The 113873-nt window shown below is 60.1% G+C and carries 109 protein-coding genes and 2 tRNA genes (1 of these 111 only partly in view); 63 read left to right on the top strand and 48 right to left on the bottom strand.

What is annotated here, in order from left to right:
* Positions 1-18: 18 nt before the first annotated feature.
* The 8 genes from dusB (at position 19) to hflX (ending at position 10238) form a co-directional block, all read left to right on the top strand.
* On the top strand, positions 19-1047 hold the full coding sequence (dusB, locus tag HGP12_RS02755) for a tRNA dihydrouridine synthase DusB (RefSeq protein WP_168839007.1): 1029 nt from the start codon (positions 19-21) through the stop codon (positions 1045-1047).
* Positions 1044-2201 carry a two-component system sensor histidine kinase NtrB gene (locus HGP12_RS02750; RefSeq protein ID WP_168839006.1) on the top strand — a complete coding sequence of 386 codons (1158 nt, stop codon included), beginning with the start codon at positions 1044-1046 and terminating at the stop codon, positions 2199-2201. The genes dusB and HGP12_RS02750 overlap by 4 nt, the downstream gene beginning before the upstream one ends.
* Positions 2198-3649, top strand: coding sequence for a nitrogen regulation protein NR(I) (ntrC, locus tag HGP12_RS02745; protein ID WP_168839005.1), 1452 nt, complete (start codon positions 2198-2200; stop codon positions 3647-3649). Before HGP12_RS02750 ends, ntrC begins: the two co-directional genes overlap by 4 nt.
* A 286-nt stretch (positions 3650-3935) precedes the next feature.
* Positions 3936-6209 (top strand): PAS domain-containing sensor histidine kinase, encoded by a 2274-nt coding sequence (locus HGP12_RS02740; RefSeq protein ID WP_168839004.1) that lies wholly within the window; start codon positions 3936-3938, stop codon positions 6207-6209.
* A complete protein-coding gene (locus HGP12_RS02735; protein ID WP_168839003.1) occupies positions 6199-7563 on the top strand; it encodes a sigma-54 dependent transcriptional regulator in 1365 nt (454 codons plus the stop codon). Before HGP12_RS02740 ends, HGP12_RS02735 begins: the two co-directional genes overlap by 11 nt.
* A gap of 48 nt (positions 7564-7611) precedes the next feature.
* The gene (locus HGP12_RS02730) at positions 7612-8475 is read left to right on the top strand and encodes a D-amino-acid transaminase (RefSeq protein WP_168839002.1); all 864 of its coding nucleotides are present in this window, start codon (positions 7612-7614) and stop codon (positions 8473-8475) included.
* 107 nt (positions 8476-8582) lie between these two features.
* Complete coding sequence (gene hfq, locus HGP12_RS02725) at positions 8583-8825, top strand: RNA chaperone Hfq (RefSeq protein WP_003539403.1); 243 nt, start codon at positions 8583-8585, stop codon at positions 8823-8825.
* A 78-nt stretch (positions 8826-8903) separates the two neighbouring features.
* Positions 8904-10238 carry a GTPase HflX gene (gene hflX / locus HGP12_RS02720; RefSeq protein WP_168839001.1) on the top strand — a complete coding sequence of 445 codons (1335 nt, stop codon included), beginning with the start codon at positions 8904-8906 and terminating at the stop codon, positions 10236-10238.
* Positions 10239-10463: 225 nt separating this feature from the next.
* Here hflX and mazG read toward each other — a convergent pair whose 3' ends face one another.
* Both mazG and HGP12_RS02710 read right to left on the bottom strand, forming a co-directional pair.
* Positions 10464-11312, bottom strand: coding sequence for a nucleoside triphosphate pyrophosphohydrolase (gene mazG / locus HGP12_RS02715; protein ID WP_168839000.1), 849 nt, complete (start codon positions 11310-11312; stop codon positions 10464-10466).
* A 22-nt stretch (positions 11313-11334) separates the two neighbouring features.
* A complete protein-coding gene (locus HGP12_RS02710) occupies positions 11335-11922 on the bottom strand; it encodes a nucleoside deaminase (protein WP_168838999.1) in 588 nt (195 codons plus the stop codon).
* Between the two features lie 292 nt (positions 11923-12214).
* On the opposite strand from HGP12_RS02710, the gene cysG reads away from it, so the two are divergent.
* From cysG to HGP12_RS02685, 5 genes are all read left to right on the top strand, one after another.
* A complete protein-coding gene (cysG, locus tag HGP12_RS02705; protein WP_168838998.1) occupies positions 12215-13651 on the top strand; it encodes a siroheme synthase CysG in 1437 nt (478 codons plus the stop codon).
* Between the two features lie 3 nt (positions 13652-13654).
* On the top strand, positions 13655-13969 hold the full coding sequence (locus HGP12_RS02700) for a DUF2849 domain-containing protein (protein WP_168838997.1): 315 nt from the start codon (positions 13655-13657) through the stop codon (positions 13967-13969).
* A gap of 17 nt (positions 13970-13986) precedes the next feature.
* On the top strand, positions 13987-15666 hold the full coding sequence (locus tag HGP12_RS02695) for a nitrite/sulfite reductase (protein ID WP_168838996.1): 1680 nt from the start codon (positions 13987-13989) through the stop codon (positions 15664-15666).
* A gap of 11 nt (positions 15667-15677) precedes the next feature.
* On the top strand, positions 15678-16190 hold the full coding sequence (locus HGP12_RS02690; RefSeq protein ID WP_168838995.1) for a DUF934 domain-containing protein: 513 nt from the start codon (positions 15678-15680) through the stop codon (positions 16188-16190).
* 231 nt (positions 16191-16421) lie between these two features.
* Complete coding sequence (locus HGP12_RS02685) at positions 16422-17234, top strand: ferredoxin--NADP reductase (RefSeq protein WP_168838994.1); 813 nt, start codon at positions 16422-16424, stop codon at positions 17232-17234.
* A gap of 54 nt (positions 17235-17288) precedes the next feature.
* Here the strand turns inward: HGP12_RS02685 and HGP12_RS02680 are convergent, their stop codons facing one another.
* The 3 genes from HGP12_RS02680 to HGP12_RS02670 all read right to left on the bottom strand — a co-directional run bounded on the left by HGP12_RS02680 (position 17289) and on the right by HGP12_RS02670 (position 18748).
* The gene (locus tag HGP12_RS02680) at positions 17289-17903 is read right to left on the bottom strand and encodes a GntR family transcriptional regulator (protein WP_168838993.1); all 615 of its coding nucleotides are present in this window, start codon (positions 17901-17903) and stop codon (positions 17289-17291) included.
* 177 nt (positions 17904-18080) lie between these two features.
* Entirely contained in the window at positions 18081-18287 is a 207-nt protein-coding gene (locus tag HGP12_RS02675) for a hypothetical protein (RefSeq protein ID WP_168838992.1), read from the bottom strand.
* 203 nt (positions 18288-18490) lie between these two features.
* Positions 18491-18748, bottom strand: coding sequence for a GlsB/YeaQ/YmgE family stress response membrane protein (locus HGP12_RS02670; RefSeq protein ID WP_168838991.1), 258 nt, complete (start codon positions 18746-18748; stop codon positions 18491-18493).
* A gap of 376 nt (positions 18749-19124) precedes the next feature.
* Between HGP12_RS02670 and HGP12_RS02665 the strand changes: the two genes are divergently transcribed.
* The 3 genes from HGP12_RS02665 (at position 19125) to HGP12_RS02655 (ending at position 20674) form a co-directional block, all read left to right on the top strand.
* Positions 19125-19200, top strand: a tRNA-Lys gene (locus HGP12_RS02665).
* Between the two features lie 364 nt (positions 19201-19564).
* Positions 19565-20041 carry a hypothetical protein gene (locus tag HGP12_RS02660; protein WP_246703231.1) on the top strand — a complete coding sequence of 159 codons (477 nt, stop codon included), beginning with the start codon at positions 19565-19567 and terminating at the stop codon, positions 20039-20041.
* A gap of 429 nt (positions 20042-20470) precedes the next feature.
* Complete coding sequence (locus HGP12_RS02655; RefSeq protein WP_168838990.1) at positions 20471-20674, top strand: hypothetical protein; 204 nt, start codon at positions 20471-20473, stop codon at positions 20672-20674.
* A 121-nt stretch (positions 20675-20795) separates the two neighbouring features.
* Here the strand turns inward: HGP12_RS02655 and HGP12_RS02650 are convergent, their stop codons facing one another.
* On the bottom strand, positions 20796-21011 hold the full coding sequence (locus HGP12_RS02650) for a hypothetical protein (RefSeq protein ID WP_168838989.1): 216 nt from the start codon (positions 21009-21011) through the stop codon (positions 20796-20798).
* A 328-nt stretch (positions 21012-21339) separates the two neighbouring features.
* The gene (locus HGP12_RS02645) at positions 21340-21618 is read right to left on the bottom strand and encodes a PsiF family protein (protein WP_168838988.1); all 279 of its coding nucleotides are present in this window, start codon (positions 21616-21618) and stop codon (positions 21340-21342) included.
* Positions 21619-21888: 270 nt separating this feature from the next.
* Between HGP12_RS02645 and HGP12_RS02640 the strand changes: the two genes are divergently transcribed.
* Together HGP12_RS02640 and HGP12_RS02635 are read left to right on the top strand one after the other, a co-directional pair.
* The gene (locus tag HGP12_RS02640; RefSeq protein WP_168838987.1) at positions 21889-22641 is read left to right on the top strand and encodes a cytochrome c biogenesis CcdA family protein; all 753 of its coding nucleotides are present in this window, start codon (positions 21889-21891) and stop codon (positions 22639-22641) included.
* Positions 22642-22706: 65 nt separating this feature from the next.
* Positions 22707-23669 (top strand): AEC family transporter, encoded by a 963-nt coding sequence (locus HGP12_RS02635; RefSeq protein WP_168838986.1) that lies wholly within the window; start codon positions 22707-22709, stop codon positions 23667-23669.
* Here the strand turns inward: HGP12_RS02635 and HGP12_RS02630 are convergent.
* Positions 23646-24848, bottom strand: coding sequence for a UbiH/UbiF family hydroxylase (locus HGP12_RS02630; RefSeq protein WP_168878671.1), 1203 nt, complete (start codon positions 24846-24848; stop codon positions 23646-23648). The two genes, HGP12_RS02635 and HGP12_RS02630, sit on opposite strands and share 24 nt — an antisense overlap.
* Before the next feature lie 211 nt (positions 24849-25059).
* Between HGP12_RS02630 and pcsA the strand changes: the two genes are divergently transcribed.
* The 15 genes from pcsA (at position 25060) to HGP12_RS02555 (ending at position 43033) form a co-directional block, all read left to right on the top strand.
* Positions 25060-25785: a phosphatidylcholine synthase gene (gene pcsA / locus HGP12_RS02625; RefSeq protein ID WP_168838984.1), complete on the top strand. Its 726-nt coding sequence runs from the start codon at positions 25060-25062 to the stop codon at positions 25783-25785.
* A 12-nt stretch (positions 25786-25797) separates the two neighbouring features.
* Complete coding sequence (locus tag HGP12_RS02620; RefSeq protein ID WP_168838983.1) at positions 25798-26781, top strand: quinone oxidoreductase family protein; 984 nt, start codon at positions 25798-25800, stop codon at positions 26779-26781.
* A gap of 41 nt (positions 26782-26822) precedes the next feature.
* The gene (locus tag HGP12_RS02615; RefSeq protein ID WP_168838982.1) at positions 26823-28397 is read left to right on the top strand and encodes an ABC transporter ATP-binding protein; all 1575 of its coding nucleotides are present in this window, start codon (positions 26823-26825) and stop codon (positions 28395-28397) included.
* Positions 28387-29472 (top strand): ABC transporter permease, encoded by a 1086-nt coding sequence (locus HGP12_RS02610; RefSeq protein WP_168838981.1) that lies wholly within the window; start codon positions 28387-28389, stop codon positions 29470-29472. Before HGP12_RS02615 ends, HGP12_RS02610 begins: the two co-directional genes overlap by 11 nt.
* Positions 29469-30389: an ABC transporter permease gene (locus HGP12_RS02605; protein ID WP_168838980.1), complete on the top strand. Its 921-nt coding sequence runs from the start codon at positions 29469-29471 to the stop codon at positions 30387-30389. Before HGP12_RS02610 ends, HGP12_RS02605 begins: the two co-directional genes overlap by 4 nt.
* A 48-nt stretch (positions 30390-30437) precedes the next feature.
* Positions 30438-31514, top strand: a complete 1077-nt coding sequence (locus tag HGP12_RS02600) for a BMP family ABC transporter substrate-binding protein (RefSeq protein WP_168838979.1) — start codon at positions 30438-30440, stop codon at positions 31512-31514.
* A 142-nt stretch (positions 31515-31656) separates the two neighbouring features.
* A complete protein-coding gene (ytfQ, locus tag HGP12_RS02595; protein ID WP_168838978.1) occupies positions 31657-32619 on the top strand; it encodes a galactofuranose ABC transporter, galactofuranose-binding protein YtfQ in 963 nt (320 codons plus the stop codon).
* A gap of 128 nt (positions 32620-32747) precedes the next feature.
* Positions 32748-34271, top strand: coding sequence for a galactofuranose ABC transporter, ATP-binding protein YtfR (gene ytfR / locus HGP12_RS02590; protein WP_168838977.1), 1524 nt, complete (start codon positions 32748-32750; stop codon positions 34269-34271).
* On the top strand, positions 34268-35296 hold the full coding sequence (locus HGP12_RS02585; protein WP_168838976.1) for an ABC transporter permease: 1029 nt from the start codon (positions 34268-34270) through the stop codon (positions 35294-35296). Before ytfR ends, HGP12_RS02585 begins: the two co-directional genes overlap by 4 nt.
* Positions 35293-36261 carry a galactofuranose ABC transporter, permease protein YjfF gene (gene yjfF, locus HGP12_RS02580; RefSeq protein WP_168838975.1) on the top strand — a complete coding sequence of 323 codons (969 nt, stop codon included), beginning with the start codon at positions 35293-35295 and terminating at the stop codon, positions 36259-36261. The genes HGP12_RS02585 and yjfF overlap by 4 nt, the downstream gene beginning before the upstream one ends.
* A gap of 17 nt (positions 36262-36278) precedes the next feature.
* Positions 36279-37025: a FadR/GntR family transcriptional regulator gene (locus HGP12_RS02575; protein ID WP_168838974.1), complete on the top strand. Its 747-nt coding sequence runs from the start codon at positions 36279-36281 to the stop codon at positions 37023-37025.
* A 102-nt stretch (positions 37026-37127) separates the two neighbouring features.
* Entirely contained in the window at positions 37128-38489 is a 1362-nt protein-coding gene (gene glmU / locus HGP12_RS02570) for a bifunctional UDP-N-acetylglucosamine diphosphorylase/glucosamine-1-phosphate N-acetyltransferase GlmU (protein ID WP_168838973.1), read from the top strand.
* A gap of 115 nt (positions 38490-38604) precedes the next feature.
* On the top strand, positions 38605-40431 hold the full coding sequence (gene glmS / locus HGP12_RS02565) for a glutamine--fructose-6-phosphate transaminase (isomerizing) (protein WP_168838972.1): 1827 nt from the start codon (positions 38605-38607) through the stop codon (positions 40429-40431).
* A gap of 178 nt (positions 40432-40609) precedes the next feature.
* Positions 40610-41311 carry a DUF502 domain-containing protein gene (locus tag HGP12_RS02560; protein WP_168838971.1) on the top strand — a complete coding sequence of 234 codons (702 nt, stop codon included), beginning with the start codon at positions 40610-40612 and terminating at the stop codon, positions 41309-41311.
* Between the two features lie 237 nt (positions 41312-41548).
* Positions 41549-43033 carry an esterase-like activity of phytase family protein gene (locus HGP12_RS02555; RefSeq protein ID WP_409526809.1) on the top strand — a complete coding sequence of 495 codons (1485 nt, stop codon included), beginning with the start codon at positions 41549-41551 and terminating at the stop codon, positions 43031-43033.
* A gap of 42 nt (positions 43034-43075) precedes the next feature.
* Here the strand turns inward: HGP12_RS02555 and recG are convergent, their stop codons facing one another.
* Positions 43076-45181: an ATP-dependent DNA helicase RecG gene (gene recG / locus HGP12_RS02550; protein ID WP_168838969.1), complete on the bottom strand. Its 2106-nt coding sequence runs from the start codon at positions 45179-45181 to the stop codon at positions 43076-43078.
* Between the two features lie 173 nt (positions 45182-45354).
* On the opposite strand from recG, the gene HGP12_RS02545 reads away from it, so the two are divergent.
* Complete coding sequence (locus HGP12_RS02545) at positions 45355-45669, top strand: succinate dehydrogenase assembly factor 2 (RefSeq protein WP_168838968.1); 315 nt, start codon at positions 45355-45357, stop codon at positions 45667-45669.
* Positions 45666-49166, top strand: coding sequence for a transcription-repair coupling factor (gene mfd / locus HGP12_RS02540; protein ID WP_168838967.1), 3501 nt, complete (start codon positions 45666-45668; stop codon positions 49164-49166). Before HGP12_RS02545 ends, mfd begins: the two co-directional genes overlap by 4 nt.
* 77 nt (positions 49167-49243) lie before the next feature.
* Here the strand turns inward: mfd and HGP12_RS02535 are convergent, their stop codons facing one another.
* Entirely contained in the window at positions 49244-49666 is a 423-nt protein-coding gene (locus tag HGP12_RS02535; RefSeq protein WP_168839179.1) for a RidA family protein, read from the bottom strand.
* Positions 49667-49830: 164 nt separating this feature from the next.
* Between HGP12_RS02535 and HGP12_RS02530 the strand changes: the two genes are divergently transcribed.
* The gene (locus tag HGP12_RS02530; RefSeq protein ID WP_168838966.1) at positions 49831-50418 is read left to right on the top strand and encodes a TetR/AcrR family transcriptional regulator; all 588 of its coding nucleotides are present in this window, start codon (positions 49831-49833) and stop codon (positions 50416-50418) included.
* Positions 50419-50499: 81 nt separating this feature from the next.
* Here the strand turns inward: HGP12_RS02530 and HGP12_RS02525 are convergent, their stop codons facing one another.
* Positions 50500-51171, bottom strand: coding sequence for a DsbA family oxidoreductase (locus tag HGP12_RS02525; RefSeq protein ID WP_168838965.1), 672 nt, complete (start codon positions 51169-51171; stop codon positions 50500-50502).
* A gap of 91 nt (positions 51172-51262) precedes the next feature.
* Positions 51263-53074, bottom strand: coding sequence for an extracellular solute-binding protein (locus tag HGP12_RS02520; RefSeq protein ID WP_168838964.1), 1812 nt, complete (start codon positions 53072-53074; stop codon positions 51263-51265).
* Between the two features lie 264 nt (positions 53075-53338).
* Between HGP12_RS02520 and HGP12_RS02515 the strand changes: the two genes are divergently transcribed.
* A complete protein-coding gene (locus tag HGP12_RS02515) occupies positions 53339-53998 on the top strand; it encodes an invasion associated locus B family protein (RefSeq protein WP_168838963.1) in 660 nt (219 codons plus the stop codon).
* Between the two features lie 138 nt (positions 53999-54136).
* Here the strand turns inward: HGP12_RS02515 and hspQ are convergent, their stop codons facing one another.
* From hspQ to HGP12_RS02500, 3 genes are all read right to left on the bottom strand, one after another.
* Complete coding sequence (gene hspQ / locus HGP12_RS02510; protein WP_168838962.1) at positions 54137-54466, bottom strand: heat shock protein HspQ; 330 nt, start codon at positions 54464-54466, stop codon at positions 54137-54139.
* A gap of 214 nt (positions 54467-54680) precedes the next feature.
* On the bottom strand, positions 54681-56090 hold the full coding sequence (gene glnA / locus HGP12_RS02505) for a type I glutamate--ammonia ligase (RefSeq protein WP_168838961.1): 1410 nt from the start codon (positions 56088-56090) through the stop codon (positions 54681-54683).
* A 61-nt stretch (positions 56091-56151) separates the two neighbouring features.
* Positions 56152-56490 carry a P-II family nitrogen regulator gene (locus tag HGP12_RS02500; protein ID WP_015339877.1) on the bottom strand — a complete coding sequence of 113 codons (339 nt, stop codon included), beginning with the start codon at positions 56488-56490 and terminating at the stop codon, positions 56152-56154.
* A gap of 348 nt (positions 56491-56838) precedes the next feature.
* Here HGP12_RS02500 and HGP12_RS02495 point away from each other — a divergent pair, with 348 nt between their 5' ends.
* Positions 56839-58314 (top strand): NAD(P)H-hydrate dehydratase, encoded by a 1476-nt coding sequence (locus HGP12_RS02495; RefSeq protein WP_168838960.1) that lies wholly within the window; start codon positions 56839-56841, stop codon positions 58312-58314.
* Between the two features lie 3 nt (positions 58315-58317).
* On the opposite strand, the gene HGP12_RS02490 is transcribed toward HGP12_RS02495, so the two are convergent.
* Positions 58318-59124, bottom strand: a complete 807-nt coding sequence (locus HGP12_RS02490) for a DUF72 domain-containing protein (RefSeq protein ID WP_168838959.1) — start codon at positions 59122-59124, stop codon at positions 58318-58320.
* A 32-nt stretch (positions 59125-59156) separates the two neighbouring features.
* A complete protein-coding gene (gene uvrA / locus HGP12_RS02485) occupies positions 59157-62078 on the bottom strand; it encodes an excinuclease ABC subunit UvrA (RefSeq protein WP_168838958.1) in 2922 nt (973 codons plus the stop codon).
* A 270-nt stretch (positions 62079-62348) separates the two neighbouring features.
* On the opposite strand from uvrA, the gene HGP12_RS02480 reads away from it, so the two are divergent.
* The gene (locus HGP12_RS02480; protein WP_168838957.1) at positions 62349-62906 is read left to right on the top strand and encodes a single-stranded DNA-binding protein; all 558 of its coding nucleotides are present in this window, start codon (positions 62349-62351) and stop codon (positions 62904-62906) included.
* Between the two features lie 72 nt (positions 62907-62978).
* Here the strand turns inward: HGP12_RS02480 and HGP12_RS02475 are convergent, their stop codons facing one another.
* Positions 62979-63611, bottom strand: a complete 633-nt coding sequence (locus HGP12_RS02475; protein ID WP_168838956.1) for a MarC family protein — start codon at positions 63609-63611, stop codon at positions 62979-62981.
* Positions 63612-63835: 224 nt separating this feature from the next.
* Here HGP12_RS02475 and gyrA point away from each other — a divergent pair, with 224 nt between their 5' ends.
* Positions 63836-66631, top strand: coding sequence for a DNA gyrase subunit A (gyrA, locus tag HGP12_RS02470; RefSeq protein ID WP_168838955.1), 2796 nt, complete (start codon positions 63836-63838; stop codon positions 66629-66631).
* Between the two features lie 142 nt (positions 66632-66773).
* On the opposite strand, the gene HGP12_RS02465 is transcribed toward gyrA, so the two are convergent.
* From HGP12_RS02465 to HGP12_RS02455, 4 genes are all read right to left on the bottom strand, one after another.
* Positions 66774-67664, bottom strand: a complete 891-nt coding sequence (locus tag HGP12_RS02465; RefSeq protein WP_168838954.1) for an NAD(P)-dependent oxidoreductase — start codon at positions 67662-67664, stop codon at positions 66774-66776.
* 202 nt (positions 67665-67866) lie between these two features.
* Entirely contained in the window at positions 67867-68001 is a 135-nt protein-coding gene (locus HGP12_RS34420; RefSeq protein WP_281023965.1) for a hypothetical protein, read from the bottom strand.
* Between the two features lie 40 nt (positions 68002-68041).
* Entirely contained in the window at positions 68042-68200 is a 159-nt protein-coding gene (locus tag HGP12_RS02460; protein WP_168838953.1) for a hypothetical protein, read from the bottom strand.
* A 91-nt stretch (positions 68201-68291) separates the two neighbouring features.
* Complete coding sequence (locus HGP12_RS02455; protein WP_246703230.1) at positions 68292-68516, bottom strand: hypothetical protein; 225 nt, start codon at positions 68514-68516, stop codon at positions 68292-68294.
* Positions 68517-68717: 201 nt separating this feature from the next.
* Here HGP12_RS02455 and coaD point away from each other — a divergent pair, with 201 nt between their 5' ends.
* The 7 genes from coaD (at position 68718) to HGP12_RS02420 (ending at position 74593) form a co-directional block, all read left to right on the top strand.
* Positions 68718-69230, top strand: coding sequence for a pantetheine-phosphate adenylyltransferase (gene coaD / locus HGP12_RS02450; RefSeq protein WP_168838952.1), 513 nt, complete (start codon positions 68718-68720; stop codon positions 69228-69230).
* 28 nt (positions 69231-69258) lie between these two features.
* Positions 69259-69831, top strand: a complete 573-nt coding sequence (locus tag HGP12_RS02445) for a peptidylprolyl isomerase (protein ID WP_168838951.1) — start codon at positions 69259-69261, stop codon at positions 69829-69831.
* A gap of 133 nt (positions 69832-69964) precedes the next feature.
* Complete coding sequence (locus tag HGP12_RS02440) at positions 69965-70474, top strand: peptidylprolyl isomerase (RefSeq protein WP_168838950.1); 510 nt, start codon at positions 69965-69967, stop codon at positions 70472-70474.
* Between the two features lie 88 nt (positions 70475-70562).
* On the top strand, positions 70563-71648 hold the full coding sequence (gene queA / locus HGP12_RS02435; protein WP_168838949.1) for a tRNA preQ1(34) S-adenosylmethionine ribosyltransferase-isomerase QueA: 1086 nt from the start codon (positions 70563-70565) through the stop codon (positions 71646-71648).
* A 6-nt stretch (positions 71649-71654) separates the two neighbouring features.
* Entirely contained in the window at positions 71655-72785 is a 1131-nt protein-coding gene (gene tgt / locus HGP12_RS02430) for a tRNA guanosine(34) transglycosylase Tgt (protein ID WP_168838948.1), read from the top strand.
* Positions 72786-73022: 237 nt separating this feature from the next.
* Positions 73023-73406 (top strand): VOC family protein, encoded by a 384-nt coding sequence (locus tag HGP12_RS02425; protein ID WP_168838947.1) that lies wholly within the window; start codon positions 73023-73025, stop codon positions 73404-73406.
* Positions 73407-73702: 296 nt separating this feature from the next.
* Positions 73703-74593, top strand: a complete 891-nt coding sequence (locus HGP12_RS02420; RefSeq protein WP_168838946.1) for a cell wall hydrolase — start codon at positions 73703-73705, stop codon at positions 74591-74593.
* Positions 74594-74670: 77 nt separating this feature from the next.
* Here HGP12_RS02420 and HGP12_RS02415 read toward each other — a convergent pair whose 3' ends face one another.
* The 6 genes from HGP12_RS02415 to HGP12_RS02390 form a co-directional block, all read right to left on the bottom strand.
* Positions 74671-75093 (bottom strand): DUF4864 domain-containing protein, encoded by a 423-nt coding sequence (locus HGP12_RS02415; protein ID WP_168838945.1) that lies wholly within the window; start codon positions 75091-75093, stop codon positions 74671-74673.
* 57 nt (positions 75094-75150) lie between these two features.
* Positions 75151-76416 carry a beta-ketoacyl-ACP synthase II gene (fabF, locus tag HGP12_RS02410; RefSeq protein ID WP_168838944.1) on the bottom strand — a complete coding sequence of 422 codons (1266 nt, stop codon included), beginning with the start codon at positions 76414-76416 and terminating at the stop codon, positions 75151-75153.
* 17 nt (positions 76417-76433) lie between these two features.
* Entirely contained in the window at positions 76434-76940 is a 507-nt protein-coding gene (locus HGP12_RS02405) for a helix-turn-helix domain-containing protein (RefSeq protein ID WP_168839178.1), read from the bottom strand.
* Positions 76941-77160: 220 nt separating this feature from the next.
* A complete protein-coding gene (locus HGP12_RS02400) occupies positions 77161-77751 on the bottom strand; it encodes an NADPH-dependent FMN reductase (protein ID WP_168838943.1) in 591 nt (196 codons plus the stop codon).
* Positions 77752-77787: 36 nt separating this feature from the next.
* Complete coding sequence (locus HGP12_RS02395; protein ID WP_168838942.1) at positions 77788-79689, bottom strand: ABC transporter ATP-binding protein; 1902 nt, start codon at positions 79687-79689, stop codon at positions 77788-77790.
* A gap of 2 nt (positions 79690-79691) precedes the next feature.
* A complete protein-coding gene (locus tag HGP12_RS02390) occupies positions 79692-81584 on the bottom strand; it encodes an ABC transporter ATP-binding protein (protein WP_168838941.1) in 1893 nt (630 codons plus the stop codon).
* A gap of 228 nt (positions 81585-81812) precedes the next feature.
* Here HGP12_RS02390 and HGP12_RS02385 point away from each other — a divergent pair, with 228 nt between their 5' ends.
* Positions 81813-82469 (top strand): dihydrofolate reductase family protein, encoded by a 657-nt coding sequence (locus tag HGP12_RS02385; protein WP_168878670.1) that lies wholly within the window; start codon positions 81813-81815, stop codon positions 82467-82469.
* A 42-nt stretch (positions 82470-82511) separates the two neighbouring features.
* Here HGP12_RS02385 and HGP12_RS02380 read toward each other — a convergent pair whose 3' ends face one another.
* Entirely contained in the window at positions 82512-83402 is an 891-nt protein-coding gene (locus tag HGP12_RS02380; protein WP_205926295.1) for a LysR family transcriptional regulator, read from the bottom strand.
* Between the two features lie 102 nt (positions 83403-83504).
* On the opposite strand from HGP12_RS02380, the gene HGP12_RS02375 reads away from it, so the two are divergent.
* From HGP12_RS02375 to HGP12_RS02360, 4 genes are all read left to right on the top strand, one after another.
* Positions 83505-83729, top strand: a complete 225-nt coding sequence (locus HGP12_RS02375) for a DUF1127 domain-containing protein (protein WP_168838939.1) — start codon at positions 83505-83507, stop codon at positions 83727-83729.
* 44 nt (positions 83730-83773) lie between these two features.
* On the top strand, positions 83774-83914 hold the full coding sequence (locus HGP12_RS02370; protein WP_168838938.1) for a hypothetical protein: 141 nt from the start codon (positions 83774-83776) through the stop codon (positions 83912-83914).
* 218 nt (positions 83915-84132) lie between these two features.
* On the top strand, positions 84133-84987 hold the full coding sequence (locus HGP12_RS02365) for a D-alanyl-D-alanine carboxypeptidase family protein (RefSeq protein WP_168838937.1): 855 nt from the start codon (positions 84133-84135) through the stop codon (positions 84985-84987).
* 397 nt (positions 84988-85384) lie between these two features.
* Positions 85385-86206 carry a class I SAM-dependent methyltransferase gene (locus HGP12_RS02360; RefSeq protein WP_168838936.1) on the top strand — a complete coding sequence of 274 codons (822 nt, stop codon included), beginning with the start codon at positions 85385-85387 and terminating at the stop codon, positions 86204-86206.
* Positions 86207-86390: 184 nt separating this feature from the next.
* Here the strand turns inward: HGP12_RS02360 and HGP12_RS02355 are convergent, their stop codons facing one another.
* The 5 genes from HGP12_RS02355 to metG all read right to left on the bottom strand — a co-directional run bounded on the left by HGP12_RS02355 (position 86391) and on the right by metG (position 90608).
* Positions 86391-86870: an SRPBCC domain-containing protein gene (locus tag HGP12_RS02355; protein ID WP_168839176.1), complete on the bottom strand. Its 480-nt coding sequence runs from the start codon at positions 86868-86870 to the stop codon at positions 86391-86393.
* 73 nt (positions 86871-86943) lie between these two features.
* Positions 86944-87435: a YbaK/EbsC family protein gene (locus HGP12_RS02350; RefSeq protein WP_168838935.1), complete on the bottom strand. Its 492-nt coding sequence runs from the start codon at positions 87433-87435 to the stop codon at positions 86944-86946.
* Entirely contained in the window at positions 87432-88259 is an 828-nt protein-coding gene (locus HGP12_RS02345; RefSeq protein WP_168838934.1) for an MBL fold metallo-hydrolase, read from the bottom strand. The genes HGP12_RS02350 and HGP12_RS02345 overlap by 4 nt, the downstream gene beginning before the upstream one ends.
* A 4-nt stretch (positions 88260-88263) precedes the next feature.
* Complete coding sequence (locus HGP12_RS02340; RefSeq protein ID WP_168838933.1) at positions 88264-89046, bottom strand: TatD family hydrolase; 783 nt, start codon at positions 89044-89046, stop codon at positions 88264-88266.
* A gap of 8 nt (positions 89047-89054) precedes the next feature.
* Positions 89055-90608, bottom strand: coding sequence for a methionine--tRNA ligase (gene metG / locus HGP12_RS02335; protein ID WP_168838932.1), 1554 nt, complete (start codon positions 90606-90608; stop codon positions 89055-89057).
* A 308-nt stretch (positions 90609-90916) separates the two neighbouring features.
* Here metG and HGP12_RS02330 point away from each other — a divergent pair, with 308 nt between their 5' ends.
* A complete protein-coding gene (locus HGP12_RS02330) occupies positions 90917-91660 on the top strand; it encodes a sulfite exporter TauE/SafE family protein (RefSeq protein WP_409526815.1) in 744 nt (247 codons plus the stop codon).
* 52 nt (positions 91661-91712) lie between these two features.
* On the opposite strand, the gene HGP12_RS02325 is transcribed toward HGP12_RS02330, so the two are convergent.
* The 8 genes from HGP12_RS02325 to HGP12_RS02290 form a co-directional block, all read right to left on the bottom strand.
* Complete coding sequence (locus tag HGP12_RS02325) at positions 91713-92744, bottom strand: DNA polymerase III subunit delta' (RefSeq protein WP_168838930.1); 1032 nt, start codon at positions 92742-92744, stop codon at positions 91713-91715.
* Positions 92741-93418 carry a dTMP kinase gene (gene tmk / locus HGP12_RS02320; RefSeq protein WP_168838929.1) on the bottom strand — a complete coding sequence of 226 codons (678 nt, stop codon included), beginning with the start codon at positions 93416-93418 and terminating at the stop codon, positions 92741-92743. Before tmk ends, HGP12_RS02325 begins: the two co-directional genes overlap by 4 nt.
* A gap of 153 nt (positions 93419-93571) precedes the next feature.
* Positions 93572-94780: a D-alanyl-D-alanine carboxypeptidase family protein gene (locus HGP12_RS02315; RefSeq protein WP_168838928.1), complete on the bottom strand. Its 1209-nt coding sequence runs from the start codon at positions 94778-94780 to the stop codon at positions 93572-93574.
* Positions 94781-94850: 70 nt separating this feature from the next.
* Positions 94851-96020, bottom strand: coding sequence for a septal ring lytic transglycosylase RlpA family protein (locus HGP12_RS02310; protein ID WP_168838927.1), 1170 nt, complete (start codon positions 96018-96020; stop codon positions 94851-94853).
* Between the two features lie 333 nt (positions 96021-96353).
* Positions 96354-96857: a GNAT family N-acetyltransferase gene (locus tag HGP12_RS02305; protein WP_168838926.1), complete on the bottom strand. Its 504-nt coding sequence runs from the start codon at positions 96855-96857 to the stop codon at positions 96354-96356.
* A 79-nt stretch (positions 96858-96936) separates the two neighbouring features.
* Positions 96937-97809, bottom strand: coding sequence for a sigma-70 family RNA polymerase sigma factor (locus tag HGP12_RS02300; RefSeq protein ID WP_168838925.1), 873 nt, complete (start codon positions 97807-97809; stop codon positions 96937-96939).
* Positions 97802-98425 (bottom strand): flavodoxin family protein, encoded by a 624-nt coding sequence (locus tag HGP12_RS02295; RefSeq protein WP_205926293.1) that lies wholly within the window; start codon positions 98423-98425, stop codon positions 97802-97804. Before HGP12_RS02295 ends, HGP12_RS02300 begins: the two co-directional genes overlap by 8 nt.
* A gap of 192 nt (positions 98426-98617) precedes the next feature.
* The gene (locus tag HGP12_RS02290; RefSeq protein ID WP_168838924.1) at positions 98618-98983 is read right to left on the bottom strand and encodes a helix-turn-helix domain-containing protein; all 366 of its coding nucleotides are present in this window, start codon (positions 98981-98983) and stop codon (positions 98618-98620) included.
* Positions 98984-99081: 98 nt separating this feature from the next.
* Between HGP12_RS02290 and HGP12_RS02285 the strand changes: the two genes are divergently transcribed.
* Entirely contained in the window at positions 99082-99828 is a 747-nt protein-coding gene (locus HGP12_RS02285; protein ID WP_168839174.1) for an SDR family NAD(P)-dependent oxidoreductase, read from the top strand.
* Positions 99829-99928: 100 nt separating this feature from the next.
* Here the strand turns inward: HGP12_RS02285 and HGP12_RS02280 are convergent.
* Positions 99929-100018: transfer RNA gene (locus tag HGP12_RS02280), tRNA-Ser, on the bottom strand.
* A 416-nt stretch (positions 100019-100434) separates the two neighbouring features.
* Here HGP12_RS02280 and HGP12_RS02275 point away from each other — a divergent pair.
* Both HGP12_RS02275 and HGP12_RS02270 read left to right on the top strand, forming a co-directional pair.
* Entirely contained in the window at positions 100435-101031 is a 597-nt protein-coding gene (locus tag HGP12_RS02275) for a DNA-3-methyladenine glycosylase (protein WP_168838923.1), read from the top strand.
* Positions 101032-101103: 72 nt separating this feature from the next.
* The gene (locus HGP12_RS02270) at positions 101104-101508 is read left to right on the top strand and encodes a VOC family protein (RefSeq protein WP_168838922.1); all 405 of its coding nucleotides are present in this window, start codon (positions 101104-101106) and stop codon (positions 101506-101508) included.
* Between the two features lie 231 nt (positions 101509-101739).
* Here the strand turns inward: HGP12_RS02270 and HGP12_RS02265 are convergent, their stop codons facing one another.
* From HGP12_RS02265 to HGP12_RS02250, 4 genes are all read right to left on the bottom strand, one after another.
* Positions 101740-103284, bottom strand: a complete 1545-nt coding sequence (locus HGP12_RS02265; protein ID WP_168838921.1) for a DHA2 family efflux MFS transporter permease subunit — start codon at positions 103282-103284, stop codon at positions 101740-101742.
* Positions 103277-104503 carry an HlyD family secretion protein gene (locus HGP12_RS02260; protein ID WP_168838920.1) on the bottom strand — a complete coding sequence of 409 codons (1227 nt, stop codon included), beginning with the start codon at positions 104501-104503 and terminating at the stop codon, positions 103277-103279. Before HGP12_RS02260 ends, HGP12_RS02265 begins: the two co-directional genes overlap by 8 nt.
* Positions 104496-104960 carry a MarR family winged helix-turn-helix transcriptional regulator gene (locus HGP12_RS02255; RefSeq protein ID WP_168838919.1) on the bottom strand — a complete coding sequence of 155 codons (465 nt, stop codon included), beginning with the start codon at positions 104958-104960 and terminating at the stop codon, positions 104496-104498. Before HGP12_RS02255 ends, HGP12_RS02260 begins: the two co-directional genes overlap by 8 nt.
* Before the next feature lie 314 nt (positions 104961-105274).
* A complete protein-coding gene (locus HGP12_RS02250; RefSeq protein WP_168838918.1) occupies positions 105275-105556 on the bottom strand; it encodes a hypothetical protein in 282 nt (93 codons plus the stop codon).
* A gap of 180 nt (positions 105557-105736) precedes the next feature.
* Between HGP12_RS02250 and HGP12_RS02245 the strand changes: the two genes are divergently transcribed.
* The 5 genes from HGP12_RS02245 to glp are packed head-to-tail and all read left to right on the top strand — an operon-like array spanning position 105737 to position 111225.
* Complete coding sequence (locus HGP12_RS02245) at positions 105737-107629, top strand: peptidylprolyl isomerase (protein ID WP_168838917.1); 1893 nt, start codon at positions 105737-105739, stop codon at positions 107627-107629.
* 25 nt (positions 107630-107654) lie between these two features.
* Positions 107655-108677, top strand: a complete 1023-nt coding sequence (gene trpD / locus HGP12_RS02240) for an anthranilate phosphoribosyltransferase (RefSeq protein ID WP_168838916.1) — start codon at positions 107655-107657, stop codon at positions 108675-108677.
* A gap of 6 nt (positions 108678-108683) precedes the next feature.
* Positions 108684-109499, top strand: a complete 816-nt coding sequence (gene trpC / locus HGP12_RS02235) for an indole-3-glycerol phosphate synthase TrpC (protein WP_168838915.1) — start codon at positions 108684-108686, stop codon at positions 109497-109499.
* A gap of 1 nt (position 109500) precedes the next feature.
* Positions 109501-109995, top strand: a complete 495-nt coding sequence (gene moaC / locus HGP12_RS02230) for a cyclic pyranopterin monophosphate synthase MoaC (RefSeq protein ID WP_168838914.1) — start codon at positions 109501-109503, stop codon at positions 109993-109995.
* Between the two features lie 3 nt (positions 109996-109998).
* Entirely contained in the window at positions 109999-111225 is a 1227-nt protein-coding gene (glp, locus tag HGP12_RS02225) for a gephyrin-like molybdotransferase Glp (protein WP_168838913.1), read from the top strand.
* A gap of 69 nt (positions 111226-111294) precedes the next feature.
* Here the strand turns inward: glp and gnd are convergent, their stop codons facing one another.
* Positions 111295-112320 carry a phosphogluconate dehydrogenase (NAD(+)-dependent, decarboxylating) gene (gnd, locus tag HGP12_RS02220; protein ID WP_168838912.1) on the bottom strand — a complete coding sequence of 342 codons (1026 nt, stop codon included), beginning with the start codon at positions 112318-112320 and terminating at the stop codon, positions 111295-111297.
* Positions 112321-112624: 304 nt separating this feature from the next.
* Between gnd and tehA the strand changes: the two genes are divergently transcribed.
* Together tehA and HGP12_RS02210 are read left to right on the top strand one after the other, a co-directional pair.
* Entirely contained in the window at positions 112625-113626 is a 1002-nt protein-coding gene (gene tehA / locus HGP12_RS02215; RefSeq protein ID WP_168838911.1) for a dicarboxylate transporter/tellurite-resistance protein TehA, read from the top strand.
* A 31-nt stretch (positions 113627-113657) separates the two neighbouring features.
* Positions 113658-113873, top strand: partial view of a VOC family protein gene (locus HGP12_RS02210; protein WP_168838910.1) — the 5' portion only. It continues 156 nt past the right edge of the window; 216 of the gene's 372 nt are visible here — the first part of the coding sequence; its start codon is at positions 113658-113660; its stop codon lies off the right edge, out of view.

Here is a 113873-nt window from a genome sequence, read left to right as displayed (position 1 = left end):
TAAAAATAGTGCAGATGTATGGTGTGCCCGAAAGATAATCATTTGCTTTCTTCCCAACTTGCAGCTCCGTTTTCCATCGGTTCCGTATCCATCCGAAATCGCGTGATTCTAGCGCCGATGTCTGGTGTGACCGATCTGCCCTTCCGGCAGCTTGCATTGCGTTACGGCGCCGGCCTGGTCGTTACCGAAATGGTCGCCAGCCGCGAACTTGTGCAGGATACGGCCGAATCCTGGGCGCGTTTGAAGAGCGCGGGATTGAAGCCGCATATGGTGCAGCTCGCCGGCCGTGAGGCGCATTGGATGGCCGAGGCGGCGAAGATTGCTGCCGACAATGGTACCGATATCATCGATATCAATATGGGGTGCCCGGCCAAGAAGGTGATCGGCGGCTATTCCGGCTCGGCGCTGATGCGCGATCCTGACCATGCGCTGACCCTGATCGAAGCAACCGTTCGTGCGGTGGACATCCCCGTGACGCTGAAGATGCGGCTCGGCTGGGATGAGAATTCCATCAACGCGCCGGATATCGCGCGCCGTGCCGAAGAGGCCGGTATCCAGCTCGTCACCATTCATGGTCGCACGCGCATGCAGTTCTATGAGGGCAGGGCGGATTGGGGTGCGATCCGCGCCGTGCGCGATGCAGTCTCCATTCCGCTTGTCGCCAATGGCGATGTCGAGACGGCCGAAGACGCGCGGGAAATCCTGCGGCGCTCCGGGGCCGACGCCGTCATGATCGGCCGTGGCTGCCAGGGTCGTCCGTGGCATGCCGGCGTTCTGGCCGGTCATCGCGAGCCGGGCCGGGAGGAGATCGTCGAGATCGCGCTCGAACATTATCGCATGATGCTGGAGTTTTATGGTGAAGCGGTCGGCATTCGCCATGCCCGCAAGCATCTGGCCTGGTATCTCGATCGCTATGCGCCGGCGACGACAGATGCCGACAAGGCGAAAATCATGACGTCGAAATCGAGCGGTGAGGTGGCTGCGTCGTTCTATGCCGCGCTGCAGGCAGGCGCTGATCTCGCCCAATGCGTCCAGGAGGCTGCATGACTTCGAAATCCAGCTCCGGCGCCGGGGACGTCTCGGCCAATTCGGTCGCCATGGCCGTTCTCAACGCGATCCAGAACCCCGTGGTCATGGTCGATGAGGTCGGGCTGATTGCCTTTGCCAATTGGGAGGCGGAAGCCTTCTTCGGCGCCAGCGCCTCGCATCTGTCACGTTACAAGATTTCGACCTTCATCCCCTTCGGCAGCCCGCTGCTGGCGCTGATCGATCAGGTGCGCGAGCGCCGCGCTCCGGTCAACGAATATCGCGTCGATCTGAGTTCGCCACGCCTGGGGCAAGACAAGCTGGTGGATATCTATGTTGCGCCGGTTTCCAGCGAGCCCGGCTCCGTGGTCGTCGTATTCCAGGAACGCTCCATGGCCGACAAGATCGACCGGCAGCTGACGCACCGCGCCGCCGCCCGCTCGGTCACCGGGCTTGCCTCCATGCTGGCGCATGAGATCAAGAACCCGCTCTCGGGCATTCGCGGCGCCGCTCAGTTGCTCGAGCAGTCGGTCGAGGACGACGATCGCGCGCTGACGCGCCTCATCTGCGACGAGACCGACCGCATCGTCTCGCTGGTCGACCGCATGGAGGTTTTCTCCGACGAGCGGCCGGTCGCTCGGGTCCCCGTCAACATCCATTCCGTGCTCGATCATGTGAAGGCGGTTGCCAAGGCTGGCTTTGCCCGCAACATCAAGCTTTCCGAGAATTACGACCCGTCGCTGCCGGCGGTCTTCGCAAACCGGGACCAGCTCGTGCAGGTCTTCCTCAATCTGGTGAAGAATGCCGCCGAGGCGGTTGGCGATCGGCAGGACGGCGAGATTATGTTGACGACGGCCTATCGCCCCGGCATCCGGCTCTCGGTCGCCGGCACTCGCGAGAAAATTTCCTTGCCGCTGGAATTCTGCGTCATCGACAACGGTCCGGGCGTACCGTCCGATCTCGTGCCGCATCTCTTCGATCCGTTCATCACCACGAAGACGAACGGAACCGGCCTCGGCCTTGCGTTGGTCGCCAAAATTATCGGCGACCACGGCGGCATTGTCGAATGCGACAGCCAGAACCATCGCACCACTTTCCGCGTTTTGATGCCCGCCTCCAAGGGCATCACCTCTGAAGATGCCCCCCTTCCGAACTCTACAGGGACTACTCGATGACAGCCACGATCCTTGTCGCCGATGACGATGCGGCCATCCGCACCGTGCTCAACCAGGCTCTGAGCCGCGCGGGTTATGATGTACGCATTACATCCAACGCCGCCACGCTCTGGCGCTGGGTCTCGGCCGGCGAAGGCGACCTCGTCGTAACCGACGTCGTCATGCCTGATGAAAACGCATTCGACCTGCTGCCGCGCATCAAGAAGGCGAGGCCGGACCTGCCCGTGCTCGTCATGAGCGCACAGAACACGTTCATGACAGCAATCAAGGCGTCTGAAAAGGGCGCTTACGATTACCTTCCGAAACCGTTCGACCTGACGGAGCTGATCGCGATCGTCGGTCGTGCCCTGTCCGAGCCGAAGCGCAAGCCGGCGAAGCTCGATGACGACATGCAGGACGGCATGCCGCTCGTGGGACGTTCGGCCGCGATGCAGGAAATCTACCGCGTGCTCGCGCGCCTGATGCAGACCGATCTCACGCTGATGATCACTGGCGAATCCGGCACCGGCAAGGAGCTGGTGGCGCGCGCGCTGCATGATTACGGCAAGCGCCGCAATGGGCCTTTCGTCGCCATCAACATGGCCGCGATCCCGCGCGATCTGATCGAATCCGAGCTGTTCGGCCATGAGAAGGGCGCTTTCACCGGCGCGCAGACCCGCTCGACCGGCCGTTTCGAGCAGGCCGAGGGTGGTACGCTGTTCCTCGACGAAATCGGCGACATGCCGATGGATGCGCAGACGCGTCTGCTGCGCGTGCTGCAGCAGGGCGAATATACGACCGTCGGCGGCCGCACGCCGATCCGCACCGATGTCCGCATCGTTGCCGCCACCAACAAAGACCTGAAGCAAGCGATCAATCAGGGTCTGTTCCGTGAGGATTTGTACTACCGCCTCAACGTCGTGCCGTTGCGCCTGCCGCCGCTGCGTGATCGCGCCGAAGACATTCCCGATTTGGTGCGTCATTTCATTCAGCAGGCCGAGAAGGAAGGGCTTGGTTCCAAGCGCTTCGACCAGGAAGCACTCGAACTGATGAAGGCCTATCCCTGGCCGGGCAACGTCCGCGAGCTGGAAAACCTCATTCGCCGGCTGATGGCGCTCTATCCGCAGGATGTCATCACGAGGGAAATCATCGACGCGGAACTGCGGGCCGATGTGCCTGACAGCCCGATTGAAAAAGGCCCGGTCCGCACCGGCTCCATGACCATCGCGCAGGCGGTGGAAGAAAACATGCGGACCTATTTCGCCGGATTCGGCGATAATCTCCCACCGCCCGGCCTTTACGACCGCGTGTTGACGGAAATGGAGTATCCGCTGATTCTTGCGGCGTTGACCGCGACGCGCGGCAATCAGATCAAGGCCGCCGATCTTTTGGGCCTCAACCGCAATACGTTGCGCAAAAAGATCAGAGAACTGGGAGTTTCGGTTTACAGAAGCTCCCGAACGGCTTGACAATGCGATCCGGTGCGTTGCATTTTCGCCACAATGCGTTGCTTAAAGGTCACGCAGTTGATTCGTCGTCTTTGCAGTGGCGATTCGTTTGACCTGCTCTTCGGGAAACGGGAGTTCGTCAGATTTTTCAGCCTGTTACAAGGGTGACGTGAAGTAAAGGTTTCGCTCTTGTGCGAAACCGAACGACAGTTCCCGCCTCTGCCAGTCGCGCACATGAATGCCAAATAGCGGCGGTGCGATTTTGATCAGGGCGCCGATAGTCGCTCGGGCGTGGAGATTGATGGGAATGATGCAGGACGCGGTGTCGCCGGCGGCGAGCGACGAGGCGGTTGTCAAGGTGACGGACCGTCGTGCTTCCTTCGCCCTGCCGGGTCTGATCCTGGCCGGCGGCGCGCTTCTGTGCGCCATCGCGACCTTGCTGATGCTCCTCGGGCTGACGCCGATCGCCCCGACGTCCTCCGTCGTCTTCACCTCGGTCGTGATCAACGGCCTGTTCGTGCTTGGCCTGATTGCCTTGATCGCCCGCGAAGTTGCACGCCTGATGAAGGCGCGCAGCCGTGGCCGCGCCGCGGCGCGACTCCATATCCGCATCGTCGTCCTTTTCTCGATCGTGGCGATCACGCCGGCCATCCTCGTCGCCATCGTTGCCAGCCTGACGCTCAATGTCGGCCTCGACCGCTGGTTCGGCGTGCGTACGCAGCAGATCATCAGTTCCTCGCAGAACGTCGCGCAAGCCTATCTGATGGAGAATGCGAGCTATCTGCAGGGGCAGACCGTGTCGATGGCGAACGATCTGGAGCGCAATCGCTCGCTCTTCAGCCTCGACCGCACCGGCTTTGCCGACCTGATGACCCGCCAGGCGCGGGGTCGTGGCTTGCTGGGCGCCTTCCTCGTGCGTCGCGACGGCACCGCCATCGTCCAGGCCGAGATCAAGACCGAGCGGCCGCTGCCGGCCATTCCGAAAGATGCGCTTGATTCCTCGGCCAACGGGCAGCCGACGCTCATTCCGCCAGGGGTGACCAACCTCGTCGGCGCAGTCATCAAGCTCGATGAAATTCCCGGCTCGTTTCTTTACACCGTGCGTGCCGTCGATCCGCGCGTCATGAACGCCATGCGGATGGTGGAAGATAACACCGTCGAATACAAGGCGATGGAAGAAGGGCGCATGTCGCTCCAGATCGCCTTCGCCGTTCTTTACATCGGCTTTGCGCTCATTGTGCTGCTGGCAGCGATCTGGACCGCCATCGCGATCGCCGACCGTATCGTCAGGCCGATCCGCCTCCTCATCAGTGCCGCCGATAATGTCGCCTCGGGCAACATGAATGTACTGGTGCCTGTGCGTTCGGCCGATGGTGACGTCGGCAGCCTGTCTCGCACCTTCAACAAGATGATCTCGGAAATCCGCACACAGCGTGATGAAATCCTTGAGGCGAAGGACGAGGTCGATGACCGTCGCCGCTTCATCGAGGCCGTTCTGTCAGGCGTGACGGCCGCCGTGATCGGCGTCGAGCATGATCGGCGCATCACCATCGTGAATACTTCGGCCGAAGATCTGCTGACGCTCAAGAGCGACGAGCTTATCGGCAAGAACCTGTCGGAAATTTCCCCCGAGGTCGATCAGGTCGTGACCGAGGCGACGACGCGCCATCGCAGCGATTTCCGCAAGCAGATCAGCCTTGTTCGCGGTGGAACGGTGCGCACGCTCAGCGTCCAGGTGACGCGCGAGGAATCGCGCGATGCCAATGAATCCTATGTGATTACGCTCGACGACATCACCGATCTGGTCATCGCGCAGCGCTCGACCGCCTGGGCCGACGTCGCGCGCCGCATCGCGCATGAAATCAAGAACCCGCTGACGCCGATCCAGCTGTCGGCGGAGCGCATCCGCCGTCGTTTCGGCAAGAACATCGCCGATGCCGACCGTCCGGTCTTCGACCAGTGCACGGATACGATCATCCGGCAGGTGGGCGATATCGGCCGCATGGTCGACGAATTCTCCTCCTTTGCCCGCATGCCGAAGCCGACCATGGAGCCGACCGACCTGCGCGATATTCTGCGCGACGCCGTGTTCCTGCGTGAAATGGGCAACAACCATGTCAAATTCGAGCGTGAGCTGGGCGACGAACGGCTGGAGGGCATGTTCGATGCGCGAATGCTCGGGCAGGCCTTCGGCAATCTCATCAAGAATGCCGTTGAGGCGATCGAAGGCGTGCCGAGCGATCAGGCGCGCGAGCAGCCGAAGGTCCTGGTGCGTTCGTCCCTGGATCCGGAGCGGGATCGTTTCACCGTCGATGTCATCGATAATGGCCGCGGCCTGCCGGTGGAGAACCGGCACAGCATTCTCGAACCCTACATGACCATGCGCGAGAAGGGCACCGGCCTCGGTCTCGCCATCGTCAAGAAGATCATTGAAGACCATGGCGGGCAGATCGAACTCCACGACGCGCCGGCCGATTTCGACCAGGGCAGGGGAGCCATGATCCGCGTGCATCTGCCACGCCGTGAGCAGGCCACCATCGCTCAGACAGCAAGTGACAAGGAAAGCGTCTATGGCATCTGACATTCTCGTAGTGGACGACGAGGAAGACATTCGCGAAATCGTTTCGGGAATTCTTTCGGATGAAGGGCACGAAACCCGCACGGCGCATGACAGCGACAGCGCGCTCGCCGCGATTTCCGATCGTGCGCCGCGGCTGATCTTCCTCGATATCTGGATGCAGGGCAGCAAGCTCGATGGTCTGGCGCTGCTGGACGAGATCAAGACGCGTCATCCGGAACTGCCCATCGTCATGATCTCCGGTCACGGCAATATCGAGACGGCCGTCTCCGCCATCAAGCGCGGCGCCTTCGACTTCATCGAAAAGCCGTTCAAGGCCGATCGTCTGATCCTGATTGCCGAGCGCGCCCTGGAGAATTCCAAGCTGAAGCGCGAGGTTTCCGAGCTGAAGCGTCGCACCGGCGATGCCGTGGAGCTGATCGGCACCTCTGTTGCCGTTTCGCAGTTGCGCCAGACGATCGACAAGGTGTCCCCCACCAACAGCCGTGTCATGATCTTCGGCCCATCCGGTTCCGGCAAGGAACTTGTTGCCCGCATGGTGCACAAGAAGTCGACCCGCGCCAACGGTCCCTTCGTGGCACTGAACGCCGCGACGATTACGCCGGAGCGGATGGAAATCGCCCTCTTCGGCACCGAAGGTTCGCCGGGGCAGGCGCGCAAGATCGGCGCTTTGGAAGAGGCCCATCGCGGTATCCTCTATCTCGACGAAGTCGGCGAAATGCCGCGCGAGACGCAGAACAAGATCCTGCGTGTGCTTGTCGATCAGCAGTTCGAGCGCGTCGGCGGCTCCAAGCGCGTCAAGGTGGACGTCCGCATCATTTCGTCCACGGCCTATAATCTCGAGAGCCGCATTGCCGAGGGGTTGTTTCGCGAGGATCTCTATCATCGCCTAGCCGTCGTGCCCGTGCGTGTACCCGCCCTTGCCGAACGCCGGGAGGACATTCCCTTCCTCGTCGATCAGCTGATGCGTCAGATTTCCGAGCAGGCCGGCATTCGTCCGCGCCGGATCGGCGATGACGCCATGGCCGTGCTGCAGGCGCATGACTGGCCGGGCAACATCCGCCAGCTGCGCAACAATATCGAGCGGTTGATGATTCTAGCACGCTCGGATGGCGCGGAAACGCCGATCACGGCTGAGATGCTGCCGACCGACCTCGGCGACATGCTGCCGAAGGTATCCGCCAAGAACGATTATCACATCATGACGCTGCCATTGCGCGAAGCGCGCGAGATGTTCGAGCGCGATTATCTCATCGCCCAGATCAACCGCTTTGGCGGCAATATCTCACGCACCGCGGAATTTGTCGGCATGGAACGTTCGGCGCTGCATCGCAAGCTGAAGTCGCTGGGCGTCTGACCGGCCGCTCCATACGTGAATATCATAGAATTCTGATCAGGGGCTTCCATGCCGAGAATAGCTTATGTCAACGGCCGCTACGTCAAGCATGGCGATGCCATGGTGCATATCGAGGATCGCGGCTATCAGTTCGCCGATGGCGTCTATGAGGTTTGTGAGGTTCGCCATGGCGTGATCGTCGACATGACGCGCCATCTCGATCGCCTCAACCGCTCGCTCAGCGAGCTGCGCATCGCCTGGCCGATGACGCGCCCGGCGCTGGTCCTCGTGATTCGCGAGACGCTACGCCGCAATCATGTCCGCAACGGCTTGTTCTATCTTCAGGTGACGCGCGGCGTTGCCCGGCGCGATCACGTCTTCCCGCCGGCCGACACGCCATCTTCCATCGTCGTCACCGCCAAGAGCACCGATCAGTCCGTGATTGCCAGGAAAAATGCCGATGGCATCAGGGCGATCACCGTCCGCGACAATCGCTGGGACCGGGTCGATATCAAGTCCGTCGGCTTACTTCCGAATGCCATGGCCCGCCAGCAGGCCAAGGAGGCCGGCGCGCAGGAAGCGATCTATATCGACCATAACGGCATGGTGAAGGAAGGGGCCGCGACCAACGTCTGGATCGTCGATCATGACGGCAATCTCGTCACCCGCCCAGCCGAGCACGGCATTCTGCGCGGCATCACCCGTACGACCCTGATGGATGTCGCAGCGAAACTCGGCGTGACGATTGTCGAACGATTCTTCTCGGTCGAGGAGATGATGAAGGCCCGCGAAGTCTTCATCACCGCGGCCACAAGTATCTGTTTTCCGGTCATTTCTATCGATGGAGAGACCATTGCCAACGGTCATCCGGGCAGCATGTCACAGAAAATTCGTGAAGCCTTTTTCGACGTTGCGGAAAAGACCGCGATTTGATACCAACATTCGCTGGGGGGAGAGAATGAGGGTATCTCCTGTCCGGGACCTCTGTATATCATGACATTTAACCGACCTGGGTCGGCAAAAAAGAAAGAAGCGGCGCGATGGCGGAACGTTCTCAAAACTTGCAGGACTTGTTTCTCAATACTGTTCGCAAGCAAAAGATTTCACTGACAATTTTCTTGATTAACGGCGTGAAGCTCACCGGTGTCGTGACCTCGTTCGACAATTTCTGTGTCCTGCTCCGCCGCGACGGCCATTCGCAGCTCGTCTACAAGCATGCGATCTCGACGATCATGCCGGGTCAGCCGATGCAGATGTTCGAGAGCGAAGAAGCCGCATCCTAACTGGGATTAGCTATTATCACGACACGCGATACCAAAAACGATTCCCTCATCCCGGAGACCGCAAAGCACCGGGATGATATGCGCGCTGTCGTCGTCGTGCCTGTGCTGAAACAGGCGCGCGCGGCGCGTTCCACCCAGGCCGACAGTGCCATCTCCGTCACGCGCCCGCCGGAAAGCCGGCTGGAGGAGGCCAAGGGCCTTGCGCTCGCGATCGATCTGGACGTGGTCAACGGCTCGATCGTCCCGATCAACGATCCGCGGCCGGCGACTTTGCTGGGCACAGGCAAGATCGAGGAAATCCTCGCGCTGCTCGATGAATTCAACGCCGGCCTCGTCATCGTCGATCATCCGTTGACGCCTGTACAGCAGCGCAATCTCGAGAAGGCATGGAATGCCAAAGTCATCGACCGTACCGGCCTCATTCTCGAAATCTTCGGCCGCCGCGCCTCCACCAAGGAAGGCACGCTGCAGGTCGAGCTTGCGCATCTGAACTATCAGAAGGGCCGGCTGGTTCGCAGCTGGACCCACCTTGAACGCCAGCGCGGTGGCGCCGGCTTCATGGGCGGCCCGGGCGAAACCCAGATCGAAGCCGACCGCCGCATGCTGCAGGAGCGCATCATCCGGCTGGAGCGCGAGCTGGAGCAAGTGGTGCGCACCCGCCAGCTTCATCGCGCCAAGCGCAGGAAAGTGCCGCATCCGATCGTGGCTCTGGTCGGCTATACCAATGCCGGCAAGTCGACCCTGTTCAATCGCATCACCGGCGCCGGCGTTCTGGCGGAAGACATGCTGTTTGCGACGCTCGACCCGACGCTGCGCCGCATGAAGCTGCCGCATGGCCGCACCGTCATCCTCTCCGATACGGTCGGTTTCATTTCCGACCTGCCGACCCACCTTGTGGCCGCGTTCCGCGCGACGCTGGAAGAGGTGCTGGAAGCCGACCTGATCCTGCATGTGCGTGATCTCTCCGATGACGACAATCTGGTTCAAAGCGCCGACGTGATGCGCATTCTCGGCGATCTCGGCATCGGCGAGGCCGAAGGCGCGGAGCGCATTGTCGAGGTCTGGAACAAGATCGACCGTCTGGAGCCGGAAGCCCATGATGCCATCGTGCAGAAGGCTTCGACGACAGAAAACGTTATTGCCGTCTCGGCGATGTCAGGCGAGGGCGTCGATCGCCTGATGGACGAAATCAGCCGGCGTCTCTCCGGTGTACTGACCGAAACGACGATCACGCTGCCCGTGGAAAAGCTGGCCCTATTGCCTTGGCTCTATAACCACGCAATCGTCGACAACCGCGAGGATAATGAGGACGGCACGGTCACGCTCGACGTACGCCTGACCGAGACCGAGGCGGCCGAACTGGAGCGGCGCATGGGCAACGGCCCGAAGCCGCAGCGCGAGGATTGGGAATAGGCGGGGCTAGGGCCGGATGATTTTAGATCTGTTCGACCTAAAATCTGAATCCGCTCTAGAATCAAAGAAGTAGAGCATGATGTCGTCCGAAAACCGATCACACTTTTCGGCATCATGCTCCAACGCATGTCGCGCAAAAGTGTGCAGCGGTTTTGCGACAACGGCATACGCAAAATCAAAGGCCTAAAGCGCGAGAAGCGAATCTGAAAGATCTCACGACGCGCTTTAGGCGGTTTTCGCGTCGCTGAGCTGACGCTCGATGGCCTTGGCCGACTGCCAGATCTCTTCCATCCGTTCCAGCGAGGCGCCTTCGAGCGTCTCGCCCTCGGCTTCAAGCGTCGTTTCGATGTGATGAAAGCGGCGGCGGAACTTCGTGTTCGTGCCGCGCAGCGCCTGTTCCGGATCTGTTTTGACGTGCCGGCCGATATTGACGACGGCGAAGATCAGGTCTCCGAGCTCGTCGCTGACCTTGGCCTTGTCGCCGCTTGCAAGTGCTGCCCGCAATTCGCCGATCTCCTCCTCGATCTTGTCGAGGATCGGCTCAGGCGCCGACCAGTCGAAGCCGACCTTGGCGGCCCGTTCCTGCAGTTTCAATGCTTCCGTCAGGGCAGGGAACGTCCGCTGCACCGAGCCCAGGAAGCCGGCCTTGAAATCTTCTGTAATGCCGCTTTTGGCACGGCGCTCGGCTCGCTCGCGCTTCTCTTCGGCCTTGATCCGATCCCATTGCAGCGTCACCGCATCCTCGGTCTTCGCATCGGAGACGGCGAAGACATGTGGATGGCGGCGGATCATCTTGCGGGAAATGGCATGGACGACGTCGCCGAAGGAAAATGCACCGGCCTCCTCGGCGATCCGCGCATGGAAAACGACCTGCAACAGGAGATCGCCGAGCTCGTCGCAGAGATCGTCCGTATCCTTCCGCTCGATCGCATCCGCGACCTCATAGGCCTCTTCGATCGTGTAAGGCTTGATGGTCTCGAAGGTCTGCACGATGTCCCAGGGGCAGCCGCTTTCGGGATTTCGCAGCGCCGCCATGATTTCGATCAGACGGGAAATGTCTTGCGATGCTTCCATCGTTGCCTCTGGTCTTGCTCTATCAATTCAGCGGGATATCGTTGCCACTCTTCGATGCCTGGTAGTTGTCGGAGAGGCTGGCATAGGCCCGCTTGATGCGCGCCGTTTGTTCCCTCAGCTCACCTTTTCGTGGATCGGCTTCCGTTTCCACCAGATCGGAGATGGAAAAGCTGTTCCAGAATGCGTTTTGACGGCGATAACCGCCAGGCTCCAGGCCGAAGACCTCCTTCAGGATCTTGAGATCATGCGGGATCGCGAAGGCGTCGCGGGAATCCTCGTGGCTGAAGAAATAGTAGAAATTGTCGAAACCGGCCCAGGTGATCGCCGACATGCACATGGTGCAGGGCTCATGGGTGGACAGGAAGATCAGATCCCGCGTCGCGGGCTTCTCGCCAAGCTCGTAGAAGCGCTTGAGCGCATGAACCTCGCCATGCCAGAGCGGGTTTTCTAATTCATTGTTGGTTTCCGCAATGACGAGCGAGAGATCGGACTTCCGCAGGATGGCGGCCCCAAAGACCTTGTTGCCGGCGGCCACGCCCTTGCGGGTCAGGTGTAGGATGTCGTGCTCCACGACGTCGAGAAGGCGGGCTGCGATGCTGTTGTCGGACAAGGTCTGCTCCAAGATTTTGGTGTCAGTCTATCGAGATTGCGCAAGCGGCGGAATGCGCAAATGACGTATGGACCAAGTTTGTCACAGGCAATAAAATCGCCACAGGCGTCAGTCAATCATAAAAGTCTATAGATTTCCTGTATTTATCTCGATCTGCTCGCCTGGTGAGTTTTGCTCAAATCCTTGTCATGTCGAGCAAAAGAATACGCGCATGCATGGGCATTAGAATTTCTGTTTCTTCAATCTCTTGGCCGCAGGGGCGATATTCGCCAAATCTCGAAGTGGAACCACGATGCCTCCCAGGACTGAACAGCTTTCGGTGTTTCCCGCCTTCTTCCGCGTGGAAGGAAGGGTAGCGGCTGTCTTCGGCAATGGCGATGAAGCCTTCGCCAAGGTGCGGTTGCTCATGAACACGCAGGCAAGGATCGTCGCCTATGCGCCGGCGCCCGAGGCTGACTATCATGCCTTCCTTATCGCCAACCGCCTCGAAACCGTAAGGGGTGATTTTTCAGCCGATCAGGTCAAGGGTGCAGCCCTCGTCTTTGCCGCCACCGGCGATGCCGAGGCGGACCGCGCGATCGTCGATGCGGCCCGCGCTGAGCGAATTCCGGCGAACGCCGTCGACCAGCCCGATTATTGCGATTTCTACACGCCGGCGCTGGTCAATCGCGCTCCCGTGGCTGTTGCCATCGGTACCGAGGGTGCCGGTCCGGTGCTGGCGCAGATGATCCGCGCGCAGATCGATCAGATGCTGTCGCCGTCGCTCGGCAAGCTGGCTGAATTGGCGACGCGGTATCGCAAGCCGGTCGAGCGCCTTGTGCCTCGTGGTGTCACGCGCCGTGTTTTCTGGCGGCGGTTCTTCTCCGGACCCGTTGCCGACGCCGTCAATGCCGGCTATCTCGCGCGGGCGGAACAGGCAGCTGAGGAGCTGTTGCGGTCGTCCCGTGAAGCTCAAGGTCGCGTGTGGCTTGTCGGCGCCGGCCCAGGCGCTAAAGATCTGCTGACGCTGCGGGCGCAGCGCGTGATGATGGAAGCCGATGTCATCGTCTATGACGCGCTTGTGCCGCAGGCGATCGTCGATATGGGACGGCGCGATGCCGAGCGTCTGTCCGTCGGCAAGCGCAAGGGATGCCATAGCAAGTCGCAGGAAGAGATCAACGATCTGCTGGTGCAGCTCGGCCGCGAGGGCAAGCGCGTCGTGCGGCTGAAGTCGGGCGATCCGCTGGTTTACGGTCGTGCGGGCGAGGAAATGGCGGCTTTGCGCGCGGCCGGTATCGGCTATGAGATCGTTCCCGGCATCACCTCGGCCTTTGCCGCCGCCGCGGATTTCGAACTGCCGCTGACGCTGCGCGGTGTCGCCTCGTCACTGGTCTTCACCACGGGGCATGATCTCACAGGCGACGTTCTGCCCGATTGGGCAAGCCTGGCCGTATCCGGCGCCACGATTGCGGTGTATATGGGACGCACGGTTGCCGCTTCCGTCGCCGGCCGCCTGATGCAGGCCGGCCTGCCGCCCGAGACGACCGTTGCCATCATCGAGAATGCCAGCCGCCGCGATCGCCGCCTGATGCACGGCATCCTGCGGGATCTGCCTGATCTCGAACACCGCGACGAGTTGAACGGGCCGGTCATGGTCATTATCGGCGATGCTGTCGCCGGTGCGAATTTTGAACAATCCGAGCCGCTGGTCCGCCGCGAGACCGTTGCTCAAGACTATGCAAGGAGCTGATTGATGGTCGACAAGGTTCTGACCGCAAACCGGCTCACCGATGGCGTCGCCGTTTGGCTGAACGCAAATGGTGAGTGGACGTTATCGCTGCAGGACGCGCTGGTCGCTCGTCATGCCGAGGCGGAAGCCGCACTGGAAGCGATCGGCAAGCAGGCCTATGCCGACAACAAGGTCGTCGACGTCAACCTGATCGATGTTCAGGAAACCGGCGGCAAGCTCTGGCCGCTGCGCCTGCGTGAGCGCATCCGCGCCGAAGGCCCCACCATGGAATACGCGCCGGGCTATGCCGCGGCCGATCCCGATTTCATTGCAGTCTGAGAAGTCCCGAGGAAATCATGTATCGTTACGATGAATTCGACCACGCCTTCGTTGCGGAACGGGTTGCCCAGTTCCGCGATCAGGTGGAGCGGCGCCTCTCGGGTGAGCTTTCGGAAGATGCCTTCAAGCCGCTGCGCCTCATGAACGGCGTCTATCTGCAGCTGCATGCCTATATGCTGCGCATCGCCATTCCCTATGGCACGCTGAGCTCGCGCCAGATGCGCATGCTCGCCCATGTCGCGCGCACCTATGATCGCGGCTATGGCCACTTTACGACGCGCCAGAACCTGCAGTTCAACTGGCCGAAGCTTTCCGAGATGCCGGACGCGCTGGCCGATCTCGCTACGGTCGAGATGCACGCCATCCAGACCTCGGGCAACTGCATTCGCAACGTGACCGCCGACCATTTCGCCGGCGCTGCGGCCGACGAAATCGCCGATCCCAGACCCTATGCCGAAATCCTGCGGCAGTGGTCTTCGGTTCACCCGGAATTCTCCTTCCTGCCACGCAAATTCAAGATCGCCGTCACCGGTGCCGAGCGCGATCGCGCCGCGATCCAGGTGCATGATATCGGCCTGCATCTGAAGAAGAACGACAAGGGTGAGATCGGCTTTGCCGTCTACGTCGGCGGCGGACAGGGCCGTACCCCGCTCATTGCCAAGCTGATCCGCGACTTCCTTCCGGAAGAAGATCTCTTGTCCTACACGACGGCAATCATGCGCGTTTACAATCTGCACGGCCGCCGCGACAACAAGTACAAAGCGCGTATCAAGATCCTCGTGCATGAAACCGGCGCCGAAGAACTGGCACGCCAGGTCGAAGTCGAGTTCAACAAGCTGAGGGATACCGAACTGAAGCTGCCGGAAGCCGACGTCCAGGCGATCTCGGCCTATTTCGCACCGCCGGCACTGCCGCAGCGCGCCGAAGGCTGGGAAAGCCTGGCGCGCTGGAAGAAGGCCGATCCGGCTTTCGCGCGCTGGGTGCAGCAGAACGTGCAGCCGCACAAGAATCCCGACTACGGCATGGTGACCATCTCGCTGAAGCCGATCGGCGGCATTCCGGGCGACGCATCGGACGCGCAGATGGAAGCGGTGGCCGACATTGCCGAGGAATATGCCTTCGATGAAATCCGCGTCAGCCACGAGCAGAACCTCATCCTGCCGCATGTGGCGCTGGCCGACCTCGAAGCCGTGTATCGCGGTCTGGTGGCCAACGGTCTCGAAACGGCGAATGTCGGCCTGATCACGGACATCATCGCCTGTCCCGGTCTCGACTACTGCGCGCTTGCCAACGCGCGCTCCATCCCGGTCGCGCAGGAGATTTCCACGCGCTTCGGCTCGGCCGAGCGTCAGGCTGAAATCGGTGAGCTCAAGATCAAGATTTCCGGCTGCATCAATGCCTGCGGTCATCACCATGTCGGCCATATCGGCCTGCTTGGCGTGGAAAAGAAGGGCGCGGAACTCTATCAGATCACGCTCGGCGGCTCCGGCGACGAGAACACCTCGATCGGCGAGATCATCGGCCGCGGCTTCGAGCCCGATAAGGTGACCGATGCTATCGAGACCATCGTCGATACCTATATCAGCCTGCGTCTGGATCCTTCCGAAACCTTCCTGACCGCCTACCGTCGCGTCGGGCCACAGCCGTTCAAGACCGCGCTTTACGGCGCGTCCTCGTCGGCAGCCGAAGCGGCGTAAGGAGATTGAACATGACCAAGATCTGGCGGGAAACCGGCTTCATTGAAAACGATCCGTGGGTCATCGAAACCGACGAAGTCAAGGCGACCGAGACGCAGAAGCCTCTGCTTGGCATCGATGCACTGATCGCAAAGGCGGAAGAGAGCAACGAGGCCGGCCTTGGCGTCGTCGTCAAGCCGGCTGATGACGTGACCCGGCTGCAGCCCTATCTCGATCGGCTCGACATTGTCGCCGTTGCCTTTCCGGCATTCAGCGATGGCCGCGCCTTCAGTCACGCCTCGCTGTTGCGCCAGCGTCTCGGCTATGCCAACGAGCTGCGGGCCGTCGGCGACGTATTGATCGACCAGGTACCGTTGATGCTGCGCGTCGGCATCGATAGTTTCGCCGTGACCAACGAGACGGCGCTGAAGCGGCTGTCGGAAAACCGCCTGCCGGGCATTCCGCACTACTATCAGCCGACCGCGCGCAAGGCTGAAGGCGGGCAGGCCTATAGCTGGCGGCGGCTGCCGGCAAAGTCGGCCTGATTTCGACAGGCTTGGGATTGCGGCAATTTGACTGTGTCGGATTGCCGTATTCAAGCCTCTTAATACATGTAAAGTCGGCGAGCTGAAATCCTGACTGAAATATACATATTTCAGTCCTGAGCCGCCGGATGGAATGGAATGCCTTTCAATACGGGCTATATTATAATATCAGCATCGCAAAATGAGCCTGCCAGGAAAGACGTGCAAGATTAATACGGGATCCGAGACAGAATGAACGCCCCCGCCAAATCAGATGAATTTGCTTCAGCAATTCCCGCCGGCGTCTTCGCCGAGAAGGTGCTGAGCGTCACGCATTATACCGACCGGCTCTTTCGCTTCACCATGACCCGGCCGCAAGGCTTCCGCTTCCGCTCCGGCGAATTTGCCATGATCGGCCTGATGGTCGATGGCAAACCGCTCTATCGTGCCTATTCGATCGCAAGCCCTGCCTGGGCCGACGAGCTGGAGTTCTTTTCCATCAAGGTGCCGGATGGTCCGCTGACCTCGCACCTGCAGAACATCAAGCCCGGCGACGAAGTGCTGATGCGCAAGAAGCCGACCGGCACGCTGGTTCTGGACGCACTGACGCCCGGCCATCGCCTTTACATGTTCTCCACCGGCACCGGTATCGCGCCGTTTGCGAGCCTGATCCGCGATCCGGAAACCTACGAGAAGTATGAGGAAGTCATCCTCACCCACACGACGCGAGATGTCGCCGAGCTGAAATACGGCTTTGACCTGGTCGAGGAAATCCGCAACGACGAGATCCTGAGCGAGGTCGTCGGCGACAAGCTGCGCCATTACGCGACCGTCACGCGCGAGGAATTCCCCTTCACGGGTCGCATCACCGATCTCATCGAGAACGGCAAGCTTTTCAGCGATCTGGGTGTGCCTCCGCTGGATCCCGCGATCGATCGCGGCATGATCTGCGGTTCCTCCGCCATGCTGAAGGACACCAAGGTCTTGCTCGAAAAGGCCGGCCTGAATGAAGGTGCCAACAACAACCCGGCCGAGTTCGTTATCGAACGCGCTTTCGTTGGGTAGACGAATTGCCGGTATGTGAACGGAAAGGCGGTTTCGGCAGCGAAGCCGCCTTTTTCATGGGCAGCTGAGATAATCGATGAGCGAGGCCATGGCGGCGCGCGCATGATCGGCATCGCCGCTGCGGATGGCGTCTATCGCCTGAACATGCATGGCTATCGCCTCGCCCATGCGATCGTGCGTTCCCGTGGAATACCAGAGCCGGCGTGCATGTGTCTGCACCGGCGCGAGTGCTGCGGTGATGAAGTTGTTGGGGCAGGCGGCTTCCAGAATCTCATCGAATGTCTTGTCGGCGGCGAAAAAGCCGGGCAGGTCGCTTGTAACGGCGCATTCCGCCATCAGGCGCGCACAGTCCCGCAACTGCTCGCGCTGCTGCGGATCGGCATGGGTGGCAACGAGCGCGGCCGCGATCGGCTCCAGTTCGCGCCGGACCTGCATGACAAATTGATGGTCCTCGGGGCGGATTTCCGCAATCTGCAGGCCGACGCGGGGCCGCACATGAATAAGGCCCTGCCAGGCAAGCTTCTGGATCGCTTCGCGCACAGGGGTTCGCCCGTGGCCAGCCATCTCGATCAACTGTTTCTCGGTAACCAGGGCGCCTGGCTGCAGCTCAAGCGTCACGATCGAGTATTCGAGCGCGAGATAGGCGAGGTGGCTAAGCGAATTCTGCATTCGAGGCGGTTTCCGGCACGTGCATTGACGGCAAAGAGTGTCATCTGGCGTCACCGAAGGCAACCGATAGTGATATATCAGGATTGCATTCAGCCTGTCTTCTTTAGCCGCTCATGTCCTTCAATGATCCGGATCGGTCTGACGGCAATTCGCAAGCCTAACGAAAAAAGCCGCGCATCATTGGCCGATTGCCGTGGAAAGGGTCGGCGGCTTCCGTTTGGCTGCCATGAGCAGATCCAGTTCCGTCGACGACGGCCCGAACTTATAGAAGAGGCGCTTTGCTTCCGCGTCGTCGAGACGATATTTCCGCGCAAATTCAGCAATGCTGTAGGGGCGGCCTCGAATGACTTTCCGCGTGGTTGTCCGATTGGCGTTTTCCGTCATGTTTCCAACCTCCTTTCGGTTCCACTTTGGTAAATAGCGCCGAGCTTGAGCTTGGAAAGGTCCGAAAGCGCATTGTGATCGTGCGGATGTCGTGGCAAGCCGCTGCGCACGCTTGCGAAACTCGCGCAACAAAAAGGGAAGGCGGGACATCCCGCCTTCCCTTTTTCCTCTTCCCGATTTGGGCGTAACAGCCCGATATGCAGTTACCGCCTGATCAGTCGGCCGACGAAAATCAGGATGCAGGCGCCGATGAAGCCCGTGACCAGATAGTTCAGCCATACATGGAACGGCAGCGCGATGCCGAGGGCACGGAACAGCCAGCTGGCGACGAGCGCGCCGACGATGCCGAGGATGATGTTCATGAATATGCCGGTGTTGCTCTTCATGATCATCTCGGCGAACCAGCCAGCCAAGCCGCCGATGATAATTGCTGCAATCCAACCTACGTTTGCGTCTTCCATAAAAGAACCTCCTGAGGGCCCGACAGGTTGTTAACAATAATCGATATACACCAAAAACGATTCGCACCCCAACAGTTGCCTATAGCGGGCCGATGGAACCGATCTCTGCAACCCTGATTATTAAGGGAAATTGTTACGGTTGTTTGCGCCCTTGAGAATCGGTTGCCCCGCCAAAGGCGGGCCTGTTGCGGCGCCCGATTTTCAACCTTGCTTCGCCTGGGACGTTTTTCCGGCTCGCCGCCGCCATTTCGTCATTAGGAGACGAGGAAAAGCACCTTCGGGGCATGACAACCTCTATTTTATGGGTTGACCGCAATAGGGCGTCTGCATATGTTCCGCGCACTTCCGGCCGAGGCAGCATCTGCCTGCGGAGAGGGAGAGCGTAGCTCAGTCGGTAGAGCAACTGACTTTTAATCAGTAGGTCATGGGTTCGAGCCCCATCGCTCTCACCAGCGTTTTTCCGCTGTTTCGATGATTTTCCTGAGAATCTGCCTTGTTTTTCGGACAAAGCGTCCGATGGCTGTTTGCTTGTCGTTGCAAGGGGAGCGGGTTGTCAGGATGGCTCTCGACTATCGATCCGTGGGAGCGCGCATAGCATCTCGCTGCACCAATAATCTCCCCCCTGTAAACTGTCGCGCAACTGACCTTTAAAGCGAAAGCCAAGGTTTTCGGTCAGTGCGGGCGAGGCGCTCTTGCGAGATTGCATAACGCACAGGTTGTTGATGTCGTTTACGTCGAAATGGCTGGTGAAGATCGTCGATCGGGTAGTAAGGTACACTGATCAAGAGGATGGCTGGTAAAGACGACGGGCAGATAATGGAATTCGTGGCAGATTTGTCCCTATGGGAAATCTACGCAATCGTTTGCGGGCTGTTGGGTTCCCTCGGGATTTTGTTCGGGCTGATTGCCGGAAAGAGGTTCGGGATTGCGTTGAGGGTGCTGCCCCTGGTTGGTGTGGCGATCACGACGCCGGTCACCGAGCATCTTGTGATTCCCTATCTCACGGCGCGTTATCCGGTGATCTTCGCCAACAAGGATCTACCCCGGAAGGTCGATCAGAAGACCACATTGATGAAAATAGATCTCACGGATCGCATCTACAGCTATTTCTATGATCTCGATGAGGATGACGACGATTTCGATCCGCCTCTCGTCAAATCCGCCCAGCTTGCCGACATTTGCGATTTCCTCCTGCCGAAATTCAGCTCCGGCGAAGCCTTGCTGGCAAATTACATCTATCAGCTCAAGGGCAGGGATTACTCGTTTTCGGTCGACAGCCGCGACTGCTCTTGAGGCTTGGATAGGCCGCCATGCGATAGCCCGCTCCGGTCATAAGGCGGGCAAAGCGACTAACACTATGCAATTGCCGAGAGCGCTACGATTGCAGCCGCCGTCAAGGCGCCGAAGATCGGCAGCAATGTCAGCATAACAAGCCGAGCGAACTTCTTCCTTTCGATCGTCGTCATGATCAGGTTCCCTCACTTAGCAGTGACGCTTAAACGCTGGGCAGTGACGTTTAAACGCTGGAATTCGTGATTCGTTTCGCATCGACTGTCGTAATTTTATATTATATGTCGCTAAAAGTATGGCGCTTTTCGGTTCCACGCTCGAAAGCCTCGCCGGCCTCGGAATCGGATCGTTGCCGGGCAGCGATATCCACCGTCTCGCTTGGAACAGAATCGAATCGACCGAGTTCCTCTTCCAACAAAGAGGAGACCTATCTTGGCACACGATCAGTCGCACGATCCGCGGGACGGAAACGAAGGTAAGCAGGCGCTGGCGAAGATTCAGCATAGCAAGGCACATGATGCGGATCGGACAGCGAAGGATAAGGACAATGCCAAGCTCGTTGCCGATCCACGCAACAGGCTCGCCGGCGGCAAGGTCGATCCGGCGACGAGGGAGCTAAAGCCGACGAAGGAGTGAACCATCGCGGTTCGCTGTTCCGATGACCGCAAGGGCATTGCCGCGCCCCAGGCCAACGGGCTTGGTGGCTCGGTCGCATTCGATTGGACGACTATACCGCAGCCGCGTGGTTCTCCACCGTTCACGAATGCAGCGGCTGTGTCGGTGACGCCGCGGCATCGGTGTCGTCCAAGACGAGAGCCATGATTGCCAGGAGAACATAATCCCGCTTCCAACCTGATTTCGCCGCCGCGGTCACCAGGCTTTCAAGGGAAGGTTCAAGAGCGAAAAGACAAGCTGCGAGATAGTTGGCATGCGACATGGCTTCGGAAGGGGGAGGGTTTACGGTTGGTTTCAATTTCCTGCTCCATCATTGATTTGACCGGACAGGAATCAGCTGTAATTTCAGCGGGTTTCTGGTGTTTGTCTCGTCTGTTGCAAAACATTGCTGCCGCTAAAGCGGCCGTTCCGAGGGAACTATGCAATCGCTGCGGCGGCGCTGATGGCGTCGGCCCTGAAGCACAAAGACCATGTGGTAAGCACCCGCTATCACGCGCGCTGTCTTTCGATGCCGCATTGGAGCATATCTGCCCGGCTGAGGGCATGGGGTGACGAACCCGCCGCAATGATCAACTCTACCGCCATTTCGACGGCAAAGTTGATCGTTGCGTAAGACGTATCTTGGCTTAGACCTTGCCGCCGTTCTTCTTGCAGTCGCTGCGGAATTTGGCGCGCGCCTTTCCATGCAGCCCCTTGGCATCGGCCTGGGTCGAACATGCCTTAGACACGGCAGTCTGGGCCGGCTTCATTGCTTTTGGCTTGGTCGTGGTGGTCGTTGAAGGTGTCGACGTCGCTGCACTGGGGGTTGTTGTCGTGGTGCTGGGGGTCGTCGCGGTTTGCGCCATGGCGCTTACGCTGAAGAGTGCGACAAAGGCTGCAGTCGTGAACGTGGTAGCAATTCGCATGGGGCTTTCCTCCGTTAAATAGCTGAGATGGAATATGCGTTGTTCTACGAACGAGGGCAGCTTGGACCCCGAATTGGGCGAAAAGTGAATTCTTTCATCCGCTTCTCCTGCGGCGTTTGGTCGCGTCTGTGGATACGGAATTCCAGCCTTTGGCGGGCTCCGCAACCATGCGTTTGCGAGGCTTTACCAGCGCCACCCCCGAAAAGGTGATTGGCTTTCAGTTGCCCGCAACGTTAGGAAGGGATCGAAATGACATAGCCGGAGTCCATCGTGTCGCTCGCCGATATCTCGCTTCTGAGTGCGTTGCTCGCAGGAGCGCTTTCGTTTCTTTCGCCCTGCGTGCTGCCGCTCGTGCCCCCTTATCTTTGCTACATGGCGGGCATCTCGGTCGAGCAGTTTCGCGGCGGTGGCACGGCCGTAGCGGCGAGCCCGAGCGTTCGCGGCAATGTGCTGATGTCGGCACTGTTCTTCACGTTAGGATTTGCGACCGTGTTCGTCGCGCTCGGTGCCGGTGCGTCCTCGATCGGCATGCTCTTGCGCCAGCACCTCGATATTCTCGCCAAGATCGGCGGCATCATCATCGTCATCATGGGGCTGAATTTCCTAGGCCTTTTCCGCATCGGCCTTCTGGCCCGGGAAGCACGCTTCCAGAGCGGCGGCAAGCCGGCGACGTTGACGGGCGCCTATATCATGGGGCTTGCCTTCGCCTTCGGCTGGACGCCCTGCATCGGTCCGGTTCTTGGTGCCATCCTCGGTATTGCCGCATCGCGTGAGACTGTCGGCGCCGGCGCCGGCCTGCTTGCCGTCTATTCGCTGGGCCTTGCCATTCCATTCTGGATCGCCGCCGGCTTTTCCGGCGCTTTCATGAGCTTTCTCTCCCGTTTCCGCCGCCATCTCGGCACGGTCGAGAAGGTGATGGGCGGGCTTCTGGTGCTCACCGGTCTTGCCTTCATCTTCGGCTATGTCAGCGACATGGCGATCTGGTTTCAGCAGACCTTTCCAATCCTGATGAAAATCGGCTAAGCCGAGCGATACCTTTCGCCCCCAATTTTCCTCGGTAAATGGAACATGCCCGATGGCTGACCCCCATGGCTGACATTGTCGGTCTGCTGCTGCCGTTCTTCGGCCTGATCCTGATCGGTTATGCCGCCGCGCGCGTTACGAAGCAGCCGGCGGAGGCGCTCGGCTGGCTGAATACCTTCATCATCTATGCCGCATTGCCGGCGCTGTTCTTCAAGCTCGTGTCCCAGACGCCGATCGAACAGCTGACGCGGATCGACTTCATCGCCGCCGATATCGCTGCAACCTATTCGATTTTCCTGCTGCTGTTTCTGATAGGCCGCTTCCTGCGCCGCAATTCGCTTACCGACAGCACGATCCAGGCGTTTGCCGGCGCCTACGGCAATATCGGCTATATGGGGCCGGGGCTTGCACTATTGGCGCTGGGCCAAAGGGCCGCCGTACCGGTCGCGCTGATCGTCTGTTTCGAAAACGCGCTGCATTTCATCGTTGCCCCGGCCTTGATGGCGCTGGAAGGCGGCGACAAGCGCTCGCCATGGCGGCTTGCCGCGGATATCGCCGGCAAGGTGCTGCTGCACCCCTTCATCCTGTCGACCGCGCTGGGCTTCGCCGTGGCGGCGCTGTCACTTCACCAGCCCGTCGCCTTCGAGCGATTTGTCAACTATCTCGCACAAGCAGCTGCACCTTGTGCATTATTTGCCATGGGGGTGACGCTTGCCCTGCGTCCATTGAAGCGGATTCCGGTCGAGATCGGCTATATCGTGCCGGTGAAGCTCGTCCTGCATCCGCTTGTCGTCTATATCGTTCTACAAGCTATCGGCCACTTCGATCCCATTTGGATCGAGGCGGCCGTATTGCTGGCGGCGCTGCCGACGGCGACGAATGTCTTCGTCATCGGCCAGCAATACGGCGTCTGGCAGGAGCGGGCCTCCGCCACCATCTTGATCACCACGGCCTGTTCCGTGGTGACGGTTTCCCTCGCTCTCTATTTGATAAAGTCGGGCACCTTACCGGCGCAGCTTTTCCCGTAACATCGATGGAAAATTGCGCAGGCTGCCGCCGGGCTCGATACCCTCGCGCATCACGATATTGCGAAGCGGAGCAATGGCGGAAAGCACATGCAGTCCCGCGGCGCGCAGCATCTGCACAGGCAGGAAGTCCGATAGAAGCGAGCGATTGAGGAGATCGACGCTCGCCGTCCGGCTGACGATATCAGCGCGCCTCTTGCGGTCGAAACTATCGCCCGCTGTGGCCGGGATCGGCTGGTCCGCGCGCGAGCAGAGAATGTCCGACAGCGCCAATATATCGCGAAGGCTGAGATTGAGCCCCTGGGCGCCGATCGGCGGAAATATATGGGCCGCTTCGCCGGTCAGCGCGGCACGGCCCTTGCCGAAGCGATAGGCCGTCATGCCGGAAAGCGGCCAGACCTGCACGCTGTCTTCGACGGTTACCTGGCCGAGCATCGATTGCATGCGCTCCTCCACCAGCCTGCCAAGTTCCTCGAGCGACTTTTCGGCATTGGCAGCCGCTTCGGCCGGTTTCTGCACCCAGACGAGGCTCGAACGCCTGCCGGGCAACGGCACCTGCGTGAAGGGGCCGCTTTCCGTATGAAATTCCGTGGAGATGTTCTGATGCGGCAGGCTATGCGTGAAGTTCAGCACCATCGCCGATTGCGGATAGGACCAGCCCTTGACCTTGATCCCCAGTGTCTCGCGCACCATCGAGTTACGGCCATCGGCGCCGACGACGAACGCGGCTTCGATCGAATCGCCGTTGTCGAGAGCGATCGTCACCCCATCGTCACGGAAGGTGATTTCCGAGGCAGTGGCTTCGATGCGGCTGATATTGCCTTCCGCTTCGATGGCCTTGCCGAGATTGTCGAGCAGGACCGCATTCGGAATGTTGTAGCCGAAAGCATCCAACCCGATTTCAGACGATCGGAACGACACGGTGGGAGCGCGCAACAGCCGCGAAGTGCCGTCGACGATGCGCATCGTGGTCAGTGGCGCGGCCGAAGGCGCGATCCTTTCCCACAGCGTCAGGCGCTCCAGAAAACGGATCGATTGATCCATCAGCGCCGTCGTCCGTTTGTCGGCTTTATTGTACGGCGCGGCGACAAGGGCGACGGATCTTCCGCCGCGCGCGAGCGCGAATGCCGTAATCATTCCGGCCAGGCCACCGCCGATAACGGCCACTTCAATCTGCTTCATATCGATGCCTCAATTGCCTCTTGTCTGAAAATAAGCGCTTAGCCTGTTGAAATCCATGGGATGAAACATCGCAACGGGTGAAAATGACAGCAAGTCGCGCTAGCGTGCCTGGATCGACGCTTTTGTGCTGGCGGTGCAAACCAAAGGATGCATATTAGCGAAAAAAACCGCCTGCCGGGGCAGGCGCATAAGCAGGCGAGTTACGGGGCGGATGAAAATCTTCAAGTACAAGCGGGTGCCTTACGCGGAGATGCGTGCCTTCTCCGTTCATATTCTGACGGCCTCGGGGTCATTTCTCGCCTTTCTTGGTGTCGTTGCCGCATCCGAGCATCGCTTTGTCGACATGTTCTGGTGGCTTGGCCTGGCGCTGCTGGTCGACGGCATCGACGGACCGATCGCGCGCAAGGTTCGCGTCAAGGAAGTCCTTCCCAATTGGTCCGGCGACACGCTCGACAATATCATCGATTATGTGACCTATGTGCTCCTGCCGGCCTTTGCGCTCTATGAAAGCGGCATGATCGGCGAGCCGTGGTCGTTCGTCGCGGCCGGCATGATCGTGGTCTCCAGCGCCATCTATTATGCGGATACCGGCATGAAGACGGATGAATATTTCTTCTCCGGCTTCCCGGTCGTCTGGAACATGGTGATCTTCACGCTCTTCGTCATCGATGCCAGTGCCACGACGGCGATGATCCTCGTCGGCTTTTCCGTCGTTTTGACCTTCCTGCCGATCAACTTCCTGCATCCCGTGCGCGTCAAGCGGCTGCGGCCGCTGAACCTCGGTATATTTCTTTTCTGGTCGGCGCTCGGCGTCTATTCGCTGCTGATGCACTTCGTCATGCCGCAATGGGCCGTTTTCCTCTTTATCAGCAGCGGTATTTATCTCTATTGTATCGGGGCCGTGCTGCAGTTTTTCCCGTCCCTCGGACGTCAATGAGGATTGCGCGTCATGAAGAAGACCAAGGTCATTCGCATCCATGAAAATGGCGGTCCCGATGTCATGAAGCTGGAGGAGGTGGAGCTGCCGCCTCCCGGCGCGGGTGAGGTGCGGATCCGCCATGCCGCGATCGGCCTCAATTTCATCGATGTCTATTTCCGCTCCGGTCTCTACAAGGTGCCTCAGTTTCCATTGTCGCTTGGCAAGGAAGCCGCGGGCACGATCACCGAGGTCGGGCCTGGCGTGACTGATTTCGTCGTCGGCGATCGCGTCGCCTATGTCGGCAGCGACGGCGCCTATAGCATCGAGCGCAATATCGAGACCCGCCATCTGGTCAAGGTGCCTGATGATATCCCGCTCGAAACCGCCGCATCGATGATGCTGAAAGGAATGACCGCGGAATATCTGCTGAACCGCACCTTCAAGGTGGGGCCGGGAACGACTTTGCTGTTTCACGCCGCCGCCGGCGGCGTCGGCTTGATTGCCGGCCAATGGGCCAAGGCTCTTGGAGCCGGCACCGTCATCGGCACGGCTGGCTCCGCGGAAAAGGTCGAGCTGGCATTGGCGCATGGCTATGACCACGTCATCGACTACAGCAGGGAAAACTTTGCCGACCGCGTCCGGGAGATTACCGGCGGCAAGGGTGTTGATGTCGTTTACGATTCGGTCGGCAAGGACACGTTTCCACATTCGCTCGACTGCCTGAAGCCGCGTGGCATGTGGGTCACCTTCGGCCAATCGTCCGGCCCGATCGAAAATTTCAATCTCGCCATCCTCAATCAGAAGGGTTCGCTTTTCGCCACCCGACCGAGTCTCTTTGCCTATATCGGCACATCTGACGAGTTGAGAGCCAGCGCGAACGCGTTATTTGCTGTTGTGCAAAGCAGCAAAGTGCGTATCAATATTCATCAGACTTATCCGCTTGTTGATGCGGGGCGCGCGCACGCGGATTTGGAAGCCAGGAAAACGAGTGGAACTACACTACTGATCCCATAGATCCGTAAAGGACAGGTCGGTGGGAAGGAAATGAGGGGAACGTGTCGTCATCTGATGCGCCGGCAACCGGTGCGCTATTGTCGGTTCGCAAATTGACGAAACTGTTCGGCAGTTTTGCGGCTTGCAGCGAAATCGATCTTGAAATCCAGCCAGGGGAAATTCACGCTCTCCTCGGTGAAAACGGCGCAGGCAAATCCACGCTCGTGAAGATGCTGTTCGGCGTGCTCGAGCCATCGCATGGGCAGATCGTATGGCAGGGACAACCTGTTTCGATCGACGCGCCTGGCACGGCGCGCAAGCTCGGCATCGGCATGGTGTTCCAGCATTTCTCCCTGTTCGAGGCGCTGACCGTCGCGGAAAACATCGCGCTCTCGCTCGACAGCAATATCCCGCTCGCAAGAATTTCCGAGGAAGCCGCAAAGCTTTCGCGTGCCTATGGGCTGCCGCTCGATCCGAGTGCGCATGTCGCCGATCTTTCCGTCGGCGAACGGCAGCGCATCGAGATCGTCCGTGCGCTTCTGCAGAATCCGAAGCTGATCATTCTCGACGAACCCACCTCCGTTTTGACGCCTCAGGAGGCCGATCGTCTGTTCGAAACCCTGTTCCAGCTGAGAGACGAGGGGCGCTCGGTGCTCTATATCAGCCACCGGCTGGAGGAAGTGCAGCGCATCTGTTCGCGCGCCACCGTATTGCGCCATGGCAAGGTAACCGGCGCCTGCGATCCGCGGCAGGAAACGACGGGCTCGCTTGCCCGCATGATGGTCGGCAGTGATGTCGCAAGCGTACATCACGAAGGCTTGGACAAGAAGGGGGATATCCTCCTGGAAGTCGCGGGCCTTTCGGCATCTGCGCGAACCCCCTTCGCCATGTCGCTGAAGGATGTTTCCCTGCGCGTGCGTGCCGGCGAGGTGCTGGCGATTGCCGGTGTCGCCGGAAACGGCCAGGGCGAGTTGTTCGATGTCATTTCAGGTGAATACACCGTTGCATCGGATAATCTCGTCCAGTTGCGCGGCAAGGCTGTGGGTGCCAAGGGCATCAATGCGCGCCGGCTGCTGGGTGCCGGTTTCGTGCCCGAAGAGCGCCATGGTCACGCCGCCGTGTCGGCATTGAAACTCTCCGACAATCTCGTGCTCGCCCGCAATCAGTCGGATCGCAAGGCGTTTCTGAGCGGACGCTTCCTCAATATCATCAGGCACGGGGCGGTCAAGCAGGCGACGAAGCGGATCTGCGAGGCGATGGATGTCCGCAAGAGCGGCGAGGATCCGGCGGCCGGCGCGCTTTCCGGCGGCAATCTGCAGAAGTTCATCGTCGGCCGCGAACTGGATCGTCAGCCGAGCGTTCTCGTCGTCAACCAGCCGACCTGGGGCGTGGATGCGGGCGCCGCCAGCCGCATCCGCCAGGCTCTGGTCGATCTTGCCCGCGACGGTTCGGCCGTGCTCGTCATCAGCCAGGATCTCGATGAGATTTTCGAAGTCGCGACCGACATCGCCGTCATCTCCGAAGGGCGACTGTCGCCGTCCTATCCGGCACGTGAACTGACCCGTGAAAAGATCGGGCTGCTGATGGGCGGTCAGCACGAATCGAAGACGCATTCGGAGCCTGCTCATGCGCATTGAACTTGAAAAGCGCCCGCAGGTCTCGAAGCTGTTCGGCTTCCTGTCGCCATTGCTGGCACTCGCATTGGCGCTGATCGCCGGCACCATCATGTTCGCCGTCATGGGCAAGGATCCCGTCGAGGCGCTTAATGCCTTCTTCGTCGAACCTCTGCTGGAGGTTTGGTCGCTGCACGAACTGGCGATCAAGGCGGGGCCGCTGATCCTGATCGCCGTCGGCCTTTGCCTTTGCTACCGGTCCAACAACTGGAATATCGGTGCCGAGGGCCAGTTTACCATGGGTGCCGTCGCCGGATCGTTCATCCCGATCGTCTTCACCGATTGGCATTCGCCGATAGTCCTGCCTTTGATGCTGGTCGCCGGCGCCGTCGGCGGGGCGCTCTATGCGGCCATTCCAGCGCTCCTGAAAGCGCATTTCAATACCAATGAGATCCTGACGAGCCTGATGCTGGTCTATATCGCCCAGCTGTTTCTGGATTGGTTGTCGCGTGGCCCGTGGCGCGATCCCCAGGGTCACAATTTTCCGCAGAGCGTCGATTTCCCGCCGGATGCGGTGCTGCCGGCGATATGGGAGGATTCCGGACGCGCGCATTGGGGCATCGTCTTTGCCGTGGTCGCGGCGATCCTTGCCTGGTTTCTGATGAAGTACACGCTGAAAGGCTTTGAAATCACCGTGCTTGGACAATCGGCGCGGGCAGGGCGCTTTGCCGGTTTCTCTTCGCGAAAAATGGTCTGGTTTGCCTTCCTCTTCTCCGGTGCGCTCGCGGGATTGGCCGGTATATCCGAAGTTTCCGGCTCCATCGGCCATCTGCAGCCGGCGATATCGCCGGGCTACGGCTTCACCGCCATCATCGTTGCCTTCCTCGCACGTCTCAATCCGCTCGGAGCCATCCTGTCCGGCCTCGTGCTGGCGCTGACCTATCTCGGCGGCGAAGCGGCACAATTGTCGCCGGGTATCTCCGCCAAGGCGGCCAGCGTCTTCCAGGGCCTGCTGCTGTTTTTCGTGCTCTCCTGCGACACGCTGATCTATTACAAGATTCGCCTGGTCTGGTCGCGAGTTCGGGGGGGTGCGGCATGAGTGTCTTCGAAGCAATCCTTCTCACCATCATCACGGCGTCGACGCCGCTCGTCATTGCCGGCCTCGGCGAACTGGTGGTGGAACGTTCGGGCGTGCTCAACCTCGGTGTCGAAGGCATGATGATCATCGGTGCCGTTGCCGCTTTCGTCGGGGCGCAGGTGAGCGGATCTCCCTATGTCGGCCTGCTGACCGGCATCGTCGCGGGTGCGCTGTTTTCGCTGCTGTTCGGCTTCCTCACCCTGACGCTGGTCACGAACCAGGTTGCGACCGGCCTGGCGCTGACCATCCTAGGCCTCGGCCTTTCCGGCATGATCGGCGAAGGTTATGTCAGCGTGCCGGGCGTGCAGCTGCATGAGATCGTCTTCCCGTTTCTGTCGGACATTCCACTGATTGGCTCGGTACTGTTCAGGCAGGATCTGACCTTCTACCTCTCGATTGCGCTGCTGATCGGGGTCAACTGGTTCCTTTTCCGCAGCCGTGCCGGCCTCAAGCTGCGCGCCGTGGGCGACAGTCATGGCTCGGCCCACGCGCTCGGCATCGACGTCATTCGCACGCGCTATCTCGCCGTCATGTTCGGCGGTGCCTGCGCCGGGCTTGCCGGTGCTCAGTTGTCGCTCGTCTACACGCCGCAATGGGTCGAGAACATGTCGGCCGGCCGCGGCTGGGTAACGCTTGCGCTGGTGGTCTTTGCGTCCTGGCGGCCGATGCGCGTCATGGCCGGCGGCTATCTTTTCGGCGCCGTGACGATCCTGCAGTTTCATGCGCAGGGCTTCGGTGTCGGCATTCCCTCGCAGTTCCTGTCGATGCTGCCCTATGCATCGACTATTGTGGTTCTCGTCATCATCTCTCAAAATCGCCGCGCGACCTTGATCAACACGCCAGCGTCGCTCGGCAAGGCCTTCGTTCCGGAGCGCTGAAGACACGAACCGGACGGATTTCATAGTGTCAAACCAACAGGGGTAACCATGAAGAAACTAACACTCGCCCTCGCCACGACAGCCGCTGCCATCATCGGTTTTGCGGCCGCTGCAGAAGCCGCGCCGACCAAGGTCTGCTTCGTCTATGTCGGCTCGCACACGGATGGCGGCTATTCGCAGGCGCATGATCTCGGCCGTCAGCAGGTCCAGAAGGAGTTCGGCAACAAGATCGAGACGCCCTATCTCGAAAACGTGCCGGAAGGCCCGGACGCAGAGCGCGCCATCGAGCGTCTTGCCCGTTCCGGCTGCTCGCTGATCTTCTCCACCTCGTTCGGCTTCATGGACGCGACCGTCAAGGTTGCCGCCAAGTTCCCGAAGGTGAAGTTCGAGCATGCGACCGGCTTCAAGAGCGGCCCGAATCTCGCAACCTATAACTCGCGTTTCTATGAAGGCCGTTACATCCTTGGCCAGATCGCCGCCAAGACGTCGAAGAACCACGGCGCCGCCTACATCGCGTCCTTCCCGATTCCGGAAGTCGTCATGGGCATCAATTCCTTCGAACAGGGCGCCCGCTCGATCGATCCGAGCTTCAAGCTCAAGGTCGTCTGGGTCAACACCTGGTTCGATCCGGGCAAGGAAGCCGATGCCGCCAAAGCCATGGTCGACCAGGGCGTCGATGTCCTAACGCAGCACACCGACACGACGGCGCCGATGCAGGTGGCCGAAGAGCGCGGTATCCATGCGTTCGGTCAGGCGTCCAACATGATTGCCGCCGGCCCGAAGGCTCAGCTGACCGCCATTGTCGACACCTGGGGTAACTATTACTCCAAGCGCGTCCACGCGCTGCTCGATGGCACCTGGAAGTCCGAACAGAGCTGGGACGGCCTGAAGGACGGCATCCTGAAGATGGCCGATTACACCAACATGCCCGACGACGTGAAGAAGATGGCTCAGGAAACCGAAGCCAAGATCAAGTCAGGCGAGCTCGCTCCCTTCACCGGCCTGATCAACAAGCAGGACGGAACGCCCTGGCTGAAGGCAGGCGAAAAGGCCGATGACGGTACGCTGCTCGGCATGAACTTCTACATCGAAGGTGTCGACGACAAGCTGCCCGCTTCGAAATAAGCAGATGAAATAGTCTAAGTTGAGAAGGGGCGCTTAAAGCGCCCCTTTTTGTTGCACTGCATCATCGAATGTCGATTTACAAAAGTATTACTATATGATTTTTTTGACCGCGGCCTGAGGAAATGGCCTTTGGGAGGAAATCATGAAGTTGAAGACTGCACTGATCAGTGCGACGATGCTTGCTGCCTGCATGTTCACGTCGGCATCGGCTAAAGACCTGGTCGTCGGATTCTCGCAAATCGGTTCTGAGTCCGGTTGGCGTGCGGCCGAAACGACGCTGACGAAGCAGCAAGCCAAGAAGCGCGGCATTGACCTGAAGTTCGCAGACGCGCAGCAGAAGCAGGAAAACCAGATCAAGGCGATCCGTTCCTTCATCGCGCAGGGCGTCGATGCGATCCTGCTGGCGCCCGTCGTCGAGACCGGCTGGGATGCTGTCCTGAAGGAAGCCAAGGAAGCCAAGATCCCCGTCATTCTGCTTGACCGCACGGTTGCTGCACCGAAGGACCTTTATCTGACAGCTGTCACGTCCGACCTGGTTCATGAAGGCAAGGTCGCCGGTGACTGGCTTGTAAAGACGGTCGGCGACAAGAAGTGCAACATCGTCGAGCTGCAGGGCACGACCGGCTCTTCGCCGGCCATCGCCCGAAAGAAGGGCTTCGAGGAAGCCATCAAGGGTCATGACAACCTGAAGATCGTTCGTAGCCAGACCGGTGACTTCACCCGCGCCAAGGGCAAGGAAGTCATGGAAAGCTTCCTGAAGGCTGAAAACGGCGGCAAGGATATCTGCGCGCTCTACGCCCATAACGACGACATGGCCGTCGGCGCTATTCAGGCGATCAAGGAAGCCGGCCTGAAGCCGGGCAAGGACATCCTGACCGTGTCGATCGATTCGGTTCCGGATCTCTTCAAGGCCATGGCTGCCGGTGAGGCGAACGCCACCGTCGAACTGACGCCGAATATGGCAGGTCCTGCCTTCGACGCGCTCGATGCGTATCTGAAGAGCAAGAAGGAGCCGCCGAAGTGGATCCAGACGGAATCCAAGCTCTACACCCAAGCGGATGATCCGCAGAAGGTCTACGAGCAGAAGAAAGACCTCGGCTACTAAGACAAAAGCTGATCGTACCGGCTGGCAACGCCGCCGGTGCGAATTCATGTGCGAGATGCCGGCGCATCAGGCCAATGCGCCGGCTATCGCTTTCGCCCATTGGCTCAATGCAAGGACATCAGCGCTTCATGGCTCAAGACGTCGAGCGACTTCTGACAGCGACAGGCTTTTGTAAATATTTTCCCGGTTCGACCGCTCTCGATCATGTCGATTTCACGTTGATGCGCGGCGAGGTCCATGCGCTGCTCGGCGAGAACGGCGCCGGAAAATCCACACTGATCAAGTGCATGACCGGCGCCTATCGCCGCGACGGCGGCACTCTGGTTCTCGACGGCGCCGAGATCGATCCGCATGACACGCTGGCGGCGCAGAAGCTCGGCATCGGAACCGTCTACCAGGAAGTGAACCTGCTGCCCAATCTGAGCGTCGCGGAAAACCTGTTTCTCGGTCGCCAGCCGCGGCGGTTCGGCATGGTCAGCAGCCGCATCATGAACGGCATGGCGAGAGACCTGCTGTCGCAATACGGCATGGATATCGATGTCAACCGCCAGCTCGACCGCTTCTCCGTTGCCATACAGCAGGTGATCGCGATTGCCCGCGCCGTCGATCTCTCCGGCAAGGTGCTGATTCTCGATGAGCCGACGGCAAGCCTCGATACGCATGAAGTCGAAATGCTGTTCGGCATCGTCAGGCGATTGAAGGAGCGTGGCCTGGGGATCGTCTTCATCACGCATTTTCTTGAGCAGGTCTACGAGATCTGCGATCGCATTACCGTTCTTCGCAACGGTCGTCTGGTCGGCACGCGCGAAGCGAATGGTCTGCCGCGGCAGACCCTGATCGCCATGATGCTCGGCCGCGAGCTCGCCGAGACGGAAAGCACGGTGAGGCAGACCGAGACGGAAAGCGGTCCGGTCAGATATCATTTCACGAATTTCGGCAAGCGCGGCAAGATCAAGCCCTTCAACATGGAGGTGCATGTCGGAGAGGTGGTCGGCATCGCCGGCCTGCTTGGCTCCGGCCGCACCGAAACCGCCGAAGTGCTTTTCGGCGTCGAGCGTGCCGATAGCGGCGAAGCGAAGATCGACGGTAATACGGTGACGCTTTCCAGCCCCCGGGCTGCGATCAAGCGCGGCTTCGGCTTCTGCCCGGAAGACCGCAAGACGGACGGCATCATCGGCGATCTTTCCATTCGGGAAAACATTATCATGGCGCTGCAGGCGCGGCGCGGTTGGGCCAGACCTCTCGCGCGCAGCGAGCAGAACGCCATCGCCGATCGCTACATCAAGGCACTGGATATCCGCACGACCGATCGGGAAAAGCCCATCCGGCTTCTTTCGGGCGGCAACCAGCAAAAGGCGATCCTCGCGCGATGGCTGGCGACCAATCCGAATTTCCTGATCCTGGACGAGCCGACCCGCGGCATCGATGTCGGCGCCCATGCCGAAATCATCCGGCTGATCGAAGATCTTTGCCGGCAGGGCATGTCCCTGGTGGTCATTTCGTCTGAACTTGAGGAGCTTGTCGCCTATAGTTCACGCGTCATCGTCCTGCGCGACCGCGAACACATTGCCGAGTTGACCGGCAGCGGGATAACCGCCGGAAATATCGTCGAGGCCATTGCCACGGCTCAGAATGCAAAGGAAGACGCATGAGCTCGCAAATCAAGGCATCCTTGCTTCGGTTGCTGCCGCAGCTCATTGCGCTCGCGGTAATTCTTCTGTTGAATTTCATTATGTTCCCGCATTTTTTTCATCTAGAAATTCAAAATGGAAGACTCTACGGGAGTCTGATTGATGTGCTCAATCGCGGCGCACCGGTGGCGCTGCTGTCCATCGGCATGACGTTGGTCATTGCCACCAAGGGGATCGATCTTTCGGTCGGCGCGGTGATCGCAATATGCGGCGCCGTGGCGGCATCGTCGATCGTTTCCGGCTATTCGCTGACCTATACGCTGTTTCTGACCCTCGGCATCGGCCTGGCTTGCGGCCTATGGAATGGCTTCCTTGTCGCCACGCTCGATATCCAGCCGATCATCGCAACGCTGGTGCTGATGGTGGCCGGTCGCGGCATCGCGCAATTGATCACCGAGGGTGCGATCCTCACGTTCAACAATGACGGGCTGATCTTTCTCGGCAGCGGTTCCTTCGCGGCCTTCCCGATGCCCGTGGTGATCTGGTTTGTCGCCGCACTTGTCGTGATCCTTCTCGTCCGGCGCACGGCGCTTGGGATGCTGGTCGAAGCAATTGGTATCAACCGCCGGGCGAGCACGCTCTCGGGTATTCAAACCCCGGTCCTGCTCGTGGCGGTTTATGCATTGAGCGGGCTTTGTGCTTCCATCGCCGGCATCATCGTTTCAGCCGATATCAAAGGCGCTGATGCCAACAATGCCGGCTTATGGCTCGAGCTGGATGCGATTCTTGCCGTCGTCGTCGGTGGCAATTCGCTGCTCGGTGGCCGCTTCAGCATCGTCGGTTCGCTGATCGGTGCGATGATCATTCAATCGGTCAATACGGGCATCCTGCTCTCCGGCTTTCCGCCGGAGTTCAATCTGGTGATCAAGGCGATCATCGTCATCGTCATTCTGGTCATCCAGTCCCCGGCGATGCAATCCGCCACGTCATTCTTCTGGCGCCGCCGAGTCGAGGGGCAGATGGTGCAAAAGGAGCAGGCAAAGTGAATTCGAAATATCTTCCGCTGCTTGCGACCATCGTTATCTTCATCCTGGCTTATGCCGGCTGCGTGACGCAATATCCGAACATGCTGTCGACGCGGGTGATCGGCAATCTATTGACCGACAATGCTTTTCTGGGAATTGCGGCCGTCGGCATGACATTCGTGATCATTTCCGGCGGGATCGATCTGTCCATCGGCTCGGTCATCGCCTTTACCGGCGTTTTCCTGGCAGTCATCCTTCGCGATACGACGATTCATCCCTTGGTGGCTTTCGCCCTGGTTCTCGTCATCACGACGATCTTCGGCGCCGGCATGGGCGCCATCATCCATTATCTCAGCATGCCGCCCTTCATCGTGACGCTGGCCGGCATGTTCCTGGCGCGGGGCATAGCCTTCGTGCTGTCCATCGACAGCATCCCGATCGAGCACGATTTCTATTCGCAATTGAACGATCTCTATTGGCTGATGCCCGGTGGCGGCCGGTTGACATTGATCGGCGGTCTTATGCTGTTGGTCTTTGCCGGCGGCATCGTCCTTGCTCACCGCACCCGTTTCGGCGCCAATGTCTACGCTTTGGGTGGCGGCGTGCAGACGGCGGAACTCATGGGCGTGCCGGTCGGTCGCACGACGATCCGGATCTATGCTTTGTCCGGCTTTCTCGCCGGTCTATCCGGAATCGTTTTTTCAATTTATACATCCGCTGGATATTCGCTTGCCACGGTTGGCGTTGAGCTTGATGCCATCGCTGCCGTGGTCATAGGCGGAACACTGCTGACGGGAGGGGCGGGGTTCGTCGGGGGAACACTCATCGGAATTCTCATTCAGGGCCTGATTCAGACCTACATCACCTTCGATGGAACGCTTTCCAGCTGGTGGACGAAGATATTGATCGGCTTATTGCTGTTTGCATTTATTCTGATGCAGAAAGGCCTTCTGCTGCTTTCCCGTTTCAATCGACGATATGCCTGAGGGGAAGGACAGAGCGCTTGCGCAGCCGATTGCTTGATACCAGAAAAACCGAGAGAAAGTCACGAACGAGCCATGCTCAGGTCGTCGACGATCTTGGCAAGGCGATCGTCTCCGGAGCCTTTCCGATCGGCACCATCCTTCCCGGCGATAGCGAGCTTCTGCAACGTTTCAAGGTATCTCGCACCGTTCTGCGTGAGAGCATGAAGACTCTTGCGGCAAAAGGGCTGGTCGTGCCGCGCGCGCGGGTCGGCACTCGGGTCACCGAGAGAATTTATTGGAACATGTTCGACAATGAAGTGCTTAACTGGCACTTCGAAAGCGGGGTGAACAAGGAGTTCCTTCTCCATCTCTACGATATACGCATGGCTTTCGAGCCGTTCGCTGCTAGCCTGGTGGCGGAGCGCGCCAGCCGCGAGGACATCGATCTCTTGCGCCGGCTCGCGGCCTCCATGGCCGCTCCGCATCATACGTCGGACAGTCTTGCCGTTGCCGACCTGCATTTCCATCTGGCAATCACCGAAGCGTCGCAAAATCCGTTCATGCGGTCGCTCGGCGGGCTCATCGAGGCGGCGTTGGTCGGCATGTTCCGCATGAGCGCGCCACCCTCCAGCAACGGCTTCGCCAATATTGCCGACACGCATATGGCGATCGTCGATGCCATTGCGGCGCGGGACGGCCCGGCTGCGCATAAGGCCATGGAGTTTGTGATCATTGATGGGCGTCAGCACGTCCTCGAGGGTTTTGCCGCTCTTGCCCAGGCCTGACGCCCGTCTCTAATTTCGCCGTAGTTCATCGCTCGACTAGTTGCTATGAGGAGACTGTGCCCATCAGCGGGCAACGCCTGATCGTATATCTCGGAGCCCGAAATGGAACGTACCTGCCTCGCCATCATTCTCGCCGCCGGCGACAGTACCCGCATGAAATCGTCGATGTCGAAGGTTCTGCATCCGATTGCCGGTCGCCCGATGATCGCGCACGTGATGGAGGCGATCGCCAAGACGGATATTTCGGCGGCGGCGCTGGTTGTCGGGCGCAACCCCGATGAAGTCAGCGCGGCGGCGTCAATCGGCGGCATGACGGTCGAACCCTATCTGCAGAAAGAGCGCCTTGGCACCGGTCATGCCGTGTTGGCTGCGCGCGAGGCGATCGCGCGAGGGTATGACGATATTCTCGTTGCCTATGGAGATGTGCCGCTGCTGACTGACGCTCCGCTTCGCGCCGCCCGGCAAGGGCTCGCAGACGGCAATGATGTCGTCGTCATCGGCTTTCACACCGACAACCCGAATGCCTATGGCCGGCTGCTGGTCAAGGATGGCGAATTGATCGCGATCCGCGAGGCAAAGGATGCGACGGATGCCGAGCTGGCGGTGACCTGGTGCAACAGCGGCTTGATGGCGATCAACGGCCGTAAGGCGCTCGATCTGCTCGACCGCATCGGCAACGATAATGCCAAGGGCGAATATTATCTCACCGATCTCGTCGAGATCGCCCGGTCGCTTGGCGGCCGCGCCGTGGCCGTCGATGCGCCTGAGGTCGAGATGACCGGCTGCAACAACCGCGCCGAACTCGCTTTCATCGAGCGTCTCTGGCAGGAGCGGCGTAGGCACGAACTGATGCTGTCCGGTGTTACCATGATCGCGCCCGAGACCGTGTTTCTTGCCTACGATACGGTCATCGGCCAGGACGCGCTGATCGAGCCGAATGTCGTGTTCGGCCCGGGAGCGGTCATCGAAGGCGGCGCGATCATCCATGCCTTCTCGCATATCGAAGGCGCGCATGTCAGCGCCGGCGCGACGGTCGGACCCTTTGCGCGGCTGCGTCCGGGAGCCGATCTTGCCGGCGGCGCCAAAGTCGGCAATTTCTGCGAGGTCAAGAACGGCAAGATCGGCGAGGGCGCCAAGGTCAACCATCTGACCTATATCGGCGACGCGACGATCGGCGGCGGCAGCAACATCGGCGCCGGCACGATCACCTGCAACTATGACGGGGTGAACAAATACGAGACCCATATCGGCGCCAACGCGTTCGTCGGGTCCAACTCCTCGCTGGTCGCGCCCATTCGTATCGGAGACGGCGCCTATATTGCGTCCGGCAGCGTCATCACGGATGATGTTCCGGCTGAAGCCTTGGCCTTCGGCCGTGCACGCCAGGAAATCAAGCCGGAACGTGCCAAGGTCCTGCGCGAGCGGGCGCTCGCCATCAAGGCAGCGAAGAAGAGCGACCACTAAATCTTTGGGCTGCCGGCGTAACGGTCCGAAATCGAAAGTGACCGTTACGGCAATTGAGAAAATTGCAGGAACGATTAGGACTTGCCCTCATATTTGAGGCCAGACGGAGAGTTGTATGTGCGGTATTGTTGGGATCGTCGGAACGAAGCCTGTGGCGGACCGCTTGGTGGACGCGCTGCGGCGTCTCGAATACCGCGGCTATGATTCGGCCGGTGTCGCAACGATCCATGACGGCGTGATGGATCGCCGCCGCGCGGAAGGAAAGCTCTTCAATCTGGAGAAGCGGCTGGAGACGGATCCTCTGCCCGGCACGACGGGCATTGCCCACACACGCTGGGCAACGCACGGCGTTCCGAATGAGACCAATGCCCACCCGCATTTCGTCGAGGGTGTTGCCGTCGTCCACAACGGCATCATCGAAAACTTTTCCGAACTGCGCGAGGAACTGAAGGCCGAAGGCAAGGTGTTTGCTTCGCAGACGGACACGGAAGTCGTTGCACACCTGCTCGCAAACCATATCCGCGAAGGTCTCGAGCCCCGCGCCGCAATGCTGAAGATGCTGAACCGCGTGACCGGTGCCTACGCATTGGCCGTGATGTTTGAGAACGATCCCGACACGCTGATAGCGGCGCGTTCCGGCCCGCCGCTTGCCGTGGGGTACGGCAAGGGCGAAATGTTCCTCGGCTCGGATGCGATTGCCCTTGCACCCTTCACCAACGAGATCACCTATCTCGTCGATGGCGACTGCGCGATCGTCACGCATGCCGGCGCGACCATTCTCGATTTCAATGGCAATGAAGTAACCAGGCCGCGGCAGATCTCCCAGGCGACCGCCTATGTTGTCGACAAGGGCAATCATCGCCACTTCATGGAGAAGGAAATCTACGAGCAGCCGGAGGTCATTTCGCACGCGCTCAGCCAATATGTCGATTTTGCCAGCCATCGCGTGCGCCCAGGTGCGTCGGCGATCGATTTCGACGGTGTTTCCGGCCTGGCGATTTCCGCCTGCGGCACGGCCTATCTTGCCGGCTTGATCGGCAAATACTGGTTCGAGCGCTATGCGCGCCTGCCGGTCGAGATCGACGTCGCCTCCGAATTCCGCTACCGCGAGATGCCGCTGTCGCCCTCGCAGGCGGCGCTGTTCATTTCACAGTCCGGCGAGACGGCCGATACGCTGGCTTCGCTGCGTTACTGCCGCGACAACGGCCTGAAGATCGGCGCCGTCGTCAACGTCAAGGAATCGACCATCGCGCGCGAAGCCGATGCCGTGTTTCCAATCATGGCCGGTCCCGAGATCGGCGTTGCCTCGACGAAGGCCTTCACCTGCCAGCTTGCCGTTCTCGCATCGCTGGCGATCGGAGCGGGTGTCGCGCGCGGTACCGTCAGCGCTACGGATGAACAGGAAATGGTGCGCCATCTCGTCGAGATGCCGCGTATCATGGCCAATGTCCTGAATATCATCCAGCCGCAGATGGAAAGCCTGGCGCGAGAGATTTCGAAGTTCAAGGATGTGCTCTATCTCGGTCGCGGCACCAGCTTCCCGCTCGCCATGGAAGGTGCGCTGAAGCTGAAGGAAATCTCCTACATCCATGCCGAGGGTTATGCGGCCGGCGAGCTGAAACACGGGCCGATCGCCCTGATCGACGAGAACATGCCTGTCATCGTCATCGCGCCGCATGACCGCTTCTTCGACAAGACGGTTTCCAACATGCAGGAAGTGGCGGCACGCGGCGGCCGAATCATCTTCATCACCGACGAGGCGGGTGCGGCCGCATCGACGCTGCCGACGATGGCGACCATTGCCTTGCCTGTCGTCGACGAGATCATCGCGCCGATCATCTTCTCGCTGCCGATTCAGCTGCTCGCCTATCACACCGCCGTCTTCATGGGCACGGACGTCGATCAGCCGCGCAACCTCGCCAAATCGGTGACGGTGGAATAGGCTTTTCCGCCGGCCTCTTTTCGCAGTCACGTCATCGTGAGCAGGGTGTCCGTTCGGCGCTGCGGCGTGACTGGCTGGTTGTATGCCGCCCCAATTTCTGGCAGTCTTTCCGAAGGAGACGGTGGGGGAGGATTTGCCGGTCAGCGGGAGGCGACCGAACGGAGTTTTCGAGCGGCGAATGACTGAAAAGCTCATCAAAATGTCTGTGACCACGCGGATCAGAAACAATTTCCTGGCCGGTCTGATCATATGCGCTCCGATTGCCATCACGCTCTGGCTGACCTGGTCCGTCGTGCATTGGGCCGATAGCTGGGTCCGCCCCTATATTCCCGCGCGCTACGACCCCGAGAGCTATCTGAATTTTGCCGTTCCCGGCACTGGCCTGATCATCGCGATGATCTTCATTACGCTCGTCGGTTTTCTCGCCAAGAACCTGATCGGCCAGAGCATCGTCCGTTTCGGCGAGTCGATCGTCAATCGCGTGCCACTGGTGCGGACGATCTATAAGAGCGTCAAGCAGATCTTCGAAACCGTGCTGAAAGAGCAGGGCACGTCGTTCAAGAAGGTGGGCCTCATCGAATATCCGAGCCCCGGCCTCTGGTCCATGGTGTTCATATCGACGGATGCCAAGGGCGAAATCGCCTCGAAATTCAATGCCATGGGCCAGGACATGGTAGCGGTCTTCCTGCCGCCGACACCCGTGCCTACGGCCGGCTTTCTGGTTTTCGTTCCGCGCGAAAAGATCACGGTGCTCGACATGAGCCCGGAGGATGGCGCCAAGCTTCTAATTTCCGGTGGCCTGGTTTCGCCCGAATACAAGGAAGAACTGGTCGCGGCGAAGGGGCTGCCCAGGCCCGTTCCGATAAAGTCGCTCACCTAGAAGCACTCTCGTTCCTGTCGCTGGTCGGCTGGCTTCGCGTATCGCGCGAACTGTCATGTCCCTATCATATTGACGCCTTAGATCGTCCTTGGGGACAGGCAATCGAATGTATCTCATCAGCGAATGCTCGGAGTTTCGGTGTCGGGCTGTCGTTTTCTACGCGGCCTGAAAGCGGGCCGGAGATGGATGCCGTTGTCTCCACGCGGATTTTCATCGGAGGATACTGTTTTGAGATATATGCGTTCGAAGAGCCTGCCGCTGCTGTCGGCCGTACTAGCCACATTCGTTTTCTCCGCGCCGGTCGCCGCGCTCGCGGATAATTCCGTCGCGGTCCAGGGCGTGACGCTCGTCAACAAGGGACGCGTGGCGGTCGGTCGCATCCCGGCCAACCTGCGCGACAAGTTCGGCGAGACCTTCGGTTCCGGTTCGGGCATGTCGATCGACACCAAGAGCTGGGTTCGCAACGCCGACGGCACCTACAAGGGTTCGCTCTGGCTGCTACCGGACCGCGGCTACAATGCCGTCGGCACGACCGACTATCGCCCGCGTCTGAACACGATCGACGTTACTCTGAGCCCGGTCGCGTCCGGCGCGGCGCCGCCGGCCGGCAAGGAGCAGTCGGGCGTCGACGCCAAGCTTGCCGACACCCAGCTTCTCAAGGACGACAAGGGCGCCGACACCACTGGCCTCGATCCGACCAATGGTACCCGCCAAGCGGAAGGCAGCATGCCGCTGCTGCCCCAGGCGCCGAACGGCAAGATCTCGCTCGACACCGAAGCCATTGCCCGTCTGCCTGACGGCACCATGTTCATCAGCGACGAGTATGGCCCCTATATCTACCGCTTCGCCGCCGATGGCCGCATGATGTCCGCCACCCCTCCGCCGGCTGCGCTGCTGCCGATGCGCAATGGCGCCGTCAATTTCGCCTCCAATAACCCCGGTCCCGGCGAATCCGCTCCGGATCCGAAGGACCCGACCAGCGGCCGCCAGAATAACCAGGGCCTGGAAGGCATGTCGCTAACGCCGGATGGCAAGTTCCTGATCGCGGTGCTGCAGTCCGCAACGCGCCAGGATGGCGGCGATTCCAGCTCCACGCGACAGAACACCCGCGCGCTGGTCTATGATGCCGCCGATCCGGCAAATCTGAAGCTGGTTCACGAATATGTCGTGCCGCTGCCGGTCTTCACGAATGACAAGGGCAAGACGGCCGTCGCCGCCCAGAGCGAAATCTATGCGCTCTCGCCGCAGACCTTCCTGATGCTGGCGCGTGACAGCAACAACGGTTACGGCGTGAAAGGCGACAAGTCGCTCTACCGCAGCATCGTCGCTGTCGATGTCTCCACTGCTACCGATATTGCCGGTAAGTTCGATGCCGACAAGTCGGTCGCGCCCAAGGGCGTTCTTGACGCTTCGGTAAAGCCGGCAACGGTCAGCCAGTTCATCGACATTAACGACAGCGCCGATCTCGCGCGCTTCGGCCTTCATAATGGCGCGCCGAACGACCGCAACAATCTCTCGGAAAAGTGGGAGGCGATGTCGCTCGCAAGCGTTCAGGATCCAAAGCTGCCGGACGATTACTTCCTCTTCGTTGCCAACGACAACGACTTCCTGACCCAGGACGGCTATCAGGTCGGCGCTGCCTACAAGGGTGACGGCGGAGGCGATGTCGACACCATGTTCCAAGTGTTCCAGGTCACAATTCCCGGCCTTGCTGCCAAGTAAAGTTGTCAGAAAGGGATGGACGCAACAAATGCGTCCATCTGCTCATCCCGCCCGCAGGAACCGGATCGCCTCGTCGCGGCGGAAGAGATAGAGCAGGGTGCGCACGGCCATGCCGCGCTCGCCCGTCAGCTCCGGATCGCGCTCGATGAGATAGGCGGCATCCTTGCGGGCGATTTCCAGAAGATCGGCGTGCGCTTCGAGGCTGGCAATGCGGAAGCCGGGCGTGCCGGATTGACGCGTACCGAGAAGTTCGCCTTCGCCCCGCAGCTTTAAATCCTCCTCGGCAATGCGGAAACCATCTTCGGTGTCGCGCATGATCGACAACCGCGCATGGCCAGCTTCGCCAAGCGGCCCCTTGTATAGAAGAATACAGGTGGAGGCCTCGTCGCCGCGTCCGACCCGTCCGCGCAGCTGATGCAGCTGCGCTAGGCCGAAACGCTCGGCATGTTCGATGACCATGATCGTCGCGTCCGGCACGTCGACACCCACTTCGACGACCGTCGTTGCGACCAGTAGACGGATCTCGCCGCTCTTGAAGGCCATCATGACGGCATCCTTTTCCGGACCGCTCATCCGGCCATGGATAAGGCCGATGCCGGGACCGAGCGCCTTGGTCAACGTGTCATGGCGCTCCTCGACCGACATTAAATCGGATTCTTCGGATTCCTCCACAAGTGGACATATCCAATAGGCTTTTTTACCCTCAGAGAGCGCACTTTTCAGCCGAGCGACGATATCGCCGGTTCGCTCGTTCGGGATCGTGATCGTCTGGATCGGCTTGCGGCCCGCCGGCTTCTCGGTGAGCTTGGATACGTCCATATCGCCAAAGGCGGCAAGCACCAGCGTTCGCGGGATGGGCGTCGCGGTCATGACGAGCATATGCGGCGAGATGCCCTTCGCAGTTAGGCGCAGGCGCTGGTGGACGCCGAAACGGTGCTGCTCGTCGACGACAGCCAGCATGAGGTTGGCATAGGCGACGCTATCCTGGAACAGAGCATGCGTGCCGATGATGATCTGCGCTTCGCCGGAGGCGATGCGCTCGAGGATAGCATCCCGCTCGCGCCCCTTCGTGCGGCCTGTGAGAACTTCGACGGAAAGGTTTGCACTTGCTGCGAATTTTGAAATTGTCGTATGATGTTGGCGGGCAAGGATTTCGGTCGGCGCCATCAGCACGGCCTGTCCGCCGCTTTCGATGACCGCGGCGATCGCCATCAGCGCGACCAGCGTCTTTCCCGCGCCGACATCGCCCTGCAGCAACCGGAGCATGCGCTCCGTGCCTGCCATGTCCTTGAGAATATCGGCCACCGCGTCGCGCTGGCTATTCGTCATCGAGAAAGGCAGGGATTCCAATATCTTGCCGCTGATTTCTCCAGTTGGATGCACGGATTGTCCGGCAACCTTGCGCAGCCTCTGGCGAACCAGGGAGAGTGACAATTGCCCCGCCAGGAATTCGTCATAGGCAAGCCGGCGACGGGCCGGTGCCTGCGGATCGATATCGGCGGCGTCTCGCGGCGCATGCAGCATGTGGAAGCTGTCGGATATCGAGGGAAAACCCTGCTTCTGCGTAAGGGTAATGTCATCCCATTCGGGCAGTTGCGGAATTCGCGAGAGCGCGCCCTCGATGGTTTTGCGCAGGAATTTCGGGGTGAGGCCGGCGGTCAACGGATAGACCGGCTCGACCAGCGGCAGGTTTTCCGCCTCGCTGTCACGCATGATATAGTCCGGATGCACCATGGACGGCCGACCGTTGAACCAGTCGACCTTGCCGCTGACGGTGACCGTCTCGTCGACAGGCAGCTGCTTTTCGAGCCATTGCGCCTTGCCGCGGAAGAAGACCAGCGCAAGCTCGCCCGTCTCATCATGCAGATAGACACGATAGGGAACGTTGCTGCGCGGATTGGGCGGCGGCTGATGGCGATCGACGCGGCCGGTAATGGTGACGATGGCTCCCTGCGGCGCGCGGGCGATACCCGGCTGCTCGCGCCGGTCGATGATTGAATGCGGCGCATGGAAAATGAGGTCGATGACGCGGCAATCGTCGATCGTCTCGCGATCGAGCAGCTTCACCAGCAGCTCTGATACCTTCGGCCCGACGCCGGGCAGCGAAGATATGGAGGCAAACAGCGGATCGAGGATAGCGGGACGCATGACCGGCAAAATGCGACGGGCAGGGCGCATTTGGCAAGGGGTAGCGCCACGCACGACGTCTTTGAGGCCACCACTCCCCCGAAAATTACGCTTCCGACGCTTTTTTCTGAAAAACCGGTTCCCACCTTTCAATGCTGGTTTTATAGAGACGCATCAACATAAAGGTGTTTTTGATGACTGGGCTTACCCTCAGCAGTGCCGATCTCGATCCCCGTCGTCGGCGCATCCTTTTCCGCTGTTGGCATCGCGGCATCCGCGAGATGGATCTGGTCTTCGGCCAGTTCGCCGATAACGAGCTGCCGGGTCTTCCCGAGGCCGAACTTGATGAACTCGAGCGCATCATGGCCGAAGAAGACAATGATCTTCTAAAATGGATCCTCGGTAGCGAGCCGACGCCGCAGAATCTGCGCACACCGCTCTTTGAGCGTCTCGCCTCCTACAAGCCCGATTTCGAAGAGATCGCCGAAAGGTTTGGATTAACGAAATGATCCCCGGTTTCGACGCGAAGAAGCTGCTTGCCGCAAGCGAGCCGATGACGATCGGTCATGTTCCGGCCGGCCTGGAGCCGTTCCTGATTGCCGAGATGGCAAAGGCCGGCCGGCCGATCGCCTATGTCATGTCCGACGGCCAGCACATGGCCGATGTCGAACAGATGCTCGGCTTCATCGCGCCTGAAATTCCGGTCCTCACCCTGCCGGCCTGGGACTGCCTTCCTTACGACCGCGTCTCCCCAAGCTCCGACACGTCGGCCCGGCGTCTTGCGGCTTTGTCCGGCCTCATCGCGTATCATCGCAAGCCGCATGCGGCGGTCGTGCTGGTGACGGTCAACGCCATGCTGCAGAAAGTGGCACCGCAGGACATTATCGAGAGCCTGGCTTTCTCGGCGAGGCCGGGCAATCAGGTCCGGATGGACGATATCGCGGCCCGTCTGGAGCGCAACGGCTTCGAGCGCGTGGCGACCGTGCGCGAGGTCGGCGAATATGCCGTGCGCGGCGGCATCCTCGATGTCTTCGTTCCGGGTACGGAAGAGCCTGTGCGCCTGGATTTCTTCGGCGATACGCTGGAAAGCATCCGCAGCTTCGATCCTGCCAGCCAGCGCACGACGGGACAGGTGCGCTCGCTCGATCTCAATCCGATGAGCGAAGTGACGCTGACGCCGGATACGATCAGCCGCTTCCGCAAGAACTATCTCTCAGCCTTCGGCGCCGCCACGCGCGACGATGCGCTTTATGTCGCCGTATCCGAAGGGCGACGCTATGCCGGCATGGAGCATTGGCTGCCGCTTTTCTACGAGAAGCTGGAGACGGTCTTCGATTACCTCAAGGGCTTCCGGCTTGTGACGGACCACACCGTGCGCGAGGCGGCCGAGGAACGCTCCAAGCTCGTCTTTGACTATTACGACGCCCGCCTGCATTCCGGTCAGCAAGCCAAGGGGCAGATGGCGCAGGGCACACCCTATAAGCCGGTAACGCCCGGTCAGCTCTATCTCGACGGCAAGGCCCTCGGCAACGCGCTCGATGCCTTTGGCGCTATCCGCATCTCGCCCTTCAACGAACATGAGGGCGAGGCGCGCCGCGTCATCGAGCTTGACGCCCGTCAGGGGCCGCGCTGGGCGCGGTCCGCGACTGACACAGCCGACAGCGAGCGCGTCAACGTCTTCGATGCCGTCGTCAAGCATATCGCCGACAAGCGGGCGGCGGGCGGCAAGGTGCTGATTTCGGCCTGGACCGAAGGCTCGCTCGACCGTCTCCTGCAGGTGCTCTCCGAACACGGGCTGGCGCGCGTCAAGACCATCGAGGCCTTCAAGGACCTCGGCGGCCTGGCGAAGGGCGAGGCGGCCGCCGCCGTCCTCAGCCTGGAAGCGGGTTTCGAGGCCGGCGATCTGATCGTCATCGGCGAGCAGGATATTCTCGGCGACCGCATGGTGCGCCGCTCCAAGCGCCGCAAGCGCGCCGCCGACTTCATCTCGGAAGTGGCGGGGCTGGACGAAGGTTCGATCGTCGTGCATGCCGAGCATGGCATCGGCCGCTTCGTCGGGCTGAGGACCATCGAGGCCGCCGGCGCGCCGCATGCCTGCCTTGAGCTGCTTTATGCTGACGATGCCAAGCTATTCCTGCCGGTCGAAAACATCGATCTCCTGTCACGCTACGGCGGTGAGGGCACCGAGGCGCAGCTCGACAAGCTCGGCGGCGGTGCCTGGCAGATGCGCAAGGCGAAGCTCAAGAAGCGCCTGCTGGATATGGCGGGCGCCTTGATCCGCGTCGCGGCGGAACGCTTGACCCGGCATGCGCCGGTACTCAGCACCCCGGATGGCCTCTACGACGAATTTGCCGCACGCTTCCCTTATGACGAGACCGACGACCAGATGAACGCCATCGAGGCCGTGCGCGACGATCTCGGCGCTGGCCGGCCGATGGATCGCCTCGTCTGCGGCGACGTCGGCTTCGGCAAGACGGAAGTGGCGCTGCGCGCCGCCTTCGTCGCCGCCATGAACGGCGCGCAGGTCGCGGTCGTCGTGCCGACGACCTTGCTCGCCCGCCAGCATTTCAAGACCTTTTCCGAGCGCTTTCGTGGGCTCCCGATCCGAATACAGCAGGCATCCCGTCTCGTCGGCGCCAAGGAACTGGCGCTGACCAAGAAGGAAGTGTCCGAAGGCAAAACCGACATCGTCGTCGGAACCCATGCATTGCTCGGCGCCGGCATCAAATTCGCCAATCTCGGCCTGCTCGTCATCGACGAGGAGCAGCATTTCGGTGTGAAGCACAAGGAGCGCTTGAAGGAGCTGAAGAGCGACGTGCATGTGCTGACGCTATCGGCAACGCCGATCCCGCGCACACTGCAGCTGGCAATGACGGGCGTCCGCGAGCTGTCGCTCATCACCACGCCACCGGTCGACCGCATGGCGGTGCGCACCTTCATCTCGCCTTTCGATTCGCTCGTGATCCGCGAAACTCTGATGCGCGAGCATTATCGCGGCGGCCAGAGCTTCTATGTCTGTCCGCGCCTTGCCGATCTCGCCGATATTCACGCCTTCCTGCAATCGGATGTACCGGAGCTGAAGGTGGCGGTCGCCCACGGCCAGATGCCGGCCGGCGAGCTGGAAGACATCATGAATGCCTTCTACGAGGGGCGTTATGACGTGTTGCTCTCTACCACCATCGTCGAATCCGGCCTCGACGTGCCGACGGCCAACACGCTGATCGTCCATCGCGCCGACATGTTCGGTCTTGCTCAGCTCTATCAGCTCCGCGGCCGCGTCGGCCGCTCCAAGGTCCGCGCCTTCGCTCTCTTCACCCTGCCGGTCAACAAGGTGCTGACGACCACGGCCGAACGCCGGCTCAAGGTGCTGCAGTCGCTGGATACGCTCGGCGCCGGCTTCCAGCTCGCCAGCCACGATCTCGATATTCGCGGCGCCGGCAATCTGCTCGGCGAGGAACAGTCCGGCCACATCAAGGAAGTCGGTTTCGAGCTTTACCAGCAGATGCTCGAGGAGGCCGTCGCTGAGGTCAAGGGTGTCGATGAGATCCAGAATACAGGCTGGTCGCCGCAGATCTCCGTGGGCACGCCGGTCATGATCCCCGACGATTACGTGCCCGATCTGCATCTGCGCATGGCGCTGTACCGCCGCCTCGGCGAGATCACCGAGCTGAAGGAGATTGACGGTTTCGGTGCCGAAATGATCGACCGATTCGGCCCCTTACCGATCGAGGTGCAGCACCTCCTCAAGATCGTCTACATCAAGTCGCTCTGCCGCGTCGCCAATGTCGAGAAGCTGGACGCCGGCCCGAAGGGCGTCGTCGTGCAGTTCCGCAACAAGGAATTCCCGAACCCGGCCAATCTCGTCGGCTACATCGCCAAACAGGGCACAATGGCAAAGATCCGCCCCGACCACAGCGTGTTTCTGACCCGTGATCTTCCGACGCCGGAAAAGCGGCTGCAGGGGGCGGCCGTGGTCATGACGCAGCTGGCGGAGCTGGCGAAGTAGGGAGGCGTGTCTTAGCAACCGATCGTTTTCGGCCCGCAACAGCCATTTACCGCCGCGGGCTGAAATCCGACATGTCCTCATGCGGCCTGGGGCTTGCGAGTCTCTCCAACGTCTGGAATGCGCGCGATAACCTTGATTTCGAAATCGAAGCCAGCCAGCCAATTGACGCCGATCGCCGTCCAATTCGGATAGGGCGCCTCATTGAAGATTCGGGTCTTGACGGTCATGATCGCGCCGAACTGCCGTTCCGGATCGGTGTGGAACGTGGTGACGTCGATAATATCGTCGAAGGTGCAGCCTGCGGCTTCCAAGATTGCCCGCAAATTGTCGAAGGCAAGCTGAACCTGACGTTCGAAATCCGGCTCCGGGCTCCCATCCGCACGGCTGCCGACCTGGCCGGAAACGAACAGCAGATCACCTGATCGGATAGCGGCGGAATAGCCATGTTCTTCGTAAAGCGCATGTCTGTTCCTAGGGAAAATTGCATTACGCGTCGTCATCATGTTCGGCCCTCGCGTTGACGTGAAAGATCGGAGGGGCGCCATCCTGTACGGCCCTTCCAAAATGCCGTTTCATTTGATATACGGCACGTATGTGAGATATTCATATACACTGCGTATGTCAATGTTTCAAATACGAAACGTATGTGAAATTTGAGGGTGAGATGGCGAAACGCCTGGAAACAATGGAAGAAAACCGGAACAAGCTCATTGTCGCCGCACGAAAAGCCTTCGCCGAAAAAGGATTTGCCGGAGCGTCGATGGACGAGCTGACGGCAGATGTCGGCCTGACGAGGGGCGCTCTCTATCATAACTTCGGAGACAAGCGCGGATTGCTCGCCGCCGTCGTTGATCAGATCGACAATGAAATGGCGCTGCGGGCAAAAGCGATAGGCGAGCAGGCGGGCGGCGGCTGGCAAGGCCTGCTTGCGGAAGGCGAAGCCTATATCGAAATGGCGCTCGATCCCGAGGTCCAGCGCATCGTCCTGCTTGACGGGCCGGCGGTGCTCGGCGATCCATCGAAATGGCCCAGCCAGAACAGCTGTCTCGCGGGGACCCGGCAGACGGTGTCAAAGCTTCTGGAGCACGAAGTCGTCAAGCCGGTCGATGCCGAGGCGGCAGCGCGGCTCCTCTCCGGCGCAGCGCTGAATGCTGCCCTTTGGGTTGCCGCCAGCGACAATCCTGTGGAGGTGCTGCCGAAGGCGATCGAGGCTTTCCGCGCGATGGCTTCGGGATTGCTGGCAAAGGCCTGACGGCGATTGTCGCTCGACTGCTTCCACTATCGGCGATTCGCGGAAGCTTTTGCGCATTTCATTGGAAACGCCGAACTCCGATCAATTCATCCCCGCCCGCGCTTCCGCCTTCATCTTGGCAATGTCACGCAACGCCTCGGCGATCACATCCGGTGTCTGTGCGCCGCTGACGGCATACTGCTGGTCGAAGATGAAAAAGGGCACGCCGTTGACGCCGATCTTCTGGGCGGCGTCGATTTCGCCGATGATGAGATCTCGGTCCGCGTCGGAGGCAAGCAGGGTGGCGATGACGGAGCGGTCGAGGCCTGCTTCTTCGGCAATATCGAGCAGCACGGCGTGATCGCCGACGTTGCGGCCCTCTTCGAAATTGGCCTTGAAGAGCGCATCGACCACCTTGTCCTGCTTCTCGCGGCTTTCCGTGACGGACCAATGGATGAGGCGGTGCGCATCGAGCGTGTTGGGACCGATCTTGATGGCGTCGAAATCGAACTTGATGCCGACTTCGCGGCCGAGATCGGTCAGCATCTTGTGCCCCTGTGCGACACGCTCCGCGCCGCCGAGCTTCTGCTCCAGTGCTTTCTTCTGGTCGACGCCTTCGGGCGGATAGTCGGGATTCAGGCGGTAGGGCCGCCAGTTGAGGTCGACGCCAACCTCGTCCTGCACCTCGGCGATGGCGAGCTCAAGCCGTGCCTTGCCGAGATAGCACCATGGGCAGACGACGTCGGAGACGATGTCGATCGTGATGCGTTCCATGGTTCCGTCCTTTCGGTTTTGGGCTGTTCTTCACCATCTAGGCCTTTGTGCCGATGGCTTCAACCGGTTACCGAAAAGGAACCATGCAATACTATTGCGCCGAGGCGTCCCACCAGACCGGTAACTGATAACCATAGAGCGGCAATGCGTCGGGATGAGCAATGTGGCTTCGCCGCGCCACCCATTGCTGCGCGATATGATAGAGCGGCACGGCATAATAGCCCGAGATCAGGATACGATCGAAGGAGCGCACCGCATCGCGAAAATCATCAGCCGAACGCGCCGTTAGGAAATGATTGATCAGCGTATCGACATTAGGATCCTCGACGCCGGCAAAATTCAGGCTGCCCGGCATTTTCGCGGCGGCGGAACCCCATCGTCCTACTTGCTCGATACCAGGCGAGAGCGAGGAGGGGTAGGATTTGACGACCATGTCATAATCGTAATTTGTCGTGCGCAGCTGATATTGCGAATCGTCTACGGTGCGGATGGTGACGGCAATGCCGAGCAGCGCCAGCGACCGGCGGTAGGCGATGGCAAGACGCTCCTGATCTGCATTCTGCGTCATGATCTCAAAGCTAAGCTGCCGCTCGGCGCTATCGACCATGCGTTCGCCCTTGATCGTGTAGCCGCCTTTCTTGAGGAAGTTGACGGCCTTGCGCAGAATCTTGCGGTCGCGGCCGGAACCGTCGCTGACCGGCAGCTTGTAGGTGCCGTCAAGCACATCGGCGTCGATATGGTCCTTGATCGGACCGAGCATGGCAAGCTCGTTGGCATCGGCCGGAACGCCGAACGAGGAAAGATCGGAATTCTGCCAGTAGCTTTCGGTGCGCGTATAGGCATTGGAGGCAAGATTGCGGTTGAACCACTCAAAATCGAAGGCGAGCGTCAGGCCCTTGCGCACATTCTTGTCGGAAAAGATCGGCCGGCGCGCGTTGAAGACAAAGCCGAACATGCCGCTCGGCAGCTTCGGCGTGAATGTTTCCTTGACGACTGCTCCGGAGCTTGCGGCCGGAAAGTTATAGGCCTGCTGCCAATGCGCCGGGCTGCCGTCCTGATAGATATCAAGATCGCCCTTCTTGAAGGACTCGAACACAGTCGTATCCTGCAGGAAGTAGTTCACCACGATCTGATCATAATTGTCGACGCCGACCTTCGTCGGAATATCCTTGCCCCAGTAGTCGGAATTGCGCTCGAAGACGATTCGCTGGCCCGGATCGACGCTCTTTACCCGATACGGCCCGGAGCCAATCGGGATACTGAGCGTGGTATGGTCGAAATTATCTGGATCGGTCGCATGTTTCGGCAGGATCGGCAGCGATGATGCGATGATCAGCGGCGTTTCGCGATTGGCCTTCTCGTTAAAGCGGATCATAACGCTATGCTCGCCGACCTTTTCCATGCTGCTGATCGTATCGAGCCAGGACGAAAGAGGAATGCGTCCCTTATCGCGCAGGAGCTGGAAGGTGAAGATCACGTCGTCCGGCGTCACCGGCTGCCCGTCGGACCATTTGGCGTCGGGATTGAGGTTGAACTGAATGTAGCTCCGGCTCTCGTCCCATTCGACCGTCTGCGCCAGTAATCCGTAGAGCGTAAAGGGCTCGTCGCGTGAGCGCTGCATCAGCGGTTCGTAAATGAGATTGCCGAATTCCGGATCCCACATGCCGCGCGCCGTCGTGCGCATGCTCTTTAAAATGAAGGGATTGAGATTGTCGAAGGTGCCGACGACGCCGTAACTGATGCGGCCGCCCTTTTTCACATCCGGATTGACATAAGGGAAATGCTTGAAGTCCGCCGGCAGCGCCGGATCTCCATGCATGGCGATGCCATAGAGCGGTTGCGCCGCGGCGGCATTGCACAAGGCTGCGAAGAACAGGAAGACAGCGATCCGGAGCGCTTGCATGGCATCCTTTCCGGTAAGGGTACGAATCGGCCGAACATTATCACGAGCGTGCCCAATTCAACACGCGACTGCGGAATTCTTGGGTCTCAGCAGAAAAGGCCAAAGAAAAGCTGGATATCCGCGCCAGTGCGATGTAACAGGGGTGCCGGGTTTCTCGGGTCATGTATTTGCCTTATTCATTCGACAGGTGGACGACGGTTTGACCCGAATTGCATGGGACGGCGCGCTGTCGTTCCGAAGCGGATTTCAGGAGGCGGTTTCGCTATGATGTTCAAGACTGACAACAAAATGCGGGCAGGTCTCTCTGCTCTGGCTCTCATGATCGGCGCGGCCATGCCGGCTGCTGCCTTCGCTCAGGACGCGTCCAACGCAGCTCCTGCCGATGGTGGCAACGATCCCAATCAGCCGCGCCTGGGTTGGTACAAGACCTGCACCAAGCAGGACGATGCCGATATCTGCATCGTGCAGAACCTGATCATGGCCAACAATGGCCAGCTAGTAACGGCAGTGGGCCTCATCTCCGTCGATGGCAAGGTTAACCGCAAGATCCTGCAGATCTCCGTTCCAACGGCTCGCCTGATCCCGCCCGGCGTCACCATGCAGGTTGACGGCGGCAAGGGCCAGAAGCTCGATTACGCCGTCTGCCTTCCGGACAAGTGCACCGCTGAAGTGCCCGTGACCGACGCGATGATCAACTCGCTGAAGAAGGGCACGGATGTGACCTTCACCTCGATCAACTTCCGCCGTGCGCCGAACCCGATCAAGATTTCGCTCACCGGTTTTGGTGCCGCTTTCGACGGTCCGGCAATCTCCGACAGCAAGCTCGCTGAAAGCCAGAAGAGCCTGCAGGACAGCATGCAGAAGAAGGCTGAGGAAGCGCGCAAGAAGCTGGAAGACGCCCAGAAGGCCGCCAAGCAGCAGTAAGTCTCGCGAAACTTTGCGCTTTGAAAAAGCCCGGAGCGATCCGGGCTTTTTTGCTGGTATCAACCATGTCCGTAAATCAAAAAAGGGAAGAGGCTTGGGGCATCTTCCCTTTTTTTAAAAAACTTATCTGACAGGCGCTTAGTGGGCGAAGCTCATCTTGGGTCTGAACTGGCCTGTTGGCGCCCGGTCGAAAATCTGACCGATCTGCGGATTGCGAAGCGGAACGCCGCTCTCGTCGTTGATCAGATTCTGTTCCGATACGTATGCGACATACTCCGTCTCGTCATTTTCGGCGAGAAGGTGGTAGAAGGGCTGGTCCTTGTCGGGCCGCACTTCGGCCGGGATAGAATTCCACCATTCCTCGGTGTTTGCGAATTCCGGATCGACATCGAAGATGACACCACGGAAGGGGAACATCCGGTGTCGAACCACGTCGCCAATATTGAATTTTGCGTTTCGTTGTTTCATGGCACGACTTCCTTTCAGCTAATCATGTGGTGACTTTCACCACTGATATCAAGGATTTTGCCCCCATTCCTTCATCGAACTGTCACATCCAGCCCGGTTCTTTGACCGGACAGCGTTCGATGGCCCAATGCGAAAACGCATCTGGCGGGATACCTGCCACTGGCTCCCCAATTGCGAAGAAAGCCCCGGCAAGCCGGGGCTTTCGTATCTGATATCAGACCGAGTAGTACATGTCATACTCGACCGGATGCGGGGTCATTTCAAAACGCATGACCTCCTGCATCTTCAGCTCGATGAAGGCATCGATCTGGTCGTCGTCGAAGACACCGCCGGCCGTCAGGAACTTGCGGTCCTTGTCGAGGCTTTCCAGAGCTTCGCGCAACGAGCCGCAAACCGTCGGGATCTTCTTCAGCTCTTTCGGCGGCAGGTCGTAGAGGTCCTTGTCCATGGCCTTGCCCGGATGGATCTTGTTCTTGATGCCGTCGAGGCCGGCCATCAGCATGGCGGCAAAGCCGAGATAGGGGTTGGCGGTCGGGTCGGGGAAGCGGACTTCGACGCGCTTTGCCTTCGGGTTGGTGCCGAACGGAATGCGGCAGGAGGCGGAACGGTTGCGCGCCGAGTAGGCGAGCAGAACCGGAGCTTCATAACCCGGGACGAGACGCTTGTAGGAGTTCGTCGACGGGTTGGTGAAGGCGTTGATCGCCTTGGCATGCTTGATGATGCCGCCGATATAGTAGAGGCAGCTTTCCGAGAGGCCTGCATATTCGTCGCCGGCGAAGGTGGGCTTGCCGCCCTTCCAGATCGACTGGTGGACGTGCATGCCCGAGCCATTATCGCCGAAGATCGGCTTCGGCATGAAGGTTGCCGTCTTGCCGTAGGCATTGGCGACCTGATGCACGACGTACTTGTAGATCTGCATCTTGTCGGCGTTGCGCACCAGCGTGTCGAACTTGATCCCGAGTTCATGCTGGGCTGCGGCGACTTCGTGGTGATGCTTTTCGACGACGACACCCATTTCGGTGAGAACCGTCAGCATCTCGGAGCGCATGTCCTGGCAGCTGTCGATCGGCGGGACCGGGAAGTAGCCGCCCTTGACGCGTGGACGGTGGCCGAGGTTGCCCGTTTCGTAGTCGGTGTCGTCGTTGGACGGCAGTTCGCTGCTGTCGAGCTTGAAGCCCGTATTGTAGGGATCAGCCTTGTACTTGACGTCGTCGAAGACGAAGAATTCGGCTTCCGGGCCGAAGAAGGCGGTGTCGCCGATGCCGGAGGCCTTCAAGTAGGCCTCAGCCTTCTTGGCGGTGCCGCGCGGGTCGCGATTATAGGCTTCGCCGGAGACCGGGTCGAGAATGTCGCAGAGGATGACCATGGTGGACTGCGCGAAGAAGGGGTCCATATGGACCGTATCCGGATCGGGCATCAGCACCATGTCGGATTCATTGATGGCCTTCCAACCGGCAATCGAGGAACCGTCGAACATGACGCCATCGGCGAACATGTCTTCGTCGACACAGACCACATCCATGGTGAGGTGCTGCAGCTTGCCCTTCGGGTCCGTGAAGCGCAGGTCTACGAACTTGACGTCGTTGTCCTTGATTTGTTTCAAAATTTCGCTTGCGGTCGTCATTAAATTGCTTCCCTTGACTTAGATGACGATTAAACGAGCCGCGGCCGGAGGGCCGGGCGGATTAAATGGCGTCGATGCCCGTCTCGCCGGTGCGGATTCGAATGACTTCTTCCACGTTGGAAACGAAAATCTTTCCGTCGCCGATACGGCCTGTTTGCGCGGCCTTGCGTATGGCCTCGATCACCGCCTCCGCATTTTCGTCGGCCAATACAACTTCGACCTTCACCTTCGGCAGGAAGTCGACGACGTATTCGGCGCCACGGTAAAGCTCCGTGTGGCCCTTTTGACGACCGAAGCCCTTCGCTTCCGTGACGGTGATGCCCTGCAGGCCGACTTCCTGAAGGGCTTCCTTCACTTCGTCGAGCTTGAAGGGCTTAATGATCGCTTCGATCTTTTTCATGAGAAAATGTCTCTCCGCTTCTTCTGTTACAGCAGGACTACTCCCCGCTCGGCCAGCGTGATGCACGTATCATGCCAGTTGAGAACGAGCTGCCGTAGAAAATCCCGGCGAATTCGCACCGAGATGATGGATTGATGAGGATTTTTCGGAAAAATGGAAGCGCTTTCGCGCTGAAATGCATGGGATAAGCAAAATTTCGCAAAAAAGTGCGATGCGCGGTAGGTTTATCCTTCGGTAAAGCCTTGAATGCTATTGGTTATTTATTATGCAAATGCACATTTATCAGTCGATCGGCCTGTTGCAAAAGCGGTTGTTTTTGAGGCAGATTTCGCATCTATAATGGCTGCCATGATGTTGCCGCTAGCCGACCTGCTCCTCACACCCGACGATATGGCCGCTGTCGATAGCGCCGCTGCCGCGTCCGGCATCGATTCCTATGGGCTTATGGAAAGGGCGGGGCAGTCTGTCGCCGCCGTAGCACTTCGGCGCTTTCCCGAGGCGCATCGATATGTCGTGCTTTGCGGGCCGGGTAACAATGGCGGGGACGGGTATGTCGCAGCTCGCGCGCTGCAGCAGGCCGGCGCCGAAATACGGCTTTTCCATCTTGGCGATCCGCAACGGCTCAAGGGCGATGCAGCTCGCGCCTTTGCCGATTGTCCGGCCGGGGGCGAGGCGATCGGCGGCTATGTTCCGGAGGCTGGCGATGTGGTGATCGACGCCATCTTCGGCGCGGGGCTTTCCCGCTACGTTCCCGATGAGGTGGCCACCGTCATTGCGCGGGTCGCCGAAACGAAAGTTCCCGTCATCGCCGTCGATCTGCCGTCCGGCGTCGATGGTCGCAGCGGCCAGATCCTTGGTGCTGCCTTCCATGCTGCGCGTACGGTTACCTTCATGACGCGCAAGCCGGGCCACCTTCTTCTTCCCGGTCGCGACCTGTGCGGGGAGCTGGAGGTTTTCGACATCGGCATTCCCGCCCGCATCGTTCGCGCCCATGCCGATAATCTGATCGCCGAAAACACTCCCGCGCAGTGGCAGGCGAAAATACCGTCGGCGGGCGTCGACACGCACAAATACAAGCGCGGCCATCTCGTCGTCTTTTCAGGCGGGCCGAACGCGACGGGCGCCGCGCGCATGTCGGCCATGGCGGGGCTGAAGGCGGGGGCGGGGCTCGTCACCATCGCCTCGCCGCCCGAAGCGCTTGATGTCAATGCCGGTCTACTCACGGCAATCATGCTGCATGCGGTCAAGGACGAAGCCTCATTGCGGCAATGGCTTGGCGATCAGCGTCTCTCGACCTTCATTCTCGGACCGGGCTTCGGGGCCGGCGAGAAAGCCCGACTGTTTTCCCTCGCGCTCGCGGATCGCCATTTGGTGCTGGATGCGGACGGCATCACTTCATTTCGCGACGAGCCGCAACGGTTGTTCGATGCTTTTGCCGAAGGACCGACACGATTGGTGCTGACGCCGCATGAAGGGGAGTTTGCACGGCTCTTTCCCGATATTGCCGCGGATGAAGCCTTGAGCAAGGTCGACAAGGCGAGGGCGGCCGCAGCGAGAGCCCACGCCGCCATCATCTACAAGGGTGCCGATAGCGTGATTGCCGCACCCGACGGCAGGGCTCTGATCAATGCCAATGCGCCGCCCTGGCTTGCCACGGCCGGCTCCGGCGATGTGCTGGCCGGCATCGTCGGCGGCCTGATGGCGCAGGGCGCCCCCGCTTTCGAAGCGGCGGCTGCCGGCGTCTGGCTGCATGGCCTTGCGGGCCGGCACGCGGGCAAAGGGCTGACGGCCGAAGATCTCGTCGCGGCCGTCAAACCGCTGTAAGAGCTATTTCGCGACTTCTTCCTGCAATGCAATTGCGCCTGGAGGCGCATTCACCTTGCCCTCATGGATCATGAAGGCAAAGACATCGCGCGGCTCGGCTTTGACTTTGCGTTTTGCATCGATCAGCGGCAGATCGTCCGGCACCTTTCCCTCGGCCCAGGTTTTCAGGCGATCGGCCCAGGTTTTCAAATCCTTCGGCGGATAGCAGGTCTTGATATCGTCCGATCCCTTCTGCAGGCGGGCATAGACGAAATCCGCCGTAACATCGGCGATCATCGGATAGTCGAAATGCTCGGCGCAAACAGGCGCCACATTATATTTCTCAAGCAGGGCGATGAAGTCAGGCACCTTGAAGGAATCGTGCCGGACTTCGACGACATGCTTCAGCCCAAGACCATCCTGCTTCGATGGCAGCAGCTTCAGAAAAGCCTCGAAATCATCCGGGTCGAATTTCTTCGTCGGCGCGAATTGCCAAAGCAGCGGCCCCAGATGATCGCCGAGCTCGCTGATGCCGGATTCCAGGAAACGCTGCATCGACTCGCCCGCTTCGGCAAGCACGCGACGGTTGGTCACGAAGCGGGTTGCCTTCAGGGAAAAGATAAAGCCATCGGGAACATCCGCCGCCCATCTGGCGAAGACCTCGGGCTTTTGTGTGCTGTAATAGGTGCCGTTGACCTCGATCACCTTCAGCTGGCGGCTGGCGTAGTTCAGCTCGTCCTTCTGCTTCAGCGTATCGGGATAAAAGGTCCCGCGCCATGGTTCGAAAGTCCAGCCGCCAATGCCTATGCGGATTTCGCCCGCTTTGGTCATTCTCTCCTCCTTGGACGTTCAGTCGGGTGAATTCACTCCGCTGCCGCAACCTTCTTCATCGGACGTCTCTCCAGCAGCTCCTTCAGGAACTGCCCCGTATAGGAGCGCTTTTCGTTGACGATCGCTTCCGGCGTTCCCACAGCAACGATCTCGCCGCCGCCATCGCCGCCTTCCGGACCGAAATCAAGGATCCAGTCGGCCGTCTTGATGACTTCGAGATTGTGCTCGATGACCACGACCGAATTGCCCTGGTTGACCAGCTCGTGCAGCATTTCCAGAAGCTTGGCGACATCGTGGAAATGCAGCCCGGTGGTCGGTTCATCGAGAATGTAGAGCGTGCGGCCCGTCGATCGCTTCGACAATTCCTTGGCTAGCTTGACGCGCTGCGCCTCGCCACCCGAAAGCGTATTGGCCTGCTGTCCCACTTTGATATAGCCGAGGCCGACATCCTTGAGGCTCTGCAGCTTGTCGCGCACGGCGGGGACGGCCGCGAAGAAGTCGACGCCTTCCTCGACCGTCATGTCAAGCACATCGGCGATCGACTTGGTCTTGAAGGTGACGTCGAGGGTTTCGCGATTGTAGCGCTTGCCATGGCAGACGTCGCAGGTGACGTAGACATCGGGCAGGAAGTGCATCTCGATCTTGATGACGCCGTCGCCCTGGCAAGCCTCGCAGCGGCCGCCCTTGACGTTGAAGGAGAAGCGGCCAGGCTGATAGCCGCGCGCCTTGGCTTCCGGCAATCCGGCAAACCAGTCGCGGATCGGCGTGAAGGCGCCGGTATAGGTCGCCGGGTTCGAGCGCGGGGTGCGACCGATCGGCGACTGATCGATGTCGATCACCTTGTCGATATGCTCGAAACCGTCGATGCGGTCGTGATCGGCCGGGATTTCGCGGGCGCCCATAACGCGCCGCGCAGCCGACTTGTAAAGCGTCTCGATCAGGAAGGTGGACTTGCCGCCGCCGGAAACGCCCGTAACGGCCGTGAAAACGCCGAGCGGGATAGAAGCCGTGACATTCTTGAGGTTATTGCCCCTTGCGCCGACGACCTTGATTTCCTTGCCCTTCTTGGGTTTGCGGCGCTCGTCCGGAACCGGCACCCCAAGTTCGCCGGAGAGATATTTACCGGTCAGTGACTTCGGGTTCGCCATGATATCCTGCGGCGTGCCATGCGCCACCACCTGGCCGCCATGCACGCCCGCCGCTGGACCGATATCGACGACATCATCGGCCGTCAGGATCGCATCCTCGTCATGTTCGACGACGATGACGGTGTTGCCGATGTCCCGCAGGTGCTTCAGCGTCTCCAGAAGACGGGCATTGTCGCGCTGATGCAGGCCGATGGATGGCTCGTCGAGAACGTAGAGAACGCCCGTCAGCCCCGAGCCGATCTGCGATGCCAGCCGGATGCGCTGGCTCTCGCCGCCCGAAAGCGTGCCTGAATTGCGCGACAGGCTGAGATATTCAAGGCCGACATCGTTGAGGAAGCGCAGGCGATCACGGATTTCCTTGAGGATGCGGACCGCAATCTCGTTCTGCTTGTCGGTAAAGGTCTCCGGCAACGCCTCGAACCAGTCGCGGGCGATGCGGATGGACATTTCCGCGACCTGGCTGATGTGCAGCTTGTTGATCTTGACCGCCAGAGCCTCCGGCTTCAGGCGATAACCGTTGCAGGCCGGGCAGGGGGCGGCCGACATGAAGCGTTCGATTTCCTCGCGCGCCCAGGCGGAATCCGTTTCCTTCCAGCGCCGCGCTAGGTTCGGCACGATGCCTTCGAAATTCTTGTGCGTGGTGTAGGAGCGCGCGCCATCGGCATAATGGAATTCGATCTTGTCTTCCGTGCCGTTCAGGATCACGTCCTTGGCTTTATCGGACAGCTCGTTCCACCGATTGCCGAGCTTGAAGCCGTAATGCTTGCCGAGCGCTTCCAGCGTCTGGTTGTAATAGGGCGAAGTCGACTTGGCCCAGGGAGCGACGGCGCCGTCGCGAAGCGTGCGTTCCGGCTCCGGCACGATCAGTTCCGGATCGATCTTCTGCTGCGAGCCGAGGCCGTCGCAGGATGGGCAGGCACCGAAGGGATTGTTGAACGAGAACAAGCGCGGCTCGATCTCCGGAATGGTGAAGCCGGAAACCGGGCAGGCGAATTTCTCCGAGAACAATACGCGCTCGTGCGTCTCGTTCAGCGACTTGTTGGCCGAACCGCCGGCGGCGGTTTCCTCCGGCGGCAACGGCTTGTCGGCGAATTCCGCAACCGCGAGGCCGTCGGCGAGCCGCAAAGAGGTCTCGAAGCTGTCGGCCAGTCGAGCCGCCATATCGGGCCGGACAACGATACGGTCGACGACCACGTCGATGTCGTGCTTGTATTTCTTGTCGAGCACCGGCACATCGGCGATTTCATAGAACTGGCCGTCGACCTTGACGCGCTGGAAGCCCTTTTTCATGAGCTCCGCCAGTTCCTTCTTGTATTCGCCCTTACGCCCACGCACGAGCGGCGCCAGAATGTAGAGCCTGGTCCCTTCCTCATAGGCGAGTACGCGGTCTACCATCTGGCTGACCGTCTGGCTCTCGATCGGCAGGCCCGTCACGGGCGAATAGGGAACGCCGACCCTGGCAAACAGCAGACGCATATAGTCATAGATCTCGGTGACCGTGCCGACCGTCGAGCGCGGATTGCGCGACGTGGTCTTCTGCTCGATCGAAATTGCTGGCGAGAGGCCGTCGATCTGATCGACATCCGGCTTCTGCATCATTTCGAGGAACTGGCGCGCATAAGCCGAAAGGCTTTCGACATAACGGCGCTGTCCCTCGGCATAGATGGTATCGAAGGCAAGCGACGACTTGCCGGAGCCGGAAAGGCCGGTCATGACGATCAGCTTGTTGCGGGGCAGGTCGAGATCGATGCCCTTGAGATTGTGCTCGCGCGCACCACGTATGGAAATAGTCTTCAGTTCGCTCATCGTCGATGCAGGTCCTTTGGAGTCTGCCTTTATTTAGTGATGTCAGCCCGCGAGTCGAGGCTGAAATGAAGGGTGGAGCCGGGTTTTCGATTCCGTTGACAAGATCATAGAGACAAATTAGAACAAATAAAGAACAAAATTATTGCGGCGAATTCTTTGTGGATGAACCGAGCTGGGAAGGCCGCATAAATAGCACCTGACGCCTGCTATGGGTTAAGGTGCTCGGATAGAATTTCAAAGCCGTCGATGGGCGGCAAGCAGGGTGGTATCATGGCCGGTAGTGTGAACAAGGTAATTCTAATTGGAAATCTCGGGGCTGACCCGGAAATCCGCCGCACGCAGGACGGTCGCCCGATCGCCAACCTCAACATCGCCACGTCGGAAACCTGGCGCGACCGCAATTCCGGCGAGCGCAAGGAAAAGACGGAATGGCACCGCGTCGTCATCTTCAATGAAGGCCTCTGCAAGGTCGCGGAACAGTATTTGAAGAAGGGCGCCAAGGTCTATATCGAAGGCGCGCTGCAAACCCGCAAGTGGCAGGATCAGAACGGCCAGGATAAATACTCGACCGAAATCGTGCTGCAGGGCTTCAATTCGACCCTGACGATGCTCGATGGCCGTGGTGAAGGCGGCGGCTCGGAAGGCGGCAGCCGTGGCGGACGCGGCGGCGGTGACTTTGGCGGTGGCGATTACGGCGGCGGTGACGATTATGGCCAGCCTTCTTCGCAGGGCTCCTCTCGCGGCGGCGGTGGTGGCAGTCGTGGTGGTAGTAACCAGGGCGGCGGCGGTAATTTCTCGCGCGATCTGGATGATGACATCCCGTTCTGAGGCCGGCCTACGCAATCGGATTTTGAAAGGCCCGCCTTCTTGGTGGGCTTTTTTCATGGAAGGGGGCCGGCTTTATGAAAGGGTCAGTGCCGCCCGAGCGCCGTCAACGACGAATTGTGCGGCAAGCGCCGCCAAGATGACGCCGAGCAGGCGGGTCAGGATGGCGCGGCCAGTCGCGCCGAGCATGCGGTCCAGCCTGTCGGAAATGGCCAATGCGGCAAAGACCAGGCAGAGATTGGCGGCAATGACGCCGATCAGCTGTGCCCGGTCCAGCATCGTCTGCAGGGAGCCTGCGAGCAGGATCGTGGCCGAGATCGCACCCGGACCGGCAATCAGAGGCAGGGCGAGGGGAAAAACTGCGATATTGCGGATATGATCCTTGGTGATAGCAACTTCCGTCGTTTTCTCTTTCCTGTCCTGCCGCCGCTCGAACACCATCTCGAAGGCGATCCAGAAGAGCAGCAGGCCGCCGGCGATGCGGAAGGCGCCGATCGAAATGCCGAGCACGCCGAGGACGCTTGCTCCGAACAGGGCGAAGGCTGCCAGAATGAAGAAGGCGATCAGCGAGCCGCGAAGCGCCACCTGCTTGCGCTCGGAGCGGTTCATGCCCGCCGTAAGTCCGATGAAGAGCGGCGCGAGCCCAGGCGGATCGACAGTGACAAGCAGAGTCGTGAAGGCATTGATCAGCGTATCCGCGCTCGCCATATAGTCCCCGGAGCTTGTTCTATCGTTGTTATCGGACATTGTTATGCGAGGAATGGGCTTTCGCAAAGGGCCATGCGCCGGTGTCGGCGGGTTTCGCCATGGAAATGTTCGATTCCATGGCTTAAAGGGGCAAAACCTGTTCAAAAACACCGGCCAAAATTGGCGCTCGCCAGGCCTTTCGGCTATAAATTTCGCAGTGATTCTAAAAGAGATCGTGATCTGTTTTGACTGAGCAAACACCACCCGGCGGCGGGAAGCTCCCGCCAGGCATCGAACCGATTTCCATCATGGAGGAAATGCAGCGGTCGTATCTCGATTACGCCATGAGCGTGATCGTCAGCCGCGCGCTTCCCGACGTTCGCGACGGTCTCAAGCCCGTTCATCGGCGCATCCTCTATGCGGCCCATCAGAGCGGCTATCACTGGAACCGCAAATATGTGAAGTCGGCCCGCCCCGTCGCCGACGTCATGGGTAGTTACCACCCGCACGGCGACTCCTCGATCTATGATGCCTTGGTCCGCATGGCTCAGGATTGGTCGATGCGCGTGCCGCTCATCGACGGGCAGGGTAATTTCGGTTCCATCGACGGCGATCCGCCGGCGGCGATGCGTTATACGGAATCGCGCCTGGCGAAGGTCGCCCACGAGCTTCTCGAGGATATCGACAAGGAAACGGTCGATTTCCAGGAAAACTACGACGCAACGACGGAAGAGCCGAAGGTTCTGCCGGCGCGCTTCCCGAACCTGCTGGTCAACGGCTCCGGCGGCATTGCCGTCGGCATGGCGACCAACATTCCGCCGCACAACCTCTCCGAAGTGATCGACGGCTGTATCGCCCTCATCGACAATCCGGCCATCGAACTGGCTGACATCATGCAGATCATCCCCGGTCCGGATTTCCCGACCGGCGCGAAGATTCTCGGCCGCGCCGGCATCCGTTCCGCCTATGAGACGGGCCGCGGCTCCGTCGTCATGCGCGGTGTCGCGACGATCGAGCCGATGCGCGGCGATCGCGAGCAGATCATCATCACCGAGATCCCCTTCCAGGTGAACAAGGCGTCGATGATCGAGAAGATGGCCGAACTGGTGCGCGACAAGCGCATCGAGGGCATCTCCGACCTGCGCGACGAATCCGACCGTCAGGGCTATCGCGTCGTCGTCGAGCTGAAGCGCGATGCCAATGCCGATGTTATCCTCAATCAGCTTTATCGCTACACGCCGCTGCAGACCTCCTTCGGCTGCAACATGGTGGCGCTGAACGGCGGCAAGCCCGAGCAGATGAACCTGATGGACATGCTGCGCGCCTTCGTGGCGTTCCGCGAGGAGGTCATCAGCCGCCGCACCAAATATCTGCTGCGCAAGGCGCGCGATCGCGCTCACGTCTTGGTCGGCCTGGCGATTGCCGTCGCCAATATCGACGAAGTCATCCGCGTCATCCGCCAGGCGCCCGATCCGCAATCAGCCCGCGAAGAGCTGATGACGCGCCGCTGGAACGCCGCGGATGTCGAGTCCCTTATCCGGCTAATCGATGACCCTCGTCACCGTATCAACGAAGACGGCACCTACAACCTCTCGGAAGAGCAGGCCCGCGCCATTCTCGAACTGCGTCTGGCACGTCTGACCGCTCTCGGTCGCGATGAAATCGATGAAGAGCTCAATCAGATCGGCGTCGAGATCAAGGACTATCTCGATATTCTCTCTTCGCGCGTCCGCATCCAAACCATCGTAAAAGACGAGCTTTCTGCTGTTCGCGAAGAGTTCGGAACGCCGCGCCGCACCGAGATCGTCGATGGCGGTCTCGAAATGGATGACGAGGATCTGATTGCCCGCGAGGACATGGTCGTCACCGTTTCCCATCTCGGCTACATCAAACGCGTGCCGCTGACCACCTATCGCGCGCAGCGCCGCGGCGGCAAGGGCCGCTCGGGCATGACGACCCGCGACGAAGATTTCGTTACGCGTCTATTCGTTCTCAATACGCATACGCCCGTTCTGTTCTTCTCGTCGCGCGGCATCGTCTACAAGGAAAAGGTCTGGCGTCTGCCGATCGGCACGCCGACTTCGCGTGGCAAGGCGCTGATCAACATGCTGCCGCTTGAGCCGGGAGAGCGTATCACCACGATCATGCCTCTGCCCGAGGATGAGGACAGCTGGGATAATCTCGACGTGATGTTCACGACGACGCGCGGAACCGTGCGCCGCAACAAGCTGTCGGATTTCGTGCAGGTGAACCGCAACGGCAAGATCGCCATGAAGCTCGAGGAGGAGGGCGATGAAATCCTCTCCGTCGAGACCTGCACCGAACGCGACGACGTGCTGATGACGACGGCGCTCGGCCAGTGCATCCGTTTCTCGGTTTCGGACGTGCGCGTCTTTGCCGGCCGTAACTCCATCGGCGTGCGCGGCATCAGCCTTGCATCCGGAGACCGCATCATCTCGATGACGATCGTCCGTCACGTGGATGCGGAACCTTGGGAACGTGCGGCCTATCTCAAGCGCTCCGTCAACGAACGTCGCTCCGCAACGGGAGACGACGAGGAAATCGCTCTGGTCGGTGAAGAAGTCACCGAAGAGGGACAGCTCAGCGACGAGCGTTACGAAGAACTCAAGGCGTTCGAGCAGTTCGTTCTGACGGTCTCGGAAAAGGGCTTCGGCAAGCGTTCGTCTTCGTATGATTTCCGTATCTCCGGCCGCGGCGGCAAGGGTATCCGCGCCACCGATACGTCGAAGACGGGCGAGATCGGCGAACTCGTTGCCGCCTTCCCGGTCGAAGATGGCGATCAGATCATGCTCGTCTCGGATGGCGGCCAGCTGATCCGCGTCCCTGTCGGCGGCATCCGCGTCGCCAGCCGCGCCACCAAGGGCGTCACCATCTTCTCCACCGCCAAGGATGAGAAGGTCGTATCCGTCGAGCGCATCAGCGAGCCGGAAGGCGAAGATGACGCGACGGTCGAGGATGACGCCGTAGCCGGTGAGGCAGAGGATGCCGGCGGCGACGTCGAGGGTGGCGGCGAAGAATAGGACTGCGCTGCAACCCGGTCGGAAAGCTGTAGGCTGACCGATCTGCTTGAAATGGAAGTTTTTCAATCGCATGAGCTTGGCAACAGGCTCATGCGATTATTTTTGGAGCGTAAGCTTGCTTGGCGGAAGATCGCAATAGGATCTATTCGGATTGTTTATTGTTTTGGGAGAGGGGCGGCAGAACTTCCAGGCTTTCCCGATCCAGCTGTGCGAGAACCTCGTCATAGCCGAAACGGAAATGCCATCCGAGGACCGTGCCCGCGGATTTCGCGGCATAGACGCGATCGATGCTTTGCGGCAGCGGCCAGTTTCGTTGCGCAAATTTTGCGGCAAGACCCGGAGCGCGCAATTGGATGACGGAAGCTGCATCGGCGGCGAGCGCTTCACAATCTTCCGGCTTGAACAGCGTGCCGGCGGAAATGATATGCCGTTGAAAATCCCTGCCGCCATTCGTCAGCGCCGCGACATGGGCATCCGCCACATCCCGGATATCGACGCCACGATGCAGCCGGTAGACGGCTATTACATTGGCTGGTTCCGGAAAGCTCCGAGACATGCGTAAAACGCGCACCTGCAAATCCGGGCCGGCCATATCGGCCAAAACTCGTTCGGCTTCCAGTTTCGTGCGGTGATAGATGCTTTTCGGTTGTGGCGCCGTGTCTTCGTCGATCCATGTGCATCGGCCGGGAGCGGCTGCGTGGCCATAGAGCGCAGTCGTGCTGGTAAACACCACTCGTTTGACGCCGGCTGCCAAGGATGCTTCCGCCAGGAAGCGCGTTCCTTCCACATTGATGCGGCGAAACTCGTCATCGGAGATCGTGCCGACATGTGGAGCGTGCAGGGCCGCGCAATGGATAATCGCGTCCGCCTCCTTCAGCGCCTGGCGCAGCAGCATCGCATCGGTAAAATCGCCAACGAGATGTGTCGTCAAAAACGGTGAACGGTCGATCCCTACGATCGAGTGTTTTGTCGCCAGCGCATTGAAGATCGCCCGGCCAAGCCGGCCTGAACTGCCTGTCAGAACAATGCGCATGTCGCTCCCCTGATGAACTGACCGATCATGGCACGATTGTAGCGATTGCCGCGCTTCTTGTTGCAAGATCAGGCGCTTGCAGAGTGGCGGCAGGATGCGAGGGCAGGTGTATCGGCAATAAAAAACCGGACGCTGGCGGGGTAGCGTCCGGTTCATGGTCCATCCGAGCATCTGGCGGGGAGAGGATGCTCGGTACGCGGAATTAGAGCGTCTTGTGACGCTTATGCAGTCTCTTGCTCTCTTCGCTCTCGCGATGGAGCGCCGAAATGGTGGATGCGACAGACACGATAAACATGATGCTGATGAAAAGTGTAAGCAGCGTCAAAATTGTGAACATGATCGCTCCCTCCTTTAGTGGAACTAGCGTTCAGATCCCTTTAGTATTGGCTCGAGGCAACGAAGGGACGAGCCGAAGCAAAGGGACCGTAGACCTTCGACTGGTCGGGTTTCTGATCGTAAAGCGCAACGGTTGCCGCGAGCATTCCCGAAATCATGGCCATCCAAACAACGTTAATGAGGGTGATCTTGTCGGGCATACTCTTGTTCCTTCTTGCCGCAATATGCGAACTGAGTTTCGGACTGTTAACGCGGCGTTTCCGAAATGGTTCCGCCGATGTTGAGGGCTATCTAGCAATGCGCGCCTGAAGCGACCTTGAATGCCGTGTTCATCTGGCGTTCAGATTCGCGATGCGTTTTGCGCATGGCAGTGGCGATTTTTTGGGCAAAATCGATGTCTTTGCCGTTTTCAAAGGCGGAATCCCATTCGATCTCATAGTTGTCGGCGAAAAGGTGAACGAGATATTCGACGAAAAATGAACCGACGATGGCGCCTGCGATGATGAAGACGAGCATGGCATGATTTCCCTGAGGCGGAGATCAGCGAGCCAGTGAACCAGGCCCGTTTCGATGTTGAAGCCAGTAAAGCATTGCCGAGCTGAAACGGGCTTGAACGTCGCATTCATCCGGCATTCACAGGCGGTCCCTGGGTTGCAAATGACTTGCGATGCGGCCTCATCCATGACAAAAGGCGTCAAAACAACGAGCCGGCTTGGTATGACGACAGCCTTTTATCCCGGATCCTTCGACCCGATGACCAACGGACATCTGGATGTCCTCGTGCAGGCGTTGAACGTCGCCTCGAATGTGATCGTCGCGATCGGCGTTCACCCCGGCAAGAAGCCGCTCTTCTCCTTCGAAGAGCGGGCGGAACTGATCCGCAGATCGCTCTCCGAGGCTCTGCCGCAGAAGGCGGATGCCATTTCCGTCGTCGCCTTCGACAATCTGGTCGTTGATGCCGCCCGCATTCATGGCGCTACCTTGCTGGTGCGCGGTCTGCGCGATGGCACCGACCTCGACTATGAAATGCAGATGGCCGGCATGAACCGGCAGATGGCGCCGGATATCCAGACGCTGTTTCTGCCGGCAGGTACGGCCTCGCGGCCCATAACCGCCACATTGGTGCGGCAGATCGCATCCATGGGCGGCGATGTCAGCGCCTTCGTGCCGTCAGCGGTTCTGGAAGCCCTGACCGACAAACTCAAAGATACGGCCAGCGTCAAAAACTGAGCCCAATTCATTTCCGAACGGAGCATCCATGAAACTCTTTCATATCGCATTGGCAGGCGCTTTGAGCCTTGCCGCCTTCGCAGGTAGCGCAATCTCGGCTGCGGCCGCCGATCTCCTGACGATCCAGCTCAAGGACGGTCCGGTCGTTATCCAGTTGATGCCCGAAGTTGCTCCGAAGCATGTCGCGCAGATCGAAGCGCTGGCAAAGAAGGGTGCTTACGACAACGTCGTCTTCCACCGCGTCATCGATGGTTTCATGGCCCAGACCGGTGACGTCCAGTACGGCAATGCAACGAAGGGCTATGATCCCAACAAGGCTGGCACCGGCGGTTCCGACCTGCCGAATCTTCCGGCCGAATTCTCCAAGGTTCCGTTCCAGCGCGGCACCGTCGGCATGGCGCGCGCGCAGGATCCGAACTCGGCCAATTCGCAGTTCTTCATCATGTTCGCCAATGGCGATTTCCTGAATGGCCAGTATACGGTCGTCGGCAAGGTCGTCTCCGGCATGGAGCTTGTCGACAAGATCAAGCGTGGCGAAGGCCAGAACGGCGAAGTGAGCAATCCGGACAAGATGGTCAAGGTCACCGTCACCAAGAAGTAATTTCACAGGCATGATCCCAAAAAGTGCGATGCGGTTTTTGGACAAGATCATGCCGAGACCAGCGACATGATCCCGAAGGCACGATGCTGCTTCGGGATCATGTGCAATCAAGAAGAGAGAAGAGGAAACGAACATGGCTGAGATCAAGGATCCAGAAAACACCCTCATCCTGGAAACCACCAAGGGCCAGGTTGTCATTCAGCTTCTGCCGCAGGTCGCTCCCGAGCATGTTGCCCGCGTCAAGGAACTCGCGCGCGAGAAGGCCTATGACGGCGTCGTCTTCCATCGCGTCATCGATGGCTTCATGGCGCAGACCGGCGACGTGCAGTTCGGCAAGCAGGGTAGCGAAACCTTCAATCCCGGCCGCGCCGGCATGGGCGGCTCCTCCAAGCCGGATCTGAAGGCGGAATTTTCGGCGACTTCGCATATACGCGGCACCTGCTCCATGGCACGCTCTCAGAACCCGAACTCGGCCAACTCGCAGTTCTTCATCTGCTTTGCCGACGCTCCGTGGCTGAACAAGCAGTACTCCGTCTGGGGTCAGGTCATCTCCGGCATGGAATTCGTCGACCAGATCAAGCGCGGCGAGCCGGTGAAGGATCCGGATTCGATCGTATCCGCGCGGGTTGCCGCCGACGTTTGATCGTGATTATTCCTGAAACCCGCCTCTTGCGCTTCTGGCGTGAGGGGCGGGTTTCGCTTTGCCTGAACGAACTGCCTGGACCAATTGAATGCGTGTTGACCTTTTCGATTTCGATCTGCCGGAGGAGCGTATCGCGCTCAGGCCCGTCGAGCCGCGCGATAGCGCGCGCCTGCTCGTCGTCGATCCGAACGATGGCTCGAATACGCTGAGCGACCATCAGGTGCGGGATTTCCCGTCTTTCCTGCGTCCCGGCGACGCCGTGGTTTTCAACGATACCAAGGTGATACCGGCGCAGCTTGAAGGCATTCGTCATCGCGAGGGCGCGCCCGGCCAACAGGTTTCGGCAACCCTGCATATGCGCGCCGCACCCGATCGCTGGAAGGCCTTTGCCAGGCCGGGAAAGCGCATCAAGATCGGTGACCGTATTCAGTTCGGTCACGGCGAAAATGTCTGTGCGCTCGGTTCGCTCGACGCGACTGTCGAGGAAAAGGGCGAGGGCGGCGAGATCACCCTGCGGTTCGATCTGTCCGGTCCGTCGCTGGACGAGGCGATCGCCGCGGTCGGTCACATTCCCCTGCCGCCCTACATTGCCGCCAAACGTCCGGAAGACGAGCGCGATCGCGCCGACTATCAGACAATCTACGCGCGGGAGGAGGGCGCCGTCGCGGCACCCACCGCCGGCCTGCATTTCACGCCATCCCTGTTTGCAGCGCTTGATGCCCTGGGTGTCGAGCGGCATTTCGTGACACTGCATGTCGGCGCCGGCACCTTCCTGCCTGTTAAGGCCGATGATACCGAAGACCACAAGATGCATTTCGAGATCGGCTATGTCGATGCCGAAACCGCCGCCACGCTCAATGCCGTCAAGGCGAGGGGCGGGCGCATCGTCTGCGTCGGAACCACATCGCTAAGACTGATCGAAAGTGCCGCCGCCGATGATGGCACCATCCAGCCCTGGCAGGGCGCCACCGGCATCTTCATCACGCCCGGCTACCGCTTCAAGGCCGTGGATATGCTGATGACCAATTTTCACCTGCCGCGCTCGACCCTGTTCATGCTCGTATCGGCGTTTGCCGGCCTCGATACGATGCGCGCGGCCTATACCCATGCTATCGAGACGGGCTATCGCTTCTATTCCTATGGCGATGGCAGCCTGCTCTACCGGAAAGACTAGAACGAGATGAGCGAGAGCTTTCAGTTTCAATTGAAAAAGACCGACGGCGGCGCGCGCCTCGGCGAAGTCTCCATGCCGCGCGGCACGATCCGCACGCCGGCCTTCATGCCCGTCGGCACGGTCGGTACCGTCAAGGCCATGTATCTCGACCAGGTGCGCGAGACGGGCGCCGATATCATTCTCGGCAATACCTATCATCTGATGCTGCGCCCGACGGCCGAGCGCGTCGCCCGCCTCGGCGGCCTGCACCAGCTGATCCGCTGGCCGCATCCGATCCTCACCGATTCCGGCGGTTTCCAGGTGATGTCGCTGTCCGGTCTGCGGAAATTGGACGAGCAGGGCGTCACCTTCAAATCGCATGTCGACGGCAGCCTGCATCACATGTCGCCGGAGCGATCGATCGAGATCCAGGGATTGCTCGGTTCCGACATCCAGATGCAGCTCGACGAGTGTGTTGCCTTGCCGGCGACGCCGAAGGAAATCGAGCGCGCCATGGAGATGTCGCTGCGCTGGGCCGAACGCTGCAAGGTGGCTTTCGGCAATCAGCCCGGCAAGGCGATGTTCGGTATCGTGCAGGGCGGCGACGTTCCGGAGCTTCGCGTCCGTTCCGCGCAGGCGCTGAGTGGCATGGACCTCAAGGGCTATGCCATCGGCGGCCTTGCCGTCGGCGAGCCACAGGAAGTCATGCTGCGCATGCTGGAGATCACGCTTCCCGAACTGCCGACGGAGAAGCCGCGTTATCTGATGGGGGTCGGCACGCCGGACGATATCCTGAAGTCGGTCGCCCTCGGCATCGACATGTTCGATTGCGTGATGCCGACCCGCTCGGGCCGTCACGGTTTGGCCTTCACCCGTCGCGGCAAGGTGAATATCCGCAACGCCCGCCATGCCGAAGATATGCGCCCGCTCGACGAGCAGTCCAGCTGCCCGGCCTCGCGCGATTATTCCCGAGCCTATCTGCATCATCTCGTCCGTGCGAACGAGGCGCTCGGCGGCATGCTGCTCTCCTGGCACAATCTCGCTTACTACCAGGAACTGATGAAGGGCATCCGTCAGGCGATCGCCGAAGGCCGTTTCGCCGACTTCATGGCCGAAACGATGGAGAACTGGGCGAGGGGCGATCTCGAGCCGGTTTGACAGCCGGTTGAGCTCGCTCCCGGCCTGCTTCGCTTGTCTGCAAGGCGATTTCACGCTATCGGGAATCGTCGAAAAAGGCAGGGTCGTTTTCGGTAAGCCCGACCCCTTCCATTCGGAAGCTCTGCTCCACGCCATCGGCGTGAGAACCCACGACGCGGAACTTGGTCATTCTGGCCGAGTGTCCTGCGTTGACGTGGGTGTTTGACCTGTCTCCGCGGGAAACCCTATGGAGCTGTCATGAGATTGAACCACCTCGATTTGCATGTGCCCGATGTGGCCTCGACCCGGGACTTTCTTGTTACCGCATTCGGCTTGACCGAAGTCGAGACGCGCGGGGCCAATGGTCTCGCCATCCTGCGCGATGATGCCGGCCTTGAGCTGGTCATCAGCCGTCCCGGCGAGAAATTCGGAGGCGCCGATACGGTTACGGTCGGCCGCAATACCTATCATATCGGCTTCATTCTGCCGTCCCGCGAGGCGGTCGACGCGCAGTATGAAAGGGTCAAGGCGGCGGGCCACGAGATCTGGCAGCCGCCGGCTGCGATCCGTGGCGGATGGCTATTCTACTGCTTCGCGCCGGGGCGAATCCTCATCGAGGTCGGATGGCGGCCAAGCGGTTAATCGGCGTGGTAAATCCTTTATTATCGATTGATTGCTATGTTTAAGGCATATCGTTTTGAACTGGCTGGAACAGGCTTGCCGTGGGCAATTTCTGTCTCCAGTCGTGTTTCATAATGGGCTTTTCGACAATAAAGCATTGGGAAAAATAGCGAATCGGAATAAACGGTCCTTCCGCCATTGATGCATCTCATTGGCCGATTTGATTGCGTGAGGCTTGGAATTTCAAAAAAATCCGGCTAAAACGCATTCTCTTGATCGATAAGGGCTGTACTACCGAAAATAGGAGGCACTTGCCGTTGAGGGCGCAACGCAAATTCGGGGCATGTCTTTCAGGGCTATTGGTTGTCGGTCTGGCGGCCACCAGCTGTACGACAACGCAGAAGACGACCCACACCCCCAGCAATACCACCAAGCCCATTCGTGGCGCGAAAGTGACCTATAATTACACGATAAAGGACAAGGACTGTCTCGAACGTGCAATGTACTTCGAGTCGGAACGCTCCGATCCCAGCGGTTATATGGCCGTTGGCACGGTCGTGATGAACAGACTGACCTCGGGGGCCTATCCGCCCACGATCTGCGGAGTGGTTTCCCAGGAAAGGCAGTTCGCGCCGGGCGTGATGACCAGGGAAGTCAAGGGCCAGGCGAAGTCGGATCTTGATGTCGCTGCGGCCGCGATCCTGCGTGGCGAACGGCATCCCCAGGTGAAGGACGCAATGTTCTTCCATACCGAAGGCTTGAGATTCCCCTACGACAACATGCATTATGTCGCTTATGCCGGCGGCAACGCATTTTATGAGAAGCGTGGTCGGGATGGCGAGCTGCAGACGCCCGCGCCGCTTCCGGCCTATGAGGTTGCGATGAATTATGTGCCCACGCAGGGCGCGCCGCAATCTCCGTTCGTGCTGCCGGAAACGCAGCCGGCGCAACAGGCTTCGTCCGTTATGGCCTTCACGCCGGTCTCGAACCCGATGGTGACTATGCCGCAGAGTGCCGTTGTCATCCCGGCCGCGGTTCCGATCCCGACACCGGCACCCACGACGATGGCGATTTCCGGCCCGCTTTCGAACGACGACAGCGCGATGACGAATACGCCGATGCCCGCATCGACAGTCGTCATTCCGCAGCCGCGCCCGGAATTCGACGGCAACACGTCGGCAGGAAATTCACCTAGAATTCGCGGCTAGTAAGACCTGGCCCGAGTCTTCCAGTAGCGCGTCTCTTTTTAAGAGGCGCGCTGTTTTCGCTTGGGCGGAGCTATTGCTCAGATGCCCTCGCTCGTCGCTTTCGAAAGAATCTGCACGCCGTTGATCTTGTAGCTGCCGTCGGGCTGGCGGGTTATCTGGTAGATCGCCGTCCAATCCCTGTGGTCCGTGCCGGTAATAAGGACTTCCTGATAGACGACCGCGCCGCTGTCGATCGCACGGCTCTTGCCGAAGGCATAGTTGCCGGGATGATAGACCGGCTGGTAGCTCTTCTTCACCATGGCGAAGAAGCTGTCCTTATCCGGAAAAAGTGCCTTAATGCCGGGCGCTGCGAAGGAATAAGCCGTCGCCGCGTCATCATGCAGAAAAGCTTCGATCTGTTGTTCGATGAGGCTCTGTGCCGCCTGCACCGGATCTTCCGCGCGAGCGGCCGTTGCAAAGACGATGCAGCAGAGAAAAGCGGCTATGGAAAAAGCGCGCATGTTCGACCCCAGCCATAAGGGGAGAGCATAGCGCGCTTTGATATCAAGCAGAAGCGGTTACTGCCAGCGGCGGAAGAGGGCGCTGGCATTGACGCCGCCAAAGCCGAAACCGTTGGAGATCGCGTATTCCATGGCCATGGGCCGTGCAGTGCCGCCGACAATATCGATACCCTGCGCCGCGGGATCCGGATCCTGCAGATTGCGGGTCGGCGGAGCGATCTGATCGCGCAGCGCCATGATGGTGAAGATCGCCTCCATGCCGCCGGCGGCACCCAAAAGATGGCCGGTTGCGGCCTTCGTGCCGCTGACCGCGATCGCACCATCGCGTCCGAAGACGGTCTTGATCGCTTCCATTTCGCCACGGTCGCCGACCTGGGTCGATGTCGCATGCGCGTTCAGGTGCTTGACCTCGGCCGGTGAAATCCGGGCCTGGGAAAGGGCGGCAAACATGGCTCGGCGCGCGCCATCGCCGTCTTCCGGCCCGGCGGTCATGTGATAGGCATCGGCGGCGGTACCATAACCGACGAGCTCGGCAAGCGGCGTCGCGCCGCGCGCAAGTGCGTGGTCCAATGTCTCGATGACAAGCATGCCGGCGCCTTCGCCCATGACGAAGCCGTCACGGCCATTGTCGAAGGGACGGGACGCTTCCTCCGGCCGATTGCTGAATCCCGTCGAGAGTGCGCGCGCTGCGGCAAAGCCGCCGAGGCTTACCTTGTCGATACATGCCTCGGCGCCGCCACAGATGGCGACATCGGCCTCTCCTGCTCGGATGAGCCGCGCCGCATCGCCGATCGCCTGGACGCTGGCGGCACAGGCCGTAACCGGTGCGCCGAGCGGTCCCTTATATCCATAGCGGATGCTGACCTGGCCAGCGGCGAGATTGACGAGGAAAGAGGGGATGGTGAAGGGTGAAAGGCGCCGGACGCCTTTTGTTTCAGCGGTGCGCACGGCATCGGCGATAGCGGGAAAGCCGCCGACGCCCGATGCGATGACCGTCGCCGTCCGCTCGAGAGCGCCGACCTCAGCCGGTTGCCAGCCGGCTTGAAGGATCGCTTCCTCGGCCGCCGCCATCGCGAAAAGGATGAAGCGATCCATCTTTTTCTGGTCCTTGACAGGCACGTAGCGGTCGACATCGAAGCCGGCTTCGGGATCTTCCGCGATGTCTGGAACGACGCCACCGATCTTGGCGGCAAGATCGCCCACCATCTCCTCAGGCAGCAGCCTGAGGCCGGAACGCCCCTCGACCAGCCGTTTCCAGCTTGCATTGACACCCACGCCCAAGGGCGAAACCAGCCCCATGCCGGTGACGACGATACGATCCATGTCTTGCTCCTATTGTGTCAGGCGTCGAAGCCTAGAAACCATGCCTTCATCTGGGCGATGCGATCATGAACGGCGTCGTCGGCCGCAGGCCCGGGCACGAGCATCGTGTCTTCGGGCCGAAAGGCGCGACCGGTGACGCGGTCGATGAGAAGAGGGTCGCGATCTTCGCCGGTATTGGCGTCGACGAGGCGCATCGCGACTTCTTCCTGAGGCAAATGCTGATTGCCCCAGGTGAAGAGCGCCATCAGTACGGGGAAGAAATCCCGACCCTTGTCGGTCAGCACATATTCGTAGCGCGGCGGTCGCTCTTTGTAGAGCCGCCGCTCGAACAGGCCTTCGTCGGTCAGATGCTTAAGCCGTCGTGTCAGGATGTTCGGCGCAACCCCAAGATTCTTCTGGAACTCGTCGAACCGGCTCAACCCCTGCAGCGCATCCCGCAGGATCAGGATGCTCCACCAGTCGCCAACGCTTTCGAGCGCACGGGCGGCGGGGCATTTGAAGGTGCTGAAGCTGGTTCTTTGCATGGGCAGGGCAGATAGCATGAGTAACTAGCATTATGCAAGTTGGTATCGTGGACCTATGTCTGCGCGAAGCGCGCAACTCAATCTGCTGGTGTGAGATCCAGTTACGTTTTTGAGGAATTAGGAATGAAGGAGATACAACAACTGCATCGCCTTGGAGCGGCAAAGCTTCGGCGAAGAAGACGAGAGACCCAGCGGCTATCCGCAGACAACCACAGGACTCTCAATAGGGAGGTGACTTGCGGGCGCGCTGCTGTTTCGCTGCTTCGGTCCACCAGGCGAGATCGTCGGCAAAACGGGGAAATGCTCTTGCAAGGGCATCGCCTCCGCTCCCAATAGGTTTGCCGTCAACGTCCAATGCGGCGGATATATTGGCGACGGCAAGGGTGCTCGAGATAACGACCATTCCCAGCTCGGAAAGGGTGCCATGCCAGGAGACCGCTGCGCGCGCGCCGGAAAGGCGGCCGCCGGAGTAGCTGGCAATTGCCGCCGGGCGCCAAAACCACTCCTCAAGGTAGTGATCAGTCAGGTTTTTCAGGCCGGGTTGCATGCCCCAATTATATTCGCCGGTGACGAAAACGAAGGCATCGGCCGCCCGAATTTTCTCGGCAAGCCTCTCCATTGCCGAGGGCGCGGAACCTTTGGGGTATTCCTTGTACATCCGATCCAGCATTGGCAAGCCAACCGCTTTGGCGTCGATGAGCTCCACATCGTTTCCGCGCCGACGCAGGCTGGTTACGAGATAATTCGCAAGACGGATGCCGACGCGATCCGATCGGTAGGAACCGTAGAGAACCAGAATACTGTCGGTCATCGTTGATTATGCCCTCACAGTTTTGTGCGACGTGCTCTAGGTCTGTGACTCCACAGGCACCGAAGTGGAGGCTTCTTCCTCCGGAATATCGTCGAACGACGCATAATTGAGGTTGTAGAGCTTCGAGTAAAGCTTGCCGTTTGCCATCAGCTGATTGTGGTTGCCGCTTTCAAGCAACTGACCGTTTTGCAGCACGATGATGCGATCGGCTTCGCGGATGGTCGCCAGACGATGGGCGATGACAAGGCCCGTGCGGCCCTCGAGGAGCTTCACCAATGCCTTCTGGATCAGCATTTCGGTGTAGCTGTCGATATTCGCTGTTGCTTCGTCGAGCACGAGGATCTTGGCATCCGCGACGAGAGCGCGGGCGAAGCTGACGAGCTGGCGCTGACCAAGCGAGAGACCGCCGCCGCGCTCGCCGAGAACGGCGTCGTAGCCATCGGGCAGGCGCATGATGAATTCATGCGCGCCGACGGCCTTGGCGGCTTCGATCACCTCTTCGCGCGTCGCCTCCATTTTGTTGTAGCGGATGTTCTCCAGCACCGTGCCGGTGAAGAGGAATGGCTCCTGCAGCACCATGGCGATCTGCCGGCCGAGCGAATCCTGGGTGAGGGAGCGTACGTCGTGACCGCCGACCAGCACCTGGCCCTGCTGCACGTCGTAGAAGCGATGGATGAGCGCCATCGAGCTCGACTTGCCCGAACCTGTGGGACCGATCAGCGCTACGGTTTCGCCGGGATTGACCCGGAAGCTGACATTCTTCAGCACGGGATGCTTGGGATTATAGCCGAAGACGACGTCTCGGAATTCGACCGAGCCATCCATGTCTCGTGAAAGTTCGATGGCGTCGGGCGCATCCTTGATGTCGATCGGAACGTCGAGCACTTCGGTCAGGCGTTGACCGGACGCCATGGCGCGCTGCATGACCGAATATTGCATGGTGAGCGAGCGGATGGGGTCGAAGAATCGCTGAATGTAGAACAGGAAGGCGACCATGATGCCGACATCGAGCTTATGGTTCAGAACCATGGAGCCGCCGACGATGATGACGATCGCCATCGCCATGCCGGTCAGCGTGTCGACGATCGGCACCATGACTTGTGCATAGCGCGCCGCCGTCAGATGCGTCTGGAGATTGGCATGGGCCTTGTCGTCAAAAAGGGAGAAATTGACGCCTTGCCGATGCATGCCCTGAACAGCGCGCACGCCATGGATTGCTTCCGCCAGCGCGCCGTTGGTGACGGAGTTGGTCTCATGCGCGTTCATAAAGGCGACGCGCGCCTTCGGCAGCCAGAACAACCGGACGATGAACAGGATCGGCATGACGGAAAGCGTCAGCAGGCCGAGCCGAAAATCGAGCGACAGCATGACGATGACGATGCCGAAAAGCAGGGCTATGTCACCGACGGAAAGCACTGACGTTTCAAGGAATTCCTGCATGGAGTTAACGTCGCCCTGCAAGCGCGACATCAAACGTCCGACTTCCGTCTTGTCCATGAAGGACAGCGAGACCCGCTGCAGATGAGCAAACATCGCACGGCGTATGTCGAACAGGACTTCTTCCGCGACCTGGCCGACAAAGGTCTCCTGCACATAGCTCGCGCCGTAATTGACGAGGATCGCCGCGGCGAAGATCGCAAGCGCCACCCAGAGCGCCGAGTAGTCCATGGCGCCAGGCGCCATCGCGTTGTCGATCGCATGGCGGATGACGAGCGGTATGACGATCTGCGAGCCGGTAAAGAGCAGAACGGCCGCGACCGAAATATAGATCTGACGGCGATAGGGGCCGACGAAGGCCCATATGCGGCGGATGATCTTGCTGTCGAAGACCTTGCCGAAGATCTCCTCTTCGACGCGGTGGGAGCCGACCACGGCACGGGGAGGGCGGCGACCATCCTCGCGCACGTCGTTGCGCTCGGTTTCGGTGATTTCCGACATTGTCAAACCTCCCTCTTCGCCCTTTCGAGCACGCCGCTGCTGGATGTCCTGATGACGTCGTCCTGCGGGCGAACCTGCAGATCGTAGAGCGCCTTGTACCGCCCTCCAGCGGCCAGAAGCTGCTCATGGGTGCCTCGCTCGACGATCTCGCCGTCCTCGATGAACAGGATCTGGTCGGCATGCATCAGCGAGCTCAGCCTATGGGCAACGATCAATGTCACGCGGTCGCGCGCGAAGCGCTTCATGGCGCTGCGGATGCGCTGCTCCGTTGCGGCGTCGATCGCCGCTGTGGAATCGTCGAACACCATCACGGCCGGTTTCAGCATCAATGTGCGGGCAATCGTCAGGCGCTGGCGCTGGCCGCCGGATAGCGATACGCCGCGCTCGCCGACAACAGTGCCGTAGCCGCCTGGCAGGCCGAGAATGTAATTATGCAGCTGCGCGGACTCGGCGGCGCGCTCGACGCGGGTCTCCTTCGCCCAAGGGTCGCCATAGGCGATATTGTTCTCGATGCTCGTCGTGAACAGGAACGAATCCTGCTGTACGACAGCCACGTTCTGCCGCAACGATTGCAGTGTCGCCTCGCGGATATCCTGGCCGTCCAGCGTGATCTGCCCCGCCGTGACATCGTAGAAGCGCGGAATGAGATGGGCGATGGTGGATTTGCCGCTGCCGGGCGGGCCGACGATGCCGATCGTCTCGCCACGCTTCGCCTCGAAACAGATATTCTTCAGCACCGGCCGCGTTTCCGAGCCGGGATAGCTGAAGTCGACATTCTCGAAGCGCAGCGTACCGTCCGTCACGACAAGCGGCTTGGCATCCGGAGCATCCTTGATAGGAATATCGAGATCCAGCAGTGCAAACAGTCGCGATCCGCATGTCGATGCGCGCGCAAAGGCATTCACCATCAGGCCGAGCTGGCGCACCGGCATCTGCAGAATGGTCATGAAGGTCAGGAACGAAGCGAGCGTGCCGACGCTGATCTCGCCCGCAATGACCTTGAGACCACCCAGCCAAAGCACGAGCCCCATCGACACGAAGAAGGAGAGGTTCATGGCGCTGGTATTGATGACGCGGATGCCGACGCGCTTATGGGCGAGAGAAAGCGCGTTGTGCGAGGCGCCGTCGAACTTCATGAGTTCGTGCGCGTGCGCGGCAAAGGCACGGACGACGCGGATGCCGCCGAGATTTTCCTCCATCACGCGCGTCAGCACCGAGAGCCGTTCCTGCAGGTCGAGCCATGTCGAGCGTAACCGCAATTGCGTAACCGAGGAGCGCCACGCGACGAAGGGCACGAAGCTCAGGGCCAGCAAGCCGAGCGCCACATCGGTCGACAGCAGCATGTAGGCGCCGACGCCGATCAGCATGGTCAGCAGCAGCATGCGCACCAGTGCGGTGGAGAAATACATGCGCACGCCTTCCAGATCGAGCAGGCCGACGGTGATGAGATCGCCGGAATGAACCTTGTCATGGAAGCTGAAGGAGAGCTGCTGGATCTTCTCGTAACAGGCGAGCCTTAGCTCATATCCCATATGATGGCCGACGGACTCGCTGTAATAGTTCTGCACCATCGTGAACAGGCCGCGCAGGATGCTGACGACGAGCAGGAGCAGGGCGGTCGTCATCAAAGCATTTTCGGCGATCTGGCCGGCGGCACCGCCGGCGAACGCTGTCTGTGTCTGATCGACCGCGCGACCGAGCAGGCGCGGAATCGTCAGCTGCAACGTTGCAGCTACGAATGTTGCCCCTATGGCGAAGCTCGTCTGCCATGGGTGGCGCAGCGTCATATGGGTGATGCGAACGATCGTCGACAGGCCTTGGCCCCAACCGACCGCGTTGATATGCGCGCGCGAGGCCAATGGCCGCGCCGCGCTTCTTGATGAATCGCTGCTCACGCTTTTATCCAGGCATGTTTAAACGAGGCTGGCCCGCAGACGGGTTCGTATCTCAGAGGAAGTATTGATAGGATGAATTTTGCCGATTCCGTGGCGACGTTCAAGAGTCGATTGGTCACAAGTCCCACGCGAACGTTAGATTGCGTGTTCAAAAAATAATCGATGACATGTCGGGATCGAAACCGGCGAGACGTCCTTCGGGCACCAACCCAGAACAAGGAGGAAATCATGCGCAAGGTCATCGCAGCCACATTCATCAGCCTTGACGGAGTCATGCAGGCACCCGGCGGTCCGGATGAGGATCCAACCGGCGGTTTCGTGCATGGCGGCTGGGTATTCCCTTACTCCGATGAAGAAACTTTCAAGACACTCTTCGAAGTGTTCGAAAAGCCGTTCGATCTGCTGCTCGGACGCAAGACCTATGACATTTTCGCCGCCTATTGGCCTTATATCGACAACGACAATCCGATCGCCGCTAAATTCAACAGCGTTACCAAATATGTCGCGACGCACGGCGATGTCAGGCTGAAATGGAACAAGAGCCAGTCCCTTGGCAAGGATGTCGTGGCGGCGATCGAGGAGCTGAAAGCGGGCGAGGGGCCGGATCTCCTCATTCAGGGCAGCGGCGACTTCATTCAGACCCTGCTGCGCCACGGACTGATCGACGAATTCAACCTGATGATCTTTCCGCTCGTGCTGGGCGGCGGCAAGAAGCTGTTTGCCGGCGGGGCGGTTCCCACGGCGATGAAGCTGCTGCGCACACAGTCGTCTCCGACCGGTGTCATCTTTGCGACTTACCAGCCGGACGGGCCGGTGAAGACAGGCTCCTTCGTCGGGCCGGATCCGTCCGAAGAAGAGATCGAGCGCCGCAAGAGGCTGGAATAGCTGATCCGACCATGGCGGGCGTTTGACGGACGCCCGCCGAGATCACCCTGTGTGCTCGGTCTTCTGAAATTCGCGAAGGGATTTCATGATTTCGCGAAGACCTTTCGTGAGATGCTTGTCGCGGCGCAACACCATGCCGAGTTGCCGAACGAGCCTTGGCCGGAGCGGAGAGGTAACCAGCAGGTCCGACCTGTCACGTCTCAGCGCCATGTCCGGGAGGATGGACCATCCGAGGCCCGCTGCGACCAGCTCCTTGATGGCTTCGACGCTTCCGAACTCCATGGCGGGCTCGGGTTGGACCCCGCCAGCCTGGAACCATTCGTTCGTGGCCCGACGCGTGTTGCCACCTTCGTAAAGAAGCATCGTCTTGTCCTTCATGAATTCCACATCCGGGCCGCCCTCCGGCATCGCGCTTCCCTTCGGCGCCACGGCCAAAAGCTCGTCGTCGTGGAATGGTTCGACTTCGAGGGAGCGGCCGGCAGCGGGCAGGGCGACCACCGCCAAGTCCAGCGCATTGGCTTCGAGATCGCGCAGAATTTCCGCAATATTACCGATGCGGACGATGATCTCGAGATCGGGCATGCGCTTTTTCGCCATGGCGATGGCGCGGGGCAGCAGGTGGATCGAGGCCGTGCCGCCGCTGCCGATCCGCACGCGGCCGACCGATCCCTCGCGAAACGGCGTCATCGCCTCTTCCGCCATGGAGCAGGCTTCGATGATGCGGCGCGCATGCGGAAGCAACTCCATACCCGCCGGCGATGGCTGTGCCCGCCGGCCGACACGCTCGATCAGTTTCACGCCGAGGCGCTGCTCCAGAAGTTTCACCTGCAGGCTGACCGCCGGTTGAGTCAGCCCGGCTTTATCGGCTGCGGCTGTGAAACTGCCGAGATCAACGACGCTGATAAAGGCGGCGAGTTGATCCAGATTGAGCATCAGAAGAATTCCTTATGGATTGCATAAAGATTATAAGCTTCATTCGTTGCTAATGCCAGTGCATCCTGAAGCCATGTTGATACGGCTGAAGGAGCATGAAGAATGACGATCGATATCGATGGAGCAATGCCGGCGGCGGCTGACGCGGGCAGGGAACGGCGAAAGCCGGGATTTCTGCACGTCACGCTGGCGAAATTTGTGTCCTATCTCGAAAAGCGCGAGACAAGATGGGATCTGCGTGACCTGACCGACGATCAGCTCCGCGATATCGGTATGACGCGCGCCGAAGCGCGAATCGAGGTCAGCAAGTCATGGTTCTGGGGCTGAATCGCCCAAAGCCACTCGAAGGGAAAGTTCCGGAGAGGAGCCGCATGACGGTGCTGTTTGCACAGACGGGATCTATGCAGGAAGTGACCGTCGGAAGCGGATGGTCGAAGGAGTTCATGCAGTTGCCCAACAGGTTTGACCGGGCGATTTCAAACGTCATCCCTGGCGCGCACAGCGCAGATTGAGGCAGCAGGATCTGAGCCATGGGGCGGGCAGGGCCGGCGCCCCGGATGATCCCAGCCTCAGTCCACAGCAATTATGTCTCGTGCAGCCGTTTTTGTGGCGGCGTTCTTCTTTCCGCCATAGAGTTGTCTGATCCATCGCCTTCCAAATCCAGCGGTGCCTTTCGGCCATTGCCCACCTTCCGCCCGGATCGTCAATTCAGAGTGCCAGATAAAGTTCCATGCCCAAGACAATTTCCTTGCTCTTCACCACGGTGCTTTCAGCCGTATCTTTTCTTGGCAGTCTTTCGATAGCGCAGGCCGGTCAGGCGAGTTATGTCGTGGACGCGCGTAGCGGCCAGGTGCTGGAGGCATCGAATGAGAACGAGCTGAACTATCCTGCATCGCTCACCAAGATGATGACGCTCTATCTCGCCTTCGAGGCGTTGCATGCCGGCCGCCTGACCTGGGATCAGAAGCTGACCATGTCGGAGAACGCCGAAGGCAAGGAACCCTTCAAATTGGCCGTTGGCGTCGGCCGCAAGGTCAGCGTGCGTGAAGCCGTTGAAGGCATCGTCGTCTTGTCTGCCAATGATGCGGCCGTCGCGATTGGTGAGCAGCTTGGCGGCACCGAGGACAGCTTCGGCCGGATGATGACCGAAAAGGCGCATAAGCTCGGCATGAGCAACACCGTCTTCAAGAATGCGTCTGGCCTGCCGGATCCGGAGCAGGTGACGACCGCCCATGACATGGCGGTACTCGGCGTCGCGCTGATGCGGGATTTCCCCGAGGAATTCAAGCTTTTCTCCATGCGCGGCATCAAGTTCCGTGGCATGAAACTGCGCGGTCACAACAATCTCATGTATCGCTACGCCGGTGCCGATGGCATCAAGACCGGCTATACCGATGCCTCCGGCTATAATCTCGTGACGTCTGCAACGAGGAACGGCCGCCATGTCGTCGGCGTGGTCATGGGCGAGAAGACCGCTGAAATTCGCGACAACAAGATGGCAAGCCTTCTGGACACCTATCTGGCCCCGGTTCCGACAACGGCCACAGTATCGACCGGCACTCCCAAGCAAAGCTCGGCGAACTGATTTCTGCTTGATTTCAGCATCCAGCAGGCCATTCATCTTTGGGCGACTGACAAGAGGGTGCCTTCGTTTCCGAAATTGCTCCGCGGAGACGCTAATCCTGCCGCATTCCGCCCATCGTACAGGTTAGGAGATCATGTTTCTTCGTACAGAAGTGCGATGTCCTCCGACTGCTGCTTTTATCCGAGGCATTTTCACGGTTGAATGCTGAGACGTGCCTCTTGCGATAAATAGTTGAGTAGTGATTGCCGAGCTGGCGGGCTGCCCTATGTCAACAGCGGAACTCGCCCGTTCGCTGCGCTCATCATGATCTGGTAGGAATCGGCGCCGAACTGCGAATTCGCTTAGGCGGAGATATCTGTTTCCAGTTTGTTATTCTCCGAAAATGAAGGACCCATCATTGGCCGCGACCGGCCTGATGCTCCTGCAAGATAGATCTCGCAAATATTTCAACGCATTAGGTCAAGTTGGGAGGACCGGAATGACGTATGATGCACGTTTGACGCGTGAGCGCGACTTTCACAATGAACGCTTCGGTGCAGTGGAGGAGCGCAAGGAGGATTCGTTTTATTTCGCCGTCAAAGCCGCTGTGGACACCTATTGGCGGCTGGTGAGGGCGGCTTGCCCCGAAAAGGAAGTGCTCGAATACGGGTGCTCGAACGGCATGAGCAGCATTGGTCTCGCGCACTCCGCCAAGCGGATCACCGGCATCGACATTTCGGACGTCGCTATTCAACAGGCCACCAATACGGCGGCTGGCCGTGGAATCAACAACGTGGCCTTCCAGGTCGACAATGCGGAAGACATGACGTTGCCGTCGGCGGGTTTCGACGTCGTCTTCGGCAGCGGCATCCTGCACCATCTGGTTCTGGAGAAATCACTTAGCGAGATCCGGCGTGTGCTGCGACCCGGCGGCAAGGCTTTCTTCTTCGAGCCACTCGGCCATAACCCCGTGATCAATCTCTATCGCAACCGGACGCCAACCGCCCGCACGGTTGACGAGCATCCGCTCTTGAAATCCGACTTCGACATCGTACGCAAATATTTCTCGAAGTACGATCTGGAATTCTTCGGGCTCGCTACGCTTGCCTCGATCCCGTTTCGCAGGAGTCCGCTCGGCACCGCGGTCCGAGGTACCGGCGAACAGATTGACAATCTGCTGCTCAAAATCCCGGGCGTCAGATGGCAGGCCTGGATCGTCGTTATGACCCTGGAAGCATGAGGGAGCAGGCCTGTTCAATTGCGTAAAAGAGCAGGCCATCCCATCCTCAAGAAATCATGGCCGATGCTGTGTGTCTGTTGCATTTAAAAATGGAACCAACCCAGCTATAAACAAACATCAGATAAGATAGATTATGGAACTAAATCAGATATAGCCTCTGGAAAGAGATAGCCATTTTTTTATTTCATTTCAGATGGTTGGCGAGATTTTCGAGAGTCGATTTCAAGCCCTCGTCATGGTCTTTCTTGCTGATGCCATACGGCACATTCTCGCAAACTACGGTGACCTTCGTACCGGATGGCACCTCCACTAAGGACCACGTAATGATCATCCTGCCAGCGAACGCCGGGTCGTCGGATTCGAAATCCACCGCCTGAACGATGCGTTTGTCAGGAACGATTTCGAGGAACCGGCCGGAAACGATATCGGTGTGCTCGGAGGATTTTCCGGGAGTCGAATGATCCGCTGCATTATAGGACAGCGCCAGCCGGTAATTGCCGCCTTGATGCGGCTCGAAGACGTGAACGTGCCCCGTCATACCCTTGGGCGGAAGCCAGGCGATCAATGCATCGGGATTGATGAACGCGTCGAAGATCGCGTGTGGCGTCGCGCGGATTATTCTGGAAGCCGTGTCGGTTCTTTTTGCGCCTGTTGCCTCGCTCATCACATCCTCCTCGTCGTGAGCGTCGCAGCGCTTCGTATGGCTCGGCCGTTCAATGCCGACGGCGTTTGCCTCTTCAGCCTGCCTTGATGCGGATCGCCTTGGCTGCAATCTTCTCGGCCAGCAAAATCGGATCGCAGGCGAAAATACTGTCCGGGCGTCCGGCCGCGCACCAGACCTGATCATAAGACAAAAGGCTCTCATCCATGAAGACAGGCAGATCGACGAGATGGCCGATCGGTGCGACGCCGCCGATGGCGAAGCCGGTTTCGTCGCGAACGCGATCGATATCCGCACGCTTCAGCCGAACCCCGTAAGTCGTTGCTATATATGCTGTATCGGCATTATGGCTGCCCGAAACAAGAAGCAGCGTCAGTTCGTGCGTGTCGGCGTTGACGAAGACCAGCGACTTGACGATCTGGCCGACGGCGCATCCGACCGCCTTGGCGGCTTCCTCGGCCGTCCGCGTCGATTGCTCCATGCGTTTGATCGAAATATCCAGACCCAGATGGCGCGCCGCCAGCTCGACGCGCTCCAGGCTCGAAAGCTTTCTGCTGTCTTCGCTCATAGATCGTCATCCTCCACGTCGAGTTCGATCTGCATCTGATCGTAGGCCGGCTCGACATGATCGGGCGTTTCTGCCAGCACGGTGTCATAATCCAGCGGCGTGTGCATATGGGTCAAGATGGCATGTTTCGGCCGCAAGCGTTCGATCCATCCAAGCGATTGTTCCAGCGATAAATGGCTCGGATGTGGCCGATACTGCAGAGCGTCGATGATCAGGACATCGAGATTCTCGACTTTTTCTACAGATTCCGGCGGGAAGTCGCTGATATCGCTGCAATAAGCGAGTTTACCGATACGAAAACCCAGCGAATGAATATCGCCGTGCAGCTGCTTGTGAGGCCAGAAACGGATCGGACCGCCCGCCCCCGCGATCGTGAAGCTTGTCTCGAGGCTTTCTATCAGCACCGGCCGCACGATGGGCGGATAGCTGCTGCCGGGCGGCGTCTCAAGACAGTAGCGAAAACCCTCGCGGATTCGATCCATGGTCGGCGGATCGGCATGGATCGGGATCCGCTCATGCGAGATATGAAAGAAGCCGCGCAGATCGTCGATGCCGTGAATATGGTCGGCATGGGCATGGGTATAGAGCACGGCGTCGACGGAGCTGACACCGGCTCGGATCATCTGCTCGCGGAAATCCGGTCCCGTATCGATGACGACGGTGGTAATCCCGCCATCGGGTGCGATCTGTTCGACGAGAAATGCCGCGCGCGTGCGCCGGTTCTTCGGGTTCTTGGGATCGCAGTCGCCCCAATCCCCGGTGATGCGCGGAACACCCGGCGACGATGAACAGCCCAAAATGGTGAAGCGTCGCCGGTATGTCACGACGTCAGACCCTCGTCATCTTGGAGAAGCAGCGGAAGGCGTTCGCCGTGGTGATCTCGGCGATATCCGCCATGCTGACGCCGATCGTATCGGCCAGCACCTCGGCGGTGTTGACGACATAGGACGGTTCGTTGCGCTTGCCGCGCCAGCGCTTCGGCGCCAGATACGGCGCATCGGTCTCGACCAGCAGCCGGTCATGCGGGATCGTCTTGGCGATCTCGCGCAGTTCTTCCGATTTCGGGAAGGTCAGAATGCCGGAAAAGGAGATGTAGCCGCCGAGTTCGACGCCTGTGCGGGCAAGGGCAGGGCCGGCGGAAAAGCAATGCAGGATGAAGGGGAAAGCCCCCTTCCCCGTCTCTTCCGTCAGGATGGCCGCCATATCCTCGTCGGCGCTGCGGCTGTGAATGACCAGCGGCAGCTTGGTTTCGCGCGCGGCAGCGATATGGCGCAGGAAGCCGGTCTTCTGGTCTTCCGGCTTGACGGTATCGTAGAAGTAGTCGAGACCCGCCTCGCCGATCGCCACGATCTTTTCGTGCTGATTTGCCAGCCGCACGAGGTCTTCCGTCTGGATGTCCAGCTCCTGGTCGGCGCTGTTCGGATGTGTGCCGACCGAACAGAAAACCGATGGATAACGCTCGGTGAGCGCAAGCAATCCATCGAGCTTCCTGACCTTGGTCGAGATTGTGACCATCTGCTTGATGCCGACCTCGTGAGCGCGCGCGACGATCGCATCGCGCTCGTCCTCGAAGTCTGCAAAATCCAGATGGCAATGCGTATCGATCAGCATGGAAAACCTTATTCGGCGGTCGGCGCGACATAGCGCGGGAAGACCGGTTTCGGCGCTTCCAGCGGCGTCCCGGCAACGAGGCGGCCCGCCTCGCCGAGTGCCGTGAAATCACGCTTGTCGGCAGGGATTGCGATAAGATCCAGCAGCTTTGCCGAGGATTCCGGCATGAAGGGCTGCAGCAGAATGCCGATCTGACGCACGACGTCGGCCGTGACATAGAGCACGGTCGCCATGCGGGCTGGGTCGGTCTTCTTCAGCGCCCAAGGCTCCTGGCTCGCGAAATAGCGGTCTGTTTCGGAAACCACCGCAATGATGGAGGCAAGAGCGCGATGGATGAGCTGCTTGCCCATGTCTTCGCGATTCGAGGCCAGCAAGGCGTCGGCCTGCGCGAGAAGCGCCTTGTCTTCGTCGGTCAGCGGACCGCATTCGGGGATCTGGCCGTCGCAGTTCTTGACGATCATCGAGAGCGAGCGGCTGGCGAGGTTGCCGATGCCATTGGCGAGATCGGAATTGATGCGCGTGCCGATCGCCTCTTCGCTATAGCTGCCGTCCTGGCCGAAGGAGACTTCGCGCAGGAAGAAGTAGCGCACCTGGTCGAGACCGAAATGGTTTACGAGATTGACCGGATCAACGACGTTGCCGAGCGACTTCGACATCTTCTCGCCCTTGTTGAGCAGGAAGCCGTGGGCATAGACGCGCTTCGGCAGCGGCAGCTTCGCCGACATCAGGAAGGCCGGCCAATAAACTGCGTGGAAACGGATGATGTCCTTGCCGATGACATGCAGGTCCGCCGGCCAGTATTTCGCCCGTGGATTGTTACGGTCTTCGATATAGCCGGTCGCTGTGATGTAGTTCGTCAGCGCATCGACCCAGACATACATGACGTGAGCCGGATCGTTCGGCACCTTGATGCCCCAATCGAAGGTGGTGCGTGAGATCGACAGATCCTTGAGGCCCGACTTCACGAAGGAAATCACCTCGTTGCGCCGCTCGGCAGGGCCGATGAAGTCCGGATTCTCTTCGTAAAGCTTCAGCAGCCGGTCCTGGTATTCCGAGAGCTTGAAGAAATAGCTTTCCTCCTGCACCCATTCGACCGGCGTGCCCTGAGGCCCGTAGCGCACGTCGTCGGCGCGCAGCTCGGTTTCGCTTTCCTGGTAATAGGCTTCGTCACGCACCGAATACCAGCCGGCATAGGAATCCTTGTAGATGTCGCCGGCGTCCGCCATCAAGTTCCAGATGTTCTGCGATGTCTCATGGTGGCGCGGCTGCGTCGTGCGGATGAAGTCGTCGTTCGACGCGTTCAGCAGCTTGCCCATCGCCTGGAATTCGTCTGAATTGCGGTTGGCGAGCTGCTGCGGTTCCATGCCCTCGGCGCGTGCCGTCTGCTGCATCTTCTGACCATGCTCGTCCGTACCCGTCAGGAAAAAGACGTCGCGGCCGTCGAGGCGCTGGAAGCGCGCCAGCGCGTCGGTGGCAATCAGCTCATAGGCATGGCCGATATGCGGCTTGCCATTGGGATAAGCGATCGCGGTGGTAATGTAGAACGGAGTTTTTTCGGTCATGTCGGGCAGCGGTCCGCTTTTTACTGTTGCGTCTTTGTTATTCTTGGCACCGCTCGCTTTAGCGCATGTTTGCCGGGAGCGAAACACCAAGTTTCGCGCCCGCAGCATTCGGAACTTCGGGATGGCGCCTTGCTTGACTCGGCCCCGCCTCGCCTTTACCCCTTCGGAGGACTCGAACGCAGGACAGAGATGGCCGTGAATTTCATTGTTTTATCTATTGGTCTGCCCAACGGCTTCAAGGGCCTGTGAATTTGAGTTCGATCGGTTCCTTTCAGCCGCTTTATTCCGTTTCCGGCTTTTTCGTCGGCATGCTGGTCGGCATAACCGGCGTCGGTGGCGGCTCTCTAATGACGCCCTTGCTCGTCCTCCTCTTCGGGGTGCACCCGGCGACGGCTGTTGGCACCGACCTGCTCTATGCCGCAATCACCAAGACGGCGGGAACGGCCGTGCACGGCATTCACGGGCGGGTCAATTGGCGGGTCGTCGGCCTCCTGGCCTCCGGCAGCGTGCCGGCGGCGCTCGCCATGCTCTGGATCATGGCCGGCGTCAATCGCGAGAGCCCCGCCGTCGCCCATGCCATCACCCTGTCCTTGGGCTGTCTCCTGCTTTTGACGGCGCTGATGCTGATCTTCCGTGGCCAGATCCTGGCGGCCATCCGCAAATGGCGCGGCGAGCGCGGAACCATATCGCCACGCAACATCGCCCTGCTGACAATCGTCCTCGGCCTCACGCTTGGCATTCTCGTTACCATGACCTCGGTCGGCGCGGGCGCGCTCGGTGTCACCGTTTTGCTGGTGCTCTATCCGCAGACGGACGTACGCGAAATCGTCGGCTCGGATATCGTCCATGCCGTGCCGCTGACCTTGATCGGCGGCATGGGCTATTGGTTCATCGGCGAGATCAACTGGACGATGCTGTTCGCCCTGCTGGTGGGCTCGATCCCGGGCATCGTCGCCGGCAGCCTGCTGGCGCCGCGCCTGCATGAGCGGTCCGTGCGCATCATCCTTGCCGTTACGCTGGCCATCGTCGCCTGGAAGCTGATCCTTCCCTGATGCGTTTCAGAGGAAACTCCATGGCGGCTTTCGTTCGGAATTATAGTCCGTTTTATGCCGAAAGCTGCTGCTTGAGCTCGCCGAGAATTGTGATCAGCGTTTGCTTGCGATCGAGATTGTAAGCCTGTGACACGTTGAGCCGTTCGGTGGTCTCGGAATGCAGGCGGGCCAGTCTTTCGGCCGCGGCAACGGAGCCGTCAAGCGCGGCGGCACGGGCGCGATCGATAATGTCATCGCCGATATGAGCCACGAAGAAGCCGAAGATCGTGTCGCTGTCCTTGGCGGAAAGTGCATCGGCGAGGCGGTGCATTGCCTTGCGGGCGGCGGGTCCATCCGCCGAAAGCACTTGCCTATAGGCTTCGACGATTTCGCCGCCACCGTAATTCAGCAGCTTGAGCGCCTCGCTGACGCTGCCCTTGGCTGCCGAGAGCAATTTGCTGCCCTGCCCGGCCGGCACACCCAGGTTTTCGAGCGCCAAACGCAAGGCATCATCGGCCAGCGGCGCGAGCTTCAAAGGCAGGCAGCGCGAGCGGACCGTCGGCAGAAGCCGGCCCGGTGCATGCGAAAGCACGAGGAACAAAGCGCGCTTCGGCGGCTCCTCGAGGATCTTCAGGATGGCATTGGCTGCACTGCGGTTGAGATCGTCGGCTGGATCGATGATGACGATCCGCCAGTTGCCGGTGCCCGAGGTCTGCGAGAAGAATTTTCCGGCGCGGCGCACCTCGTCCACGGTGATTGCGGACTTCACCTTGCCGGTCTTGTCGTCGACCGGTCGGCTGAGGTGCAGCAGATTGTGGGAGGCGCCACCGGAAATCTGCCGGCTGACGGCGGATGTCGGGTCCGGATCGCCGATCGTCTCCGGTGCGGATGCCGGATCGGGATGGGAGAGGACATGATTGGCGAAACGAAAGGCAAGCGTCGCCTTGCCGATACCCTCTGGCCCTTCGATCAGCATGGCATGATGCCCCTTGCCGGAGCGATAGGATTGCGCGAGGAAAGCTTCCGCCTGCTCGTGGCCGAAGAGTTTCACGTTGTCCTGCGGAGGAATGGCGCCGTCGAGGACGCCCGGCCGGTCGTCACTCATTGCGCCGCTTCCGATCCAGCGGCGATATTGGCAGCCGCAAGCCGCTTGTCCACGATCGCGGCTATTTCCGCCGCGATATCGTCTTCCGATCGCTGCGCGTCGATGACGTGGCAACGATCAGGTTCTCGGGCGGCGATATCGAGAAAGGCCTCGCGGCGCTTCTCATGGGTCTGCATCTCTTCCTTTTCGAAACGATCGGGTGCGGCGACGGCCGAGGCGCGTTTACGCGCACGCTCCAAGCCCTTTTCGGCCGGGATGTCGAGAATCAGCGTGCAGTCCGGCACGACGCCGTTGACGGCGACCCTTTGCAGGGCCTCGATATAATCAGGTTCGAGATTGCCCGTCACGCCCTGATAAACGCGTGAGGAATCCATGAAGCGGTCGCAAAGGACGATGGTGCCGCGCGAAAGCGCCGGACGAATAACTTCCTCGACGTGATCGTTGCGGGCCGCAGCGAAAAGAATGGCCTCCATTCGCGTGCCGAACATTTCTGCCGCGCCGGAAAGCAGGACGTGCCGCACAGCCTCCGCGCCCGGTGAGCCACCGGGTTCGCGCGTCACCAGAACCTCGTGGCCACGCTCGCGCAACCGTTCAGCCAGCCGGCGGATCTGGGTGGATTTGCCGGCCCCTTCCCCGCCTTCGAAGCTTACGAATAATCCGTTTGCATCAGCCAATGATCATGTCCTGCACTTTTCGCGTGCCATCCGTCTGGTATGCGATACGCATTCTGTTTAACCCAAGACACGCCTCGGTGGAACCGTGCATGTCTAGGTGGGCACGACTCTATATGGGGTGTGAACAGAGATTTCGCGAGCCGCTCGGCTCTCTCAACTCGGCAAAGGCTTGTCCCAAAGCCAGGAGAACAGCAGCGATTCCGTCAATTCCATAAAGGCATCGAAGGCGCGGCGGCCCAATGTGCCCTGCGCGACCGATTCCTTCGTGTAGAGCGGCAGTTCACGCACCAGCCGCGCGCCGAGGAATACGCGAAGAGTTCCCGCTTCGTAGCCCGCGGCCACGGGCGCGGCCAGCGGCCAGCGATAGACGATACGCGCCGACAGTCGATCCGGGGTTTCGATCGGGACATAGACATCAACAGGCATTTTTGCCTGCAGGCCGACCGTGGAAGCAGCGCCACCGTAGACGCTGGCATCGCCGATTACTTCGCCATCGGCAAAGATGCGCTGGCTCTTGAAGTTGCTGAGGCCCCATTCAAGCACGCGCCGCGTCTCTTCAATGCGTTCCTTGTCACTCTTCAAGCCGCCGAGCGCCAGGAACAACCGGCGTCCATCGCGCTGAATGGAGGCGACGATCGAAAAGCCCTCGCTTTCGGCAAAACCGAGCCCCAGGCCATCCACGCCGATATTGAGCAAAAGCATCGGGTTCTTGTTTCGCTGATAGATCTTGTTCCAGGTGAAATCGGCCTGCCCGAAATATTTATATAGATCCGGGTGCTTCTGCTGCAGGTCCTGCGCCAGCATGACCATCTCCCGCGCGGAGACCTTGCCGCCGCCATTCGGATCGTTCGCATCGGGCAGGCCGGTGGAATTGATGAAGGTTGCCCGCGACATGCCGATCTCTCTTGCACGCGCCGTCATGCGCCTGGCGAATTCCCGTTCGCTGATGGACATGCCTTCCGCGAGAACGATACAGGCGTCATTCGCCTGCTGCACGGCAATACCCTGGATCAGGTCGCCGACGCGGATGCGCGATTTCAACGCGGCGAACATCGTCGATGCGCGCGAGGGGGCGCCGCCCGTCCGCCAGGCATTTTCCGAGACGGGATATTCGGTATCGAGGCTGACCTCCCCTCGCCCGATCGCGTCGAAGACGACATCAAGCGTCATCAGCTTTGCGATGGATGCCGGCGAAATCAGCTGATCTTCGTTCTTTGCAAGCAGGATGGTGCCGGTCGAGGCTTCGATCATGAATGCCTGCGCGGCTTTTGTGTCGAAAGTACCGGGTGCCGTCTGCGCAAAGGCGGAGGCATTGCCGAACCCGAGGACAAAAAGGAACAAAAGAATCAAGCACTTTGGCATATCGTCCCCTTCATCCGATCACCGGCACGATTATTTTAGTGACGGGTTGAGATTCAGGCAATGATACCGATCAATCCGCCTGCGTCGTACCTTGACGCTGGCGATGATAGGACGAAAGGATCGATTGCTGCGTCAACCCGTCATTGCGAACCATGACGGCATCGAAAGCAAGATTGACGTAAACGGTCTTGACGGGAGCCTCCTGGTAGGCGGCAACGGTGGAGCCCAGGGTTTCATCCTTCAGGCTTGCAAGACGCCGAGAGAAGTCCGGCCGCTCGTAAGGGATCGGGCCAATTCTCGGCAGCACGACCATGGACGGCTCCGCGGACTCAGCAGCCGGCATTGCGCCGCCGTTCCATTCCATCGGCGGCGGATCGTTGCGCTTGCCGCCCTTATAACCGGCATCCGGCGTCGAGCCGGCAAAGGCCGTCGTCGAATAAGGCGCCTTGCGCGGAATGGGTGCGATCGCCGGCGCAGCGTCATAGCTGCGCTGCTGGCGGCTTGCGCGGAGGGGAGTATCCGTTTCGGGCAACTGATCCGCCGTCATCCGGCCGGCCGAGGCAACCATCACGCCTGTCGCGATCTGGCCACCCGGATTGATGCTGGGCAGGCGCGAACCCTTCGGAATGTAGGAGGCCATCAGATAGGGCTCGTCATGGCCGTCCATGCGGGCGCGGCCGACATATTGCACGCGCACGTCGCCGGTGCCGCTGTGCTGGAGATCGAGCATCTGCGCGGTCTTGTTGGAAAGGTCGATGATGCGGCCGGGGTGGTATGGGCCGCGATCGTTGACGCGCACGATGATGGAGGAGCCGGTCTCGACATTGGTGACGCGGGCGTAGCTTGGCAGCGGGAAGGTCGGATGGGCAGCGGTCAATGCCTGCTGGTCGTAGACTTCGCCGTTGGCCGTCAGGCGGCCGTGGAAGGCAGAGCCGTACCAGGAGGCGATGCCGACCTTGCTGTAGCCGAAATCTTCCTTGGGGTAATACCACTTACCCTTCACCTGGTAAGGATTGCCGACCATGAAGCGGCCGCCGCCCTTCGGCACGGGGCCATTATTGACGACGCGAGGGCTCGCCTTCACGCCATATTCCTTCTCGGAGAAATATTCCTTGCCGTGCTGGCGCGTCGAGGCAACCTTCTGAGACGTTCCGCAGGCCGTAATGGTTGCGCACATCAGGGAAAGAGCAAACCAACGCATACCCGTTGCGCATGTCACCGCACGATTTTCTGATGTCATCTGTCCCAAGCCGCTACTCATTACTTTGACGGAGGTATGCTACCGGCACATTCCCTCATTCCGGTATCCTGCTACGCTCCAATCACCTAACGGTGCTTTAATCATGATTACAGTTTGTCGATTTTGCGATGCAAATTGAGCGCACCGAAGAGATTCTTAAAGTCATGGTTAACGCACAGTAAAGTGGCGCCGATTTGAAGTAGCGAGGTCGACGGCATGCATGCCCAGGCATTGGTCGTCTGCGGATCGTCACCAGCCGGTCTCGCTCTGTGACAGACGAGATCGGATCGTCATTGCAACCGGGATCAGTCGGATGGATTTGAAGCAGTTCTTTCAGGTGCTTGTATCAAGACGCATCAGTATCTCGTCATGATAGATATCGCCCACCTTCAGCGCTTCGGTATCGACGGCCCAGGTCTTGAAGCCGAAGGATTCATAGAGGCGAATGGCTGGGGCGTTGGAGGATACGACGCTGAGGCGCACCGAGCGGCAATCAGCTCTTGCTTCCTCAAGTGCCGCAGCCATCAGCAAACGTGACAGGCCGGTGCCCCGCCCCTTTGGACGCACATACATGCCCCAGATCGATGCGATGTGCCGCATCTTCGTCCCTTTCGACCGCGCGATGGCGATAACGCCGGCAAGCGCCCCGTCATCCTCGAAGCCGCCGATCACCGTATTGCCTTCGAGTATGTCGCCGATCTGCGCCGGCGAATATTCCAGCTCCTGCTCATGGGAAGCGCCAAAGGCTTCCGGATGATGCGCCAGCCCTTCCAGGCGGATATCTCTGAAAATCGAGGCATCGTCGCGCTGCAGGCGGCGTATGTTGAAGCGCTGCATGCCTATTCCTCTCGCTGAAGCAAATGTACGGCGCGGTGGAGAGGCGTGTTTCGCATCCCGCCCTTTGCGCCGTCAACCGTCAATGGGGCATTGTGCCGATAATGTGCCGCAGCTTGTCCGGATTGCGCACGCAATAGATGGCAACGACCTTTTCGCGCTCGATGTGCAGCGCGGTCGTCTGCACGACATTGCTGCCCTCCACCGTTACGAAGCCGGGCAAACCGTCGATGACGGCATAATGGATCAGCCGTGAGGGCTCCGTGCGGAAAAGCCGCGCCAACTGCTCATGCAGGAGCATAACCGCCGAAAGCCCGATGAGCGGCCGCCGTGAGGTCGGCACCTTGCCGCCGCCATCCGCATAGGCAACCACATCTTCGGAAAGCAGGGTGCCAAGAGCGGCCATATCCCCCGTTCTCGACGCGGTAAAGAAGGCGGTGGCAATTTTGCGTCCCTGTTCCCTGCCGACGGCAAAGCGCGGCCTGGCCTCGGTGACATGCGCCCTCGCCCGGCTGGCAAGCTTGCGGCAGGCACCAGCCTCGCGGCCGATCGCGAGCGCGACATCGTCGAAATCCATGCCGAACACGTCATGCAGGAGAAAGGCGGCACGCTCCAGTGGTGACAGGCGTTCCAGCGCCATCATCAACGGCAGCGTGATATCGTCGGCCGCATCGGCATCTTCCGGATCGAAGATCGGCTCCGGCAGCCATGGTCCCACATAGGACACGCGCTGCCGGCGCGCCGATTTCAACTCGTTCAGGCAAAGTCTGGTGACGATGGTCCGCAGAAACGCGACGGGCGTGCGAATGGTCGCAGGATCGGTCGCCAGCCAGCGCAGCCATGTATCCTGCACGATATCCTCGGCATCAGCGACCGATCCCAGCATCCTGTAGGCAAGCCGGACGAGGCGCGGGCGCAGCTCGGCAAAGATCGGGTCCGAAGGCGTTTCACTCATGGGCGGCGAGCTCACGTGGGAATGAAATAATTTCGCGGCCACGGACGAACTGCAGTGTCGTCAGCGCCACCCGTCGCCCAAGATGGCAGGCGGTGGCGAGGTCGGATGCGGGCGGCGCGGTTTCCGGGCCTTCATCCGTGTTCGCCTGCGCCGCGGCACCAAGCCAGAATCCGAGACGGTTCATATCCGCTTCCGAGCCGGTCGAAGAGCAATTCGCCGGAGGAAGATCGAGGCCGACCCAATGCATTCCGTGCTGGGCTGCGAAGATCACCATCTGCATCAGCGTCGAGAGCTTATCGCCGGATCGCGACCCCGAGGTGGTGAAACCCGCCGCAATCTTGCCCTTCCACAGGTAACCCTTGGCGAGAACGGCATGCGATGTTGCCTCCTGGAACGCTTTGAACGACGCGGAAACCGCGCCCATATAGGTCGGCGATCCGAAGATGATGGCCTGCGCCGCATTGAGATCATCCCAGTGGCGCTCCACCTTGTCCACCGTCAACAGCATGGCCTCGACACCATCCACCTGCTCAACCCCCGCCCTCACGGCTTCCGCCTGACGGCCCGTATGCCCATAGCCGCTATGATAGACGATTGCGATGCTCTGCCGGATCATTGTCATCTCCTTCGAAATTGGCGTTGCGAAGGAGATGACAAGGCATGGGTGCGGATTGTGACATGCCGCGAATTTAGGGGAAGGCAAAAATTGGGAAGTTTATTGGCGGAAAGGGAACGATGAAGATGGGCACTATGTCTACGCTATAGCCTCCTGAGGCGCGCCATGGCTTGCCGCAAGATATTCGGAAAATCAGGCGACTTTCTCCATCTCGGACGCGCCGCGGCGTGACATGAGTTTCTCGACTTCGATCATATGTTCCGTTCCCCAGGCGCAGAGCGGCTTCAAGGCTCCGGCGAGGGTCTGGCCGAACGCAGTGAGGGAATACTCGACTTTCGGCGGAATTTCCTTGAAGTCGAGCCGATCGACGATCCCATCAGCCTCCAGTTCCTTCAGTTGCTGGATGAGCATCTTGTCACTGACCTTGCCGATGGCCCGCCTCAGGTCACCATAGCGTCGGGCTTCGTGGGCAAGGTGGAACAGGATCAATGGCTTCCACTTGCCACCGATGACAGCCAACGCAGCGTCCAGCCCGCAGATAAAGCCAGGTGTCGCCATTTCGCATGCTCCAATTAGCACTTACCAAAAGGTGCATACTGGAAGAAAGAAAAGCAAGCCTCTATTTCGAAGCGGTCATCATTTTCTTGGAGATCGAGATGCGCAGGCTTGAAGGTAAAATCGCCGTCATAACTGGCGGCAACAGTGGCATCGGTCTGGCGACCGCCAAACGGTTTGTGGTGGAAGGCGCCGAGATTTTCATTACCGGCCGTCGTCAGGAGGAACTGGACAGGGCGGTGGAGGAGATCGGCTCCGGAGTGACAGCGGTGCAGGGCGACGTTTCGCGTCTGGACGATCTTGATCGGCTGTTCGCGGCGGTGCGTGCGAAGAGCGGACGAATAGACGTACTCTTCGCTAACGCTGGGCTCGGAAAGCTGACTCCGCTTGGCACTATCGATGAGGCGTCGTTCGATTTGACGTTCGACGTCAACGTCAAAGGAACGCTGTTCACAGTGCAAAAGGCGCTGCCGCTTATGCAGGCCGGTGGATCCATCATCCTCACCGGCTCGACCACCGGCTCGACAGGAACGCCTGCGTTCAGCGTCTACAGCGCGACCAAGGCTGCAATCCGCAATTTCGCCCGAAGCTGGGCACTGGACCTGAGGGGGACGGGTATCCGCGTGAACGTACTTTCCCCCGGCGCCACCGAGACGCCCGGCCTCAAGGGGCTCGTGAAGGCCGGAGAGGAGGACGCGTTGCTGGAGAGCTTTGCCTCGCAAATACCGCTTGGTCGCGTGGGCCACCCCGAGGAGACGGCGGCGGTGGCGCTCTTCCTTGCCTCGGACGAAAGCAGCTTCATGACCGGTAGCGAGGTCTTCGTTGACGGCGGAGACGCACAAGTCTGACGGCCGATCGAACCCCTGCCGAACCCTTTCGGCGCGAAAGTGTTACCTATGTCTCAGGGACAAACTGTTACCTATGTCTTCGGTATGGACACAAGCCTATTGGCGGAAGAGGTGGGATTCGAACCCACGGTACGGTTTCCCGCACGCCGGTTTTCAAGACCGGTTCCTTAAACCACTCGGACACTCTTCCAAGCCCTTGAAAAGGTTGAAAAATCAATGTTTATTGATTCTTCGAAATCGGACGCGGTTGCCGATTTTCTACCCAATCACTCGACGGCTGGCTTTTTAGCAGCTTTGGTCGCCGCGTCAACTTGTTCCGCCAAGCTCTCTTGCATTCTCGACATCAAATGGAATGGTGATTGAGGGATATCGATCGAGCGCGGGTCAATGCGCGAGTTTCGTTTCGTCAAGGCGACAAAAATAAGGTGGCCCGGCCGCTGGAACGGGCCGGGCCACCTTCGCCAGGTCAGGGGTCAAATCTGACTGAAGCAGGCTAATTAATAAGAAAAGCTTAGTTATTGTCAATTCTCAGTGCGTTGGCTGCGCCGACCTCGATTTCTCGACCTCGTGTTGATGGCTTCGACTATCCGGGATAGTTTCCTACACATGACTTCTGACGATCATTCCCTGTCTCTCGGCGCGAAGCCTCTCGCCGGCCAGGCCCTCACCGCCTTTTTCAGCCGCGATGCCGTGGTGGTCGCGTCCGACCTGATCGGCGCGCGTTTCACGGTTGCGGGCATAGGCGGCCGCATCGTCGAGACGGAGGCCTATCGGCCCGATGACGAGGCTTCCCACGCATATCGCGGGCCGACGCGGCGCAATGCGGCCATGTTCGGACCTGCCGGCCACGTCTATGTCTATCGCTCCTATGGCATTCACTGGTGCCTGAATTTCGTTTGCACCAAAGCAAGTGCAGTGCTCATCCGCGCGATCGAGCCGGAAAGTGGCATCGGCGATATGATCCGGCGGCGTGGCCTTGCCGATATCGTCTCGCTCTGCAACGGGCCGGGCAAGCTGTCGCAGGCACTTGATGTCGATATAAGTCTCGACGGCCACTCCCTGGATGCGGCGCCGTTTTCGATGTCGCTGGCGGAACCGGTCCCGGTCGTTTCGGGCAAGCGCATCGGAATCACCAAGAACATCGATCCGCTCTGGCGCTTCGGGGCGGCGGGCTCGCGTTTCGTCAGCCGTCGTTTCCTATGAGCGCAGGCAGGATGCCTGGCGCCTCCTCCAATGTTCGGTTAAACTCGGCGAACGAACATTCTGGGAAATAGCATGTTCGACCATATCGGAATCGTCGCCAAGGATTTACGGGCCAGTGCCAGGCTTTATGCGCATATGCTGGCGCCGCTCGGCATCCGTATCGTGGAGAAGCATCGGCTGGCGCCCGATTCCGCCTGGGTCGTTCTTTCTACAGGAAAGCCGCAATCGCCTTTCTTCGTGATCGCTGAAGGACGGCCGACCTTTTGGACTGACAGTGCAACGGTTGCCTCCAGCCCCATTCATCTCTGCTTCCAGGCACCCTCACGCGAAGCGGTCGATCGCTTTCATGAGGCCGGGCTCAAGCATGGCGCGCGCGACAACGGTCTTCCGGGCATTCGCCGGCCACCATTCTATTGTGGCTTCCTAATCGACCTGGACGGCAACAATGTCGAAGCCGGTTGCTATCTCGGCGATTAAGGCGGTCTTGCGCGGTCTCGGCAATGCCATCCGATGAGCCGGCTTGGCCTCTCGTTTCTGACAAAAAAGGCCGCCGGGGTGGTGCCCGGCGGCCGTCCGGCCACGTAGTGAAACTGGAAAGACCGCGCGGCAAGTATTTCCGTTTTTCTTCGCATCGCGAAAACGCTCTATCTTCTTCTTTCTCAACGCATTCCGGACGGAAAACCGCTGCGCATTTTTCCTGAAAATGCTCTATTCCATCGCGACGCTATGGTCGACGGCCGGAGGTGCCTTCGGCTTGCGGAGCAGCACCAATAGCGGCATGGCGAAGATCGACATCAGCATCAGCAATTTGAAGTCGTCGATATAGGCGATGACGGTTGCCTGGGTGGTGATCATGCCGTCGAGGGTCGCGCGGCCGACCGCCGTCAAGGGGCTCACTCCCTGCGCGGCCGTCGCGTCGAAATAGCGGTTGAACGGCGTCACATAGGCGGCAATGTTTGCGTGATTGACCTGCGTGTTCTCGGTGATCAGCATCGAAACGACGGAAATGCCGACGCTGGAGCCGATATTGCGCGAGAGGTTGTAAAGGCCCGTCCCCTCGCCGCGCATCTGCGCCGGCAGCGTCGCAAAGGCGATCGTCGTCAACGGCACGAAGAGGAAGCCGAGGCCGGCGCCCTGGACGAAGCCCACGGATATCAGCGTCCATTGCGAAACATCCGGTGTCCAGCCGGTCATGTCATACATGGCCCAGGCCGTCAGCGCGAGGCCGATGAACAGCAGCCAGCGCGTGTCGATCTTGCCGATCAGGCGTCCCACCAGGAACATGCAGAACATGGTGCCGAGGCCGCGCGGCCCCATAACGATGCCGGCGGTCACGACCGGATAGCCCATCAGCGTCTGCAGATAGGGCGTCATCAGCGCCAGCGAAGCCAGATAGGTCACGCCGACGATGAAGATGAACAGGATGCTGACGGCAAAGTTCTGGTCCATGAAGAGCCGCGGATTGACGAAGCTTCGCTCGGCCGTGAACATGTGAACGATGAAGAGATAGAAGGCACAGACGCAGACGAGCGCTTCGATGATGATTTCGCTCGAGTAGAACCAGTCGAGCTGCTCGCCGCGGTCGAGAAAGAGCTGTAGCGCCGCGATGGTGATCGAAAGCATGCTGAAGCCGAACCAGTCGAGCTTGGCAAGCGCATCGAGCTTGGTTTCCGTCACGTAGACGACGATGCCGAAGAAGGCGAGCGCGCCGATCGGCACGTTGATGTAGAACACCCAGCGCCAGCTGATATTGTCCGTTAGCCAGCCGCCAATGACCGGTCCCAGCACCGGACCGACCATAACCGAGACGCCGAACAGCGCCATGGCGCGGCCGCGCTCCTCGACATTGTAGATATCGAGCAGAATACCCTGCGACAGCGGTACGAGCGCGGCGCCGAACAGCCCTTGCAGCAGGCGGAACCCGACGATCTGCACCAGTGATTCCGACAGGCCGCACAGGACGGAAGCGGCGACGAAGCCGGCGATTGCGACCAGTAGGACCCGCTTGCGGCCGAATTTCGCCGAAAGGAAGCCGGAGGGCGGCGTCATGATCGCCGCCGCGACGATGTAGGACGTCAGAACCCAGTTGATCTGGTCGGCGCTGGCCGAGACGTCGCCCTGGATGTGCGGCAGCGCGACGTTGGCGATCGTGGTGTCCAGCGCCTGCATGATGACGGACAGGATGACGCAGGCGGTGATGGCGCCGCGATTGGCGACCGGCGCCGACGGTGAAGCGGTGGTAGCGTTACTCATGATCCTGACCACGGGAATGGCCCAGCAGATTGGTAATGAAATCCGGCAGGCCGCGGGCATGGCCGGTGTCGACACCGGCAACGACGCTCATCCCGACACGCAGCGGCGGTTTGCCCTGCATATCATCGATACTGATGATCATCGGAATGCGCTGCACCACCTTGACCCAGTTGCCGGTCGTGTTCTGGGCCGGGAGCAGCGAGAAGCTGGAGCCGGATGCCGGCGAGATGCTGGCGACTGTGCCCTTCCAGGTTACGTCCGGATAGGCATCGACCGAGATGTCGACCTTCTGGCCGGGGCGCACATAGGTAAGCTCGGTTTCCTTCGGGCTCGCATTGATCCACACATGGGTCGTGGAAACCAGCGAGAATCCCTGCTGCGCGGCCGTCAGATAGGCGCCGACCTGAAGCGAGGGCACGTTGGCGGTGATGCCGTCGAAGGGCGCGCGCACGACGGTATCGTCAAGCTCGCGCTGCGCATTGTCGACTGCAGCCTTGGCTTGGAGGTAAAGCGGATTTTGCTCGACGGGCAGATCGGCGGCACCTTCGCCGCCCAACTGGGCGAGCGTCGTTGCCGCCTGCGCCTGCGCGACCGATACCTTCTGCTGTGCGGCCTCGAGATTGTGCTTGGCCTCGTCGAATGCCGCCTTGGAGGCAACCGAGCTGCTGATCAGGTTCTGCTGGCGCTCGAATTCCGTCTGGAAATAGGGAATGTCGGCCTGTGCCTGGGCGATTTCGGCCAGGGCCTGCTTGTAGCTCGCCTGCAGGTTCAGGATCTGGTTCCTGGCGTTGCCAAGCTGCGCCGTTGCACCCTCCAGTGCGATCCGGAAGGAGTCAGGCTTCAGGCGAAAGAGCACCTGGCCCTTCTTCACCACCTCGTTCTCATGCACGTCGACCGAGATCACCGTGCCCGAAACGTCAGTGGAAACGCCCACCATGTCGGCCTGGATATAGGCATTGTCCGTGGACATGATCTGTCCGCCGGTGACGTAGTAATAACCGCCGATGACGAGCGCGACGGGCAGCAGTGCGAACAGGACCGGCCGCGTCAGGTTGCGGCGCTTGCGCGGCGTTTCCGGGGGCGTGACCGGGGCCGTCGCTACAGCCGCAGTGGGCTGCGGCGACGGGTTGGAGGACGGTGCCTCGGCCACTGTGGTCTCATTTTGTTCAGCGGAATTTGCGTTTGCGGGTACGCGAAGCGAGGAAGATGCGTCAGCCATGTTGTAACTCTTTGTCGACTGCCTTCGAACGGCAGGCGCTAAGCAGGTTCGATTTCATGAGGGTTAGCAATTCATGAAGGCGCTCGTGATCCTCCTGCGAGGTTCCTTCAAGCGCTTCCTTGCGTGTCTGGTCGCCCATATCGCGCATGGTATCGATCAGCGGCCGGGCTTCCACGCACAGATAGAGAAGCCAGCTCCGCCGATCGTTCGGATGCTGCCGGCGCTCCACCAGGCCGCGCTCGCTTAGCTTGTCGAGGATGCGAACCAGCGTAATCGGCTCGATCTCCAGTATTTCCGCCAGGCCGGCCTGATGGATGCCTTCGTTGTTTGCGAGGTAGGCGAGCGTCTGCCATTGCGAACGCGTCAGACCCAAATCTTTTGCGCGCTGCTCGAACCGCTTGCGAAGCAGCCTGGCAACGTCATGGAGGAGAAAACCGAGGGTGGGTGTCGAATTCATAGTATGAAAAGCCTGCTATTGATAAGCAACCTTATAATTATCGGTACGTATAGTAAGTGCCCGTGCGATACAAGAGGGCGGGCGATCAAGAAATGGCTGTGGTCGAAGATGTCGCAGGGGTGTCGCAAAGATGCCGCAGTGAGCGGCGGTTGTCTTGCGTATCGTTCAAGTCGTAACGCCCGCGCGCAGGAACGATCGTCGGCGACAGATAGGCAATTGAAAAGGCGCGGACGAATCGCCCGCGCCTTTTCGGCAGTTTCGCAGCAGAGGTGGCACGTAGGGGGCCGCCCACCCGTTGAGAGTTCGGTCCGAAGCTAGCGTCGGCTGAGAAGGCCGATAAGATAGCCGATGCCGGCTGCGGCAACGACCATGAAGATCGGCTCTTCACGAACTCTCTCGCGCAACTGCTCCGTGATCTCCTGGGCTTCCTCCGCGACGACAGATTTCGCTCCCTGCCCCACGGCTGCCATGCTCTGCGACAACCTCGAGAGATCTTCGCGTAGCGCGGCGACCTGAGCGGCAAGGTCCTCCATTGCCATTTCAGTCTGTACTCGCGCGGAAGAAGATTGGGCGGAAGCTGATTTAGTCTCTGCCATCGTGTGCTCCTTATGTCTTCTGGTTCGTAGAACGTCGCTGCCCGTCAAAGGTTCCGGCGCGCTCGCATGCTGTCCGGCGATTTCCCCAGTGGCTCTTCAATTCCGGTTCGGATTGTTCTAAGGAACTCCGATTGTTTCGCCCGCGTGCGAAGACTTGATGATGACGAGGTTTGCTTTCCGATGTTCGACGTGCTGAGAAAAATCGCCCAGACCTGGCTTGCCAAGGGCTTGTTGCTTCTTCTTGCGGCAGCCTTCGGTGTATGGGGCGTCGAGCGGTCCCTCATCTCCGGCGGCAGCAGCAATACTGTTGTCACCGTTGGCGATCAACACATCGATACCAATGAATTCCGCCTTGCCTACCGCCGCCAGATTCAGGCGATCAGCCAGCAATTGCGCATGCAGATCACGCCGGAGCAGGCCCGCGCCTTCGGCATCGGACAGCAGACGGTGGCGCAGCTCGTCGCCGGCGCCTCGCTCGACCAGCTTGCCGCCGATATGGGCCTCGGTCTTTCCCAGGACCGGCTGGCCAAGCTGATCGGCGACGATCCGGCCTTCAAGGCACCGAACGGCTCTTTCGACCGGCAGAAGTTCGACCTGCTGCTCCGCAACAGCAACATTTCGCCTGACGACTACATCAAGGAGCGCAGCAAGGTTGCGATCCGCAGCCAGATCGTCGAGGCGGTATCGAACGGCTTTACCGCACCGCAGGCCCTGGTCGACGCGGTCAAGCAATATCACGACGAGAACCGCAGCATCGATTATCTGCTGCTCACCAATGCCAACATCGACCCCGTCAAGGCGCCGGCCGACGATGTCCTGCAGAAGTGGTTCGACGGCGTGAAATCGAAGTATCGCGCTCCAGAATATCGCAAGTTCGGCTATGTGAAACTGCAGGCCGAGGATATCGCCGATCGGGCGAGCGTGTCCGACGACGAGGTGCGCGCGCAATTCGACAAGCGCAAGGACAGCTTCACGACGCCGGCGACGCGCACGATCGAGCAGCTGACCTTCGCCAACAAGGATCTCGCCAGCGCCGCGGCCGAAGCTCTGAAGACCGGAACGACCTTCGACCAGCTGGTCTCCGATCAGGGCAAGAAGCCCTCGGATGTGCTGCTCGGCACCTTCACCAAGGACCAGGTTCCGGACAAGACCGTGGCCGAAGCCGCCTTTGCCGTCACCAAGGAAGGCGGCACGAGCCCCGTCGTCGACGGTTCGTTCGGCCCGGTCATCCTGCGCGTGACCAACGTGAAAAATGAAACCGCGAAGAATTTCGACGAGGTCAAAGAAGATATCCGCAAGCAGATTGCGCTCAGCAACGCCGCCAACGAAATCACCAGCGTCCACGACAAGTTCGAGGACCTGCGTGGCTCCGGCGCATCGCTGCAGGAAGCAGCATCGCAGCTGAAGCTGAAACTGGTCACTATCGATGCAATCGACCAGACCGGCCTCGATCAGAATGGCAGCGAGGTCAAGGACCTGCCGGCACGCCAGCAGCTGCTTCCGGAAGTTTTCAAGGCCGATCAGGGTGGCAACCCGGCGCCGCTGACGGTCGGAAACGACGGCTATATCTGGTACGATGTGACGAATATCACGCCCGATCACGACCGCCCGCTTGCGGAAGTGCGCGAAAAGGCCGTTGCCGATTGGACTGCCGAACAGCAGAAGATCGCGCTCGCCGCCAAGGCGGCCGAGCTGAAGCAGGAAGCACAGAAAGGCAAGTCGCTTGCCGACATCGCCGCGCCGCTCGGCATCGCCGTCGAAAACAAGACCGGCATCAAGCGCTCGACCGACGATCCTGTTCTGGGCCGTGGCGGCATCGCAGCCACCTTCTCCGGCCCGGTCGACGCAGTCGCCAACGCCGTCGGCGCCGACGATACGACGCAGATCCTGCTGAAGGTCACCGATGTCAACGACAATCCGACCACGGATGCGCTGAGCAACGACGATCAACAGGTCGCGCAGATCGCCAACGCCGCCGGCGACGACATACTCGATCAGATGGTCAGCCAGCTGCAGGGCAAATATACCGTCACGGTCAACCAGAGCCTCGCCGAACAGGCGATGTCACGCTAGGCCCGGTCGGGAGGATGGATAGCCGATGAGCGAATTGAAGCCTTTCCTCGCCAAGGTCGCCAATCGCGAGGCATTGACGCGGGACGAAGCCAGGCAGGCATTCGAAATCCTGATGTCGGGTGAGGCCACGCCGTCTCAGATCGGCGCATTTCTGATGGCTCTGCGGGTGCGCGGCGAAACCGTCGACGAGATCGTCGGCGCGGTGACCACGATGCGCGCCAAGATGCTGCCGGTGAAAGCCCCGGCTGATGCCATCGATATCGTCGGCACGGGCGGCGATGGCGTCGGCACCTACAATATCTCGACGCTGGCGGCATTCATCGTTGCCGGCGCGGGCGTGCCAGTTGCCAAGCACGGCAATCGCGCTCAAAGCTCAAAGGCCGGCACCGCCGATACGCAATCTGTATTGGGCATCAAGCTCGATATCGGGCCGGAGACGATCGCCCGCTGCATTCGCGAAGCCGGCATCGGCTTCATGTTCGCGCAGCTGCACCATTCGTCGATGCGCCATGTCGGCCCTTCGCGCGTCGAGCTCGGCACGCGGACGATCTTCAACCTCCTTGGCCCACTTTCGAACCCGGCCGGTGCGCGCCGGCAGTTGCTGGGCGTCTTCGCGCCGCAATGGGTACTGCCTCTGGCCGAGGTTCTGAGGGATCTCGACGCGGAAAGCGTCTGGGTCGTGCACGGCGACGGTCTGGACGAGATCACGACGACCGGCAAGACCTCCGTCGCCGCGCTTGAGAATGGCAAGATCCGCACCTTTGAACTGACGCCGGCCGACTTCGGCCTGCAGCATGCCGACCTTGCCGACCTCAAGGGCGGAGACGGCGTTGCCAATGCGGCGGCGCTGCGGGGCGTGCTCGGCGGCGCAAAGAATGCCTATCGCGACATCGCGCTCGCCAATGCCGCCGCATCGCTGGTTATTGCCGGCAAGTCGGAAACGCTCCATGATGGCATGAAGCTCGCTGCGCATTCGCTCGACAGCGGCGCCACAGCCGTTGCATTGGAAAAGCTCGTTGCCATTTCCAACGAGGAAGCAGAGGACTAGGACGTCATGCCCGATATCCTTCAAAAGATCGAGGCCTATAAGCGCGAGGAGATCGCCGCTGCCAAGGCCAAGCTCTCTCTTGCCGATCTCAAGGCGATGCAGGCCGAGCAATCCGCGCCGCGCGGTTTCCACAGGGCGCTCCTCGCCAAGAAGGATGCCGGCGCTTTCGGACTGATAGCCGAGATCAAGAAGGCGAGCCCCTCGAAGGGCCTGATCCGCCCGGATTTCGACCCGCCTGCCCTCGCCAAGGCCTATGAAGCGGGCGGAGCTGCCTGTCTTTCTGTGCTGACCGACACGCCGAGCTTCCAGGGCGCTCCGGAATTCCTGACGGCTGCCCGCGCCGCCTGCTCGCTGCCGGCGCTGCGCAAGGATTTCATGTTCGATACCTATCAGGTGCAGGAAGCCCGCGCCTGGGGTGCCGACTGCATCCTGCTGATCATGGCGTCGCTTTCCGATGATGATGCCGAGCGTCTTCAGGACGAGGCGTTCGGCCTCGACATGGATGTGCTGGTCGAGGTTCACGATGCGGAGGAGATGGAGCGCGCGCTGAAGCTGTCGTCGCCGCTGATCGGCATCAACAACCGCAATCTGCGCACCTTCGAGATTAGCCTCGCGGTCAGCGAAAACCTGGCTGCCATGGTTCCCGAGGGCCGGCTGCTGGTCGGCGAAAGCGGTATCTTCACCCATGCCGATTGCACGCGCCTCGAATCAGTCGGCATCACCACTTTCCTCGTCGGTGAAAGCCTGATGCGCAAGGATGATGTGACGGCGGCGACGAAGCTGCTGCTGAACGGCGAAACCGGCATTCTGGCGGCCGAGTGAAATGAGCACTGAGAAGGCCGGTCTTACTCATATCGACGCTTCCGGCGAAGCGCATATGGTCGACGTCGGCGACAAGGCGGAGACTGCGCGCAGCGCCACGGCCGCCGGTTACGTCAGAATGAAGCCGGAGACATTGACGCTGATTCGTGACGGCAACGCCAAGAAGGGCGATGTCATCGGCACGGCGCGGCTTGCCGGCATCATGGCGGCGAAACAGACGAGCAATCTCATTCCACTCTGCCACCCCCTCATGCTGACGAAGGTTGCCGTCGATATCGAGGAGGATGCCGCCCTGCCCGGCCTGCGCGTCACGGCGACGACAAAGCTGACCGGCCGCACCGGCGTCGAAATGGAAGCGCTGACGGCAGTCTCCGTCGCCTGCCTGACGATCTATGACATGGCCAAGGCCGTCGATCGGGGCATGGAAATCGGCGGAATCACACTGTTGGAGAAATCAGGCGGCAAATCCGGAGATTTCCGCCATCCCGAGGCATGACAGATGAGCCTATTGCCCGTTGCCGAAGCGCAAGCGCGCTTGTTGGATAGTGCCGCGCCGATCCATCGCCTTGAGAGCGTTCCGCTCGATGTGGCTGAGGGCCGGGTCTTAGCCGCTGATTTGACCGCCCGCCTTACCCAGCCCCCTTTCGATGCTTCGGCGATGGACGGCTATGCGTTGCGCTTCGACGATGCGGCAACGCCGGGTTCGGAGCTGCGGGTCACCGGCGCCTCCGCTGCCGGTCATGCCTTCGAAGGAATCGTCGGCAAGGGCGAAACGGTTCGCATCTTCACCGGCGCACCCGTTCCAGCGGGTGCCGATTCGGTACTCCTGCAGGAAGATGCCGAGCGCCTGGAAGGCGATGGTATCCGCACGACCTATCCCCTGCGCAAAGGGCAGCATATACGCCCGCGCGGCCAGGATTTCCTGGAAGGCGAAGCTGTGCTTCCCGCCGGTACGGTCATGGATTTCTCTCGGCTCACCGTCGCTGCGGCCATGAACCATCCGGCATTGGATGTCTATCGTCGGCCGCTGGTGGCGATTCTCGCGACAGGTGACGAGCTTGTGACCCCCGGCAATGAACCAGGCCCTTCGCAGATCATCGCTTCGAACACATTCGGCATCGCCGCGCTCGCCCGTAATGCCGGCGCCCATGTGCTTGATCTCGGCATCGTCGCCGACGACAGCGACGAGATCACCGCTGCCATCGGCCGTGCGCAGGTGGCCAAGGCCGATATCATCGTCACGCTCGGCGGCGCCTCGGTTGGCGATCACGACCTGGTGCGAGCGACGATGATCGCTGCGGGCATGAAACTGGATTTCTGGCGCATCGCCATGCGTCCCGGCAAGCCTTTGATGGTCGGTAGCCTCGGCGAGATGCATGTCCTCGGCCTTCCCGGCAACCCCGTTTCCAGCCTCGTCTGCGGCCTGCTTTTTCTTGAGCCGTTGATAAGAAAGCTTGCATCCTTGCCGCCGCTCAAGCGTGAGGGAGTAGCGCGCGCTGCCGTGACCTTTGCGGCGAACGATCAGCGCCAGGACTATGTCCGCGCGACCCTGACGAAGGCTGACGACGGCGGCTGGCTCGCCGAACCGTTCTCGAAGCAGGATTCGTCGATGATGAAGGTCTTTTCGCGCGCCGACTGTCTGGTCGTCCGCCCGCCACACGCATCGCAGCTTGAAGTGGGCTCGCCCACGCCGGTCATATTGCTGCGGCCGAACCTTTTGGATTGAGCTGGGCAGGCAAAAGCCGGGAGGTTTGACCCACCCGGCTCGCAATCATCAGATCGATAGGCCAGTTAATTACTTCGCCGGCTTCTCGTGGTGGCCGCCGAAGCCGGCGCGCATGGCGGAGAGAACCTTGTTGGCGTAATCGTCATTGCCGCGCGAGGCGAAGCGGCCGTAAAGCGCTGCGCTGAGCACCGGGGTCGGAACGCCCTCGTCGATAGCAGCCGAGATCGTCCAGCGGCCTTCGCCGGAATCGGAAACGCGGCCGGCATATTGCGAGAGCGCTGCGTCGCCATGCAGGGCGTCGGCGGTGAGGTCGAGCAGCCAGGAGGTGATCACGCTGCCGCGGCGCCAGACTTCGGAGATTTCAGCGATGTCGAGATCATACTGGTAGTATTGCGGATGCGAGAGCGGCGCTGTTTCGGCGTCTTTCTCGGCGGTCTGCTTGCCGATATTGGCATGATGCAGCACGTTCAGGCCTTCGGCATAGGCAGCCATCAGTCCGTATTCGATGCCGTTATGGACCATCTTGACGAAGTGGCCGGCGCCGGACGGGCCGCAATGCAGATAGCCCTGCTCCGCCGTGCTGTTCTTGGAGGCCTCTTCGGAGCGCATCTTCGACGGAGCTACGTCGCCGACACCCGGAGCAAGCGTTGCGAAGATCGGCGAGAGATGCTCGACCGTTTCTTTCTCGCCGCCGATCATCAGGCAATAGCCGCGCTCGAGGCCGAAGACGCCGCCGCTGGTGCCGACGTCGACATAATGTATGCCTTTGGGCTTCAACTCTTCGGCACGGCGGATGTCGTCATGGTAATAGGAGTTGCCGCCGTCGATGACGATGTCGCCCTCCTCGAGAAGCGGAGCGATCGCCGCCAGCTCCTGATCGACGATCGCGGCCGGCAGCATCAGCCAGACGACGCGCGGCTTCGCGAGCTTCGATACGAAATCGGCGAGCGACTTGCTGCCGGTGGCGCCGAGCTGTTCAAGCCCCGCAATGCTTTCGGGACGCGCATCGAAAACAACCGCGCTGTGACCGCCCCTCATCAGGCGCTGCACCATGTTGTTGCCCATACGGCCGAGGCCAATCATACCGATTTGCATATTTCAGTCTCCTAGGACGGTTTTAATCGTTTTGAGTACTCAATAAAGACATTTGGCAATCTTTTCCAATGAACAAATGACGGGCGAGCTATGCGCTGGCTCGGCAGCACGGAAAAATTCGCACGTTCACGCATCTGTGATATCGCCAGCCGAAACCTCCCGCTTTTTGCGATGATCACGCTTTGCCGGTCTTGAGGAAAGCTGTATTTTGCCCCTCTGTTCGCGTTGATCGATTTAGCATCGATCCCGCTCTTTGCACATTCTCTTTAGGCCGACGCTCGCCGTGGAGCGTCAAAGGAGGCATATGGCTGCGTCTCTGAAACTTCCGCTCATTCCCGCCGCGTTCTTCGGTATGGTTCTAGGGCTTTCCGGCCTCGCCAATGCCTGGCGGGTCGGTGCCCGCATCTGGCAATTGCCGACGGTCGTTGGAGAAGCGCTGACCTTCGTCAGCCTCGCCGTCTGGCTGGTCTTGATCGTGCTTTATGCGCTGAAATGGATGGTCGCGCGCGACGAAGCCCTCAAGGAGGTGGCGCATCCCGTTCAGTGCTGCTTCATCGGCCTAGTTGGTGTAGCGACCATGCTGGTCGCCGGAGGGCTGTTGCCCTATTCGCGCATCGGTGCCGAAACCATATTCCTGCTTGGCGCCGTCTATACGCTCGCATTCTCCGTCTGGCGTACCGGCGGTCTCTGGCAGGGTGAGCGCGACATCGCCACGACGACCGCCGTGCTCTACCTGCCGAGTGTCGCGGGAAGCTTCGTCACCGCCATCGTCGGCGCAGCCCTCGGTTTTCCCGAATGGGCTCAGCTTTTCTTCGGCGCCGGTTTCTTTGCCTGGCTTGCCATCGAGTCGGCATTGCTGCACCGCCTGTTGACGGGACCGGCACTGGCTCCGCCGCTGAGGCCGACCCTTGGAATTCAATTGGCGCCGCCGGCCGTCGGTGCGCTCGCCTATATCAGCGTTACGAAAGGCTCTCCCGACATGCTGGTGCATGCCATGATCGGCTATGGCCTGCTGCAGGCCCTGATCATGCTGCGCCTCCTACCCTGGATCGCCAAGGAAGGCTTCAGTCCTGCCTATTGGGCTTTCACCTTCGGTGCGACAGCACTGGCGACCGCTCCCATGCGGCTGGTCGAGCGCGGCGATGTCGGGCCGGTCACGCAGCTCGCGCCGATGCTCTTTGTTGTTGCCAACCTCGTCGTCGCTCTGATCGCACTGGCAACGATCTGGATGATTGCCAACCGCAGGCTGGCGATCGGCTGGGTCGAACTTGCCGACCGCGACGCCGGTGCGGTCGGCCAGGGTTAGGGAAGCTCAAGAACGCTATTGGGAGGACGGCATGCTTGACCATATGACGATCGGCGTTCTCGATGTGGAACGTTCGAAAATATTCTACGACGCGGCATTGCGCCCTCTCGGTATCGAACGTCTTTACTCGGAAGGCGAAACCTTTGCGGGCTATGGCGCGAAACCGAAGGCATTCTTCTGGATCGGCCAGCGTAATTCACCGCAGACAAGCGCGCATATAGCCTTCGCTACCGGCAGCAGGAAGATT

The organism is Rhizobium sp. P28RR-XV, assembly GCF_012641385.1.
Lineage (GTDB): Bacteria > Pseudomonadota > Alphaproteobacteria > Rhizobiales > Rhizobiaceae > Rhizobium.
This window is presented reverse-complemented; position numbering and strand designations above follow the sequence as displayed.

What these genes read in the sequence shown, in the direction of transcription:
- dusB (WP_168839007.1), top strand. Translation starts at nt 19, where the DNA reads ATGGTGTGCCCGAAAGATAATCATTTGCTTTCTTCCCAACTTGCAGCT.
- HGP12_RS02750 (WP_168839006.1), top strand. Translation starts at nt 1,044, where the DNA reads ATGACTTCGAAATCCAGCTCCGGCGCCGGGGACGTCTCGGCCAATTCG.
- ntrC (WP_168839005.1), top strand. Translation starts at nt 2,198, where the DNA reads ATGACAGCCACGATCCTTGTCGCCGATGACGATGCGGCCATCCGCACC.
- HGP12_RS02740 (WP_168839004.1), top strand. Translation starts at nt 3,936, where the DNA reads ATGATGCAGGACGCGGTGTCGCCGGCGGCGAGCGACGAGGCGGTTGTC.
- HGP12_RS02735 (WP_168839003.1), top strand. Translation starts at nt 6,199, where the DNA reads ATGGCATCTGACATTCTCGTAGTGGACGACGAGGAAGACATTCGCGAA.
- HGP12_RS02730 (WP_168839002.1), top strand. Translation starts at nt 7,612, where the DNA reads ATGCCGAGAATAGCTTATGTCAACGGCCGCTACGTCAAGCATGGCGAT.
- hfq (WP_003539403.1), top strand. Translation starts at nt 8,583, where the DNA reads ATGGCGGAACGTTCTCAAAACTTGCAGGACTTGTTTCTCAATACTGTT.
- hflX (WP_168839001.1), top strand. Translation starts at nt 8,904, where the DNA reads ATGCGCGCTGTCGTCGTCGTGCCTGTGCTGAAACAGGCGCGCGCGGCG.
- mazG (WP_168839000.1), bottom strand. Translation starts at nt 11,312, where the DNA reads ATGGAAGCATCGCAAGACATTTCCCGTCTGATCGAAATCATGGCGGCG.
- cysG (WP_168838998.1), top strand. Translation starts at nt 12,215, where the DNA reads ATGCCTCCCAGGACTGAACAGCTTTCGGTGTTTCCCGCCTTCTTCCGC.
- HGP12_RS02700 (WP_168838997.1), top strand. Translation starts at nt 13,655, where the DNA reads ATGGTCGACAAGGTTCTGACCGCAAACCGGCTCACCGATGGCGTCGCC.
- HGP12_RS02695 (WP_168838996.1), top strand. Translation starts at nt 13,987, where the DNA reads ATGTATCGTTACGATGAATTCGACCACGCCTTCGTTGCGGAACGGGTT.
- HGP12_RS02690 (WP_168838995.1), top strand. Translation starts at nt 15,678, where the DNA reads ATGACCAAGATCTGGCGGGAAACCGGCTTCATTGAAAACGATCCGTGG.
- HGP12_RS02685 (WP_168838994.1), top strand. Translation starts at nt 16,422, where the DNA reads ATGAACGCCCCCGCCAAATCAGATGAATTTGCTTCAGCAATTCCCGCC.
- HGP12_RS02680 (WP_168838993.1), bottom strand. Translation starts at nt 17,903, where the DNA reads ATGCAGAATTCGCTTAGCCACCTCGCCTATCTCGCGCTCGAATACTCG.
- HGP12_RS02675 (WP_168838992.1), bottom strand. Translation starts at nt 18,287, where the DNA reads ATGACGGAAAACGCCAATCGGACAACCACGCGGAAAGTCATTCGAGGC.
- HGP12_RS02670 (WP_168838991.1), bottom strand. Translation starts at nt 18,748, where the DNA reads ATGGAAGACGCAAACGTAGGTTGGATTGCAGCAATTATCATCGGCGGC.
- HGP12_RS02660 (WP_246703231.1), top strand. Translation starts at nt 19,565, where the DNA reads ATGGAATTCGTGGCAGATTTGTCCCTATGGGAAATCTACGCAATCGTT.
- HGP12_RS02645 (WP_168838988.1), bottom strand. Translation starts at nt 21,618, where the DNA reads ATGCGAATTGCTACCACGTTCACGACTGCAGCCTTTGTCGCACTCTTC.
- HGP12_RS02635 (WP_168838986.1), top strand. Translation starts at nt 22,707, where the DNA reads ATGGCTGACATTGTCGGTCTGCTGCTGCCGTTCTTCGGCCTGATCCTG.
- HGP12_RS02630 (WP_168878671.1), bottom strand. Translation starts at nt 24,848, where the DNA reads ATGAAGCAGATTGAAGTGGCCGTTATCGGCGGTGGCCTGGCCGGAATG.
- pcsA (WP_168838984.1), top strand. Translation starts at nt 25,060, where the DNA reads ATGAAAATCTTCAAGTACAAGCGGGTGCCTTACGCGGAGATGCGTGCC.
- HGP12_RS02620 (WP_168838983.1), top strand. Translation starts at nt 25,798, where the DNA reads ATGAAGAAGACCAAGGTCATTCGCATCCATGAAAATGGCGGTCCCGAT.
- HGP12_RS02610 (WP_168838981.1), top strand. Translation starts at nt 28,387, where the DNA reads ATGCGCATTGAACTTGAAAAGCGCCCGCAGGTCTCGAAGCTGTTCGGC.
- HGP12_RS02605 (WP_168838980.1), top strand. Translation starts at nt 29,469, where the DNA reads ATGAGTGTCTTCGAAGCAATCCTTCTCACCATCATCACGGCGTCGACG.
- HGP12_RS02600 (WP_168838979.1), top strand. Translation starts at nt 30,438, where the DNA reads ATGAAGAAACTAACACTCGCCCTCGCCACGACAGCCGCTGCCATCATC.
- ytfQ (WP_168838978.1), top strand. Translation starts at nt 31,657, where the DNA reads ATGAAGTTGAAGACTGCACTGATCAGTGCGACGATGCTTGCTGCCTGC.
- ytfR (WP_168838977.1), top strand. Translation starts at nt 32,748, where the DNA reads ATGGCTCAAGACGTCGAGCGACTTCTGACAGCGACAGGCTTTTGTAAA.
- HGP12_RS02585 (WP_168838976.1), top strand. Translation starts at nt 34,268, where the DNA reads ATGAGCTCGCAAATCAAGGCATCCTTGCTTCGGTTGCTGCCGCAGCTC.
- glmU (WP_168838973.1), top strand. Translation starts at nt 37,128, where the DNA reads ATGGAACGTACCTGCCTCGCCATCATTCTCGCCGCCGGCGACAGTACC.
- glmS (WP_168838972.1), top strand. Translation starts at nt 38,605, where the DNA reads ATGTGCGGTATTGTTGGGATCGTCGGAACGAAGCCTGTGGCGGACCGC.
- HGP12_RS02560 (WP_168838971.1), top strand. Translation starts at nt 40,610, where the DNA reads ATGACTGAAAAGCTCATCAAAATGTCTGTGACCACGCGGATCAGAAAC.
- HGP12_RS02555 (WP_409526809.1), top strand. Translation starts at nt 41,549, where the DNA reads ATGCGTTCGAAGAGCCTGCCGCTGCTGTCGGCCGTACTAGCCACATTC.
- recG (WP_168838969.1), bottom strand. Translation starts at nt 45,181, where the DNA reads ATGCGTCCCGCTATCCTCGATCCGCTGTTTGCCTCCATATCTTCGCTG.
- HGP12_RS02545 (WP_168838968.1), top strand. Translation starts at nt 45,355, where the DNA reads ATGACTGGGCTTACCCTCAGCAGTGCCGATCTCGATCCCCGTCGTCGG.
- mfd (WP_168838967.1), top strand. Translation starts at nt 45,666, where the DNA reads ATGATCCCCGGTTTCGACGCGAAGAAGCTGCTTGCCGCAAGCGAGCCG.
- HGP12_RS02535 (WP_168839179.1), bottom strand. Translation starts at nt 49,666, where the DNA reads ATGACGACGCGTAATGCAATTTTCCCTAGGAACAGACATGCGCTTTAC.
- HGP12_RS02530 (WP_168838966.1), top strand. Translation starts at nt 49,831, where the DNA reads ATGGCGAAACGCCTGGAAACAATGGAAGAAAACCGGAACAAGCTCATT.
- HGP12_RS02525 (WP_168838965.1), bottom strand. Translation starts at nt 51,171, where the DNA reads ATGGAACGCATCACGATCGACATCGTCTCCGACGTCGTCTGCCCATGG.
- HGP12_RS02520 (WP_168838964.1), bottom strand. Translation starts at nt 53,074, where the DNA reads ATGCAAGCGCTCCGGATCGCTGTCTTCCTGTTCTTCGCAGCCTTGTGC.
- HGP12_RS02515 (WP_168838963.1), top strand. Translation starts at nt 53,339, where the DNA reads ATGATGTTCAAGACTGACAACAAAATGCGGGCAGGTCTCTCTGCTCTG.
- hspQ (WP_168838962.1), bottom strand. Translation starts at nt 54,466, where the DNA reads ATGAAACAACGAAACGCAAAATTCAATATTGGCGACGTGGTTCGACAC.
- glnA (WP_168838961.1), bottom strand. Translation starts at nt 56,090, where the DNA reads ATGACGACCGCAAGCGAAATTTTGAAACAAATCAAGGACAACGACGTC.
- HGP12_RS02500 (WP_015339877.1), bottom strand. Translation starts at nt 56,490, where the DNA reads ATGAAAAAGATCGAAGCGATCATTAAGCCCTTCAAGCTCGACGAAGTG.
- HGP12_RS02495 (WP_168838960.1), top strand. Translation starts at nt 56,839, where the DNA reads ATGATGTTGCCGCTAGCCGACCTGCTCCTCACACCCGACGATATGGCC.
- HGP12_RS02490 (WP_168838959.1), bottom strand. Translation starts at nt 59,124, where the DNA reads ATGACCAAAGCGGGCGAAATCCGCATAGGCATTGGCGGCTGGACTTTC.
- uvrA (WP_168838958.1), bottom strand. Translation starts at nt 62,078, where the DNA reads ATGAGCGAACTGAAGACTATTTCCATACGTGGTGCGCGCGAGCACAAT.
- HGP12_RS02480 (WP_168838957.1), top strand. Translation starts at nt 62,349, where the DNA reads ATGGCCGGTAGTGTGAACAAGGTAATTCTAATTGGAAATCTCGGGGCT.
- HGP12_RS02475 (WP_168838956.1), bottom strand. Translation starts at nt 63,611, where the DNA reads ATGGCGAGCGCGGATACGCTGATCAATGCCTTCACGACTCTGCTTGTC.
- HGP12_RS02465 (WP_168838954.1), bottom strand. Translation starts at nt 67,664, where the DNA reads ATGCGCATTGTTCTGACAGGCAGTTCAGGCCGGCTTGGCCGGGCGATC.
- HGP12_RS34420 (WP_281023965.1), bottom strand. Translation starts at nt 68,001, where the DNA reads ATGTTCACAATTTTGACGCTGCTTACACTTTTCATCAGCATCATGTTT.
- HGP12_RS02460 (WP_168838953.1), bottom strand. Translation starts at nt 68,200, where the DNA reads ATGCCCGACAAGATCACCCTCATTAACGTTGTTTGGATGGCCATGATT.
- HGP12_RS02455 (WP_246703230.1), bottom strand. Translation starts at nt 68,516, where the DNA reads ATGCTCGTCTTCATCATCGCAGGCGCCATCGTCGGTTCATTTTTCGTC.
- coaD (WP_168838952.1), top strand. Translation starts at nt 68,718, where the DNA reads ATGACGACAGCCTTTTATCCCGGATCCTTCGACCCGATGACCAACGGA.
- HGP12_RS02445 (WP_168838951.1), top strand. Translation starts at nt 69,259, where the DNA reads ATGAAACTCTTTCATATCGCATTGGCAGGCGCTTTGAGCCTTGCCGCC.
- HGP12_RS02440 (WP_168838950.1), top strand. Translation starts at nt 69,965, where the DNA reads ATGGCTGAGATCAAGGATCCAGAAAACACCCTCATCCTGGAAACCACC.
- queA (WP_168838949.1), top strand. Translation starts at nt 70,563, where the DNA reads ATGCGTGTTGACCTTTTCGATTTCGATCTGCCGGAGGAGCGTATCGCG.
- tgt (WP_168838948.1), top strand. Translation starts at nt 71,655, where the DNA reads ATGAGCGAGAGCTTTCAGTTTCAATTGAAAAAGACCGACGGCGGCGCG.
- HGP12_RS02425 (WP_168838947.1), top strand. Translation starts at nt 73,023, where the DNA reads ATGAGATTGAACCACCTCGATTTGCATGTGCCCGATGTGGCCTCGACC.
- HGP12_RS02415 (WP_168838945.1), bottom strand. Translation starts at nt 75,093, where the DNA reads ATGCGCGCTTTTTCCATAGCCGCTTTTCTCTGCTGCATCGTCTTTGCA.
- fabF (WP_168838944.1), bottom strand. Translation starts at nt 76,416, where the DNA reads ATGGATCGTATCGTCGTCACCGGCATGGGGCTGGTTTCGCCCTTGGGC.
- HGP12_RS02405 (WP_168839178.1), bottom strand. Translation starts at nt 76,940, where the DNA reads ATGCAAAGAACCAGCTTCAGCACCTTCAAATGCCCCGCCGCCCGTGCG.
- HGP12_RS02400 (WP_168838943.1), bottom strand. Translation starts at nt 77,751, where the DNA reads ATGACCGACAGTATTCTGGTTCTCTACGGTTCCTACCGATCGGATCGC.
- HGP12_RS02395 (WP_168838942.1), bottom strand. Translation starts at nt 79,689, where the DNA reads ATGTCGGAAATCACCGAAACCGAGCGCAACGACGTGCGCGAGGATGGT.
- HGP12_RS02385 (WP_168878670.1), top strand. Translation starts at nt 81,813, where the DNA reads ATGCGCAAGGTCATCGCAGCCACATTCATCAGCCTTGACGGAGTCATG.
- HGP12_RS02380 (WP_205926295.1), bottom strand. Translation starts at nt 83,402, where the DNA reads ATGCTCAATCTGGATCAACTCGCCGCCTTTATCAGCGTCGTTGATCTC.
- HGP12_RS02375 (WP_168838939.1), top strand. Translation starts at nt 83,505, where the DNA reads ATGACGATCGATATCGATGGAGCAATGCCGGCGGCGGCTGACGCGGGC.
- HGP12_RS02370 (WP_168838938.1), top strand. Translation starts at nt 83,774, where the DNA reads ATGACGGTGCTGTTTGCACAGACGGGATCTATGCAGGAAGTGACCGTC.
- HGP12_RS02365 (WP_168838937.1), top strand. Translation starts at nt 84,133, where the DNA reads ATGCCCAAGACAATTTCCTTGCTCTTCACCACGGTGCTTTCAGCCGTA.
- HGP12_RS02355 (WP_168839176.1), bottom strand. Translation starts at nt 86,870, where the DNA reads ATGAGCGAGGCAACAGGCGCAAAAAGAACCGACACGGCTTCCAGAATA.
- HGP12_RS02350 (WP_168838935.1), bottom strand. Translation starts at nt 87,435, where the DNA reads ATGAGCGAAGACAGCAGAAAGCTTTCGAGCCTGGAGCGCGTCGAGCTG.
- HGP12_RS02340 (WP_168838933.1), bottom strand. Translation starts at nt 89,046, where the DNA reads ATGCTGATCGATACGCATTGCCATCTGGATTTTGCAGACTTCGAGGAC.
- metG (WP_168838932.1), bottom strand. Translation starts at nt 90,608, where the DNA reads ATGACCGAAAAAACTCCGTTCTACATTACCACCGCGATCGCTTATCCC.
- HGP12_RS02330 (WP_409526815.1), top strand. Translation starts at nt 90,917, where the DNA reads ATGCTGGTCGGCATAACCGGCGTCGGTGGCGGCTCTCTAATGACGCCC.
- HGP12_RS02325 (WP_168838930.1), bottom strand. Translation starts at nt 92,744, where the DNA reads ATGAGTGACGACCGGCCGGGCGTCCTCGACGGCGCCATTCCTCCGCAG.
- HGP12_RS02315 (WP_168838928.1), bottom strand. Translation starts at nt 94,780, where the DNA reads ATGCCAAAGTGCTTGATTCTTTTGTTCCTTTTTGTCCTCGGGTTCGGC.
- HGP12_RS02310 (WP_168838927.1), bottom strand. Translation starts at nt 96,020, where the DNA reads ATGACATCAGAAAATCGTGCGGTGACATGCGCAACGGGTATGCGTTGG.
- HGP12_RS02305 (WP_168838926.1), bottom strand. Translation starts at nt 96,857, where the DNA reads ATGCAGCGCTTCAACATACGCCGCCTGCAGCGCGACGATGCCTCGATT.
- HGP12_RS02300 (WP_168838925.1), bottom strand. Translation starts at nt 97,809, where the DNA reads ATGAGTGAAACGCCTTCGGACCCGATCTTTGCCGAGCTGCGCCCGCGC.
- HGP12_RS02295 (WP_205926293.1), bottom strand. Translation starts at nt 98,425, where the DNA reads ATGATCCGGCAGAGCATCGCAATCGTCTATCATAGCGGCTATGGGCAT.
- HGP12_RS02290 (WP_168838924.1), bottom strand. Translation starts at nt 98,983, where the DNA reads ATGGCGACACCTGGCTTTATCTGCGGGCTGGACGCTGCGTTGGCTGTC.
- HGP12_RS02285 (WP_168839174.1), top strand. Translation starts at nt 99,082, where the DNA reads ATGCGCAGGCTTGAAGGTAAAATCGCCGTCATAACTGGCGGCAACAGT.
- HGP12_RS02275 (WP_168838923.1), top strand. Translation starts at nt 100,435, where the DNA reads ATGACTTCTGACGATCATTCCCTGTCTCTCGGCGCGAAGCCTCTCGCC.
- HGP12_RS02270 (WP_168838922.1), top strand. Translation starts at nt 101,104, where the DNA reads ATGTTCGACCATATCGGAATCGTCGCCAAGGATTTACGGGCCAGTGCC.
- HGP12_RS02265 (WP_168838921.1), bottom strand. Translation starts at nt 103,284, where the DNA reads ATGAGTAACGCTACCACCGCTTCACCGTCGGCGCCGGTCGCCAATCGC.
- HGP12_RS02260 (WP_168838920.1), bottom strand. Translation starts at nt 104,503, where the DNA reads ATGGCTGACGCATCTTCCTCGCTTCGCGTACCCGCAAACGCAAATTCC.
- HGP12_RS02255 (WP_168838919.1), bottom strand. Translation starts at nt 104,960, where the DNA reads ATGAATTCGACACCCACCCTCGGTTTTCTCCTCCATGACGTTGCCAGG.
- HGP12_RS02250 (WP_168838918.1), bottom strand. Translation starts at nt 105,556, where the DNA reads ATGGCAGAGACTAAATCAGCTTCCGCCCAATCTTCTTCCGCGCGAGTA.
- HGP12_RS02245 (WP_168838917.1), top strand. Translation starts at nt 105,737, where the DNA reads ATGTTCGACGTGCTGAGAAAAATCGCCCAGACCTGGCTTGCCAAGGGC.
- trpD (WP_168838916.1), top strand. Translation starts at nt 107,655, where the DNA reads ATGAGCGAATTGAAGCCTTTCCTCGCCAAGGTCGCCAATCGCGAGGCA.
- trpC (WP_168838915.1), top strand. Translation starts at nt 108,684, where the DNA reads ATGCCCGATATCCTTCAAAAGATCGAGGCCTATAAGCGCGAGGAGATC.
- moaC (WP_168838914.1), top strand. Translation starts at nt 109,501, where the DNA reads ATGAGCACTGAGAAGGCCGGTCTTACTCATATCGACGCTTCCGGCGAA.
- glp (WP_168838913.1), top strand. Translation starts at nt 109,999, where the DNA reads ATGAGCCTATTGCCCGTTGCCGAAGCGCAAGCGCGCTTGTTGGATAGT.
- gnd (WP_168838912.1), bottom strand. Translation starts at nt 112,320, where the DNA reads ATGCAAATCGGTATGATTGGCCTCGGCCGTATGGGCAACAACATGGTG.
- tehA (WP_168838911.1), top strand. Translation starts at nt 112,625, where the DNA reads ATGGCTGCGTCTCTGAAACTTCCGCTCATTCCCGCCGCGTTCTTCGGT.